The organism is Pseudomonas sp. TH49 (assembly GCF_016650625.1).
Lineage (GTDB): Bacteria > Pseudomonadota > Gammaproteobacteria > Pseudomonadales > Pseudomonadaceae > Aquipseudomonas > Aquipseudomonas fluorescens_H.
Window position 1 is genome coordinate 2,735,777 of the sequence record NZ_JAEKFL010000001.1, and the last position, 114,815, is coordinate 2,850,591.

Here is a 114,815-nt window from a genome sequence, read left to right on the forward strand (position 1 = left end):
GCTCCTACAGAAGTGCACCTCAGTCGATGTATTCGAACAGCTTCACGATTTTCTGCACACCGGAAACGCTCTGCACCAGGTTGGTCGCCTGTTGCGCTTCCTGCTTGGTCAGCAGGCCCAGCAGATAGACGATGCCATTCTCGGTCACGACCTTGATGCGCGAGCCGGGAATGCTGGCATCGGTCAGCATCTGGGTCTTGATCTTGGTGGTCAGCCAGGCATCGTTCTGGCGGGCGAGGAAGCTCGACGGCGCAATCACTTGCAGCTCGTTGTGCACCGTCTTCACGCGCTGGACGTTGGCGGCGGCCTGTTCGGCCTTGGCCTTGAGGTCTTCGCGCGGCGTCTGGCCGGCGAGCAGCACCACGCCGTTGAAGCTGGTGACGACAATATGCGAGTCCTTGTCCAGGCCTGGGTCGGCCTTGGCCACGTTGACGCCGACTTTGGTTTCGATCAGCGAGTCATCGATCTTGCTGCCGATGGTGCGGGTACCGCGGTCATCATCAATTGGCGCTTCTCGACTGGCGCTCACCACCGAGGTGCAGCCGCTGATGGCCAGGCACAGGGTCACGGCCAGCAGGCCAAGGCGATTAGGGGTCATTCTTCACTCCCGAACAGTTGGCTGTCGATCAGATCGCAAAGGCAATGGATCGCCAGCAGGTGGACTTCCTGAATACGTGCAGTGACGTTGGCCGGTACGCGAATCTCGACGTCCTCGGGCAATAGCAATGACGCCATGCCGCCGCCATCGCGTCCGGTCAATGCTACGACAATCATTTCGCGATCATGTGCGGCCTGGATCGCCTGAATAATGTTCGCCGAGTTACCGCTGGTCGAAATCGCCAGCAGTACGTCGCCCGGTTGCCCGAGTGCGCGGATCTGCTTGGAGAACACTTCGTTGTAGCTGTAGTCGTTGGCAATCGAGGTGATCGTCGAACTGTCGGTGGTCAGGGCAATGGCCGGCAGGCTCGGGCGCTCGCGTTCGAAGCGGTTGAGCAGCTCCGAGGAGAAGTGCTGGGCGTCGCCGGCAGAGCCACCGTTGCCGCACGAAAGCATTTTGCCTTCGTTGAGCAGGGCGTTGACCATGATCTGGCTGGCTTGCTCGATGTGCGGTGCAAGTACGTCCATCGCCTGTTGCTTGGTGTCGATACTGGCCTGGAAAAGCTGGCGAATTCGGGATTGCATGTCCATCTGTGTGACCTTAAGTGGCGCGGCTGTTCGGCACGTGAATGTGCAGCCCGCAAAGCAAAGAGCAAAAATTGTCGGTGAAAGTGTCCGGGGTGGTGTGCAGAGAATCAACCATCGAACGCATTCTGCAACCAGTTCAATTGATCCGGGTGCCTGTCGATGGCCACCACGTCGAAGCGGCAAGGGGAATCGGCCCAGCGTGACTCGCGCTGAAGAAAATACTGTGCGGCGAAAATCAGTTTTTGCCGTTTGCGCTCATCGATGCTAGCGAGCGCGCCACCCCATTGAGTGTTTTTTCTGTAGCGGACTTCGACGAATACTACTGTATCGCCATCAAGCATGACCAGATCAAGCTCGCCCCGTTTGCATGACCAGTTCTGCGCCAGCAGGCGCAGACCGTGGTGTTGCAGATGCTCGAGCGCTTGGCGCTCGGCATCTTTACCGCTTTGCAGGTGCGAGCTGTCGGGCATCAGCGCGGGGTGTCCGGCAGGCGTTGAACCTGACCGTTGACGAACTGCGCCCATGGCAACTGCCGCACTACACGTTGGGTCTGGGTCATGCCCAGGCTGCCCGACTGACCTTCGATGCGGCTGTCCGGCAGCGCCTTCAACTGACCCAGGCGCGGTGCCAGACGGTAGGCATCGACGCCCATGGCGTACAGGCGGCCGAGGCTGCCGGCCGCTTGTGGCCATTGCGCGGTGACTTGCTGACGCAGCGGGTCGTTGGCTTCGAGCAGCCATGGGGTTTCGCAGAAGCGCACGCCGTTCATGTCGTTGTACTGGTTCACATCGCCGCTGGCGCTATAGACGTGGGAAGTCGCGTATACCGGAACGTCACCCGCGTACTGGAAATTCAGGGTCGGTTTGATCTGCTGCGCCTGTTGCGGGGTGGCGGCGAGGAAGATGAACTCGATGTCCTGACGACGCGAAGGCTGTGCGGCTACGTTGGTGCCGGCAGCATTCTGCAGGCTCTTGGCGCGGGCCTCACTTTGACGCAGCTGGAACATGTCGGCGATCTGCTGGGCCAGTTGCACTGGCTGATCGACACGCTCGGTGGCGACGATGCTGCCGCCGTTGGCTTGCCAGTCCTGGCTGAACGCACGCAGTACGCGGTCGCCCCATTCGCCTTTCGGCACCATGATTGCCGCACGGTGCAGGCCGTCGGCGCGGGCACGACGCGAAACTTCGCGGGCTTCGTCTTCAGCCGCCAGACCGAACTGGAACAGTTGCGCCGGACCTTGATCACCTTCGCTGTAGTTCAATGCGAGGGTGGTGATCGGCAGTTGCGGACGAGTGCTCAGTTGTTTGACCAGTGGTTTCTCCAGCGGACCGACCACCAGTTGCACGCCATCAGCCTGGGCCTTGCGGTAGAACTCATCCATCGAGGTCAGCTTGGAGCTGTCGTAGAACTCGATGGCGGGCGGCTTCTGGCCGGCCTGTTGCGCTTGATAGTGCGCCGCCATGAAGCCTTCACGCAGGGCCTTGCCGACCGAGGCCAGTGGGCCGTCTTGCGGCAGCAGCAGGGCGATTTTGCTCAGGGGCTGGCTGGCCAGCTCCTTGAGTTTGGTCAGGGGCAGCGGCAGGTTGATAGCAGCCGGGTGTTTCGGGTTTTGTGCGCGCCAGGTATCGATCGCGGCTTGCTGCTGCTCCAGGGTGCCGGCAGTTTTCACTGCCAGGGCCAGGCCCATCCAGCCACCGAGGTCGTCGGAGGTATTGGGTTGCAGTTGATCGGTTGGCAGCGAGGCGATCAGGGTCCAGATCGCTTCGTGGTTCTTGCTCGCGGCTTCGCCTTTGAGCATTGGCGCGATGAAGATGCGCTCGCGAGCGGCCGCCAGGGTCTGGCCATCGGCTTCCAGTGCGCGGGCATGCACGGTGCCGGTGCGCACTTGCTGATCTTCCGGCATTTCGCTCAGATGCTGCAGGCTCGGATGACTCAGGGCAGTCAGCGCGGCTTTCGGCTGATTGCGAGTCATCGCCAGTTCAGCGGACAGGGTGCTGGCGAAGATCTGCTGGCCTGGCTTGAGTTGCTCCATCGGCACTTGTTGCAGGATCTGCGCGGACTGGCCGGCATTACCCTGGCGATAAGCCAGGTCTGCCGCGCTCAAGCGCAACAGGGCGGCTTTTTCCGGTGTCTTGGCCTGGGTAGCCTGTTCGAGCAGTTGCTCGATGCTGGCATCCGGAGTCCGTGGAAGTTCGCCAAGGCTGGAGGAAGGGGAGCTGGCGCAGGCCGCCAGCAAGGCAGCGAGGCAGAGGGCAGTGAACAGCCGCAGGCAAGCGATCATGTAAGTGTTCCTGATACTCGATCAAATTAGCGTGGAATTGTACCCAAGCGCTGGCCGGGGCGCGATGTTACTGGTGTGAAACCGTCAATTTAGCTGGAGCAAATGTTGCTGTGCTGCACAAAGACGCGCAAAACCGGCTTCGGCCGGAACGCATCGCAAGCCTCGTGACGCGCTACAATGCCGGCTTTTACCGATCATGAGGTGTGCGCTTTGACTGCTCCAGGTCCTTTGAATTCCGCTGCTGGCTCGCTTTATGTGGTGGCGACGCCCATCGGCAACCTGGACGACATCAGCGCCCGGGCCCTGAAAATCCTCCGTGAAGTGGCGCTGATTGCCGCCGAGGATACGCGGCACTCGGCGCGGTTGATGCAGCACTTCGGCATTTCGACGCCGTTGGCCGCGTGCCACGAACACAACGAACGTGATGAAGGTAGCCGCTTTATTACCCGTTTGCTGGCGGGCGATAACGTCGCGCTGATTTCCGATGCCGGGACGCCGCTGATCTCCGATCCGGGTTATCACCTGGTGCGTCAGGCGCGGGCAGCGGGGATCAATGTGGTGCCGGTGCCGGGTGCGTGTGCATTGATTGCAGCACTGTCGGCGGCAGGTCTGCCCTCCGACCGATTCATTTTCGAAGGTTTCCTGCCAGCCAAGTCGGTGGGGCGTAAGGCGCGTCTGGAAGCGGTCAAGGAAGAGCCGCGCACGCTGATTTTCTACGAGGCCCCGCACCGTATTCTCGAATGCCTGCAGGACATGGAAGCCGTGTTCGGTCGCGAGCGTCAGGCATTGCTGGCCCGGGAAATCACCAAGACGTTCGAAACGCTTAAGGGGTTGCCGCTGGCTGAGCTGCGTGCGTTTGTCGAGTCCGACAGCAATCAGCAGCGGGGCGAGTGTGTGGTGCTGGTCGCAGGCTGGTCTGCACCGGAGTCCGAAGATGCCGTCAGCAGCGAAGCGATGCGCGTCCTCAATCTGCTGCTCGAAGAGATGCCGCTCAAGCGTGCCGCCGCCCTGGCCGCACAAATCACCGGTGAGCGCAAAAACGTGCTTTATCAGGTCGCACTGGATCAGCAGAAGGGCGAGTAAGCCGTCGCGCAGACAGGTTTCACGGCTATTAGCGCTTGTTCTTCGGGCGCTCTGCCGTTAACCTTCGCGGCGGAGAGTCGATCGGACAGTCGCTGCCCTCTATGAAAATTAGGGGGGGGAGGAAAGTCCGGGCTCCATAGGGCGAAGTGCCAGGTAATGCCTGGGAGGCGTGAGCCTACGGAAAGTGCCACAGAAAATAACCGCCTAAGCGCTTCGGCGCCGGTAAGGGTGAAAAGGTGCGGTAAGAGCGCACCGCACGTCTGGCAACAGTTCGTGGCTAGGTAAACCCCACTTGGAGCAAGACCAAATAGGGTCCCAAGGCGTGGCCCGCGCTGGGACCGGGTAGGTTGCTAAAGATGTCCAGTGATGGCCATCGTAGACGAATGACTGTTCAAGACAGAACCCGGCTTACAGATCGACTCTCCACCTTTTTCTTTCCCTGCTTGAATCAATGGCATCAGGGCTGGTTATTATCGGCAGGCCTGCGCTAAAGTCCGGCAGCGGCAAATGCAGTAATAGCCATTTCCCACCTTGCTTCAATCAACAGCAGAAGCGCTTTTGTAATACCGAAAAAATCTTACTCTTAACAAATTACTTTAACTTCCGAGCGCAGCTTTCAGTGCTGCATCAAGTTATTGGTCGAAAGTATCTGCCAAATTGTCGTTACCCCTCCTTTTAAGCTCCTAAATCTCCGTTCTGTAAGGGTTTTCCTTTAATCCGCGCCTTGACGGTGTGGTGGGCGCATTCCTATAGTGTGCGCAAGTGGCGGAAAGTGGCATGAAGTGGGTTTTTTGAGCTCAAAACGATAAAAATTGGAGAAACGCTGACGTGTTTCGCGGAGCTAACGCTATCAGTCTCGATGCAAAGGGCCGTCTCGCCATGCCGAGCCGGTACCGTGACGAGCTCGTTTCGCGTAGTTCCGGTCAATTGATCGTGACCATTGATGCCGTTGATCCGTGCCTGTGTGTCTACCCGCTCGACGAGTGGGAAATTATTGAAACCAAGTTGCGCGCACTCCCTTCGCTTCGCGAAGAGAACCGTCGCCTGCAGCGTTTATTGATTGGTAATGCCGTCGACCTCGAACTCGACGGCAGTGGTCGTTTTCTGGTTCCACCGCGTCTGCGCGAATACGCAAAGCTTGATAAGAAAGCGATGCTGGTGGGCCAACTGAACAAGTTCCAATTGTGGGACGAGGATGCATGGAACGCGGTGTCTGCCGCTGACCTTGCTGCTATTCAACAACCGGGCGCCATGCCTGACGAACTGCGTGATTTGATCCTGTGACTATTGATAGCGGCTTTAACCACATCACCGTACTGCTTGACGAAGCCGTCGAGGCTCTCGCCGTACGTCCTGATGGCTGCTATCTGGACGGTACGTTCGGTCGCGGCGGGCACAGTCGGCTGATCCTCAGCCAGCTTGGGACGGACGGTCGGCTCATCGGATTCGACAAGGATCCTCAAGCGATTGCCACCGGGCAAACGCTAGCGGCCGAAGACGGCCGCTTTGTCGTTGTGCAGCGCAGCTTTGCCGAGCTGGGTTCGGTGGTTGCCGAGCAAGGTCTGAGCGGCAAGGTCAGCGGTATCCTGCTCGATCTCGGCGTGTCTTCGCCGCAGCTGGATGACGCCGAACGCGGCTTCAGTTTCCTCAATGACGGCCCACTGGACATGCGCATGGACCCGTCCCGTGGCATCAGTGCCGCCGAGTTCGTCAACACCGCGCCGGTGGAAGAAATCGCCCGGGTGTTCAAGGAATACGGCGAAGAGCGTTTCTCCGGCCGCATGGCCCGTGCCGTGGCCGAGCGCCGCGACATCAAGCCGTTCGAGCGCACCGCTGATCTGGCCGAGGTCCTCAAAGTCGCCAACCCGGCGTGGGAGAAGGGCAAGAACCCGGCGACCCGTGCATTCCAGGGCCTGCGTATTCACGTCAACAACGAACTGGGCGATCTGGAGGCGGGCCTCGAAGCCGCGCTGGAGGCTCTGGAGGTCGGTGGCCGTCTGGTGGTCATCAGCTTCCACTCGCTGGAAGACCGCATCGTCAAACTGTTCATGCGCAAACTGGTGAAAGGCGAAGCCGACAACCTGCCGCGCAACCTGCCCGTGCGCCACGTCGCGTTCGAACCGAAAATCAAAATCCATGGCAAAGCGCAGACGGCCTCCGACGCCGAACTCAAAGCCAACCCACGTTCCCGTAGCGCTGTGATGCGTGTCGCGGAGAAGTTGCGGTGAGCAAGCTTTTCGCCAAGCCCCTGCCTGGCGGCAGCTTTATCATGTTGCTGCTGTTTATCGGCGTGCTCGTGTCGGCCATCGGCGTGTCTTACAGCGCGCACTGGAACCGCCAGTTGCTCAACACCCTTTACAACGAACTCAGCGTGCGCGACAAGGCGCAGGCCGAGTGGGGGCGCCTGATTCTCGAACAGAGCACCTGGACCGCGCACAGCCGCATCGAAGTGCTGGCCACCGAACAACTGAAAATGCACATCCCTGGCGCGGCTGACGTGAAGATGGTGGCGCCATGATGAAACTCGAAGGGGCACTCTTCCCGTGGCGCTTCCGTCTGGTCGTTGGTCTGCTCGGTGTCATGGTGGCCGCGATCTGCTGGCGCATCATCGACCTGCAAGTGATCGACCGAGACTTCCTCAAGGGGCAGGGCGACGCGCGCAGTGTTCGTCATATCCCGATTCCTGCACACCGTGGTCTGATTACTGACCGTAACGGCGAGCCCCTGGCCGTCAGTACGCCGGTGACCACGCTGTGGGCCAACGCCAAGGAAATGCAACTGGCCAAAGAAAAGTGGCCAGCACTCGCCGCTGCGCTGGGGCAGGATCCGAAAGCCTTGGCCGAGCGTCTTGAAGCCCAGGCCAACAAAGAATTCATTTATCTGGTGCGCGGGCTGACCCCCGAGCAGGGTCAGGCTGTGCTGGACCTGAAAGTGCCGGGCGTCTACGGCATCGAAGAGTTCCGCCGCTTCTATCCGGCCGGTGAAGTCACCGCACACATGGTCGGCTTTACCGACATTGACGATCACGGGCGCGAAGGCGTCGAGCTGGCCTACGACGAGTGGCTGGCCGGGGTGCCGGGCAAACGGCAGGTCATCAAGGATCGGCGTGGTCGGCTGATCAAGGATGTCCAGGTCACCAAGAACGCCAAGGCCGGCAAGCCCTTGGCGTTGTCGATTGACCTGCGTCTGCAATACCTGGCCAACCGCGAGCTGCGCAACGCGATCATCGAGAACGGCGCCAAGGCCGGCAGTCTGGTGATCATGGACGTGAAGACCGGCGAGATTCTCGCCATGGTCAACCAGCCGACCTACAACCCGAACAACCGTCGCAACCTGCAGCCGGCGATGATGCGTAACCGCGCGATGATCGACGTGTTCGAACCGGGTTCGACCATGAAAGCGATCTCGATGAGCGCGGCGATCGAATCCGGCCGCTGGAAACCGACCGACACCGTCGAGGTGTACCCGGGCTCGCTGCAGATCGGCAAGTACACCATCAAGGACGTTTCGAAGACCGAAGGTCCGGTACTCGACATGACCGGCATCCTGATCAATTCCAGTAACGTCGGCATGAGTAAGGTCGCGTTCGATATCGGCGGTGAGACCATTTACCGTCTCGCGCAGAAAGTCGGCCTTGGCCAGGATACCGGTCTCGGCTTCCCGGGCGAGCGCGTCGGCAACCTGCCGAACTATCGTGACTGGCGCAAGGCTGAAACCGCGACGCTGTCGTATGGCTACGGTATTTCCGTGACCGCGATCCAGCTGGTTCACGCGTTCTCGGCGCTGGCCAACAACGGTCGTCTCGCACCACTGACCCTGATCAAAACCGACAAGCCGCCGCAGACCACCCAGGTGCTGCCGGAAGCGGTCGCGAAAACCATGCAAGGCATGTTGCAGCAAGTGATCGAAGCACCGCGCGGCGTGTTCCGTGCGCAGGTGCCGGCGTATCACGTGGCCGGCAAATCGGGTACTGCGCGTAAGACTTCGGTGGGCACCAAGGGCTACGCCGAAAACTCCTACCGCTCGCTGTTCGCCGGTTTCGGGCCGATGAGCGATCCGCGCTACGCCATCGTGGTAGTGATCGATGAACCGTCCAAGGCCGGTTACTTCGGTGGTCTGGTTTCGGCGCCGGTGTTCAGCCGTGTGATGTCCGGCACTCTGCGTCTGATGAACGTGACCCCGGACAACCTGCCGACCACCCAACAGGCCAACGCTACGCCGGCCGTTCCGCTGAAAGCCAATGGAGGGCGCGGCTGATGTCTCTTAGTCTGAACAAGATATTCCCCCACGCCGGCCGCGATCTGCTGATCCGTGAATTGGCGCTGGACAGTCGCAACGTACGCGCCGGTGACCTGTTCCTTGCCGTCCCGGGCGGTAAGTTCGATGGCCGTGCGCACATCGCCGATGCCTTGCAGCGCGGCGCGGCGGCGGTTGCCTATGAAGTGGAAGGCGCCACCGTGCTGCCGATCACCGAAGTGCCGCTGATCCCGGTCAAAGGCCTGGCTTCGCAGCTGTCCGATATCGCCGGGCGCTTTTATGGTGAACCAAGCCATCACCTGAACCTGGTCGGGGTCACTGGCACCAACGGCAAAACCAGCGTGACCCAACTGGTTGCGCAGGCTCTGGATCTGCTCGGCCAGCACTGCGGCATCGTCGGTACGCTGGGTTCCGGCTTTTATGGCGCGCTGGAAAGCGGCCTGCACACCACGCCGAATCCGATTGCCGTGCAAGCGACCCTCGGCGACCTGAAAAAGGCCGGGGCCAAAGCCGTGGCCATGGAAGTCTCCTCACACGGTCTGGACCAGGGCCGCGTTACCGCATTGGCGTTCGACGTCGCGGTAATGACCAACTTGTCCCGCGATCACCTGGATTATCACGGCACCATGGAGGCGTACGCCGAGGCCAAGGCCAAGCTGTTCGCCTGGAATGACCTGAAGTGCCGCGTGGTCAACCTCGACGACGATTTCGGCCGGCAACTGGCCGCCGAAAAGCGCGATTCGCGCCTGATCACTTACAGCCTGCTCGACAACAGCGCCTACCTGTTCTGCCGTGAAGCGCAGTTCGATGACCACGGCGTGCGCGCCACGCTGGTCACGCCGCAGGGCGAGCATCACCTGCGCAGCACGCTGCTCGGTCGTTTCAACCTGAGCAACGTACTGGCGGCGGTCGGCGCCTTGCTCGGTCTGGATTACGCCCTCGACGAAATTCTCAAGGTGCTGCCGAAGCTCGAAGGCCCGGCCGGACGCATGCAGCGTCTGGGTGGCGGCACTCAGCCGCTGGTGGTGGTCGATTACGCCCACACCCCGGATGCGCTTGAAAAAGTTCTGACCGCGCTGCGTCCACACGTCAAAGGGCAGTTGCTATGCCTGTTCGGTTGCGGTGGTGATCGTGATCGTGGCAAGCGTCCGCTGATGGCTGAAGTGGTCGAACGTCTGGCCGACCGCGTGCTGGTCACCGATGACAACCCGCGCACGGAAGATCCGGCGCAGATTTTCGACGACATCCGTGCCGGCTTCACCGCTGTGGATAAAGTCACTTTTGTTGCCGGTCGTGGTCAGGCGATCGCCCAGCTGATCGCCGCTGCCTCGGCGGATGACGTGATCGTCCTGGCGGGCAAAGGCCATGAGGACTATCAGGAAATCAACGGCGAGCGTCACGCTTTCTCCGATCTGGTCGAAGCCGATCATGCCCTCACCGCATGGGAGGTGGCTCATGCTTAAGGCCCTGAAGTTGAGCGAACTGAGCAACGTGCTCGACGCACGTCTGATCAGCACCGACGCCAGTTTTGATGGCGTCAGCATCGATAGCCGGGCGATCACCGCTGGCCAACTGTTTATTGCCCTGACTGGCCCGCGCTTCGATGGTCACGACTATCTGAACGACGTCGCCGGCAAAGGCGCGGTCGCGGCGCTGGTCGAGCGTGAAGTGCCCGACAGCACCCTGCCGCAACTGCTGGTCAAGGACACCCGCCAGGCCCTCGGCCAGTTGGGGGCGTTGAACCGGGCCGCGTTCACCCAGCCAGTCGCGGCCATCACTGGCTCCAGCGGCAAGACCACGGTCAAGGAAATGCTCGCGAGCATCCTGCGTACTCGCGGTCCGGTGCTGGCGACCCGTGGCAATCTGAACAACGATCTCGGCGCACCGCTGACCCTGCTCGAACTGGCGCCGGAACACACCGCCGCCGTGATCGAACTGGGTGCTTCGCGTCTGGGCGAAATCGCCTACACCGTCGGGCTGACCAAGCCGCACGTGGCGATCCTCAACAATGCCGGTACCGCCCACGTTGGCGAGTTCGGCGGGCCGGAAAAAATCGTCGAAGCCAAAGGCGAGATCATCGACGGGCTGGCGGCGGATGGCATTGCCGTGCTCAACCTCGATGACAAGGCGTTCGGTATCTGGAAGCTCCGCGCTGGCGGACGAAAGGTGCTGACCTTCTCCCTGAACAATCCTCAGGCAGATTTCTACGCCAGCGACCTGAGCACCGATGCCCGGGGTTGCCCGGCCTTCAACCTGCATACACCTGAAGGTGTGGAGCACGTTCAACTGAACCTGCTCGGCACCCATAACGTCGCCAACGCCATGGCCGCCGCTGCTGCCGCGCACGCTCTGGGCGTGTCGCTGTTCGGCATCGCCACCGGGCTTGGCGCGGTACAACCGGTCAAGGGTCGCACCGTCGCGCAACTGGCGAAGAACGGCATGCGCGTGATCGATGACACTTACAACGCAAACCCCACCTCCATGTGCGCTGCCGTTGATATACTCGCCGGCTTTTCCGGCCGCACCGTCCTGGTGCTCGGAGATATCGGCGAGTTGGGCGATTGGGCGGAGCAGGGGCACCGCGACGTGGGCGAATATGCCCGGGGCAAGGTTTCCGCGCTTTACGCGGTCGGACCGAACATGGTCCACGCCGTGAACGCATTCGGCAAAGAGGCGCATCACTTCGGCACGCAAGCCGAACTGATCCAGGCCCTCGACGCCGAGCAGGACACAAACACCACCATTTTGATCAAGGGTTCGCGCAGTGCAGCGATGGAAAACATCGTTGCGGCTCTGTGCGGGTCCAGTCTGGAGAAACATTAATGCTGCTGCTGCTAGCGGAGTATCTGCAACAGTTCTACAAAGGCTTCGCGGTCTTCCAGTACCTGACCCTGCGCGGGATCCTCGGTGTGCTGACCGCGCTGGTTTTGTCGCTGTGCTATGGCCCGTGGATGATCCGCACCCTGCAGAACCGTCAGATCGGCCAGTCCGTGCGCAATGACGGCCCGCAATCGCACCTGTCCAAATCGGGTACGCCGACCATGGGCGGCGCACTGATTCTGTCCTCCATCGGTGTCAGCACCCTGCTGTGGGCTGACCTGAGCAACCGTTACGTGTGGGTCGTGCTGCTGGTGACCCTGCTGTTCGGCGCCATCGGCTGGGTCGACGATTACCGCAAAGTGATCGAGAAGAACTCCCGTGGCTTGCCAAGCCGCTGGAAGTATTTCTGGCAGTCGGTGTTCGGTCTGGGCGCGGCGATCTTCCTTTATATGACTGCTGCGACGCCGGTGGAAACCACGCTGATCCTGCCGATGCTCAAGGACTACAGCATTCCGCTGGGCGCCGGGTTCATCGTGCTGACCTACTTCGTGATCGTCGGTTCGAGCAACGCGGTCAACCTGACTGACGGCCTCGACGGTCTGGCGATCATGCCAACCGTTATGGTCGGCGGCGGTCTGGGGATCTTCTGCTACCTGTCGGGTAACGTGAAATTCGCCGAATACCTGCTGATCCCTTACGTGCCGGGCGCGGGCGAGCTGATCGTGTTCTGCGGCGCGCTGATCGGTGCCGGCCTCGGATTCCTCTGGTTCAACACCTACCCGGCGCAAGTGTTCATGGGCGACGTCGGTGCGCTGGCGCTCGGCGCGGCACTGGGCACCATCGCGGTCATCGTCCGTCAGGAAATCGTCCTGTTCATCATGGGCGGCGTGTTCGTAATGGAAACCCTGTCGGTGGTGATCCAGGTTGCTTCTTTCAAGATGACCGGTCGCCGAGTGTTCCGCATGGCACCGATTCATCACCACTTTGAACTCAAGGGCTGGCCCGAGCCACGCGTGATCGTCCGTTTCTGGATCATCACCGTGATTCTCGTGCTGATCGGCCTTGCCACCCTGAAGCTGAGGTAGAACGAGTGTCTCTGATCGCTTCTGACCACTTCCGCATCGTTGTCGGCCTCGGCAAGAGCGGCATGTCCCTGGTTCGCTTCCTGGCGAACCGGGGTGTGTCGTTTGCCGTCGCCGATACGCGGGACAATCCACCGGAACTGGCCACGCTCAAGCGTGACTATCCGCACGTGGAAGTGCGTTGTGGCGAGCTGGACGTCGAATTCCTGTGCCGTGCCGACGAGCTCTACGTGAGCCCCGGCCTGGCGCTGGCGACCCCGGCCCTGCAAGCCGCTGCTGCCCGCGGTGTGAAAATGGCCGGCGACATCGAGCTGTTCGCGCGTAACGCGCGGGCGCCGATCGTGGCCATCACCGGTTCCAACGCGAAAAGCACCGTCACCACCCTGGTCGGCGAGATGGCGGCTGCGGCCGGCAAACGCGTGGCGGTGGGCGGCAACCTCGGTACGCCAGCGCTGGAGTTGCTCAGCGACGACGTCGAGCTGTACGTGATGGAGCTGTCGAGCTTCCAACTGGAAACCACCGACCAGCTCAACGCTGAAGTAGCCACCGTGCTGAACATCAGCGAAGACCACATGGACCGCTACAGCGGCCTGCCGGCGTATCACCTGGCCAAGCACCGGATCTTCCGTGGCGCGAAGCAGTTTGTGGTCAACCGTCAGGACGCACTCAGCCGTCCGCTGATCGGCGAGGGCCAGCCATGCTGGACCTTCGGTCTGAACAAACCGGATTTCAAGGCTTTCGGTCTGCGCGAAGAAGTTGGCGAGAAATACCTGGCCTTCGAATTCCAGAACCTGATGCCGGTGCGCGAACTGAAAGTGCGCGGCGCGCATAACCAGGCCAACGCCCTCGCGGCGCTGGCGCTGGGGCATGCGGTCGGCCTGCCGTTCGACGCCATGCTCGATGCCCTGCGCAATTTCGCCGGTCTCGAACACCGCTGCCAGTGGGTGCGTGATCTCGACGGTGTGGGTTACTACAACGATTCCAAGGCGACCAACGTCGGCGCCGCACTGGCCGCCATCGAAGGCCTGGGCGCGGACATCGACGGCAAAGTCGTGCTGATCGCCGGTGGCGACGGCAAGGGTGCCGAGTTCAAGGATCTGCGCGATCCAGTGGCGGCCAACTGCCGCGCCGTGATCCTGATGGGCCGCGACTCCGACAAGATCGGCGCAGCCATCGGCGATGCGGTACCGCTGATTCGCGCCGGTTCGCTGGTTGAAGCCGTCGAGCAATGCCGCGCGGTCGCCCAGCCGGGTGACGTGGTGCTGCTGTCGCCAGCCTGCGCCAGTTTCGACATGTTCAAGAATTACGAAGACCGTGGTCACCAGTTCGTCCGCGCCGTGGAGGATCTGGCATGAGCCTGCGCAATATCATCAAGCCGTACCCGTCGCCGATCATCACCGGCCGTGGCATCGACCTCGACTTCCCGATGCTCGCCGGTTGCCTGGCGTTGCTGGGCCTTGGCCTGATCATGATCGCCTCGGCCTCCACCGAAGTGGCGGCGGCGCAGTCGGGCAGCGCGCTGTACTACATGATTCGCCACCTGATCTATGTGGCGCTGGGCCTGGGTGCCTGCATCATTACCATGATGATTCCGATCGCCACCTGGCAGCGCCTGGGCTGGATGATGCTGATCGGCGCCTTCGGTCTGCTGGTGATGGTGATCGTCCCCGGGATCGGCCGTGAAGTGAACGGGTCGATGCGCTGGATCGGTTTCAGCTTCTTCAACGTTCAGCCGTCCGAGATCGCCAAGGTGTTTGTGGTGATCTACCTCGCCGGTTATCTGGTACGTCGTCAGAAAGAAGTGCGCGAGAGCTGGATGGGCTTCTTCAAGCCGTTCATCGTGCTGCTGCCGATGGCGGGGCTGTTGCTGATGGAGCCGGACTTCGGCGCCACCGTGGTAATGATGGGCGCTGCGGCAGCGATGCTGTTCCTCGGCGGGGTCGGGCTGTTCCGCTTCTCGCTGATGGTGGTTCTCGCAGTCGGGGCCGTGGTCTTGCTGATTCAGATGCAGCCCTACCGGATGGCGCGTCTGACCAACTTCGCCGACCCGTGGGCCGACCAGTTCGGCGCCGGTTATCAGTTGTCGCAGGCGTTGATTGCCTTCGGTCGCGGTGAGTGGCTGGGCGTTGGCCTGGGCAACAGCGTGCAGAAACAGTTCTACCTGCCTGAAGCGCACACCGACTTCGTGTTCTCCGTACTGGCCGAAGAGCTGGGTGCGGTGGGTTCGCTGTGCACCGTGGCGCTGTTCGTGTTCGTGTGTATTCGCGGCATGTACATCGGTCTGTGGGCCGAAAAAGCCAAGCAGTTCTTCGCCGCTTATGTGGCCTACGGTCTGTCGTTCCTGTGGATCGGTCAGTTCCTGATCAACATCGGGGTGAACGTCGGTCTGCTGCCGACCAAGGGCCTGACCCTGCCGTTCCTCAGTTATGGCGGCAGTTCCCTGGTGATCTGCTGTGCCTGCCTCGGCTTGCTGCTGAGGATCGAGTGGGAGAGTCGGACCCACCTGGGCAGTGAAGAGATGGAGTTCCATGAGAGCGACTTCGCCGAGGAGCCGAACCATGGGCGCTAACGTATTGATCATGGCCGGCGGCACCGGCGGCCACGTGTTCCCGGCGCTGTCCTGTGCCCGTGAATTCCAGGCGCGCGGCTACACCGTGCACTGGCTCGGCACGCCCCGCGGAATCGAAAACGAACTGGTGCCGGCTGCAGGTCTTGAACTGCATCGCATCAACGCCACCGGATTGCGTGGCAAGGGCAAGCTGTCGCTGCTCAAGGCACCGTTCATGCTGCTCAAGTCGGTGTGGCAGGCGCGGGCAGTGATTCGCCAGCTGCGTCCAGTCTGCGTGGTCGGCTTCGGTGGTTATGTGACCGGCCCGGGCGGGATTGCCGCGAAACTGGCCGGTGTGCCGGTGATCGTTCACGAGCAGAACGCTGTGGCCGGCACCGCCAATCGGTTGCTGGTGCCGTTCGCCGCCCGGGTGTGTGAAGCGTTCCCCGACACCTTTACTCTGTCGGACACCCGCCGTACCACCGGAAACCCGGTGCGCAGCGAGCTGTTCCTCGAAACATCGCGACCGGCTCTGGCCGGGCGCAAAGCGCGTTTGCTGATCCTCGGCGGAAGCCTTGGCGCAGAACCGTTGAACAAGTTGCTGCCTGAAGCCCTGGCGCAAGTCCCTGCCGATTTGCGTCCGGAAGTGTTTCATCAGGCCGGCAAAAACCACGATGAAGTGACTGCAGAGCGCTACCGCGCCGCCGGCGTGGATGCGCAGGTGCAGCCCTTTATCAAAGACATGGCCCAGGCCTATGGCTGGGCTGACCTGGTGGTGTGCCGCGCTGGCGCGCTGACCATCAGTGAGCTGGCTGCCGTTGGTCTGCCCTCGATGCTGGTGCCTTTGCCCCACGCGATCGACGATCACCAGACCCGCAACGCCGATTATTTGGCCCGTGAAGGCGCAGCCTTCGTGATGCCGCAAAGAACGACTGGTGCCGCGGACCTTGCCGCGCGCCTGACAGAGGTCTTGATGCAACCGCAACGACTCGAAGAAATGGCCCAAGCGGCCCGCCGTCTGGCCAAACCCGATGCCACCCGTAGCGTGGTCGATACCTGCCTGGAGGTGGCCCATGGTTGAGAATCAGAAAGCCATGCCACAACCGGAAATGCGCCGCATCCGTCGCATCCACTTCGTCGGTATCGGCGGCGTGGGCATGTGCGGCATTGCCGAAGTGTTGTTGAACCTGGGCTATGAAGTGTCCGGTTCCGACCTGAAAGCTTCGCCAGTAACCGAGCGTCTGGAATCGTTCGGTGCGCACATCTATATCGGCCACCGTGCCGAGAACGCCGCTACCGCTGACGTGCTGGTGGTGTCGAGTGCTGTCAACACCTCCAACCCGGAAGTGGCGACCGCTCTTGAGCGCCGTATCCCAGTGGTGCCACGTGCCGAAATGCTCGCCGAGCTGATGCGCTATCGCCACGGCATCGCCGTCGCCGGTACCCACGGCAAGACCACCACCACCAGCCTGATCGCTTCGGTGTTCGCCGCCGGTGGCCTGGACCCGACTTTCGTTATCGGTGGCCGTCTGAATGCCGCGGGCACCAATGCCCAGCTCGGCACCAGCCGCTACCTGATCGCCGAAGCCGACGAAAGCGACGCGAGCTTCCTGCACCTGCAACCGCTGGTGGCCGTGGTCACCAACATCGACGCCGACCATATGGCGACCTACGACGGTGATTTCAACAAACTGAAGAAAACCTTCGTCGAGTTCCTGCACAACCTGCCGTTCTACGGTTTGGCGGTAATGTGCCTGGACGATCCGGTGGTGCGTGAAATCCTGCCGCTGGTCAAACGTCCGACCGTGACCTACGGCTTCAGCGAAGACGCCGACGTGCGCGCGATCAATGTGCGCCAGCAAGGCATGCAGACTTTCTTCACCGTGCTGCGCCCGGATCGCGAGCCGCTGGACGTGTCCGTGAACATGCCGGGCAACCACAACGTGCTCAACTCGTTGGCGACCATCTGCATCGCCAGCGACGAAGGCGTCAGCGACGAAGCCATCGTCCAGGGCCTGTCCGGTTTCCAGGGTGTCGGCCGACGCTTCCAGGTCTACGGCGAACTGCCGGTGGACGGCGGCAATGTGATGCTGGTCGACGACTACGGTCACCACCCGACCGAAGTCGCTGCGGTGATCAAAGCCGTGCGCGGTGGCTGGCCGGACCGCCGTCTGGTGATGGTCTACCAGCCGCATCGCTACAGCCGCACCCGTGACCTGTACGACGATTTCGTCAATGTACTGGCCGACGCCAACGTGCTGCTGCTGATGGAAGTCTATCCGGCCGGCGAAGAGCCGATTCCGGGCGCGGACAGCCGCAAACTGTGCAACAGCATCCGTCAGCGCGGTCAGCTCGACCCGATCTACATCGAACGCGGTGTCGACCTCGCGCCGCTGGTCAAGCCGCTGCTGCGTGCCGGCGACATTCTGCTGTGCCAGGGCGCCGGTGATATCGGCGGTCTCGCACCAAAACTGTTGAAAAGTGAGTTGTTCGCCGGCGCCGTGGCTGCGTCGGTCGAGGGGAAGTTGAAATGACTGCTGCCTACGCCAACCTGTTCTCCACCATCGCGCCGAAAGATTTCGGCCGTGTCGCCGTGCTGTTCGGTGGCATGAGTGCCGAGCGTGAGGTTTCGCTGAAATCCGGTAACGCCGTGCTCGACGCGCTGCAAAGCGCTGGCGTGGACGCGTTCGGGATCGACGTCGGCGAGGATTTTCTGCAGCGTCTGCTGAACGAAAAGATCGACCGCGCGTTCATCATCCTCCACGGTCGTGGCGGTGAAGACGGCTCGATGCAGGGCCTGCTCGAGTGTGCCGGCATTCCGTACACCGGCAGCGGCATCCTTGCCTCGGCACTGGCAATGGACAAGCTGCGCACCAAGCAGGTCTGGCACAGCCTCGGGATTCCGACGCCGCGTCACGCCGTGCTGTGCAGCGAAGCCGATTGTATTTCCGCGGCGACGGAACTGGGCTTCCCTTTGATCGTCAAACCGGCGCATGAAGGTTCAAGTATCGGGATGGCCAAAGTGAGTTCTGCGTCCGAGTTGATCGACGCATGGAAAGCGGCCAGTACCTACGATTCGCAAGTCTTGGTCGAGCAATGGATTCAAGGTCCGGAGTTCACCATCGCCACCCTGCGTGACCAGGTGTTGCCTCCTATCGCCCTGGGTACACCGCACACGTTCTACGACTACGACGCCAAATACATCGCCAACGATACCCAGTACCGCATTCCGTGCGGGCTGGATGCCACCAAGGAACAGGAACTCATGGATCTCACGGCCAAGGCCTGTGAGGCGCTGGGTATTGCCGGTTGGGCCAGGGCGGACGTGATGCAGGACGCCGACGGTCAGTTCTGGTTCCTGGAAGTGAACACCGCACCGGGCATGACCGATCACAGCCTGGTGCCGATGGCGGCCCGTGCTGCCGGTCTGGACTTCCAGCAACTGGTTCTGGCCATTCTGGCCGCCAGTGTTGAAGGCTCCGGTCATACAGAGGCGCGAGGTTAAGACCATGCAAGGCGCTCAGCTCAGACATCAGCCACCCGCACCCGGCCGCAAGCCGGTGCCGCGGGGTGCCAGCCGAATGGTGGCCAAAGAGCCGATGTCCGCGCGCCTGCCGAAAGCCAATTTCGGCTTTCTGAAAAGCCTGTTCTGGCCGGTACTGCTGGTGGTGCTCGGGTTCGGTACCTACGAAGGTGCGCAGCGCTTGCTGCCGTACGCCGACCGGCCGATCACCAAGATCGCCGTGCAGGGTGACCTGAGTTACATCAGCCAGCAGGCGGTGCAGCAGCGAATCGCCCCGTACGTGGCGTCGAGCTTTTTCACCATCGACTTGGCCGGGATGCGCACCGAGCTTGAACAGATGCCATGGATCGCCCACGCCGAAGTACGCCGGGTGTGGCCGGATCAAGTGGTGATCCGCCTTGAAGAGCAACTGCCGGTGGCCCGTTGGGGCGACGAGTCGCTGCTCAACAACCAGGGCCAGGCATTTACGCCAAAGGAACTGGCGAACTACGAACACCTGCCACAGCTGTTCGGTCCACAACGGGCCCAGCAGCAAGTGATGCAGCAGTATCAGGTGCTGAGCCAGATGCTCCGGCCGCTGGGCTTCTCGATCGCGCGCCTGGAATTGCGTGAACGTGGCAGCTGGTTCCTGACCACCGGTGCCGGCAGTTCCGGCCCCGGCATCGAGTTGCTGCTGGGACGCGGCAACCTGGTGGAAAAGATGCGCCGCTTCATTGCCATCTATGACAAGACGCTTAAAGACCAGATTACGAACATTGCGCGCATCGATCTGCGCTACGCCAACGGCCTCGCTGTTGGCTGGCGGGAACCTGCAGCGCCGACGACAGACAAACCCGCTGTCGCAAAGAATTAAGAAGAGGCAGGACCCATGGCAAACGTGCAAAGCGGCAAAATGATCGTCGGTCTGGATATCGGCACCTCCAAGGTGGTGGCGCTGGTAGGCGAGGTCGCGGACGACGGCACGCTGGAAATCGTCGGTATCGGTACTCACCCGTCCCGCGGCCTGAAGAAGGGCGTGGTGGTGAACATCGAGTCGACCGTGCAATCGATCCAGCGCGCGATCGAAGAGGCCCAACTGATGGCGGGCTGCCGCATTCACTCGGCGTTCGTCGGCGTGGCCGGCAATCACATCCGCAGCCTGAACTCCCACGGCATCGTGGCGATTCGTGACCGCGAAGTGAGCTCGGCTGACCTGGAGCGCGTACTCGATGCCGCCCAGGCCGTGGCGATCCCGGCTGACCAGCGCGTGCTGCACACCCTGCCGCAGGATTACGTGATCGATAACCAGGAAGGCGTCCGCGAGCCGCTGGGCATGTCCGGCGTCCGTCTGGAAGCCAAGGTTCACGTGGTCACCTGCGCCGTCAATGCTGCACAGAACATTGAAAAATGTGTGCGTCGCTGCGGTCTGGAAATCGACGACATCATTCTCGAGCAATTGGCCTCGGCCTACTCGGTGCTGACCGACGACGAAAAAGAGTTGGGTGTGTGCCTGGTCGACATCGGCGGCGGCACCACCGACATCGCGATCTTCACCGAAGGCGCGATCCGCCACACCGCGGTGATCCCGATTGCCGGTGATCAGGTGACCAACGACATCGCCATGGCGTTGCGCACCCCGACCCAGTACGCCGAAGAGATCAAGATTCGCTACGCCTGCGCCCTGGCCAAACTGGCCGGTGCCGGCGAAACCATCAAGGTGCCGAGCGTTGGCGACCGTCCACCGCGCGAACTGTCGCGTCAGGCCCTGGCCGAAGTGGTCGAGCCGCGTTACGACGAACTGTTCACCCTGATTCAGGCCGAGCTGCGTCGCAGCGGCTACGAAGACCTGATCCCGGCGGGCATCGTGCTGACCGGCGGTACTTCGAAGATGGAAGGCGCCACCGAGCTGGCCGAAGAAATCTTCCACATGCCGGTTCGTCTGGGCGTGCCGCACGGCGTGAAGGGCCTGGATGACGTGGTGCGCAACCCGATTTATTCCACTGGCGTTGGCTTGTTGATGTACGGCCTGCAGAAGCAGTCCGACGGGATCTCGTTCTCCGGCATCGGCAGCCGCGACAGCTACAGCAACGATGAGCCGCAGGCGCCGTTGCTGGACCGATTGAAGAAGTGGGTTCAAGGCAACTTCTAAAGCTTTACCGCAACACCGCAACAAAAATGCAGTAGGCGAAAAAACTAGAGAATGTAAGGAGAGGGAAAATGTTCGAACTCGTAGACAACATCCCCGCAAGCCCGGTAATCAAAGTTATCGGTGTCGGCGGTGGCGGCGGCAACGCTGTCAACCACATGGTCAAGAGCAACATCGAAGGCGTTGAATTCATCTGCGCCAACACCGATGCTCAAGCGCTGAAAAACATCGGCGCGCGTACCATCCTGCAACTGGGCACCGGTGTGACCAAAGGCCTGGGCGCCGGCGCCAACCCGGAAGTCGGCCGTCAGGCTGCGCTGGAAGATCGCGAGCGCATCGCTGAAGTGCTGGCCGGCACCAACATGGTGTTCATCACCACCGGCATGGGCGGTGGTACCGGTACCGGTGCTGCGCCGATCATCGCCGAAGTGGCCAAGGAAATGGGCATCCTGACCGTTGCGGTCGTGACCCGTCCGTTCCCGTTCGAAGGCCGCAAGCGTATGCAGATCGCCGACGAAGGCATCCGCATGCTCTCCGAAAGCGTCGACTCGTTGATCACCATCCCTAACGAGAAGCTGCTGACCATCCTCGGTAAAGACGCCAGCCTGCTGTCGGCTTTCGCCAAGGCTGACGACGTCCTGGCCGGTGCCGTTCGCGGTATCTCCGACATCATCAAGCGTCCGGGCATGATCAACGTCGACTTCGCCGACGTGCGTACCGTGATGAGCGAAATGGGCATGGCGATGATGGGCACTGGCTGCGCCAGCGGTCCGAACCGTGCACGTGAAGCGACCGAAGCGGCCATCCGCAACCCGCTGCTGGAAGACGTGAACCTGCAAGGTGCACGCGGCATTCTGGTGAACATCACCGCCGGTCCTGACCTGTCCCTGGGTGAGTACTCCGACGTGGGTAGCATCATCGAAGCCTTCGCTTCCGAGCACGCGATGGTCAAGGTCGGTACCGTTATCGATCCGGACATGCGCGACGAACTGCACGTCACCGTGGTTGCCACCGGTCTGGGCGCGAAAATCGAGAAGCCTGTGAAGGTCATCGACAACACCGTTCACACCTCCATGGCTTCCGCTCAGGTTCAACAACCGGCTCCTGCGCGTCAGGAAGCTCCGGCGGTGAACTACCGTGACCTGGACCGTCCGACCGTCATGCGCAACCAGGCTCAGGCCGGTGCTGCGACTGCCGCGAAGATGAACCCGCAGGACGATCTGGATTACCTGGACATCCCGGCATTCCTGCGTCGTCAGGCCGATTGATGGAATGTATCAGGGCTATGACGGTGATTGGTGTTCAGCAAAGGCTCGGTCTGCTATTATCGCCAGCCTTTGTTGATACCAGTTCGCAATTTGCGCTGAAGCGGCCCAAGCCATGATTAAACAACGCACACTGAAAAATATTATCCGTGCCACAGGTGTAGGCCTGCACTCCGGGGAGAAGGTCTACCTGACCCTCAAGCCTGCGCCTGTCGACACTGGCATTGTGTTTTGTCGCGCTGACCTCGACCCTGTGGTGCAGATTCCTGCCCGCGCGGAAAACGTTGGTGAAACCACTATGTCGACGACGCTGATCAACGGCGACGTCAAAGTGGACACGGTAGAGCACTTGCTCTCGGCCATGGCTGGCCTGGGCATCGATAACGCCTACGTCGAGCTCTCCGCGTCCGAAGTCCCGATCATGGATGGCAGCGCTGGACCGTTCGTATTCCTGATTCAATCGGCTGGCCTGGAAGAGCAGGACGCCGCCAAGAAATTCATCCGCATCCTGCGTGAAGTGACAGTGGAAGACGGCGACAAGCGCGCCACTTTCGTCCCTTTCGAAGGGTTCAAGGTGAGCTTCGAGATCGATTTCGATCACCCGGTTTTCCGGGACCGCACCCAAAGTGCAAGCGTGGATTTTTCCAGCACTTCGTTCGTAAAAGAAGTCAGCCGCGCCCGTACTTTCGGTTTCATGAGTGACATCGAGTACCTGCGCAAGCACAACCTCGCACTCGGCGGCAGCGTTGAAAACGCGATCGTGGTTGATTCCGATGGTGTACTGAACGAAGACGGCCTTCGCTACGAAGACGAATTCGTGAAGCACAAGATCCTCGATGCGATTGGCGACCTGTACCTGCTGGGTAACAGCCTGATTGGTGAGTTCAAAGGCTTCAAGTCCGGTCATGCACTGAACAACCAGCTGCTGCGCAAGTTGATTGAGCAGACAGATGCGTGGGAAGTCGTGACGTTCGAAGACGCCAGCACTGCACCGATCTCTTACATGCGCCCGGTTGCGGCGGTGTAAGTAAAAAACCTCTCTAGTTTTTTGAAGGCCATCTTCGGATGGCCTTTTTTTATGCCCTGAATTTGATGTTGTCTGTTCTGGCCTCTTCGCGAGCAAGCCCGCTCCCACATTTGGAATGCGTTCCCTTGTGGGAGCGGGCTTGCTCGCGAAGAGGCCAGTTCAATCGCCGCAAAAATCAGCCAGCCACCACCACCCGATTCCGCCCACCTTCCTTGGCCTGATACAACGCCTTGTCCGCCGCAAACAGCAGTTGCTCAAGCGACATCTCGACCGCAGTTGTCCAGGTGCTGATACCGATACTGACGGTCATCGCCACGTCTGCACCCTCGACCCTCGGCATCTGCTCGACCGCCTGGCGGATATGTTCGGCAATCTGTCGCGCGCCGCTGCTGTCGGTTTCAGCGAGGATCACCGAGAACTCTTCGCCGCCGTAACGGGCGACCAGATCCCCCGGTCGTCGCACGTTCGCCGTGATCACCTTGGCCAATTCACGCAGCGCCTGATCACCGGCCTGATGCCCATGGCGGTCGTTGAACGCCTTGAAGTGGTCGGCATCGATCATCATCACTGACAACGGCTTGCCCGAACGCTGGGCGCGGAACCATTCGTGGCGTAGCGCCTGATCGAGCATCCGCCGGTTGGCCACGCCGGTCAGCGCATCGGTGGCGGCCAGTTGCGCCAGTTCGCGTTCGGCGCGCTGGCGCAAGCGCAGCTCACGGGCCAGCAGCCAGGTCAACCACAGCAGCCCGACACACAGCACGCCGGTGGCACCACTGATCAACAGCGCCGTGCGGCGCCAGGTGCCGAACACTTCATCACTGGAGAGCGCAACCATCACCGTCAACGGCAGATTGCCGACCCGCGAATAGGTGTAGAGCCGTTGCTGATGGTCCATGCTCGAGGTGCTGGTGAAACTGCCGCTGCCATCCTTGTCGCTAAGAATCCTCACCACGTTGGGCCGGTTGCCAAAGCTCTTGCCGATGGAGTCGCTTTGCAGATACGGCTTCTGCGCCAGCAGGACGCCGTCGCTGTTGATGATGTTCAGCGTGCTGCCTTTGCCGATGTCGAGACTGTTGAACAACTGATCGAAGTAGTCGAGCTTCATCGACGCCACCGCAACGCCAGCGAACTCACCGGTGTCCGAGGAGATCCGCCGACTGAAGCTGATACGCCACTGGTTGGCTTCGTCGCAATCGCAACGGGTCTTGAACGGGCGGCTGATGAACATGCCCATGTCACGGTTGAAAGCATGGGCGAGGAAATAATCACGGTCGGCGAAGTTGCCCGGCTTGGGTTCGACCCGCGATGAGTCGGCGACCACATCGCCATGTTTGTCGAGCAGCAGGATGTCGCCTTTGAAGCGCGCGGTGGTCGAGCGGTCGAACAGCGCCAGATGGCGGATCTGCGGGGTGACGTCGCGCAAGTCATCGCGCTGGGCGGCGGCGATCAGGCCTTGCAGGGTCAGGTCATACAACTCGACCGTGCGCAGGACATCGGCGTCGATCAACTGGGCGATGGTGGTGGCGCTGCGGGTGGCCGACTCCTGAGCGTTGGCGTGCTCACGAATCAGCAGAAAAGTGACGATGCACAGAATCGCGATCACAGTCAGCGAACTGCCGCAGATCAGCAGCAATTCGGGGCGTCCGGTCTTGCCCGCCACAGGTGGGGTACGGCTCGCGATCATGATGGGGGCTGTCGGTTGAGAGGATCTTATTAGCGTAGTTGCATCAAGTCAGTGACGGTATTCCATTGTGGGAGCGGGCTTGCTCGCGAATGCGCCGTGTCATTCAACATTGTTGTCGACTGATGCAGCGCATTCGCGAGCAAGCCCGCTCCCACAGGGTATATCTCTCAATTCAAGACCGTGGCGCAGGGGTGATCTTAGAAGACGTTGATCGGGTAGTCGACAATCACACGGTATTCATCGGTGTCGGTATCGATCGCGCCGTAACCATTGCCGCCCCGGTTGGTCGCCCATTGCAGGCGTACCGCGAGATTTTTCGCCTGGCCGCTCTGCACCACGTATTTCAGATCGAGGTCGCGCTCCCAATGCTGGGCGTTGCGACCGTCGGCGCTGTACCACGAAGCATAGCCTTTGCTGTGCGGATCGACCTTGGTCAGGTCCACGGTGCCGCGCGAATAGGAGACCGCCGAAGTCAGACCCGGCATCCCCAGCCCGGCGAAGTCATAGGCGTACTTGAGCTTCCACGAGCGCTCGTTCGGGCCGTTGAAGTCCGAATATTGCTGCGAGTTGTCGAGGTAAACGCTGTCGCCCTGGCTGATGTAGTCGAACGGCGTGTTGCCGTTCACGCGCTGATATGCGGCAGTAACGCTGTGGCTGCCGATGCCGACGGTGAAATGCAGGCTGTAGGTGTTGTTGTCGATGTTGCCCAGCAGCGCGTTGCCGGTGTCCTGCGTGTGATAGAAGTGCAGGCCCGGGTTGAGGCTGACCAGATCGTTCAACTGCCAGGTGTAATCCAGGTCGTAGTAGTACTGGTTCCAGATGTCCTTCAACTCGGCAGCGTACAGATTGCTGGTCAAGCCTTCGACGCCGCTCCAGGACACGCCGGCCCAGTTCAGGTGCCGGCTTGCGTCACCTTCGGCGAGTTTGCCGTAGGAGGTACCGATGCGCTGGTGGCCACTCTGGTTGTACGGCTTGGTGAAACTGGCCTGGCCACCTTCAAACATCCAGCCGTCGAAACTGTGGTTGGTCAAGCTGACACCGCGGAAGGTCTGCGGCAGCATGCGCGACTCGCCGCCGGCAATCACCGGGTTGGTGAGGAACAGGTCGCCGGCCTTCAACTCGGTATCGAACGCACGCATTTTCAACGTGCCGCCCGCGGTCGAGAACGAGCCCGGCGCTTTGCCGTTGCCATCGCTGACCGGCAGGATGCTCGAGCCATCGGTACCGCCACCGCCGTCGAGCTTCAGCCCGAGCATGGCGTGGGCGTCGATGCCGAAGCCGACCGTGCCTTCGGTGTAACCCGACTGGAAGATCCCGAGAAAACCCTGGCCCCACTCGATGTTGTCGTCCGTCTGCTGCAGACGGTTGCGATTCATGTAGTAGTTGCGAGCGTTGAGGTTGAGGCTCGAGCCTTCGACGAAACCTTCCTTGGCGGCTTCGTCGGCATGGGCCGCGGGGGCAATCGTTGCGGCAATTGCAATGAACAGCGGGGTGACGCGGACTGGGTAACGCACTTGCGATGGAGCTCCTTGGGTCAACTGACACTTCAATGTTTTGAGGTGCGGGATGTTTCTTGTTTTTACAGACGAACCAAACGGCTTTCAGACCACAACGAAAAAAGGCCGCTGAAAGGCAGCGGCCTGGAAGGACGACGGTTGAACGGGAAGAGCCAAACAACCGCGTCGAGGGAAATTTTTCGCGGTGCGCGACTCAGCTGTCTTTCTCGGCTGCTTGAGCCTGGGAAGTGGCGGCCTGAGGGGCTTGCGAGGCGTCCTGCGACTTGACCATCACTTCTGCCTGAGACTGCTCGAAGGCGTGAGCGCGCGCGGCATTCTGTGCGATGAACGCTTGCGATTCTTCAGCCATCGCCATGGGCGACAGGATCAATGAGGACAAAACGAAAGCGCTGGCAATACCCATACTGTTGGACATCTGGAAAACCTTCTTGCTTGGCAAGTGCTGTTTGGTGCGGGCAAAGATAAGGTTGCCGGACGTTGGGAAACAGCCTGATTTTCATAAATGACTGTTGCAGTACAAGCAAAGATCAATCACGGGTGAACGCCATTCCTTGTGGCGAGGGAGCTTGCTCCCGCTGGGCTGCGAAGCGGCCCCAAACCCGTCAATCACATTCATTCAGACAAACTGAATGTGCAGGATTTACGACTGCTGCGCAGCCGAGCGGGAGCAAGCTCCCTCGCCACAGGGGTTTGCTTTTCAGTTAAACCGGGAGGTGGATGCCGAACGTATTCATCCCCCGATCACTGCGTACAAACACATCGCCACCGTGCATCAGCGCAATCGCCTTGACGATCGCCAGCCCCAGCCCATGGTTGTTGCCGCTGTTGCTGCGCGAGGCATCGACCCGATAGAAGCGCTCGAACAAGCGCGGCAAGTGCTCGCTGGCAATCGGCGATCCCGGATTGGCCACGCCGATGCTGACCTGATGTTCCTCGACTTCGATCCGCACCTCGATCACCTTGCCCGGTTCGGTGTGCTGCACCGCGTTGCTCAGCAGATTGATCAGCGCCCGACGCAGATGCGCGATCTCGATTCGCACCTGTGCGTCGCCACTCACATGCACCTGCACTTGCGCGTCTTCGAGGATAAAATCCAGGTAATCCAGCGTGGTTGCAACTTCATCCGCCAGCGAGGTCTCGGTCAGTTTGGTCGCCTTGCTGCCCTGGTCGGCGCTGGCAAGGAACAGCATGTCGTTGATGATCGAACGCAGGCGTTCCAGCTCTTCGAGGTTGGATTGCAGCACCTCGAAATAGTGTTCGGCGGAGCGTCCGCGCGTCAGCGCGACCTGGGTCTGACCGATCAGGTTGGTCAGCGGCGAACGCAGCTCATGCGCCACGTCGGCGTTGAACGATTCCAGCCGTGAGTACGCCTGTTCGACCCGTTCCAGCGTCGAGTTGAACGACTCGACAAACTGCGCAAGCTCCGGCGGCAGCGGCGACAGACGCAAGCGCCCCGAACGCAATGGCGGCGCCAGACGCTGCGCCTCGTAGGACAGTTTGATCAGCGGTTGCAGGCCAATCCGGGCCACCCAGTACCCGAGCGCCGAGGCCAGCGCCACGCCGATAATCGCCAGACCGATCAAGGCAATCAGCAACTGATGTTGCGTCTGGTGAAACGTATCGGTGTCGATGCCGATCATGAAGCGCAGCGGCGGGCGTTGGTCCTTGGCCGGAAACTGGCTGACCAGCACTTTCAGCGGATAGGGCTGGTCGGGCAATTGCAGGTCGCGCATGCCCAATGGGCCGTTGGCGAACTCGCGAATCTGCGGGGTCAGGTTGCCAAACTCATACTGCGGGTCACCGCTGCTGATCCAGAAACTGATGCGCTTGTCTTCCTCGCCCAGCAGCTTGAGTTTGTTGTTGATCTTCACCCAATGATCGGGCGTGCCGTAACGACCGACGGTGGATTCGAGCACGCTGTAACGCGCATCCAGCTCGGCTTCCGGCAGCAGGCCCAGGCCCTTGTCGACCTGCTGATACAGCGCGCCGCCGATCAACAGAAACACCAGTAGCGCCACCAGCGTAAACATCCCACTGAGGCGCAGGGCAATCGAGTTACTGGACACCACGGCTCTCCAGCACGTAACCCATGCCACGAATGGTGTGCAGCAGTTTCTCGTCGAACGGCCCGTCGAGCTTGGCCCGCAGACGCTTGATCGCGACTTCGACGACGTTCGCGTCGCTGTCGAAATTGATGTCCCAGACCATCTCGGCAATCGCGGTTTTCGAGAGGATTTCACCTTGTCGGCGCGCCAGAACGCTGAGCAGCGAGAACTCTTTCGCCGTCAGATCCAGTCGGGTGCCGGCGCGGGTGGCCTTGCGGCTGATCAGATCAATCCACAGGTCGGCGATGCTCACTTGCACCGGTTCATGGCCACCGCTGCGCCGGGTCAGCGCCTGCAAACGCGCTACCAGCTCCAGAAAGGAAAACGGCTTGCCGAGGTAATCGTCGGCGCCGTCACGCAGGCCCCTGATCCGGTCTTCGACGCGCTCGCGGGCGGTGAGCATGATCACCGGGGTCTGCTTGCGCGCACGTAAGGCGCGCAGCACGCCGAAGCCGTCCAGGCCCGGCAACATCACGTCGAGGACGATCACCGCGTAGTCGCTTTCCAGCGCCAGGTGCAGGCCCTCGACGCCGTCGCGGGCCAGATCCACGGTGTAACCCTGTTCCGTCAGACCGCGGTGCAGATAATCCGCGGTTTTTTCCTCGTCTTCGATAATCAGAACGCGCATGACCGCCTCAGTCTGTAGTCGCCAGTGCCGTCGTGGGCATTGGTTTGGGCCTGTGGAACAGCCGCTCAAGCCACAAGTATATGACCGGCGTGGTAAACAGCGTCAGCATCTGGCTGACCAGCAAGCCGCCCACCACCGCGATCCCCAGCGGCTGGCGCAGTTCGGCGCCGGTGCCGTAACCGAGCATCAGCGGCAGGGCGCCGAGCAGGGCGGCGAGGGTGGTCATGATGATCGGCCGGAACCGCGTCAGGCACGCTTCGAAAATCGCCTCCTGCGGCGCCAGTCCGCGATTGCGCTGGGCTTCCAGTGCGAAGTCGATCATCAGAATGCCGTTCTTTTTGACGATACCGATCAGCAGCACCAGCCCGATCAACGCCATGATCGAAAAGTCCTGACCGCAGATCCACAGCATGATCACTGCACCGAGCCCGGCCGCCGGCAGGGTCGAGATGATCGTCAGCGGATGCACGAAGCTCTCATAAAGCACGCCGAGAATGATGTACACCGCCACCAGCGCCGCAAGAATCAACCAAGGCTGACTGGCGAGCGAACTCTGGAATGCCTGCGCTGCGCCCTGGAAGTTGCCGCTGATTGCGGTCGGCATGCCGATTTCGGCCTTGGCCTGGTTGAGCAGGATCACCGCGTCGCCCAAGGCCACGCCGGGGGCCAGGTTGAACGACAGGTTGGCGGCGGGGAACATGCCGTCATGGGCAATCGACAGCGGGCCGATGGTCGGTGCGTCGAATTTCGCCAGCGCCGACAGCGGCACCATTTCCCCGCTCAACGGCGAGCGCAGGTAGAAATAGTTGAGGCTTTCGGCCTTGCCGCGCTGTTTGGTATCGAGCTCCAGAATCACGTTGTACTGGTTGACCTGGGTCTGGAATTCATTGATCTGGCGCTGGCCGAACGCGTCGTACAGCGCCTCGTCGACATCACTCGCGGTCAGGCCGAAACGCGCGGCGGCGCTGCGGTCGATGCTGATGTGGGTGATGCTGCCGCCCAGTTGCAGGTCATTGGAAATGTCGCGGAACGCCGGGATGCTGCGCAGCTTCTCGGTCAGGCGCTGGGTCCAGGTGGCCAGGGTCGCGCCGTCATTGCTCTTGAGCACGTACTGGTACTGGGCGCGGCTTGGGCCGGAGCTGAGGTTGATGTCCTGGCCGGCGCGCAGGTACAGGACGATGCCCGGGACTTTCATCAGTTTCGGACGGATACGGTCGATGAACTGGCTGGCCGAGACGTCGCGGTCGCCGCGTTTTTTCAGGGCGATCCAGAAGCGGCCGTTGGCGATGGTCTGGTTGCTGCCGGACACGCCCACCGAGTGGGAAAACGCTTCGACTGCCGGGTCGGCGGCGACGATTTCGGCCATCGCCAGGTGTTTTTTCACCATGTCGCCGTAGGAAATATCCGCAGCGGCTTCGGTGGTGCCGAGCACGAACCCGGTGTCCTGGATCGGGAAGAAGCCCTTGGGAATAAAGATGTAACCGGCAATTGCCAACCCGAGGGACAGGCAGAACACGCCAATCATCAGTTTCTGATGGGCGAGGGCGCGGCGCAGGCCTTTCTCGTACCACGCCAGCAGACGTTCACTGAAGCCCGGTTTGTCATGGGCGTGATGCACCGGTTTGCGCATGAACAGCGCGGCCAGGGTTGGCGCCAGCGTCAGCGATACCACCACCGAAATAAGGATGGTCGAAGTCGCGGTCAGGGCGAATTCCTTGAACAGCCGCCCGACCACGCCGCCCATGAACAGCAGCGGAATGAACGCCGCCACCAGCGAGAAGCTGATCGAGACCACGGTGAAGCCGATCTCGCCGGCGCCCTTGACCGCCGCCTCACGCATGCCGTCGCCGGCTTCCAGATGCCGGTGGATGTTCTCCACCACCACAATCGCATCGTCGACGACAAACCCCACGGCCACCACAATCGCCACCAGCGTCAGGTTGTTCAGGCTGAAACCGAGGATGTACATCAGGGCGAAACTGGCCACCAGTGACACGCCGAGCACTGCCGAGACAATCAGCGTCGCCGACAGTTGGCGCAGGAACAGCGCCATCACCGCCACCACCAGCAGAATGGCGATCAGCAGAGTAATTTCCACTTCATGCAGCGACGCGCGAATGGTCTGGGTGCGGTCGATCAGCACTTTGACCTGCACCGAGGCCGGCAGCATGGCTTCCAGGCCCGGCAGCGCCGCTTGAATACGGTCGACGGTTTCGACGATGTTCGCACCGGGCTGGCGCGAGATCACCAGGTTCACCCCGGGTTGATCACCGGCCCAGGCTTGCACGTAGGCATCTTCCGAACCGTTGACGACTTTGGCGACATCCCGCAGGTGAACCGGGGCGCCGTCCTTGTAGGAAACGATCAGCTGGCTGTAGTCCTCGGGATGGAACAACTGGTCGTTGGTCGACAGCGTGGAGATACTCGATTCGCCATACAACGCACCTTTGGCGAGGTTGAGGCTGGTCTGCTGGATCGCCAGACGAATGTCGGCCAGAGTCAGGCCGATGGCAGCCAGTTTGTCGGCCGAGGCTTGCACGCGGATCGCCGGACGTTGCTGACCGGTGATGTTGATCTGGCCTACACCGTCGATCTGACTGATCTGACGCGAGAGCAGGGTTTCCACCAGGTCGCTGAGTTCGGTGCCGGGCATTTGTGTGGAGCTGACACTGAGGATCAGCACCGGGCTGTCGGCCGGGTTGACCTTCTTCCAGGTCGGCAGCGTCGGCATGTCCTTGGGCAGTTTGCCGGCGGCGGTGTTGATCGCCGCTTGTACTTCTTGGGCGGCGGTGTCGATGCTTTTGTCGAGGGTGAATTGCAGGGTCAACAGGCTTGAGCCGAGCGCACTGCTGGAGGTCATCTGGGTCATGCCGGGGATGGCGCTGAATTGCACTTCAAGCGGCGTGGCCACGGAGGACGCCATGGTGTCGGGGCTGGCGCCGGGCAACTGCGCGGAAACCTGGATCGTCGGAAATTCCGCTTCCGGCAGTGGCGCAATCGGCAGGCGCGGGAAGGCAATCACCCCGAGCAGCACCAGAGCGAAGGTCAGCAGAATGGTCGCGACCGGGTGGTCGATACACCATGTGGAGACGCCTTTGTGCTCCTTCATGGCTTGGGCTCCGCTTCGACCACCTGCGGCGGCTCGGTCATCACCTGCACGGTCGAACCGGGCTTGAGCCGCGACTGGCCGTCACTGACTAATTGATCACCCGCCTTCACGCCTTTGATGATGTCCTGGCCGCTGCCCTGGTAAACCATCTGCACTTGTACGGCTTCGACCTTGTCGCCGTTCACGCGGTAAACGAAGTGTTGGTCGAGGCCGCGTTGTACGACGGTAGGCGGCACCACCAGCGCATTCTTATCCAGTGCCGTCTGAATTTTTACCGTCACCAGCAGGCCCGGCCAGAGCTTCTGGCTGGCGTTGTCGAATTCGGCCTTGGCGCGGATGGTGCCGGTGTTGGCGTTGATCTGGTTGTCGATCAGGGTCAGGTGACCTTCGCCGAGCAGGTTGCCGGTTTCGCCGTCAGTGTCGGCGCCGATGTAGGCCTTGACCTGCGCGTGCTGCGGGTCGTTGATCAGACCTTGCAGGGTCGGCAGCATCTGTTGCGGCAGCGAGAACTCGACGGCGATCGGGTCGATCTGGGTGACGGTGAACAGGCCCTGGGTGTCGGTCATGCGCAGGAAGTTGCCTTCATCGACTGTGCGAATACCGACGCGGCCGGTGACCGGGGAGCGGATCTGGGTGTAGGAAAGTTGTACCTGCGCGGCGTCAATCGAAGCCTGGTTGCCTTGGGCGGTGGCCTTCAACTGGTTGACCAGCGCCTGTTGCTGATCGTAGGTCTGCTTGGAGACGCCGTCGTCGACGCTGAGCAGTTTGTAGCGCTTGAGGTTGACCAGGGCGACTTCCAGTTGGGCCTGGCTTTCGCCCAGTTGTGCGCGGGCCTGATCAAGACTGGCGCGGATCGAGCGGTCGTCGATGGTGGCGAGCAGGTCGCCTGCTTTGACCAGTTGGCCTTCTTTGACGAGGATCTTTGTCAGAATGCCGTCGATCTGCGGGCGTACCACGACGCTGTGCAATGAGAGAACCGAACCGATGCCGCTGACGTAGCGGGGGACGTCCTTTTCGCTGACTGCCACGACCCGGACCGGGATGGCGGTGGGGGTGGCGAGTTTGGTCTGGGCCGGTTTGGTGGCGTACCACAGGCCCAGAGCGGCGACGATGATCAGCGGGGTGGCGAGCAGGGCGGTTCGTTTCTGGATTCGCATGCGATTGGGGCGCCAAGGGGTTGAGTTTGGGCAGGTTGGGTATTTATAAGCTTGTTTGGGGGTCAGGAGAGTGACGGCTAGCTGTCAGCGCTGTCAGTTTCGTTTGGCTTGGCGGCCTCTGGGCCGACCATGTTGTGGGTTGATGGGGGACATATCCGTTGCTGCGGTAACGGCTTCTTATGGTTCCGCTCTTACAGCGGCTCACTTTTCCAGACGCCGAAAAGTAAGCAAAAGGCTTGGCCCCAGCGTTCGGCCCTCGCTTAGGCTCGGGTTCCTTCGCTCCGGGATTGATCCGGGCGCAGCGCCTCCGGTTTGCTTCGCTGCACCTCCTCTCGCTGTGTTTGGCTGCGCCAAACGGTCGCTGCGCTCCCACCCCCGGATCAATCCCTCCACTCAGCCTGCCGACGGGGCCGGCACGGCAAGATCAAGAGCTTTCGGCGAGCTGACACTCGGCCATTTGAGTGGTGAAGAGCGTGCGTTCGGCTTTAGCGCTTTTGGGGAGCCAGCCTGCGAGCCGACCAATTTGCTGAATGCACTCAATCCAACTGTGGGAGCGGGCTTGCTCGCGAAGGCGGCCTGACAGCCGACCAATTTCCAGCTGAATGCACCCAATCCCATTGTGGGAGCCAGCCTGCTGGCGATGACGACAGTCCAGCCACCGCCATTCAAAACCGTGACCATCCCCCCAATTCCACCACCCAATATCTCTAAATCGGAACGTTTGTGCCTCGCAACATCTACGCTCCTAAAGATCCGCCCCCACCCGCGGATAAACGTTTTACAGCCCGGCCGTCAAATTAAGCGGGCCTCTTCGGGAGTGTCGTGCAATGAATCTGAAAACCGCTTTGGCGAGTGTGCTTGTTTTGCTTCCATTGGCAGTCTGTGCCGCGCCGCAATCGACTTCCGGCGAGATCCGTTTCACCGGACAGATTGTCGATTCCGGTTGTGCGGTGGAGCGTGCCGGGTCGTTGGGCTCCGATGTGTCCCGGCAGGTTGAAATCAAACCGGGTCTGCAGGTCGATGTGGACACCTATCGCAATGCTTGCAGCCATCAGTCGCTGCCGTTTTCCATGACCTATCAAGCGCTGAAGACGTCGAGCGATAAAGGCATTGTCACCATCACTTACCTGTAAACCGTTCGGCGAGCGGTGCAAATCTTCAGGTGCCGAGTCTGGGCGCGCAGGTATACTGCGCGCCTTCGCGGCTCACTGTTCGGGCCCGACTTTTTGCTTTGCGGAGCTTTTATGACTTCCCCGACCCAACCGCCGGTTGACGACGCTGTGAGCGATGTCCCGGCTGAACTGGCTGACGCCAGCGAGAGCAAACCCGAGATTCCGGCTTTCAAGTTCCCGTTCAAACCGGGTGAGTTGGCGGCGGCCAAGGGTTCGAATCAGCCGTGGTACAAGAACGGCGCCAAGAATGGCCACACCAAGACCCCAGGCATGGCGCCGCCGGGTACCCGTCGGTCGATGGGCAAGCGCTGAGTTTCATCCCGCCTTCAGCCATCGACTGCGATTTTCGGTCGCAGTGATGGCTAAGTGCTCAGATCCTGAGCCAGATCAATATTTGACCAATTGGTGCGCTTAGAGTCAGCAGCCCTGCCGACTCTTCCAATAAAACGAGCGCGCTATTGCATGAAGATCAATCTCCCGGTCACCGGCCGTAACGTCGATGTGGCGCACGATGCGAACATTCTTTCGACCACCGATCTGACCAGCGCGATCACCTACGCCAACGACGATTTCATCAGGATCAGCGGTTATAGCCGCGACGAATTGCTCGGCACGCCACACAACTTGTTGCGTCACCCGGACATGCCGGCGCAGGCGTTTGCGCATATGTGGCAGACGCTCAAGAGCGGGCGTTCGTGGATGGGGCTGGTGAAGAATCGTTGCAAGAATGGCGATCATTATTGGGTCAGCGCGTATGTCACGCCGGTTACGCAGAGCGGTGTGGCGGTGGAGTATCAGTCGGTGCGCACCCGGCCTGATGCGCGGCTCGTAGCTGCGGCGGAGCGAGCATATGCGCAGTTGCGCGACGAGCGTCCGGTGCTTCGGCTGCCGAGCCTGGGGCTGCGCGGCAGGATCACGGCGTTGGGCAGCACGTTGCTGGGTCTGGTGTTGGGGATCGAGGCCTGGTTGCGCCCGGAGTCGGCGTGGATTGATGGAGTGGCGTTTGTCGCCGGCAGCAGTCTTTGCGCGTTGGGCGTGCGCTGGATTTTGCGGCCGCTGGAACGCCTGACCGAGCGGGCGCGGCAGGTTGCGGACAATCCGTTGAGCCAGAGCATTTACACCGGGCGCCGCGATGAAATCGGCCAGATCGAGTTCGCCCTGCAGATGCTCGAAGCGCAGGTCGGCGCGGTGGTCGGGCGCATGGGGGATGCTTCGCAGCAGTTGGCCGGGCACGCGGCGCAACTGGTTGATCATCTGCAAAGCAGCCACAGCAGTTCGCTGGCCCAGCAGGCCGAAACCGATCAGGTGGCGGCAGCGATTCATCAGATGGCCGCGAGTGTCGCGCAGGTTGCCAGCCATGCGCAGCAGGCGTCGGTGGCGGCGGACATGGCCGGCACGGAAACGCGCGAGGGGCATTGGCTGGTGGGCGAGAGTCGCAGCGCGGTGTTGCGTCTGGCCGAGGAATTACGGCGGGCGACCGAGGTAATTCATCAGCTCGAAGGCCACAGCAGCGAGATTTCCGGGGTGCTGGAGGTGATCCGCAGTATCGCCGAGCAGACCAATCTGTTGGCGCTCAATGCGGCGATCGAAGCGGCGCGCGCTGGCGATGCCGGGCGTGGTTTTGCCGTGGTGGCGGATGAGGTGCGCGGACTGGCGCAACGCACGCAGCAATCGACCAACGAGATTCAGCGGATGATCAGCACCCTGCAAAACGGCGCGCGCGATGCGGTGCGGGTGATGCAACAGAGCAGCGAGCATGTGGATAACAGCGTCGAACAGGCACAGCGCGCGGCGTGGGCACTGGACGGGATCAGCGAGCGGGTCGAGCAGATCACCGAGATGAGCCTGCAGATTGCCGCGGCGGTGGAGCAGCAGAGTGCGGTGAGCGAGGACATTAATCGCAACATCGTCAGCATTCGCGCGGCGTCGGAATTGACGGTGGATGAGGGGCGGCAGAGTCAGCGCAATTCCGAGGATGTGGCGGGGTTGGCGGGGATTTGCGGTTGCTGGCGCGGGAGTTTTGGGGGCGGCGGCAGGTTCGAGATTGATGCAGCCTGTCCCGGCCCCTTCGGGAGCAAGCCCCCTCCCACAGGTGTATGGGGTGATCATTTATTCTGTGTACAACTCAGATTCCTGTGGGAGGGGGCTTGCTCCCGAAGGGGCCACTGCAGGCAGTACAAAATCCGGATCAAGCCGCCCGCAGCGAAATAAACGCATACGTCTGCGCCGGCTCAGTCACCACTTGCGCTCCGGTCGCCAACACTTGCCCGGCCACATCATCCCCGGACAAATGAAACAGCCATTCACTGGATGCTGTGTTCAGAGGCTGTGCAGAAACCTGATCGATCACGGCCGCAAATGCGCCCATCTCCGGCAAATATGCGGTAAACCCATCGCCCTTGAGCGCTGTGGTGCGAATGCCCAGTGCGGCGCAGATCGCATCCTTGATCCGGATGTCATCGCGGTCGGCCTGACGCGAACGCTGGATCAGCTCCAGCAGTTCCTGATCGACCAACTCCCCGCCGACAATCAGCAGCGGCCCCTGTTGCCATGACTCTGGCGGGCAATCCTTGGCGGCAGGGTTGAGTGCGATGTGCGGATTGATTTCTGCCGGATAAATCCTGCACACCAACGGCCGGCGTTCGTAAATCCGGCACAGGTTGTCTTCGTCAAGATTCCGGCAGCGACCGACGTTGTAGGCGGCGAAGGTGATTGCCACGTGGGCCTCGGTGGTACCGCTGCGCACTACCGCGGAACGCCGTTCGGCGTGTTCACGCTGCTGCGCCGGCAGGCCCAGGCCGTTGCCGAGAAAGGCCTCCACCAGCACGATCACCTGACCGCCATCCGCCGCCCACATGCGGGCTTCGGCGAGGGTCAGGGGCACATGGTGGTCGGTGCAGCATTTGCCGCAACCGACGCAGGAAAACGTCGTATTCATTGCACGATCAATCTTCAATCAGAGTGTGAAACGGCGACGTAAAGTCGCCAGGCTGAGGCTGATCGAAGCAAGTTGTGCGCCAGCCCTCAAGGCTTCGCGGTCGGACGGACCGAGTCCCACTCGGTGACGAAGGCGGTTTTCGACGTTTTGCTGTACAGGCACAGCTCGGTGCCTTGCTGGCCTTTCATGTGTTTTTGCGGGTATTGGCCTTGCAGCAGCACGGCGGTGTAGCCGACGCGGTCATCGAATTGCGCAGGGGTGCCGACCGGTTTGGCGTCTTTGAGGCCGCTGGCCTTGGTGCAACTGGCGAGTACGGTTTTGTCGTAGGCGGCCCAGGCGTCGGGACTGGAGGCGTGGGCCTGAGAGGCGAGGGCGGTGAGGCAGAGCAGGCTTAGGGTGAGGGCTTTCATGGTTGGGCATCCTTGGGTTTGGCCAAGGTTTGAGTATGCCTGGGGGTGAGAAGTTGCCTGGGCCGGCCTCTTCGCGAGCAAGCCCGCTCCCACAATTTGGAATACGTTCCCCCTGTGGGAGCGGGCTTGCTCGCGAAGACGGTCGATCAGTCCGGCACCAACTCCCGGCGAACCACATACATCCCGGCACTCTCATACAGACGCTGCGCCCGCAGGTTGTCTTCCAGCACCTTCAGATCAACAAATCCTTCGCGCCTTTGCTGAAACACCTTGAATGCATTCAGCAGCAATGCCCGACCCAAACCTCGGCCCTGAGCGCGTGGGTGCACCACCAGATTCTTGATGTACGAGCTGGTCCAGCACTGCGCCACGCCGATCACGCCTTCGGCGTCTTTGGCAATGAAACACAGCGCCGGGTCGTATTCGGGATCGCTCTCGAAGCGCAGCTGCCATTCCTCCAGTGCCGGCACCCGACCGCCGCCCTCACGGTAGCCGAGTTGCATCAGCTGATGCACCACCGCCGCCAGTTCCGGGCGATAAGTGCTCAGCTCAATGCCTTCCGGCCAGTGGATCGGCGGCACGTCTTGGCGAAGGTCGCGCCGCATCAAAAAGCAGTACGTCTGGCCCAAGGCTCAGTGACCGTTGGCGGCGACGTGTTTGGCCGCTTCGATCAGCCGCTGCGTCAGTTCCGGCGAGGAGAACTTGGTCAGCACCGCGTTGGCCCCGGCCAGACGCGCTTTCTCGCTGTTCATCGCGCTGTCGAGCGAGGTGTGCAGCAGCACGTAGAGGTGGGCGAAGTCCGGCGTCTCGCGCAGGGTGCGGGTGAAGGCGTAGCCGTCCATCTCGGACATTTCGATGTCGGAGACGATCAGGTTGATCTGTTGCGCGGTGCCTTGCAGATCCAGCAGGCAGTCGATGGCTTCCTTGGCACTGCGCGCGGTGTGACATTGCAGGCCGAGGTTGCGCAGGGTGTGCACCGATTGCTGCAACGCCACCTGGCTGTCGTCGACCACCAGAATCCGTGCGTTGCCCAGGACTTCGGCGTCTTCCATGCTCAGGTCGGTCGGGGCCATCTCGATCTGCGCCGGGGCGATGCTGTGGATGACTTTCTCGATGTCGAGCACTTGTACCAGTGTGCCGTCGACCGACGTCACGCCGGTGATATAGGCGCGCGAGCCGCCGGAGCCGAATGGCGGTGGCTTGATGTCGGTGGTCAGGCAATGGACGATTTTGCTCACCGCCTGAACGTGCAGGCCCTGCTTGGAGCGGCTGACGTCGGTGACGATCAGGCAGCCGCCGTTCGGGTCTTCCAGCGGTCGCTCGCCGATCGCGCGGCTGAGGTCGATCACCGACAGCGAAGCGCCACGCAGGGTGGCGATGCCTTTGACGTGCGGATGCGACTCCGGCATTTTGGTCAGCGGCGGGCAGGGGATGATTTCACTGACTTTCAGCAGGTTGATCGCCATCAGCTTGCCGCTGCGCAAGGTAAACAGCAGAAGCGAAAGTGAATCTGCGCGGGCTTTGTTGGAAGACATAAAAACCTTCTGTGGAAAAAGGTGATGGGCGAGGGTGCAAATCGCCAGAAACTATTGATGCCGGGTTATCGGCGTTAACGGGGTGGGCTTTAGGTCGGTTATCGGCTGGCGGCAGATCCAAAGCCCCTCACCCCAGCCCTCTCCCGAAGGGAGAGGGGGCCGAACGAGGTGTCTGGCGCTGTACATCGACCTGAATGACCGAGTCGATTATGGATTCAGTACAGATCTCTCACGTCGGCGGAATTCTTGAATATCCCCCAATCAGTCCCCTCTCCCTCCGGGAGAGGGCTAGGGTGAGGGTGTGCTTTTAGCTCTTCATCCCCAACCGCTTGGCCATCCGCCCAAGATTCGCCCGATCCAGGCCCAACTCCCGCGCCGCACTCGCCCAGTTGTCCTGATTGCGTTCCAGCGCCGCACTGATCAAGCGGCGCTGATACTCCTCAGTGGCGCTGCGCAAGTCGCCATTGATCAACGGTGCCACGGCTAAAATATTGGCAGTAGGCTCAGGCGAGTTATCCACAACCTCACGCGGCAGATCCAGATCCACCGCGCTCAAACTGAGAATCTTCGGCCTTACCTTGCAATTGCCCAGCGCTTTCAGTGCGCTGCGCCCGATCAAGTGTTCCAGCTCGCGCACGTTGCCCGGCCAAGTGTAGGCGAGCAACGCGTCCTGGGCGTCGCTGCTCAGGCGCAGGCTGTTGAGGCCCATGCGCGAGCGGTTCTGTTCCAGAAAGAAGCCGCTGAGCAGCAACACATCGCGGCCGCGATCGCGCAGCGCCGGGACCCGCAGCGGGTACACGCTCAGGCGGTGATAGAAGTCGGCGCGGTAGCGGCCGCTGCGCACTTCTTCAGCCAGATCGCGGTTTGTCGCGGCGATCAGGCGCACATCGACCTGATGTTCCTTGTCCGAGCCAAGCCGCTGCAACTGGCCGCTTTGCAGCACACGCAGCAATTTGGCCTGCACGGTCAGCGACAGTTCGCCGACTTCATCGAGAAACAGCGTGCCGCCATTGGCCAGTTCGAACTTGCCGCGGCGGTCGCTGGTAGCGCCGGTAAAGGCACCGCGCACATGGCCGAACAGTTCGCTCTCGACCAGGGTGTCGGGCAGGGCGGCGCAGTTGAGGCTGATGATCGGTTTGTCGGCGCGCGGGGAGGCGGCGTGGATCGCCTGCGCCACCAGTTCCTTGCCGACCCCGGTTTCGCCGGTGATCAGCACGGTCAGGTCGCTGCCGCCGACCAGATTGATCTCCTCCACCAGGCGTTTGTGCGCCTTGCTCTGGCCGATCATTTCGCGCGGCTGCTGGCCGCTGGCCTGGCGGTAGACCTCGGCGCGCTGGTGCTCGTCCTCGGCACGCAGCGCCAGGCGTTCGATACGTTCGGCGGCGTTGACCGTGGCCGAAGCGAGGCTGGCGAAGGCTTGCAAAGCGTCGAGTTCGATCGGCTCGAAACGCTCCGGGTCGAGCGCATCAAGGGTAATCAGGCCCCAGAGTTTTTCCTCGACGAACAGCGGGCAACCGAGACAGTCATGGACTTCGAGGTGATCGCCCAGACCATCGACCAGGCCATCGTAAGGATCGGGCAAGTCGCTGTCGGCGGCGAACCGGGTCGGCCCGGCACCGTCCAGCAGGATGGCAAAACGTGGGTGTTCGCTGACTTTGAAGCGTCGGCCGAGGGTGTCGGTGCTCAATCCATCCACCGCCAATGGCACCAGCCATTCGCCGTCGAGGCGCAGCAACGCGGCGGCGTCGCACGGCAGCAGGGCGCGCAGGGCTTCGAGCAGGCGTCGATAGCGCTCGCCTTCGGGCAGTTCGCGGGACAGGTCGGAGACCAGCGGCAGTAGAGCGGTGAGCAAGGATTTGGCGGTCATGGTCTTGTAGTCAAAGAGACTCTATGTAGTCGCTATGACTATAAGGCGCTTTGAGTCTAAATGACTACTTAAAAAATAAACCATTGATTTATAACGATAAATAATCTGGCACGAAAACTGATAAGCCTAAGGTAATTCTCAAAAAGCTCAGGAGTCGCTCTTATGCTTAGCGTCCAGGATCGTGCCATCGTCAAATCCACCGTGCCTCTGCTGGAAAGCGGCGGTGAAGCGCTGATCACCCACTTCTACCGCATGATGCTCGCCGAATACCCTGAGGTACGTCCACTGTTCAACCAGGCGCACCAGGCCAGTGGCGACCAGCCGCGTGCTCTGGCCAACGGCGTGTTGATGTATGCGCGGCACATCGATCAGCTCGACCAGTTGGGCGATCTCGTGGCGAAGATCATCAACAAGCACGTCGCCCTGCAAATCCTCCCGGAGCACTACCCGATTGTTGGCACCTGCCTGCTGCGCGCCATCTCCGAAGTGCTCGGCGACGAGATCGCCACGCCTGAGGTCATGAGCGCATGGGGCGCGGCGTACGGGCAACTGGCCGAGATTCTGATCGGCGCGGAGACGGCGATCTACGACCAGAAAGAACAAGCGGTCGGCGGCTGGCGCGGGGCGCGGGAGTTCATCGTGGTGGACAAGGTCGAGGAGAGCGCGGAGATCATCTCGTTCTACTTCGAACCGGCGGACAAAGGTCCGATCCTTGCTGCGCAGCCGGGCCAGTACATCGGCATGAAGTTGATCCTCGATGGCGAAGAGATTCGCCGCAACTACTCGCTGTCGGCGCTGGCGAACAAGGGCCAGTACCGCATCAGCGTGAAACGCGAGCCGGGTGGTCGTGCGTCCAACTACTTGCACGATCAACTGCACGTCGGCGCAAGCATTGCGCTGTTCCCGCCATCGGGCGAGTTCACCCTGACGGCCAGTGACAAGCCGTTGGTGCTGATCAGTGGCGGTGTCGGCATCACTCCGACTTTGGCGATGCTTGAAGCAGCGCTGCAAACCGAACGCCCGGTGCATTTTATCCACTGCGCGCGCAATGGCAGCGTGCATGCGTTCCGCGACTGGGTCGACGGTCTGGCGGCGCGTCATCCACAGCTCAAGCGCTTCTATTGCTACGCCGAAGATGACGGCGTAAGTCCGGCAGCGGACAAGCTCGGGATGCTGAGCGCCGAGCAGTTGGGTGAATGGTTGCCGCAGCAGCGCGATGTCGATGCTTACTTCCTTGGGCCGAAAGGCTTCATGGGGGCGATCAAACGGCATCTGAAAGCCTTGGGTGTACCGGAGCAGCAGAGCCGCTATGAGTTCTTCGGGCCGGCGGCGGCTCTGGAATGATCTGAAACGCGGTTGCCTTCATTCGCGAGCAGGCTCGCTCCCACGGGATTTGTGTTCGACGCAGATCCAATGTGGGAGCGAGCCTGCTCGCGAAGGCCGTTACGCGGTCTCTATTATCAAATTCTGTTTAAAGGTTAATCATTCCTTAACCGCCTTATCGTTTATTCCCCCGCTACTGCGCGGCGTAATGTCCCGCGTGTAGACTTGCGGGCAACCATCAGCCGTTCAACGGCTGAACCATGGATTTGAAAGGGAAACGCGATGAGCGAGGAAACGATTCGACTGGGACGTGAGCGGCGCTTTCTGGTGCTGTTGGGGGTCATCTGTCTGGCGCTGATCGGTGGCGCTCTTTATATGCAGATCGTGCTGGGCGAGGCGCCATGCCCGCTGTGCATCCTGCAGCGTTATGCCTTGCTGCTGATTGCGCTGTTCGCCTTTATCGGCGCGGCCATGCGCACCCGACGCAGCATCACGGTGTTCGAAGTGCTGGTGGTGATCTGCGCGATCGCCGGGGCCGGTGTCGCCGGGCATCATGTGTACACCCAGTTCTATCCGGCGGTGAGCTGCGGCATCGATGTATTGCAGCCGATTGTCGACGACCTGCCGTTGGCGAAGATCTTCCCCCTGGGCTTCCAGGTCGACGGTTTCTGTTCGACACCGTACCCGCCGATCCTCGGCCTGTCGCTGGCGCAATGGGCGCTGGTGGCGTTCGTGCTGGTGGTGATCCTGGTGCCGCTGCTGACCTCGCGCAACCGAAAAGCACTGCGCTGAGTCAACTCTTCGGCTGATTGGCCGATACAGAAAACGCCTCGATTTGCGGATCAGCCGATCGAGGCGTTTTGCATTTCAGAGTGTTTGTGAAATCACCGTGACGAACGGCAACAGAGAGTGCGGCAGGTGTGCGACATGTTGTCACACGCGCCATGTCGCAGGGTGTTTCGGCAACCCGGATTGGCGTAATGTTACAAAAAAGGATTGGTCTGTTTCAGCATTTTTCTGGTTTTGCACGGATGTGCCAGATCAGGCAGTTTTAACAAGCTCTGGCAGATGGCCAGAGGCCTTTGAATATCGGGCTTTGCGCCGATTCGCTGCCGGGAAAAAGCCTTCGGAGCTGTCTGAACTGAGGTGTATAGGCCTACATTTTTTGGTGTTTTTGTTGAGAATTGATTTCGATAACATGCGGAACTTTTGCAAAAACGGTGATGGATTGTTGCTCTGAGCGATAAAAATTATTTCGGGATAAGACATGGTGTATAGGGCGCTACCTATCTACAATCGCCCGCATTGAATTCCCGGCACTGCTCGGCCTTTATAAGGAACCGAGCAGGAAGTCGGGTGTCGAGCAGGCCGAAAGGCTTTTGAGACACCCAGGTGTCGGTGCCTTCCAACTTTCCGCACCAAATGGAATTGGTCTGTAACAAGGCCTTTGACCACGAATTCGAATAAGAACTGACCGCTGTCCCAAGGTTTTGTCGAGCGTCTGACGCGCGACGGGCGGCCCTTATTCAATCCAAAGAAAATGCCAACCCTTGGCAGGGTGAAGTGTTGGCGATCAAAACCCAACTGCATTGCGCAAGCTGCTTTAGAGGTCGTGAGATGAGTAAAAACAGGTACCCCAGATTACTAGGCCTAGTGCCGCTGCTCGGCACGTTGTTGCTGGGAGGCTGCAACATGACCCTGCTCAATCCAACGGGCCAGGTCGGCCTGGAACAGCGCAACCTGATCATCACCGCCACGCTGCTGATGCTGTTGGTCGTTGTGCCGGTTATCGTCATGACCTTCCTGTTTGCCTGGAAGTATCGCGCTTCCAACAAGGACGCCGTCTACACCCCGAAATGGTCGCACTCGACCAAAATCGAGGTGGCCGTCTGGACCATCCCGGTTCTGATCATCATCGCCCTGGGTTACATCACCTACATTTCGACCCACAAACTGGACCCGTACCGTCCGATTGAATCCGACGTCAAGCCGGTGACCATCGAAGTCGTTGCGCTGGACTGGAAGTGGCTGTTCATCTACCCGGAACAAGGCATTGCCACGGTCAACAAGATCGTGTTCCCGGCGCACACGCCAATCAACTTCAAGATCACCTCCGACGCCGTGATGAACTCGTTCTTCATCCCGGGCCTGGGCGGCCAGATCTACGCGATGGCGGGCATGCAGACCAAGCTGCACCTGATCGCTGACCGCAACGCTGAAATGGACGGTATCTCCGCCAACTACAGCGGTGCTGGTTTCACCGGTATGAAATTCAAAGCGATCGCAACTTCTCAGGAAGATTTCGACGCCTGGGTAAGTGAAGTCAAAAAGGCACCTAAACAGCTTGAACAAGCTGAATACGCAGCCCTTGCCAAGCCAAGCCAGAACAATCCAGTCGAGCTCTACTCCTCGGTCACGCCGAACCTGTTCCAGATCATCGTCGACAAGTACGAAGGCATGAAACCGGGCAAGCCGCTGAAGCACGAGAAGAAAGAGAAAGAAGTGGCGGCAACGGATATGGACTCGAATTCGCATTCAGCTGCCGGGGCAGAGGAGTAAACGATGTTTGGTAAATTAAGTTGGGAAGCGATCCCTTTCCACGAGCCGATCGTGATGGTCACCATCTCGATGATCGCGCTCGGTGGTCTGGCGTTGTTCGCTGCAATCACCTACTTCAAGAAGTGGACCTACTTGTGGACCGAGTGGCTGACGTCGGTCGACCACAAGAAAATCGGTGTGATGTACATCATCGTGGCCATGGTCATGCTGCTGCGTGGCTTTGCCGACGCCATCATGATGCGTACCCAGTTGGCCATGGCCACCGAGGGTTCGCCTGGCTACCTGCCACCTGAACACTATGACCAGATCTTCACCGCTCACGGTGTGATCATGATCATCTTCATGGCGATGCCATTCTTCACCGGCCTGATGAACCTTGCAGTGCCGCTGCAGATCGGTGCGCGTGACGTTGCCTTCCCGTTCCTGAACTCCCTGAGCTTCTGGCTGCTGGTGTCCGGCGTTGTGCTGATCAACCTGTCCCTGGGCGTCGGCGAATTCGCCAAGACCGGCTGGGTTGCCTATCCGCCTCTGTCGGGTCTGCAGTACAGCCCTGGCGTGGGTATGGACTACTACATCTGGGCGCTACAGCTATCCGGGTTAGGTACGACGCTGACGGGGGTCAACTTCCTCGCGACCGTGCTGAAAATGCGTACCCCTGGCATGAAACTGATGGACATGCCGATCTTCACCTGGACCTGCACCTGGGCTAACGTCCTGATCGTGGCTTCGTTCCCGATCCTGACCGCTACCCTGGCACTGCTGACCCTCGACCGTTACATGGATTTCCACATTTTCACCAATGAACTTGGTGGCAATCCAATGATGTACGTCAACTTGTTCTGGGCCTGGGGCCACCCTGAGGTTTACATTCTGATCCTGCCGGCATTCGGCATCTTCTCGGAAGTGATCTCGGCGTTCACCGGCAAGAAACTGTTCGGCCACCACTCGATGATCTACGCTTCGGGCGCGATCTCGGTACTGGGCTTCATGGTTTGGCTGCACCACTTCTTCACCATGGGTTCGGGTGCCAGCGTCAACGCCTTCTTCGGTCTGGCGACGATGCTGATTTCCATCCCGACGGGTGTGAAACTGTTCAACTGGCTGTTCACCATCTACCAGGGCCGTCTGCGCTTCACCAGCCAGGTGATGTGGACCCTGGGCTTCATGGTGACCTTCGCCATCGGCGGCATGACCGGCGTACTGCTGGCCATCCCGGGTGCTGACTTCGTTCTGCACAACAGCCTGTTCGTGATCGCCCACTTCCACAACGTGATCATCGGCGGCGCAGTCTTCGGCTACATCGCGGGTTTCGGCTTCTACTTCCCGAAAGCGTTCGGCTTCAAGCTGCACGAAGGCTGGGGTAAAGCAGCGTTCTGGTTCTGGATCTCGGGCTTCTTCGTCGCGTTCATGCCGCTCTATGCACTGGGCTTCATGGGCATGACCCGTCGTCTGAACGCCACCACCAACCCTGAGTGGGTACCGTACCTGTACGTTGCCATGTTCGGTGCGGTGATGATCGCTGTCGGTATCGCCTGCCAACTGATCCAGCTGTACGTCAGTGTGCGTGACCGCAACAAGCCAGAGAACATGTGCGAACACGGTGACCCGTGGAATGCCCACACTCTGGAATGGTCGACCTCGTCGCCACCTCCGTTCTACAACTTCGCTGTGCTGCCTAAGGCTGACTGCATCGACCCGTTCACCGAAGCCAAGGAAAACGGTACTGCGTACCAGGCTCCGGCCAAGTACGAACCGATCCACATGCCGAACAACACCGCCACTGGCGTGGTGATGGGCGCACTGCTGACCGTCTTCGGTTTCGCGATGATCTGGCACATCTGGTGGTTGGCGATCGCCAGCCTGGCCGGCACTGTCATCTACTTCGTGATCCACGCCGCACGTGACGACCAGGGCTACATGGTTCCGGTTGAAACGATCGAGCGCATCGAAGCCGAGCAGCACAAGCGTCTGGTCGCGGCAGGGAAAATCCCGGCCAATGCCACCCGTGTAACCTCGTTGGAACAGGCTTAAACCATGTCGAACTTAGTGACCAATGTTGGACACGCCCATGGTGACCATGGGCACGATGACCATCACCACGACTCGGGCGAGATGACCGTATACGGTTTCTGGCTCTACCTGATGACCGACTGCATTCTGTTTGCGTCGATCTTCGCGGTGTACGCAGTACTGGTAAACAACGTCGCCGGTGGCCCGTCGGGCCACGACATCTTCGAACTGCCATACGTGCTGGGCGAAACCGCTCTGCTGTTGTTCAGTTCGATCACCTACGGCTTCGCCATGCTGGCGTTGTACAAAGGTAAAAAGCAGCAGGTTCTGGGTTGGTTGTTCATGACCTTCCTGCTCGGCGCAGGCTTCATCGCCATGGAGATCAACGAGTTCCACCTGCTGATCTCCGAGGGCTTCGGTCCTAGCCGTTCGGGCTTCCTGTCGGCGTTCTTCACCCTGGTCGGTACCCACGGTCTGCACGTATCCGCGGGTCTGATCTGGATGGGCATCATGATGTACCAGGTCAACAAGCACGGCCTGACGGCGACCAACAAGACCCGTCTGAGCTGCCTGAGCCTGTTCTGGCACTTCCTGGACGTGGTGTGGATCTGCGTATTCACCGTTGTTTACCTGATGGGGACTCTGTAATGGCTAATGCACACTCCCATGACAGCCATGATGCTGGCCACGGCAGCGTAAAGTCGTACGCCATCGGCTTCATCCTGTCGGTGATCCTGACTGCCATCCCGTTCGGCCTGGTTATGTTCCCGACCTTGCCGAAGTCGACCACGCTGGCAATCGTTCTGCTGTTCGCGGTAATCCAGGTGATCGTTCACCTGTATTACTTCCTGCACCTGGACCGTTCGATTGCACAACGTAACAACGTGATCGCGTTTGTCTTTACGGCCATCGTGATCCTGCTGCTGGTTGGCCTGTCGCTGTGGATCATGTTCAGCATCCACACGTACATGATGGCGAAGTGAGGTAGACCCGATGTCGCTCAAGCACTTTATCCAAATCACCAAACCGGGGATCATTTTCGGTAACGTGCTTTCTGTGGCAGGCGGGTTCTTCCTGGCCTCGAAAGGGCATGTAGATCTGGCGGTGTTCCTGGCCGCCATGATCGGCACATCCCTGGTTGTGGCCTCCGGTTGCGTGTTCAACAACTGCATCGACCGCGACATCGACCTGAAGATGGAACGCACCAAGAACCGGGTGCTGGTGCAGGGCTTGATCTCCCTGAAACTGGCCCTGGTCTACGCGACCATCCTGGGTGTTCTCGGCGTTGCCTTGTTGTACAAGGTGGCCAACCCGTTGGCCGCCCTGTTCGCGGTAATCGGCTTCATCATCTACGTCGGCTTCTACAGCCTGTACCTCAAGCGCAAGTCGGTTCACGGCACGCTGGTGGGCAGTCTGTCGGGCGCCATGCCGCCGGTGATCGGTTACGTTGCCGTAACCAACAGCTTCGACATGGCCGCACTGACCCTGCTGGTGATGTTCAGCCTGTGGCAGATGCCGCATTCCTACGCCATCGCGATTTTCCGTTTCAACGACTACCTGGCCGCATCGATTCCGGTGCTGCCCGTCAAGCGCGGAATCGAAGTGGCCAAGAAGCACATCCTGCTCTACATCCTGGCGTTCCTCGTGGCGACCTTGATGCTGACTTTCAGCGGTTACGCCGGCATGAGCTACCTCGCCGTTGCCGCGGCCATGGGCATGTACTGGTTGTACATGGCCTGGACCGGCTACAAGGCGGTGGATGACACGGTCTGGGCACGCAAGCTGTTCGTGTTCTCGATCTTCACCATCACCGCCCTGAGCGTCATGATGTCCCTGGACTTCAAGGTGCCGGCCGAGCTGCTGCTGACGTACGCGCCGTAAGGCTGGATGGCTTCAAGAAAAACCCCGCACATCGAGAGATGTGCGGGGTTTTTTGTTGGGTAAATTATGCTGAATCGAGGTGACACCATCGCGAGCAGGCTCGCTCCCACAGGGGATTTGTGAACGACGCCAATCAAATGTGGGAGCGAGCCTGCTCGCGATGGCGTGCGCCGCCGATTTCGAAGGTTGCGCAGTACTGGCAAAACACCTAGATTTGGATCCAGTCTTCAGTGATAGCGCCATGCCACTCTCTCGGCGCTCAACTGTTCCACTCCGCGATTTTTCATGCATCGATCAAAAGGCTGGGCGAAATGACTGAGAGGATGACCTGCGACGAACGCTTCATTGCCCTGGCACACGAGCTGAATTACGACATCTACGGCGAGAACACCGCCGGCGGCAATTACGCGCCGCTGATCCGCCACCGCGATGAGTTGTACATCAGCGGCATGGTGCCGCGGGTCAATGGCAGGATTCTGTATCCTGGTCGCGTGGGGTTGGAGTTGACACTCAAGGACGCCCAGGCTGCCGCGAGCATCAGTGCCATGCGTTGCCTGGCGCTGATCGTCGATGCGGTCGGTTCGCTGGACAAGATCCGGGCGTTGTTGCGGGTCACGGTGTATGTGAAGTCGACCCCGGACTTCGTTGACCTGAGTGAGGTGGCCAACGGTGCATCGGACGTTTTCAGCCATGTGCTCGGTGATGCCGGGCGACATACGCGCACTACGGTCGGCGTGTATCAGTTGCCGAAGAACGCCGCGGTTGAAGTCGACATGATCGCAGCGGTGCAGCCGGAAGTCTGACCGCCGCGCCGCCCAACAAAAAGCCCCGCCTGAATTTCAGTGCGGGGCTTTTTTGTCGGCGACGGGTTTACTGCGCAGCGATGCTGTAGCCATCGAACGCGGTCTGCTGTTGCAGGGCGGTGATGATGTTCTTGCGGTTGATCGCGTGTTCGGTGCCGGCGTTGTCGACGAAGGTCTCGCCCTCCAACTCGGCCTCTTCGCCTTCACCGACGAAGGTGAAACCGAGGAACTCCAGCGCTTCACGGTCAACGTTCATACGCGAGCGCGGCGTGCGCAGCGGCAGGGTCACGCTGCTGCCGTCCTTGCTGATGGTGAAGATTTCGATTTCTTTCTTGGCGCGGGCGGCTTTGCTCTTGCCGCCGCTCGGGTTGCTGATCGCCTGATGGGTCTGGTTCAGCACTTTGAGCGCGAGGCCGTAGACGATTTCCTGGAATGCCGGATCGTCCTTGAAGCAGGACAGGATGCGGCCGATCGAGAACTTGCTGCTCAGGTCTTCGAGGGCGGCGATGTCGGCGGCCTCGGCGTCCTTGAGGCGCTTGAGTTCGCCCATCAGCTCGTAGGCCTTGTCGTCATCGAAGCTGTCGTGCGCCTGACGGATCGCGGCGCGCAGCTCGCGGATCTGGTCGCTTTCGCGGGTCGACTGGAAAGCATCCAGCACCATCTCGCTGATGATCTTGGCTTGTGGAAGGTGTTGTGAAAGATTGATGGAGTTTTCGTATTCCGCTTTTGACGATTCGGTGACTACGGATTCAGCGGTGTTGAAATCGGACATTGAAATTTCACTACTTTTTTAACTTGAGTTGAGACGAGAAAGCACGGGGTCTTTTTCAGGCCGGTTAATTTAGGGGAGCGGGGCGGCGTTGTCACGGAACAACAGTCCGGTGGTGCGGATTATTTGTCCGGCGTGTTCAGGTTCATCGAGCGCACCATCCACTGTTCAGCGGTTTGCTGATCGGTCGGCAGCGTGAAGCGGAAAGTTGCGCCCCGCCCGGCGACATCGACCAACTGAATGTCTCGCCCGTGCAGTTGCAGGATGCGGTGGACGATGCGCAGCCCCAGTCCTCCGTCGCGTCGCGCACCACCAATATTGAACGGACGCAGGAACAGACCTTCGCGCAACTCGGGTGCGATGCCGGGGCCGGTGTCGCTAACCGTGACTTCGACCAGTACGCCCTGGGGTTTCAGATCCAGCTCGATTTCGCCGCCCGGCGGTGTATGGCGCAAGGCGTTGTCCACCAGGTTGGTCAGCACCCGTTCGATCAAGCCAAGGTCGGCGCAGACCGTCGGCAGGTTTGGCCCGAAGCTGGCCTTGAGTTCGACGTGGCGGGCTTCGGCGGCCAGTTCGAATTTCTGGAAGATGTCCTGCAGCAGATCGATCAGGGAGAAGCGTTCCAGCACCGGTTGCACAAAGCCGTGTTCCAGACGCACCAGCTCCAGCAACGATTGCGCCAACCCGCCTACCTTGCGGCTTTGATCGAGAGCGATGCCCAGATAGCGGCGCCGCTCCTCGGCAGAGAGCGTGGCGTCCTTGAGTGACAGGGTTTCCAGATAGCCGTGCAGCGAGGCCAGTGGTGTGCGCAGGTCGTGGGAGATGTTCGCCACCAGTTCACGGCGTTCCTGATCCTGGCGGGTCAACGACCGCCACTGTTCCCCTAGGCGGTTTTGCATTTGCCGGAAGGCAGCGTCGAGCACAGCGATTTCATCCGGGTCAGCGGTTTTATCCACAGCGGCTAGCATGACGGGCGCAGATTGCGGTGTACCGTCGATGTCGAAGCGGCTGACAGTTTCAGTCAACCGGCGCAATGGCCGGGTAATCAGGTTGAATGCCGTGAGGCCGGCAATCAGGCACAACAGCGCCACCAGCCCGATTGATAGCAACGCGGTATTGAGCGCAGCACTGGTCGCGCCGCGTTCGGCGAAACGATCATGTTCTTCACTGAGCAACACCACGTACAGATAGCCCGCAGGCTTGCCATTGACCTTCAGTGGCGCGGCACTGAACACCTTGCGGCCGTCGACGCTGCGCGGGTCATCGCCGAGGATCGGCAGCGGTTGATCGTCGAGCAGGCGCTTGATCGGTACGAGGTCGACTTTTTCCCGTCGCATCCGACCCTCGGGTGCGGCATTGCCGACGATCCGACCCTCCGTGTCGAGCAGGTACACCTCGACACTCGGGTTGACCAGCATCAACTGGCTGAACAGTTCGCGCACGGCGCCGGGCATCAAGCCATTACTGTCCATCAGCACCGTGTCATGGGCGATGTGCTGCGCCAGATCCCGCGACAGGCCTTGCACCACTTCCAGCTCGTGCATCTTGCTGGAGCGCACCTGCAGCCATGCCGAGGTGCCGCAGCACACCAGCAGCAACACGGCGAATACGACGGACAGGCGCTGCGACAGGGTCAGTTTCATGGTTGTTCCGTGCCGAATTTATAGCCACGGCCCCACACGGTGAGGATGCGTGTCGGTTGCGCCGGATCGCTTTCGATTTTCGCCCGCAAGCGATTGATGTGCGTATTGACCGTGTGCTCGTAGCCTTCGTGGCTGTAACCCCATACCGCATTGAGCAGGTCCATGCGCGAGAACACCTTGCCCGGTTGTCGGGCGAAGAAATACAGCAAGTCGAACTCGCGCGGGGTGAGGTCCAGGCGCGTGCCATTGAGGGCGACATCGCGGGTGATCGGGTCGATGCTCAGACCATCGAGATTGAGGCTGCCGGCGTCCATTTTCAGGTTGCGCGCCATGGCGTCGACCCGGCGCAGCAAGGCTTTGACCCGGGCCACCAGTTCCAGCATTGAAAACGGTTTGGCGAGGTAGTCGTCGGCACCCAGTTCCAGACCGAGGATGCGGTGCAATTCGCTGGAGCGTGCGCTGGTGATGATGATCGGCGTATAGCGCGCCATCGCCCGGGCGCGGCGGCAGATTTCCAGGCCGTCGACCCCCGGCAACATCAGGTCGAGGATCAGCGCATCCCATTGCCCCTGTTGCAACAGGCGCACGCCTTCGTCGCCGTCGGCGCAGTGCAGGACGTCGTAATGTTCATCGCGCAAATGCAGGCAAATCAAATCGGCGATGTGTTGGTCATCCTCGACCACGAGGATGCGTCTGGTCGGTTCCATCAAGCTCAATCCTTCGGCGCAGTGAGCGCATTGTGCGGGTTTTCCTCGGGGCGAGTTATCACGAATTCGTTAACTTCCCGTGAGGATTTGGCGATCAACCCAAGCCTAGGCTGTGTTCCATGACAGGCACCTGGAATTTTTGGAGACGGCCATGTTTTCACGGCGACAGATTCTCGTAGCGAGCGGCGGGCTGGGGGTTGCAGCCCTGGTGGCGGGTGTATTGCCAAAATTTTCCTCGGGCAGCGCACTGATCGAGCAAGCCCATGCCGATGAGGTTTTCGAGGTGAGCCACAGCGACAGTGAATGGCACTCGCTGCTCTCGGATGAGCAGTACGCCATCCTGCGCGAAGAAGGCACCGAGCGGGCCTACACCAGCCCCCTCAACAACGAACATCGCAACGGCACATTCGACTGCGCGGGCTGTGACCTGGCGCTGTTTTCATCGGCGACCAAGTTCGACAGCCGCACCGGCTGGCCGAGTTTCTGGGCACCGCTGGAGCACGCGGTGGCCACGCGTCAGGACCGCTCCTTCGGCATGTCGCGCAATGAAGTGCACTGTCGGCGCTGCGGCGGACACCTGGGGCATGTCTTCGATGACGGCCCGAAACCCACCGGCCTGCGCTATTGCATGAATGGCCTGGCGATGACGTTCAAACCCGTGGCGGCATGAGCCATGGCGATTTTTCGATCTTCACTTTCTACAGGACGACACCATGTGGCTCTTGGTTCTCGCTTATCTGGGCGGTGTGCTGACGATCGTCAGTCCGTGCATCCTGCCTGTTCTGCCTTTTGTCTTCGCTCGCACCGGGCAGCCGTTTATCAAGAGTGGCTTGCCGCTATTGGCCGGGATGGCGCTGACCTTCGCCCTCGTCGCCACGCTGGCGGCGGTGGGCAGCGGTTGGGTGGTGCAAGTCAATCAGTACGGGCGCTGGCTCGCGTTGCTGTTCGTTGCACTGTTCGGGCTGACGCTGCTGCTTCCGCGTCTCGCCGAGCGCCTGACGCGACCGCTGGTCTCGGCCGGCAGTCGGCTGTCCGAAGCCGCGGGCCAGGACAATCGTCCGCGTCCCGGCGCCTCGTTTCTGATCGGCGTTGCCACGGGGTTGCTCTGGGCGCCGTGCGCCGGGCCTATTCTCGGCTTGATTCTGACCGGCGCCGCGCTGCAAGGGGCAAGCATCGCCACCACGCTGTTGTTGCTCGCCTACGCGGCGGGCGCCGCGACTTCACTGGCGGCGGCGCTGCTGCTGGGCGGTAAGGTCTTTGCGTTGATGAAGCGCTCGATCGGTACGGGGGAGTGGATCCGTCGTGGGTTGGGAGCGGCGATGCTGGCGGGTGTTGCGGCGATTGCGTTGGGCCTCGACACCGGGCTGTTGGCACGGTTGTCGACCGCATCCACGGGCGGAATCGAACAAGCGCTGGTGGGCAAACTCTCCGGCAAATCACCTGCGGGCAGCGGCACGATGATGGCGCAGATTCCCGCTGTGGATGACGCGGCGAACGGCAGCATGAAAGCCACAGGCGCGATGATGAAAATCGCTGACAACGCGCCCGGAACATTGCCTGTCGAAGGGCAGTTGCCACCGCTCACTGGCGCCGTGCAATGGCTCAATTCGCCACCGCTCGATGCCCAGGCATTGAAGGGCAAAGTGGTGCTGGTGGATTTCTGGACCTACTCCTGCATCAACTGCCTGCGCACCCTGCCATACGTCAAAGCCTGGGCCGAGAAGTACCGCGATCAGGGGCTGGTGGTAATCGGTGTGCATGCGCCGGAGTTCGCCTTCGAGCGCGATGTCGGCAACGTCACCAAAGCCATGAAGGAGCTGGGTATCAACTACCCGGTGGCGATCGATAACGACTACAAGATCTGGCGTGCCTTCAACAACGAATACTGGCCGGCGCATTATTTTGCCGATGCTCAGGGACGGATTCGATACCACCATTTTGGCGAAGGCGACTACGCCGAATCGGAGCGGGTCATCCAGCAGTTGCTGCGTGAAGCCGGGGCCAAAACCGTGGCTGATGGCCTGATCAACGCTGACGCCCAAGGCGTGCAGATGGCCCCGGACATGAATCAGGTGCTGTCGCCGGAAACCTACGTCGGCTACCAGCGTGCGGAACATTTCGTACCGCAAACCAGCCTGGTGCCTGACAAGGTCGCGACCTATAACCCACCGGCCGACCTGACTTTGAATGACTGGAGCCTTGGCGGCCAGTGGGCTGTCGGCGCCGAGCGCGCCACCGCCAGTGCGCCGGCCAGTCGCATCGTCTATCGCTTCCACGCCCGCGATCTGCATCTGGTCCTGGGGCCGAACGCGGATGGCAAACCGGTGCGCTTCAAAGTGTCGATTGACGGTCAGGCGCCGGGCGATGCCCACGGAATCGATGTCGCCGCGGATGGCAGCGGTCGCGTGACCGAACAGCGCTTGTACCAATTGGTGCGGCAAACCGACGAGGTGAAGGATCGCACCTTCACCATCGAATTTCTTGATCCGGGCGTATCGGCTTATGCCTTCACCTTCGGCTGATCGGGAGTGCGCAACATGAAAGCTCAAAACAACTGGCGACGTGTGTTGCTCGGCGTCGCCATGGCCGGCGTGATCGGCCAATGCTCGGCGTTTTCTTTCGGGGCTGAAGACGCGGTGGTCATCCCGCCACCAGCCCTCGACGAAACCACCCAGGCGCACAGTGAAACCGCGGTGTTCGCCGGTGGTTGTTTCTGGGGCGTGCAAGGGGTTTTCCAGCACGTCAAAGGCGTGCAGAAAGCGGTCTCCGGTTATGCCGGCGGCGCAGCGAGCACGGCGCAATACGAGCGGGTCAGCGAAGGCGACACCGGTCACGCCGAGTCCGTGCAAGTCACCTTCGACCCGACGCAAGTCAGCTACGGCAGCCTGCTGCAGATCTACTTCTCGGTGGCCCACAACCCGACCGAACTCAACCGCCAAGGCCCCGACAGCGGCACGCAATATCGCTCGGCGCTATTCCCGGTCAATGCCGATCAACAACGGGTGGCCCAGGCCTACATCGCCCAACTCGACGCGGCGCATGCCTACAGCAAACCGATCGTCACGAAATTGGAAACCTACAACGGCTTCTACCCGGCGGAGGACTATCACCAGGATTTCCTGACCGAACACCCGAGCTATCCGTACATTGTGATCAACGACATGCCGAAGGTGGCGCAGTTGAAGCAGTTGTTTGCGCAGCGTTATCAGGATAAGCCGGTGTTGGTGAAAGACAGCTCCTGATTCATTGTGCGGTCAATCCCGGGCGTTGCGCCTGAAGCAAGCGCAGCAACCGGTAGTACTTCAGCGAACGAGTGCCTATCAATCCACAGACGAAACCTGACGTTGCAGCTTTGAACTGCAGCATATCCGGAGTAGAGGCTTGCTCCGGATGCACGTCATCCTGATAACCGAAGTAGTAATTCACGGCGAAAAACAGCAGGTACAACATCAACACTTTCCATGTGCCGGGCAAGATCAGTCCTGTTTGCGAATCATCAAGCGTCACGTATTGCGCCGAAAACATCAGCCATGCTGTAACGCCGCCCAGCAAAAGGGCGCCCATCCAGCAACTGAGGGACAAGGCTGGGTTAAGCGTCAGATTTATTGAGAAGAGAGACCAGGCTATCAACGCTGGCGGTGTGACCAGCATTGCTAAACGGCTCTTGGGACTGGGCGTGCGTGCCTTGATCCCGAAATACACCAGTACCAGGAAAACCGCATAAACCCACAGTGGGGTGTTTTGCAGAGTGATTAGCATCAATTGGCGTCCGTGCTTTAAAGAGAAGATGAATCATAGCGGTTGCCATGGTCGGCGCCGGTTATTTCAAGCGCGGCCGCTCCATGGCAATCACCGACGTTTCAAATCCCAAACTGGCAAAAAACGTCTCCGCCCCTTCGCGCCCGGCGCGCAAAACCCAAGTGATCTCGGGGTTGGCACCCATGACATGCTCGACCAGTGCGCGCCCGACGCCGGCGCGCCGATGTTGATCATCAACCACCACCATCGACAGATAGCCGTTGGACAAACCATCGGTGAGGCCTCGGGCGAAACCGATGATCTGCTCGCCGCTCAGCGCGACCGCAGTGCGTTGCGAGTTTTCGATGAGTTGGGCGAAGTAGTCGTTGGAACCCGTTCGGTGTCCCCAGCCATGTTGCCCTAGAAACAGGCGAACTGGCTCCACTTCGGCAGGCAACAGATCGCGTACGGTGAGGTTGGTTTTCATCGAATGGCAGCATCCTTGTCGGCAATCACCGGAGCATAGTCAATCGCAGCCCAAATCAGGATCTGCCCCAGGTTTTCATCGCGAATTCGACGAAGCGCCGCAGCTTGGGCAAGCGATAACGATCCGGCGCGTACAGCAGGTGCAATGGGCGGCTCGGTGGCTGGTAATCGGGGATTACCGTCACCAGTTTGCCGTCGCGCAGATCCTGTTCCACCAGCGCATCCGGCAGCATCACAATGCCCATGCCGGTGCGCGCCGCCTGATGCAGGCCGGCAGAGGTGTTCATCAGCATCGGGCCGCTGACGTCGACCAGAATCTCGCCGTCCGGGCCGCTGAGGCGCCAGCGTTTTTCCACCGATTGCCAGTCATCGCCGGCAGGGTAGGCGAACGACAGGCAGTCGTGTTGCTGCAGGTCTTCCGGGGTGATCGGCATGCCGCGTCGCGCGACGTACGCCGGGGAGGCGCACACGGTCAGGGTGTAGTCGATCAGCGGCCGGGCGATCAGGTTCGACTGCTCGAAATGCCCCAGCCGAAACGCCACGTCGAGGCCACTTTCCAGCAGGTCCGGACGGCGGTTGGTCAGCACCACATCCATTTTCAATTGCGGGTATTGCAGGGAAAACTCGCTGAGCGCCGGGGCCAGACGTTCGACGCCAAAAGTCAGTGGCGCGGTGATACGCAGCAAGCCGCGCGGCTCGTCGAGGGCCTGTTCGGCGAGGCGTTCGGAGTCGGCCACCAGGCCCAATACATCCAGACAACGCTGGTAATAAACGCTACCGAATTCGGTCAGTCGCTGACGGCGGGTGGTGCGCTGCAGCAACTGCACGCCGAGCCTTTGCTCCAGTGCGCGCAGGTGATTTCCGACCATGGTCGTGGACATTTCGCACTGCAACGCGGCCGCCGTCATGCTCCCGGCTTCCACGACCTTCACGTACACGCTCATTGCCTGCAACAGGTCCATTATCAAGTCCTGCTTTTAAATGATTGAAGTTTTGCCGAGTTTATCCAGTTCTGGTGGCTAACCATACTGCAAACACACCGACCTTCACTGGAGTTTGAAGTCATGACCGCCGCCCTGATGAATACCTACCAACCGCTGGCCCTGAGCTTTATCAGAGGCCTGGGCACGCGCCTGTGGGATCAGGCCGGTCGAGAATATCTGGATGCTGTCGCCGGAGTCGCGGTGACCAATGTCGGGCACTCGCACCCACGGATTGTCGCTGCTATCAGCGAGCAGGCCGGACTGTTGCTGCACACCTCCAACCTGTACAGCATCGACTGGCAGCAACAGCTGGCGCAGAAACTCACGCAGTTGTCAGGAATGGAGCGGGCGTTTTTCAACAACTCCGGCGCTGAAGCCAACGAGACTGCACTGAAGCTGGCGCGTTTGTACGGCTGGAGCAAAGGCATCGAACAGCCACTGGTGGTGGTCATGGCCAACGCGTTTCATGGCCGCACGTTGGGCACCTTGTCGGCCAGCGATGGGCCGGCGGTGCGTCTGGGTTTCAATGATTTGCCGGGGGATTTCGTCAAAGTGCCCTTCGGTGATCTGGCTGCGCTGGATCAAGTGCAGCAAAAGCACGGCGAGCGGATCGTGGCGATTCTGGTCGAGCCGATCCAGGGCGAAAGCGGTGTGCAACTGGCGCCGCCCGGGTACCTCAAAGCCCTGCGCGAACTGTGCAATCGTCACGCCTGGCTGCTGATGCTCGACGAAATCCAGACCGGCATCGGCCGCACTGGCCAATGGTTTGCGTTCCAGCATGAAGGCATCGTGCCGGACGTCATGACCCTGGCCAAAGGCCTTGGCAACGGCGTGCCGATCGGTGCCTGCCTGGCGCGGGGCAGGGCGGCGGATCTGTTCACCCCCGGCAGCCATGGCAGCACGTTCGGCGGTAATCCGCTGGCCTGCCGGGTCGGCTGCACGGTGCTGGACATCATCGAAGAACAAGGCTTGCTGGAAAATGTTCGGGTACAGGGGGAGCGCTTGCTGGCTCGTCTACGTGCCGAACTGGCAGACAACCCCAACGTGCTGGCGATTCGTGGGCAGGGCTTGATGATCGGCATCGAACTGAAACAGCCGATCCGCGATCTGACGCTGATTGCTGCGCGGGATCATGGATTGCTGATCAACGTTACACGCGGCAAGACGATACGGCTGCTGCCGCCACTGACGATTGATGAGCGGGAGGTGGAGATGATTGTCAGAGGTGTGGGGCGTGCCGTGATCGCGCACTGACCTGCCGCCGAGAGTCCCTGTGGGAGCGGGCTTGCTCGCGAAAGCGTGTTGTCAGTCGACATTGATTTTGAATGATCAATTGCATTCGCGAGCAAGCCCGCTCCCACATTGGAAAAGTGCGTGATGCTAATCAGGATAATCCCCCAACTCCGGCGCCAGCATCCGCGTCTTCATCGCCCCGTTCGAATTGTGCTGAATGATCTCGCTCGGCTGCCCCTGCGCATTGAAAAACACCTGCCCGATCCCCGCTGAATTCCACAGCCGCTCACCCGCTTCGGCATGTTCCGGGGTATAGGGCACGATGCGCATGCGCCGGCGTTTGGTAAACCAGTTCAACGGCGAACGCGGCGAGTAGAGCCAGCGGTTGAGGCGGTCGAACCATTCCAGCAGGGTTTTCGGGAACTCGTTCTTGATTCCGCTGCTGGTGATCTGCCAGATCCGTGGCCCGGCCTTGCGGTGTCGGATAAGCACTTCGTAGACGAAGGAATAATGCACGTCGCCGGACAGCACCACGTAGTTTCCGGGTGTGCGGGTGTGTCGGAAAATGTTCAGGATCACCTGCGCCGCACCGCGATGAGCCATCCAGTTTTCCGCGTCGACCAGCAGCGGATAACCACACCAGCTGAAAACCTTCTGCACGGTTTCGATCAGCTTCACGCCGAAGATCGGCGCGGGGGAAACAATGATTGCTGACGGATGATCGAGCAGCTCCTGTTGCAGTTCGCTCAGCGCTTCCCAGTCCAGTAAACCGGAGGGTTGCTTGAGTGCCATCTCGCTGCGCCAGCGGCGGGTGCGGGTGTCGAGCACCACCAGCGCCGGGCTGGTCGGCAGCACGAAATGCCAGTGCTGAAAGCCCAGCAAATCATCGATCAGCGCGTCCTGCACCGGGCTGTCGAGATATTGATCGTCACCACTGGCGCTCAGGCGGCGAGTGTTCTCCAGCACATCCTTGAACGCGTCCGGATTATTGCCCCAGCCTTGGCACAACATGTACGCGATCAAGGCGTTGCCGATGATTCGTTTGGAGAACGGGTGGCCGTAGGCGGTTTCCTCCCACTGCGCGGAAAGATTCCAGTCATCGGTGATGTCGTGGTCATCGAAAATCATCAGGCTCGGCAGGTGCGCCAAGGCTCGAGCGACGTTGTTCAGGCCGGCCTTAAATCCATCGATGCGAGTCTGTTCGAGGGTGTAGCGCTTGAGCCGTTCCGGGGTCATTACCGGCGCTTGCGGGGTAATCAGGGTCCAGGCAACCGGCGACCACACCAGCAAGTACATCGCCATGACTTCGGCGAACGTCACCAGGTGATTGTCGGCGCTGCTGCTGGTGAAAATAGGCTTACGCGCGCCGCCGAAAAATCGCTCGCGCAAGGTCTCGTTGCTCTCCAGCGCCGGTAACAAATCCGCGCGGTGGTAGTAACTGGCAGGGTGCTTGTAAAGCTTGGCGCTGTCGCTGACCACCGCGCCTTCGAGGTGTTCGTCGAACAGGCCGAGGCGTTCGATCAAGGCATGAATTGCCCGCAGCATCGGGCCGGCAACATCATCGGCATAGATCTGGTCGCCGCTCATCATCAGCAGGGCTGGACGTTGTTGCGGATCGGTTTCGGCAGCCAACAGTTGATCGACACACAGCAAACCGTCTGCCGCCGGGTGATGGGGCTTGCGGCAGGAACCGTGCAGCAACTGATCGATCCGCGAGCGCACGACAAGGTTCGGGCAGTGGGCATTGCCGTACAGCAGATGCGGCGCCCATGCGGCGATGGGCGTCTGGCCGTCGATCAGCAGGTCATAGTCGATACGCGTGTCGCAAGGCAGGGTGCTGTCGAGCACAACGTCGATCAGATGGACGAACGCGTGACGGCCTACGGGGATGACTGTGCATTTCCCGGCATCGAGAGGAATGTCTCCTACACCTTGCAGACGCAAGGTCAGCGCCAGCTCGCGGGAGCCGACCAACCACAGCACCACTCGCGTTGGTTCCAGCCGGCGCAGCAGCGGGCCGGCCAAAACGGTAGGCAGCGGATTCAGGTCAGCAGGTATCGGGGACATTCGGGGGCAAAGCTCAAGGCGCACAGGCTGGCGATGATAGCGCAGCCGGCGCCTTGAACCCTTAAACGAGGCTTAAGAACCGACCTTCTGCAACTTCAGATTCAGCAGTCGCCATTCGGCGGACGCGGGTTGCTCCTGCACCGAGCAGTCGAAGCTATAAGTGACGTCATCGCCGTTCATGTTGCGCGCGGTGACCTTGTTGCTGAGGGTGTAGACCTGATCCTTGAAGCGCTTGGTGACAATGGCAGAGCTGTCGGCGAAGCGCGCCGACGCCGGGAAGCGCAGCGTGCTGGTGACCAGCGTGCCGCACATGACATACGCGAGCATCGATTCATCGCTGTCGGCATTTTGCCCAAGCTTGTCGCGCAGCGCGGTGAGCGCTTTACGGCCCTGCGCGTCGCTCTGATCCAGGACGGTTTTTTCCGATATCGATTTCGGTGCCCGGCTCGCGTAATTCGGCAGCAGTGCGGAATCCGGCGGAGAAGGTTGGTTATCCGGCTCGATCGCGGCAAAGCCCGGCGCGTTTTCCAGCACCGCGGACGTCGAGTCCGACTCGGCTTCGGGCAACAGACTGGTGGTCACATCGCTCTGTGTGATCACGTCTTCGATTGGCGCTTTTGCGGATTTATGCGCTGACGGGAATATCGACAGCAAGATCGACAGCACCACCATGCCGACGATAAAACCGCCCGCCGCGCCAACGATGTTGCCGTAAAACAGATTCCAGCTGCCGCGGTTTTTCACCACCCAGCGCCACATGAAACCCCAGGCGGCGATAAATGCCAGAAAACTCAGAAACTCCATTCGATCCTTTCCTTAACCCTTCAATAGCCTGCAAAACAGCACTCACTGGCGGTGAGTGCTGAAGATGGACGGCAAGATATCAAAATAGAGGTCTGACGCCACGAAGACATTTACATGCCGAGATTGGGCGGATTGATCTGGGCAAAAAACATGATCGCCGTTATGCCGGCTACTACGCCGCAAAGGCCGGCCAGTAGCTGACGCGCGACAGGATGTTCGACTTGCGAGCGGCGGGCCACCAGCATCCATACACCGCTCAGCGCCGCAGCGGTTGCGAGCATTTCCAGAATCGATCCCATGACCTCCGGGACCGGTGGCCGGCTAGAGCCGAACAGACCGATACAAAGCTGCGAAACCACCAGGCCAACAATCATGCCGCTGGCAGCGCCCAACACATTGGCGAGTAGCAGGTTCCAAGCCCCACGCTGCCTGACGACCCAGACCCACATGCCTATCCAGGCAATAAAGAAAAACACAAAATCCATCGTATCCACCCTTCGCAACCCGTCGCGGTACAAACGCTCGGCACCTTGCCGACAGTGGACGGCACGATAGCAAAATAGTAGCGTCGCGCCACTTTCTTGATTCCTGTAATGGACTACGCATGTCAAAAGTCGCTTCTGTTCTACGCACGCTCTGTGCAATCACGCTCGCCAGCGCCATTACTCCGGCAATCGCCGCCTGGAAAGAGCCTCCGGAGAGCAGCTGGCAGTATTACCTCGCCAACTGCCAGCGAATGCAGGAAAAAATGGCCGACGTCCAGAGCGGTCGCGTACCTGGCGCCTTTGAGGTGGCAGGTGATCTGGAAGGCAGCCTGCGGATCATCAATGAGCGCCGCTTGAACCTGACGCCCCAATACCTCGGCTCCCGCGAATTCGCTCAATGCGAAAACGTCGCCGCCCAGGCCGAGGCAACGATTGCCCAAGGCAAAGCCGAGTTCGCCGCCAGAATGAATCAGGCCGCCCAGCAAGGCCGCATCGCCCACCAGAATTCCCCCGAATACCAACGCGCGCGTTCACTCGGCTACAGCGACGTCGGCGACATCTCCTTCCTGAAACTGCACGAAGACATGGACGGCGAAGCTCGCCTGAAAACCATGCTGATCACCGTCGACGAAGTCTGCGGCCAATACTTCCGCGCCACGCAATATGTGAAGCCGTATGTGATTTATACCGTTCGCCCATCGGATGGCGGTTGTGGCGAGGAAAAACGCGTGGCGATCGTCGGCGGCCGGTCGGTGGAGAAGGGCGATTACATCGATGAGCGGGGCGAGTTTCAGTATGTGGGCTGGAAGAAGATTGTTGGTGCGGATGGATTTGCGACGGATATTCGGGTGTTGAAGGCACGGCGCTGACACGCTCAGCGCGTGGCGCGGCGGATGAAAGGATGTCTTTTAAGTAGCAGGGGGAGACTGTAGTGCTTCATATTGATCTGGGGCTTGCGAACGAATTATGTAAGTAGGAATACACAGAAGTCAGGCCACAAAAACGAAGGTTCGTGCCATCGACTTCACTGCTATGAAGAACTAAAAAGCAACTCTAGGGTTAATACGCGGGACTCTGCCACTGGTCATTGGAGTTGAGGGTTATGAAAGTTACGGGAGGGAAGCATGGACGCGGCAATCAGCGTTTACGAGCAGTACTGTGAACAGGTTCGACATCACCAGGATGAGCGTCGCGCAATTGCGAATACGCTGACGATGGTTATTGGAGCATTGATTGCGGTGATGGCGATTGATCAGCGGTTGGATGAGCAAGACAGTTGGCTTGTTGCCGCCTTGATAGTCATCGGCGCTCTAGGGGCGCTCTGTATGGTGAAGTGCCATGGACTGATCAGGTTTTACAAGAAAATGGCCGAAACTATGGCCGTTCGTGTTGGACAGAATGTGGCAAGTACGTTTGATGTCGCGGTGCTGGCGGAAGCGGTAATGCTTGCACAGCCGAGGTTCTGGAGGTGGGTGAGTAAAGTCAGATTGTGGCACTTGTGGTTGGCGTTTTTCATTATCGTCATGTTTTTTGCCATTTCGCTTTTTCTTTCTCTCCCTTCCAGTAGCTGGATTCCGGTCAAAGGTGCGCTTGGCTAATGATCTCTCATAGGTCGCCGTCCATCAGCTAAGAACATCCTTCAAATAACCCTTGAGCGCGAGGAGCGGCTGATCAAGCTGCTCCAGCGACTGCGCCTGCCTGAAATCGGCTGACAGCTTGTGCAGCTCACGTCCCAGCGGTTTCTCGACCCCGCCCAAGGCGTCCATCGCCAACCCCAGGCACTCGTTCATCTTGAACTGGATGGTTTGGATATCCCCGCGGCGCACCAGCAATTCGAACACGTCTTTCTGGTAGTCGCCCATGACCATGTCATCCCGCAGAATCGGGCTCAGGCCTTCCTCCTCGTAAGCGAGCTTAAGGGAGAACAGGGCGACGGTTTCCAGTGACGTTTCCATGCTGGGTCCTAGTGATTTGTTCGGCCAAGAAGGAAAAGATCAAAAGATCGCAGCCTTCGGCAGCTCCTACAACAGCGGCCACTTTTTGGCAGACGAAAAAAAAGGCCTTGCTAAGCAAGACCTTTCTTAATTTTGGTGCCCGAGGGAGACTCGAGCGCTCCATATAATCCGTGGCGTGCAGCCCTATTATGCGACGAGGGATACATACAGGGATACACGGTCGTAAGTGCTGTGCTTCACCAAAGGGTAAGCTGGGTGTGCGAACAGGTCAATTGCCCAGGCCACCGCGTGCGAACTGCTCCATTTTGTTTTGTCCGGCCTCTTTCAGACCTTCCGCTTGCATAGCCCCATACCAATCAACCAAGGCCTGCTTCATTTGTCGGTCACTCTGTTTCCAAACAGGCCCAAGATGCTCAACCCACAATTCGATCTCTCGCTCAGTCGTCGAGGCTCCAGAACTTAAGGTCTCTGCTGTATTGACGAGCATCTTTGCCAAATCGAGGTCGATGACCTCATCCGGGAGTGACCAGTGAGCCTTGCTCCCCAAACAGTCAGTGTAGAAACCTATTTGTTTCAGTTGATCCAGAAGCTGTGGGTGATCCGATTCCTCGTCAAACAGTGGGCGCATGTCATCGAGAGATCGAGCTCCAGCGGCCACCAGTTGTGGAAGAATCCACTGTAGATTCTTGCTGGTATGAGACCGATAGCTCCTCCACTCCGTTTTCAGATCTTGCTCGTTTTTGGCAAACGCCAACCCGCGAAGAATGGAAATCTTTCCGGCCTCTTCGATGGATAGGATTGCTAGCGATACGGCTGACGGAAGCCGATCAGAGTCAAGAAGCAATCTGGCATCCTTGGCAAGCCGTGCCGCGTTTTGTAACGCGGCGTTCATTCCATTCGCTATTTGAGAAATGGAAAGTGGGCCTTTGTAGCTGTCGAGTTTTGTCTGCAAGATGACCCCTCGTGCGTTTTAAGGATGGGCGAATGTAGCAGCACCGGAGGGAGGTTCTGCTTCAACCGGTCACGGCCGATATGACGTTTGTCAATTATCAAGATAAGAGTGTTCAGCAATGCATTCCAACCAGGCAATTAGCCAAGCTTTGCAAATTAGATTCGCCGCTTTCGAACGGCACGACAAGGATGATTATGAAAGTGAAGACATCGCTTATGGCGCCGCTCTGCTTGCCCTGGACGTCGGGATTATTACGAACGACTCCTTACTGATCGCCCAAGCACAAGAGGTTCTAGCCAGCATTAACCGTAGTCGTCAGCTAGAAGACGAGCGGGATGCGCAGTACATGGCCGACAGCTACGCCGCAATGGACGCTTCACAGAAGAAGCACAAGCAGGCGTTTGCAATGGTGAAAGAACTAGTGGGTAAAGAGTTTCATGATCCCCGCTGGAGCGCGCTGATTGAGATCTACCAAGAGGCGTTCCCGACGTTCCTGGTTCGAGACTCGGTCTATGCGAGGATTGGTCCAAAACAGGCAGCTAATCGTCTTCGTCATGAGCTGGTTGAACTGGTGAAGAACAAGCGGTTGGACAGAGCGCCGACGCTGGGTGAGGTACACGCACTGCTGCCGGATGCCAAAGCCCTTTTAGAATCTCGCACCGTCGGCTATTTAGAGCGGGCCCTACCGGGCTTTGATTTCCGAGGCCATCCAATCTTGAGCTCTGAAAAGGTGCCGGGGACCCTGTGAGCTTTGCAGTTACACGGGGTCGGAAACCCGCGGGATCTCGGCAGTGGTAGGCCGCCCAGCTTACTGAAATTTCAGTCATTGAAATTGAAAGCTTTTGGTTGAAAAAAGACCATCGTTACGGCATCTGCAACGATGGTCGTTTGTGTTGCTGATTCCGCACGCGTAGGGGGTGTCAACCAATGTAAAAAAGTCAGTCCCTACTGAGATCGCACGGGTTTCCGACCCCGTATCGTTAGCGACATCAGGAGCTCTCCGGGGTTAGGTAACGGCCCTCCGAGACCAGTCTTATAGAAACGTGACGCTTGGGCAACGAGCACCGCGTTTTCGCTGAAGGTGTCTCATAAACGAGGGCGGGGGAACAAACCATCTTAAAAAGTCTGTTACAAGGGTTACAGAGGTTACTTGCTGAGTTAAGCATATGATTTTAAAGCTTTTTATTTTTGTAACACGACAGGGCACCCCGGTACAGAGGCGTGTTACTAGGCTTGCTGGTGTTACATCTCTACAAAATCATAAAGGAGAGCGGAGCCCGCGCTGAATGCGTTCTGGTGCGAAGAGGCGCCCTCTTTTGGCTCGATGTGTCAGGTACCACGAGGACACCTTCCGTCGCGTTATGGAAAGGCGATTTGCCATCAGTCGATGTCGGTCGTATTCTGAAACTGGCTATTGAGCCAGGATTACTGCGGATCAACAGTAATACCTATAAGAAAATCAGAAATTATTTAATTTTGCCAAGGAGAACTGGGTGAGCTTTTTTACAGAAGAGGAGATAAGTAACCTTCAAATCACGAATATGATTCTCCATGTAGTTGGGAGTGATGAATTCGTGGCTGAACCTGTTCGTGAAATTGAGCATGAAGAGTTTTTTATTGCGAGAATACTGGATACCTCTGCGGATGCTATTTATACGTTCAGAGAACATTCTGCTACGAAAGCTTTGCTAGAAAGCATTGCCAGAGGTACATCAACTTTTGAGCGCGGAGCTCAAAGCTTGTCTGCTACATTCTCGCGGTGGCACGTAAATAGTAGTCGAGATGGTGCTCTTTTTATATTTGAAATGTCGACAGAGAATGCTAGTACAAAGATATATAGTTTAATTAAGTATGATTATAGTGAGGCCATTGAGCAAGCCTCTCCAGAGGACGGTGGCCTATTGCGCCGTATCGTTCACGCATTTGTAGCGGACAAAAAAGCAATTCAGAAGTCCGCGTTAATTAGAGTCGTTAATGGTGAGGCGGAGTTGCTAGTTTGCGCTAGGGATCGAATGAAACGAGCTCCTGAGATAGTTGATTACTTTGCTAATTTTCTTGACGTCGTTAGGAGTATGTCAGATCAAGAGCTAAATCTGAAGGTGGTTGCTTTGCTTAGGGAAACCTTGTCCGCTTGTAAAGCCGACTTGCCAACTTCCGTACCAAGTGCTTTTTCGGTAGCAAAAGGTGCATTGGCTCAGCGGAGAGAAATAAATGAAGATGCAATTATTGACTCGATTCTTTTAGCAGCTGGAAATCCTACTGATGAGAGAGTGATTTCTAGATTACAAACTACCACCCAAAGAAAAATACGAACTGCGAAAATTGAGAACCTTGTTTTTCCTACAGATCAGACGGTTTTAGGTCGACCGCCGATGCGTAGAATCAGAACTACTGAGGGAGTAACGGTTCTATACCCAGACGGCGTTGGTATGAGTGTTGTAAGAGAGCCGAAAGCATCTGGTGGTGAAATAATAACTATTAATACCCAATCAATCACGGAAGACAAACTTGTATCCGATAATCCTCGCTGAACTGCTAGATGGGCTTGTAGCTCAAGCAGATGCTCTCGTAAGCGAGGGTGAGGAGCATGTCGTCGTCTCTAACTTGCGCGCGCAGGCTACGTTGCAGGTGCTTCAGCTATGCAATGATCTCCGGTGGGAAAATAACGCCGTTGATGAAGAACAGAATGCTACCGAAATCTCAAACATTGTTGAGGATTTTGAACCATTTAAGGTTTTTATCAGGAAGCCGCCTGGTTCGGATGGTGATTTAAGAATTTTAACACTTTCTGGTCTTATCGCGTTTTTGGATAAAGGTCATGATGCAACATGTTGGCGCATTGCGCGTCTGTCAAAACCTATTACTACCCAGGCTCATCACCTCACTGACTGGAGTACTCCAACGTCTTTCACGAGAACGTCGGAAACTAAATCTCCTAGGTCAATAGTCAAGGCGGTCGGTATCTCTCAGGCTGTTCCCCGAGATATTCGCCCGTGGATTTTGACTAATGCCTCTGAACTCGATTTCACATTCCCTTATCACTTGGCTTGGAGTGCAAGAGCTTTTCAGGCATTAATACGCGCTATTCCAAATGAAGTCGAGTCTAGTAATCAGTCGCTAATTTTTAAAGGGCCTCCAAAACTCGTTTTGCAAACTACTGCTGTGACCGCGGAGTCAATAGGAAGATTCGGTGCATTAGCTTTTATTGCGCTTCAAGAGGCAGTGGCTTGGAGCTACGAGAATTTCCGTGATGTGGAAATAAAGCATGGTCTTCTTGCGACAGAAATTGCTCGATCAGGACGCTCGGATGGGCTCGTTGAAGATTATCTAAAAGATAATATCTTAACCGCGTTAGAAAGCGCGAAAATTGCGTATCAAATGTCTATTTCTGATATCGCTAAAGATACCTTGAAATCTCTAACTGATCTTCGGAAAGCTATTACCGAAGATACGGCGAAAACTACAGATGCCACACGGCAGACGATAACCGCCATTACTGGCGCATTCGCAGTTACTATCGGGCTAGTTGCAGCTAGGCTCAGTAGCTCCATTAATCCATGGTTGATTTTGACTGTTTTAGTGGTGGCGTTAGCATACGTTGGTATGATCGTTTATTCGGGCTGGAGTTTTATAAAGCTTCAACGAAACCTTAGAGCGGATTGGCAGGCAAAATTGTACAGATTTCTGCCCGCGGTAGAGTACGAGAAAATGGTGGTGGTGCCCGCTGGTATTGCTGAGTCGACATTCAGAACTACTGCAATCGTCGGGGGTGTGGCATTCGTCTTGATGTGCGTCGGAGTGGCAATATTTGGTTTTACAAAAGAATCGTCTACTCTGTCTGACAGGGTGGAGAGTACTGATGCCAAAGTAGTCAGCACAAAGATCAATACAATCACAGCAACAAAGAATTTCCATAGCCAAATGTTTATGTTCCCTAGCCATAATGCATTTCGCGCGATATGGCTCTCACCACTAGCCGTGCGTAAGGGAGATATATGGTACCCAACTGGAAGCTCGATAGAATCCGAAAGCTCACTGACGAAGTGAAAGATCTTCACCCCGTTCTGCATGAGCTATTTAGAAATATGCCAAGCATTACTGAGGTAAATTACACTCAAGGCAATCGGGAGATGGGAGCTGATTTTGTACTAACAAAGTACGATGATACGCTGATGGAACAGGATTATGTTGGGGTTATTGTTAAATCTACTCCTATCAAACAAAATCATGAAGACGTCCGTCGGCAAATCAGAGAGTGCGAACATGCACGTCCGATTGAAGGAGGGAAAAAGGAGATATTTCTAACTGAAATATGGATTATTACAAGTCAGGATATTACCCGTTCGGCGCAAGATAGTATTTATCATGAGCACAAAAACACAAAAATAAAGTTTTTTGACTGTGAAAAGCTGACTAGTTTAATTGATAGGTTTTATTCGCGATACTGGGATTTTTCAAACTTCAATATTAACAAATATGTTGCTAAGCAATTGGCGATGATTGATGGTTATGGCGTCGATCATTCCTTGATTCCTCAGAAATTTGGACATATAGAGATAATCCAGCAAATAGTTAGGATACCTCCGGAGTTTAATAGGAAGTTTCGAAGAAAGCCAGCTGTTCCGGTGGCTCTGATTGATGAGTTGAAGAGGAATAGATTTCTTTTTATCCAAGGAAGTATGGGGGCGGGGAAATCAGAGCTTGTAAGAGCGACTGCTAGGAAATTGTGTGAGCAGCAAACGCTCGAAGACTTCAATGTTATTCCTTATTTTACGACATTTAGAGAGGTGAAGAGTAATTCAGATTCTTTGCCTGATATAGTTTCTAAAGTGGAAGCTGAGTTGGATGATGTTGGCAAGACTATTATAATATTTATAGATGGCCTCGACGAGACCGATGAGGAGATGGAAGAGAAAGTTAAGTTTTTGTGTGATTCGGCGGTTTCCATTTCGCCCTTGGTACACGTGAAGATGGTTGTGACCTCTCGTATTATCCAGCAGGAAAATCACCAGGAAAAGCTGGAGAAACATTTTGACCGATTTAATATCTGTGACCTATCGCATGCGACCATTATAAATTTTATAGAAACTCTTTGTGGTCAGCTTAAGGTGAGTTCTAAGTTTAAAGAGGATCTACAATCATCTCCTCTTATGAAAGCGCTCCCTAAAACCCCTCTGAGTGCAATATTGTTAGGCCGGTTGGTTTCTGAAAATATTAAAGAGTTGCCATCGACCTTGCCCGAGCTGTATTCGAAATATACCGAGCTTGTATTGGGGCGGTGGGATATTCAGAAAGGTAATGGTTCGGAAAAAGAGTATGAGACTATTCAGAGGATCATTTCATTTGTTGCCGGGTATATGACGGAAAATGATCTGGATTTTTTAGGGCTGCGGGAACTCGAGTCGATTTTTGTTGACTATCTTAAGGTGAGGAGGACCGGTCAAGATGCAAGTCAGCTCATAAAGTCATTTAAAAATAAAACGGATATTATCGGATACGACTCTGATAGGAATGCCATATTCTTTAAGCACAAGACCTTTAAAGAGTTTTTTTACGCAACTCTTCAATTTCAACAAAAAGGTCACGAGGCACCCATAAATAAGCCTTTTGATCTGTACTGGCAAGGTACCGAGTATTTTTATTTAGGGTTGGTTAAGGACGCGCCTAATAGGATCGAACAGATAAGTAGATTGGCGCCGCAAAATGAGCTCGAGTCATTGGTGAAGCTATCCTCTCTTTCCGATTTTCTCTTGGCCGCTTATCAAACTCCCTATAAGGAGATTGAGAGTGCTCTGAGTCGAGTTCTGGTAGACGCAGCAATCTTATATGATGAGGTTGTCAATCATAAGAAAGACAGTTGGTTGAGACAGCTTCCTGAGCTTCAAATTCTTTGCATTCTAACGACTGCTATAAAGAAATCTTACTCGTACGAGTTTTTCTTGCCGGCATTGCATGAGGCTAAGCTGCTGGCGGAACTTGATAGGGCATTAAATGGCGAGCAGAGAAATGTACTTTTGTTTTTTATAGATTCGGTTTTGGCTAATCTTAATGATGATCAGGCTTTTGTTTCGCTTGTTGAATCATATGAGGGGACTTTAAGTTGGACGCTTAAGTTGGGAATTGATTTTTCCTCTCAAGATGCGAGTTTCATAAACTCTGCTACAAAGCGAATCCAGAAAAAGATAAATAAGTCTACAAAAAATAACAGAAATTTGCATGGTTATATATTGGAACTCCAAGATCGTCCGCTGAAAGATAGGAAGGATATACCGTCAAGTGCTCGAAACTCTTGAGTGTTGAAAAGGGCCGATTCGGCCCTTTTTTATTATTACGTAGCCAACCATCCCTCGACCACGTTGGCGCCATGCTTTACTTTCCACTCTTTTAAAGTTTTGTGATTGCCACCCTTGGTTTCAACCAATTCACTAGTGTGAGGATTTTTATATACCTTCACCTCACGAGGTTTGCGTTTGCTAGGTGTAGCTACCGGCGTTGGAACGCGCTTCGTGCTCTGTGGATCCAGCAGGTTGATGATATGCTTGAGGCTGAAATCGTACTGGTTCAGCAGCTCGCGCAGCTTGGTCTCGAACTCAATCTCTTTTTTCAGCGCGCCGTCGCTCTTCATCGACTCCAGTGCCTGGAGCTGTTCAGCGAGGTGTTTTTCCAGCTGACGGTATTCGGCAAGTTTGGACATGTTTGTTTCCTATGCTTGTTTGATCAGAGTTTGAATGTTCGTGCGGCTCACAAGTTCAGCGCTATTCTGAAAGTTTTAGATACTCTCGGATGCTGATGATCTCTGCCTTGATCAATTTTACGGTGAGAATCTCGACTTTCGTTTTTATGCGGGGTTTGTCCACGAATTCCAGCATTTCCTTTAAAGAGCCTATTCGTGCTTTCAGTAGGTCTTTCCAGTTGGGAGTATTTCTGAGGTCTATTTGAATGATCATTTTGTAACCTGTGGAGGTTTAAACAGCCTACCTGCGTAGGCTGTTTGGGTGGCTCAGCGCGTTACAGTGAAAGGATTTCTTGCACGCTGTACTGGCTGGATCGATCCAACAGCTCGCGCCAATTCCAGCTGTGGAAGTCTTCGCCTTCTTTTGGAAGCACCAGCTTCATCAAGCTGAGGTGTTCGCCTCCTAACCTGCCTTGCACATTCCACAACTTGCCGCCCAGCTCCATCAGCGCTTGCGCTTGTTCGTTCCACTGTTCTTCCAGCACAGTGCGGGCAAGGTACATCGCTGTTTTTTGGGCCGAACTGTATTCCCTCTGCGCCTCGGCAATGTGCTGGTCGACGATGGCCAGCTCCTGTTCCAACGCAGTGATGATCAGGTGCTGGCGACGATTGAGTTCGGTCGCCGTTGCGAGGTTTTTCGCGGCCTTCTGCGCATCGGCATTGGCGTTCTTTTCGCCCTCGGTATCGCCCCAGGCCACTGCCTGCGCATAAGCCGTGGCGGCATCGGTTTCGGCTTGCCGTGCCTTGGTCATGTCTTCTTCCGCTTGCTGCTGGATCTGTGTCAATCGAGTGCTGAGGCTGTCGCGTTTTTCGTTGAGCTCTAGCTCATCGGCTTTCCAGTTCGCCATCGACTCGGTGTAACCCGCCATCAGGGTTTCATGATTGAGCAATTGCTCGCGTCGAGTGATCTTTGCATTGAGCAGCCAGGCACGGTGTTTTCTGGCGTCGTATGGAACTTTCAGGCTGCTGTGCTCGTTGCGGATTTTGTTCAACCGGTCCGCCTCGATGACCTCCTCGCCTTCCAATAGCGCTTCCAGCGGCGCCATTTTGGCGTAGTGCTCTTCAGCCTCGCGCAGATATTCATCGCGCTGGGCGGTCAGTTGGTTGATCTCGTCGATCAATCGTTGTTTCTTGGCGCTATGGCCGGTAGCTGTAGTGTTGTCTGAAACCGGCTGTGCCAGCCCTGTGGTCTCGCGGCGGTTCAGCAGTTCGTGTTGTTCGGTGGAAGTTTGGAATTCGTTCATCTGTCTTGTTCCTTCAAAAAATGGGTTTGGGTTGAATGAGCGGCTGGCCAGGCCGGGAATAAGCCGGCGCTACCTCGATCCGCGGACGTGCCTTCAGGCAGCCCGTGCCTCGCTGTCATCTGTTCCCGGAATCGTCTTCACGATGTAGCAGCGTTGTGGGCCGAGGCCGGGCAACCGGACCAAACTCGACGCCTTACCGTCGCTGGCCGGCTCCAGTACTCCGCGCTGCAGCAGTTCCTTGTTCACGGCGTTGATGTTCATGCCCCGGAAGATCTCGGAGCGCCACGCCTCGGGCAGCACGTAATAGGTGTTGGTGGTGTGCATGGTGTCGCCCATGCCGTGCTCCAGTGTCTTGCGAAAGCCGAGACGGTCAATGGTGCGCGGACCGTGTTCGTCGATCTTCGCTGCCGCCGATTCCCAGCGGGTGAAACGGCTTTCACCAAAACGCTCGATGACCTGGCGCAGCCGAGCCAAGATCGCATCGCCTTCGAAGTTACCGGCCCCGCCGCGCTCGTTTAGCCAAGCGTTCAAGCAAACGCGAGCGGCAGTGGTGGCAGTTCCGTCCGGCCAGCCGGTGATGCCCATCGCGGTAGCCAGCTCACCTGCTGCGGCGGCGAGGCCGAAGCGAGCAGCAGCACGGTGGGCCTGCCCACTCGCTGACGCAGGGAGCGACTTGGCAATGAAGCCTTCCAGCGTGCGGCGCAGGATCACTGCCCAACCGTGACGCTTACCCGGCTCGCACAGGGCGGTGAGGAATGCGGTGAGCGGAGTGCCGTAGTAGTTCCCCACGCGGGCCTTGAGTGCGTCGGATAGGGCGGCGGCATCCTCGAAACCGTTGAGCGTGTCGAACATGCCAAGGCCTTTGCTGGCATCGGCCGGGACGGCCAGCATCCGCACCTCCATACCAGCTTTCAGTTCCTTGTTGGCTTCGGCCATGTGCTGGGCCAAGGTTTTCTCGCCAGTGGAGAGAAACAGTAGGCGCCATTCCTGCACCTGTCGGCTTGCTTGGCCTCGATCATTGGCTCGTGCCTTGCCGGTGCCGTTTCCGAGCATGTACACCGTCTCGCCGATGATGCGCGGATCGCACATGCCGATTTCATCGAGTACCAGGAGGCCGTCCGAATGTGCTGCTGCGATAGATTCCAGCGCGTTATCGGTCGATCGCCATGAACGCACCAAGCGTGGACCGCCGTAGATCGAGGCGGCAACTTGCAGATGCGTGGTTTTACCGCCGGAGCTGTCGCCGTACAGGTGAAAGCCGCCCGATTCGTGGCCGAGCATATGCAGCAGGGGACCGGCAAAGGCCACACCGACAACAAACGCCAAGCGATGATTACCGATGCACAGCGCGCCGATCTGCTGCTGCCATTGCTCCAAGGTGCCCGCTTCGCTTACCGGTGGAAGCTGCGCGCCGGCCTCATAGAAGTGCAGGTGTTCTGCGTGCACGCCGACCTGCTGCTCGGGCAACAGAAAGGCGTTGTCATGCCAACCCAATCGGGTGACCAGTCGCGCACGTTGCGCACTGTCGAAGCCGCCTAGGTAACTCTGCAAATCGTTGCGTGCGTTGCGCCCCGAACGATTGCCGGCCAGACGCAACCCCATGTCCACCAACGGGCCGAGCACGTCCTTGCCGAAGTCACCGGTCATGGTGCGTGCCGGGATGTTCCAGCGTTTCTTGGTGCCGTCGGGGTCGTCGAACTCAACCAGCAAACCCCAGTTGTGGCCCTTCTCGTCACGAGTACGTGCAAGGATTGCCAGCGGCGAACACACCGGGCGTGCTTCGCCGTCATCGCCGGCATAAAAAACACCTTCGGGCGTCAGGCGAAAGCCACCGGGCATCAGGTCATTTTTCGATTTTGCCGGTCGCTTGGCTGCTGCTTTGGGTTTCGGTTCCGGCTCCAGTTCCGACTCGGGTTTCACCTGGGCGACTGCAGGCTTTTCCTCGATTACACCGAACAGCTCGCCGTTGCTTTCCAGTTCGGTGAAATGTGCAGCGGTCCAGCCTTTGGCGAGCGCATCGGCGGCATCGTCGCCGTCATCCCATTGACCACCTTTGGCGAAAGTGGCGCGATCGTTCTTCAGTGTCGGCTTGCGTTTGAACACCTCCAGCGCGATGACCCGGACCGACGCGGCGCCGATTTCGCGCAACTTTTCGGCAACGGTGGCCATGCAGGCTTTACCGCTGTCGTCGTTGTCCGGCCACAACAAAACGTCGCGTCCCGTGAGCGGCGTCAGGTCGGCTTTGTGCCAGGAGTTGGAACCGTTCGGCCAGCAGGTGGCCACGTACTTAGGCAGCAGTTCGGCGGCGGCATCGGCCGCTTTCTCGCCTTCGCACAGAACCACCGGTGCGTCAGCGCGCTGGGCCAGTTCATCAAGGCGCAGCAGCGGACGGGGATCCGGCAGACCCTGCCAGCGCCATTGCTTGGTTTGGCTATCGGCGCGCTGACACCACGTCAGCGGTGCAAAGACTTTTTTCGGTTTGCCGTCTTCATCCGGGCCGAGGTCGAAGCGATACAGCACCATGAGCGGCTGACCCTGTGCGTCACGGTAAATCCAGACCTTGGACGGCACACCGTGATCACGGTGCTTGGCCGGGCACTTGTTCATGGCCTCGGTCGGTATCGGCTGGATCGCATTCCACGTCGGCGCCTTCGGCTTGTTCGGTGCGGCCTTGGTCTTGGCAGCGCCGGGCGCAACATTCAGCCAGTCCGCCAGCTTGTTGCACGCTTCGACGTCGGTGCCGCCGTCCAAATAGCGCACCAGATCGATCAGGTCGCCGCCTTTGTCGCCGGTGGCAAAATCTGCCCAGGTGCCTTTGCTCAAATTGACCTTGAGCGATCCCGCACGCTTGTCACTGCGGGTCGGATTGGGGGCGGTGTATTCCTTGCCGCCGTCCACACGCATGCCGTTGGGCAACCAGTGCGTCAAGACACGATCAATGTCTTTCAGCGCGGCGCCTTTCACGTCGGCAAAGCTTGGACGTTTCGCGGTGCTGTTAGGGCGTTGGCTCATTTGTCAGCCCTCGGCAGAAACAGCGCGTCGTTGATGTCGTCGATCAGCGCTTTCGCCATCTCGCCCAGGTACAGGGCGGGCCAACTGAAACGCTCGCTGTTGTCACTCATGGCAGCGTCGAAATTGAGTTGATTCGCGTGATGCTGAAGCAACGACACCATCTCTAGTGCGTCTTCGACTGGCACACCTGCGTTGACGCGAAACAGCTTGAGGTCGGTGGCATTGACTCGGGAAAAGGTGGCGTGACCCAGCGTGGTGGAGGTAGTCATAGCGCACCGCCTTTCTGCAACGCAGGCGTCGAGGTGTTGTCACCGTGCGTGGCCAGCGTTTTGATCAGGCCGAGGGTGCCGCGCACGTCCCAGAGGACGGCGGAAATGACGTGATTGGCAAGGCGTGAGGATTCGTTTTCGAAGTGGTCTTCCAGCAGCGTCAGCACCGAGTCAGCACGGTCAATGGCGCAGGTGATGGCGTCGATAGGAACGCCGGCCTCTGCGGTTGGATTCACGCAAAGCAGGTTTTCGGGCAGGGCAAAGCTCAGGGTGTTGTTCATTGGGCACCGCCTGCGGTTTCGAGTGCGCGGGCTTTGGCCATGTGAGCGTTGTAGCGTGAGAGGCGTATAGCGAGGCTGGAGTTGGCGTGTAAAGCGGCGAGAGCCATTGCACGGTGTGCAGCGGCGCGAATTTTGGACGGATTGAGGGCGTGCATTGGTGAAGCTCCTGTATGTGAGGAGCTGCCACTGATCGTCGCCAAACGATGTAAGGGTGGCAGCTGTGCGCGGGTTGGCGAACCGGGCATACAGGACCCCGGCAGACCCGAAGGTCTCCCACGCACAGCCGCCATAAAGCAGGAATGCGGGCACAAAAAAAGCGCCTGCAATCGGTATGGGGGCGCCTGTGCGCCTGTATGAGCTCGGGTCGCCAAACCCGGTCGCTGAATTTGCAGCGACGGCCAGAGAGTAACGTCCGTGTTTCGAAAGTGCAACTGCGCTGATAGCTTGCGGTTTTTTCAGGTGCGGAATAAATTGTTCGTGCATGTAGATTGACCTCAACGCCTCTGGATCGCCCCCGGAGGCGTTTTCGTTTCAGGCGTGGGCTTCCCAGCGCAGGGAGAGAAGGGGTAGAAATCCGCCGCTGAGCATGGAGCGGGCGTCTTCGTAGGCGTCGACCTGCTGGCCTTCGTCGACGACAACGGCCCCGGTCTTTTCGCAGTGTAGGGATAGGGCGCACCAGGTACCGTCGGCCCAACTGAGCACGCTGACAACGCGACCTTGCCTGTCCTGCTGGCTGCGGTAGCGTTCAAGTCGCTGCATGATGCGAGACGAGAAACCGATCCGACGCAACACGGAAAAGGGGTGCATCAAAGCGTTGTTTGCAGTCTTGTGGCTCATGCAGCCACCTGATCACGTGCCTCGATGCGGCTGCGCGCCCACGCTTGAACTTCGGAAAGGACCCAGGCGACAGGGGCGCCGCGTGCTTTGCTGTTGCTCAGTTTGACGGGCTGTGGAAAGCCGCAGTCGGTGCGCTGCATCAGTTTGTAGATGGTCGAACGTTTCATCCCCACGATGCCTTCCACCTCCCGCATGCGGATTAAAGTGGAAGCGGCATCAAAAAGTGAGGCGGCGTTGGCGGGAGTCTTGCGGGGAAAATCGGTGACAGAGGTGTTCATAGGTATTGCTCTCGATTGGTTTGGACAACGAGAGCAATGGTCTAGAAATTGGTCGGCGGTGAGCAGTTCACTTCCATTTGAAATGACATTGAAATATCGGTCACACCACAAAATTGCGCTTGAGGATCCCCTCCACGCTTTTGCGGGTTAGCGCTTTCTCGGTTTCCAGTGTCACCCACTCAGCGCGCTGGTTGAGTGGTTTGGACACCTCTCGTTCCAGCCAGGCGTGAACCGCCGTGGTCACGTTTCGCCGTGACATTCCGCTAGCCACGTAGTGTCGACCTTGCCTAATGATTGCTGTATCCCGTGCGCCGATTTCTTCGTTACGCTCCATTCCGCTGATGATGCCGCCCTTTGTGCGAATAGCGTTCTCGATTGCCCTGTAAGCGATTGGGGTCAGCTCGTCACTGATCAAGCAGGGTAGGGATGTTATGGGCTCCAAAAAAAGCACGTACTGGTCCAGTGCCTCAATACGTTCGTTAGGATCAATCTGCCTCTCCACAACCTGACAATAAAGGTCCCACGGCCAATCCGTCGGAGGCTCGGCAACATGCGACCAAGCCTTTTGTTCGGTGGAGCGCATCCAGTCAGCTAAGGCGCTCAGTGCTTTCACTGCGCAGGCCATGACGTAGGCTGCATATGCCTCGCGTTCCGATGCTGAAGGACACTTGCTGTATTGGCGAACCCAATGCGCGAGACGGTTTTTTTTGTCGGTTGAGGCGTACTGAAAAATAGCCTCCTCATGCATCGTTGTCTGGATGCACATGCTGCTCATGTCGCTGCTGATGTCGCGGGTCTGGATGCGGATGCAGCACTGATTGATCAGCTCGCACACGTCAGTGATCTGTTCATTGCAGAACTCGTAGAGTGGCTGCTCTGAGAGATATTGGATCAGGCCAGCGGTTAGCGCCGAGTGCAAAATCGGGTGGGTATCAATCATGCCAATGACTCTCGACATGCAACTCACTGTCCCGCGCCCTGCGAGTTTGAAGCATAGCCAGCGAGATTTGCGCAATTGCCAAGTGTGGCGAGTGTCGGCCCGCAGCGGGAGAGGGGCTTGTTACTGGCGTTACACCATTTGCATGCGTTACATCGCATGTACGGAAGTTTGTGCAGGCATGTAACGGGCCTTAAAGCCAATGAAACCGGGTGGTTGGCCGGCACCGTTACATGAGTAACACTCGTTACATCGATTTTGAGGGTGGTATGGATAGGTGTGTTCATACCGCTTTCCCAAACTGTCCCCTGATCACCATCTCGCTCGCCAGCGCATCAAGGTGATCTGCATACCACTGCATCATCTTCACCCTGTGCTCAAGGTATTGAGCCTTGTTGTATACCCCGGATATTCCCTCTTCTTTGTGAGCAAGCTGCGCTTCGACATGCTCTTTTGGCCAGCCGTGTTCCCTGAGTAGAGTGCTGGCGGTGTGACGAGTCCCATGACCAACCAAGCGGCCTTTATAACCAACCGTCGCGAAGACTTTGTTGATGGTGTTTTCACTTATCGTCGGATTCTTAGCGCCGACTCCGGGGAAAAGCCAGCGACTACGACCGGTGAGACAATGGAGTTCTTTGAGTGCGATAAGAGCTTGCTTAGGGAGTGGGCACACAAAGTCCCTGCGCATCTTCATCTTTGCGGCAGGCGTCGTCCATGTTGCTCCATCAAGGTCGAATTCTTTCCATTCAGCTAACCGAACCATGCCCGGTCTAGATGCGGTCCAGATACAGAGCCATGCAGCAGTTCGGGCCGTCAGCCTGCTGGGAGTGTTTTTGAGTGCTTGGAGGAATTCTGCCAACTCAGGCTCAAGCAAATGAGGATGCTGCTGAGTCTTCGGGGCTTGAGCGGCAATATCTCGTAGTCGACTGCCCGGATCGTTTTCCGTGAGGCCCAAACCGATGGCTCGCCCGAATATCTGATTGATCCAAGTGCGACATTTTTCCGCGACGTTGTGGGCATCCCGGGCTTCGATGGATGCTTGGAGTTCCGCGCAGTCGGTACGGGTGATTTCGTCTAGAGGCTTATCGCCCAGTGCCGGGAGTATGTCTTTGTCGAGGTAGGTGCGGATTTTGTTGAGGGTGGAGGGTGCGAGACCCTTTTCCTCTTTTGCCTTCAGCCAGGCATCAGCGGCAGCTCGAAAGGTTCGGGTCTTGGCGGCATCGATAGCAGCTTTCGCGGATCGCTTTTGTTCTAGGGGATCGGCACCGCTACTCACTACCTTCCGTAGATCGGCAGCTTTGTCCCTTGCCAACGCACCACTTACTTCCGGGTAACCCCCGAGCCCCATCCAAGCCCAATTGCCCGCCGGACGTTTGTAGCGGAGCTGCCAGGATTTACCACCATCAGGTTTAACCCTGAAGTAGAGGCCGTTTCCATCCAGCTCCCTGTATTCCTTTGATTCCGGCTCCAATCCCGCAAGTGTCGTGTCAGCGAGAGGGCGGCGCTTGATGTCTGCGCGCTTCATCCTTGTATCCCAAAGTTCGGTATTTTTCTCAGGATACAAGCAGGGATACAGGGATACAACGGATAAGGGGAGACAGGGGGAGACAGACAGGCACAAAAAAACCGGCCAAGTGGCCGGTTTCTCTGGGTCTGAGAGGCTGCTAGAGACTCTCAGATACTGCTATGTGGTGCCCCGAGGGAGACTCGAACTCCCACTCCTTTCGAAAACGGATTTTGAATCCGCCGCGTCTACCAATTCCGCCATCAGGGCTCAATGGCGGCGAAGTATAGAGAGGTGATTACCGTTGGTCAATCACGTTTCATGGTCAATTTTTGATAATTCCGCTAGACTTTCCGGCCCTGCTAGACGAACCACATCATGCGCGTTGCTGACTTTACCTTCGAGCTTCCTGATTCGCTGATCGCCCGCCACCCTTTGGCCGAGCGTCGCGGTAGTCGCCTGCTGACCCTTGATGGGCCGAGCGGCGCCCTTGCACACCGTCAATTCACTGATTTGCTTGAGCATTTGCGCCCGGGCGATTTGATGGTATTCAACAATACCCGGGTGATTCCGGCGCGTTTGTTCGGGCAGAAAGCCTCGGGCGGCAAGCTGGAAATCCTCATCGAACGCGTGCTCGATACGCACCGCGTGCTGGCCCATGTGCGCTCCAGCAAGTCGCCGAAGCCGGGGTCGAAGATCCTCATCGACGGCGGTGGCGAAGCCACGATGCTCGCGCGCCACGATGCGCTGTTCGAACTGGGCTTTGCTGAAGAAGTGTTGCCGCTGCTCGATCGCGTCGGGCATATGCCGTTGCCTCCTTATATAGACCGCCCGGACGAAGGCTCGGATCGCGAGCGCTATCAGACCGTGTACGCCCAGCGCCTGGGTGCGGTGGCGGCGCCGACGGCGGGGCTGCATTTCGATCAGCCGCTGATGGAGGCGATTGCCGCCAAGGGCGTCGAGACCGCGTTCGTCACGCTGCACGTCGGTGCGGGGACGTTCCAGCCGGTGCGCGTCGACAAGATCGAAGATCACCACATGCACAGCGAGTGGCTGGAAGTCGGCCAGGATGTGGTCGACGCCGTTGCGGCGTGCCGCGCGCGTGGTGGACGGGTGATTGCCGTGGGCACCACCAGTGTGCGTTCGCTGGAAAGTGCCGCGCGCGATGGCGTGCTCAAGCCGTTCAGTGGCGACACCGACATCTTTATCTACCCGGGCCGGCCGTTCCATGTGGTCGACGCCCTGGTCACCAACTTCCATTTGCCCGAATCCACGCTGTTGATGCTGGTTTCGGCGTTCGCCGGTTATCCCGAAACCATGGCCGCCTATAAAGCCGCCGTCGACAACGGCTACCGCTTTTTCAGCTACGGTGATGCGATGTTCATCACCCGTAATCCCGCCCCGACTGCCCCTGAACAAACAGGCCCAGAGGAAACAGAATGAGTCGCGAATGTCGCATGTCCTTTGAACTGCTTGCCACCGATGGCAAGGCTCGTCGTGGTCGTCTGACCTTCCCGCGTGGCACCGTCGAGACCCCGGCCTTCATGCCGGTGGGCACCTACGGCACGGTCAAGGGCATGTTGCCGCGTGACATCGTCGCCACTGGCGCGGAAATCATTCTGGGCAACACCTTTCACCTGTGGCTGCGCCCGGGCACCGAGGTGATCAAGGAACACGGCGACCTGCACGATTTCATGCAGTGGAAAGGCCCGATCCTCACCGACTCCGGTGGTTTCCAGGTTTTCAGCCTGGGCGCGATGCGCAAGATCAAGGAGGAGGGCGTGACCTTCGCCTCTCCGGTCGATGGCTCGAAAGTATTCATGGGCCCGGAAGAATCGATGCAGGTGCAGCGCGATCTCGGTTCCGACATCGTGATGATCTTCGACGAATGCACGCCGTACCCGGCTGACGAAGATGTCGCTCGCGTTTCGATGGAGCTGTCGCTGCGTTGGGCCCAGCGCTCGAAAAACGCGCATGGCGACAACACCGCAGCGCTGTTCGGCATCGTTCAGGGCGGCATGCACCAGGATCTGCGCATGCGCTCGCTGGAAGGTCTGGATAAGATCGGCTTCGATGGCCTGGCCATTGGCGGTCTGTCGGTGGGTGAGCCGAAGCACGAGATGATCAAGGTGCTGGATTATCTGCCGGGCATGATGCCGGCTGACAAACCTCGTTACCTTATGGGCGTTGGCAAACCGGAAGATCTGGTTGAGGGTGTGCGCCGCGGTGTGGACATGTTCGATTGCGTGATGCCAACCCGTAATGCCCGCAATGGGCATCTGTTCATTGATACAGGCGTGCTGAAGATCCGTAACGCGTTCCATCGCCATGATGATTCGCCACTGGATCCGACCTGCGATTGCTATACCTGCCAGAACTTCTCCCGCGCTTATCTGCATCACCTGGACAAGTGCGGCGAAATGCTCGGCAGCATGCTCAATACCATCCATAACTTGCGCCATTATCAGGTGCTGATGGCTGGTTTGCGCGAGGCTATTCAACAGGGTACATTGGCCGCCTTTGTCGATGCCTTCTACGCCAAACGCGGGCTCCCCGTTCCGCCTTTGGACTGAGTTTTCTGACCCCAAGATTCAACATTTGCAACTGGAGTGCTAAATGAGCTTTTTTATCTCTAACGCCATGGCTGACGCAGCTGCACCGGCTGCTGCAGGCCCAATGGGCGGCGGCTTCGAGTGGATTTTCCTGGTCGGCTTCCTGGTCATCTTCTACCTGATGATCTGGCGTCCACAGGCCAAGCGCGCCAAAGAGCAGAAGAACCTGCTGAGCAGCCTTGCGAAGGGTGACGAAGTGGTTACCACCGGCGGCATCGCCGGCAAGATCACCAAAGTGGCCGATGACTTCGTGGTTCTGGAAGTTTCCGACACCGTGGAAATGAAGTTCCAGAAGGGCGCCATCGCCGCCACGCTGCCAAAAGGCACGCTGAAAGCGATCTAAGGTTCCAACTTCTACTCAATCGACGGGGCGCGCAAGGCGCCCCGCGTTCATAACGGGCGGCGTGATGCTGAACAAATATCCTCTGTGGAAATACATTCTGATCCTGGCGGTGCTGGCGGTCGGTCTGATTTATTCCGCTCCCAATCTATACCCTGATGACCCGGCCATTCAGATCAGCGGCGCCAGCACGGCACTGCAGGTCAATCAGGCCGATCTGGATCGCGTCAGCACCGCGCTGCGTGAGTCCGGGATCAACGTCAAGGCAGCTTCGCTGGCCGCCAACGGCAAGGGCGGTCTGATCCGTCTGACCAAGGCTGAAGACCAGCTGCCGGCCAAGGACGTTGTGCGCAAGGCATTGGGTGATGACTACGTCGTCGCACTGAACCTGGCACAGACCACCCCGCAATGGCTGCGCAACCTCGGCGCGCACCCGATGAAGCTGGGTCTGGACTTGTCCGGTGGTGTGCACTTCCTGCTGGAAGTGGACATGGACAAAGCCCTCGACGCCCGCCTGAAAGTCTACGAAGGCGACGTCAAGAGTCTGCTGCGCAAAGAGAAGCTGCGCTATCGCAGCCTGCCACAACTGGGCGGCGCCATTCAGTTGGGCTTCAGCGATGCTGACTCCCGCGAACAGGCCCGTGCGCTGATCCGCAAGAACTTCAACGATTTCGACATTGTTCCGGCCGACCTCAACGGTCAACCGGTGCTGCGTCTGGCGATGACCCCGGCCAAGCTGGCGGAAATCCGTGAATACTCCATCAAGCAGAACTTGACCACGGTACGTAACCGCGTCAACGAGCTGGGTGTTGCCGAACCGATCGTTCAGCGTCAGGGCGCCAACCGCATCGTGGTTGAGCTGCCGGGCGTGCAGGACACTGCCGAAGCCAAGCGTATTCTCGGCAAGACGGCCAACCTTGAGTTCCGTCTGGCTGCAGAGCCGGGTGCTTCGAAAGCCACTTCCGAAACTTTCGAGTTCCGTGAAGGCAAGCGTCCTCCTGCGCAGATCGAGCGTGGCCTGATCATCACCGGTGACCAGGTGACCGATGCCAAGGCCGGTTTCGGCGAGCACGGCACACCTGAAGTGAACATCCGTCTGGATGGCCACGGTGGCGAGCTGATGAGCCGCGCAACCCGTTCGAACGTCGGTCGCAGCATGGCGGTGATCTTCATCGAGCAGCGTCCGGTGACCACCTACGTCAAGCAGGTTGTCGACGGCGTCGAGAAAGACGTGCCGGTTCAGACCTTCAAGGAAGAGAAGAAGATCATCAGCCTGGCGACCATTCAGTCGCCGCTGGGTGCGCAGTTCCGTATCACCGGCCTGAACGGCCAGGGCGAATCGTCCGAGCTGGCGCTGCTGCTGCGTGCCGGTGGTCTGGCCGCTCCGATGTACTTTGCGGAAGAGCGCACAATCGGTCCGAGCCTGGGTGCTGACAACATCACCAAAGGTATCGATGCATCGCTGTGGGGCATGCTGTTCGTCTCGCTGTTCATCATCGCCATCTACCGCTTCTTCGGTTTGATCGCCACGGTCGCGCTGGCGGTGAACATGGTGCTGCTGCTGGCGCTGATGTCGCTGCTGGGTGCAACGCTGACCCTGCCGGGTATCGCCGGTATCGTCTTGACCATGGGTATGGCGGTCGACGCCAACGTGCTGATCTTCTCGCGGATCCGTGAAGAGATCGCCGCCGGCATGACCGTGCAGCGTGCAATCAACGAAGGCTTCGGCCGGGCATTCACCGCGATTCTCGACGCCAACCTGACCACTCTGCTGGTCGGCGGCATCCTCTTTGCCATGGGTACCGGCCCGGTGAAGGGCTTCGCAGTGACCATGTCCCTCGGGATCTTTACCTCGATGTTCACGGCCATCATGGTGACCCGCGCAATGGTCAACCTGATCTTCGGCGGACGTGACTTCAAGAAGTTGTGGATTTAAGGGGCTGCCATGTTACGTACAATCAACTTCATGGGCGTTCGCAACTTCGCGTTCGGCGTCACAGTGTTTCTCACGTTGCTGGCTATTTTCAGCGTCGTCCACAAGGGCATGAACTGGGGCCTGGACTTCACCGGCGGTACGCTCATCGAGCTGACCTACGAGCGTCCGGCCGATGTCACCAAGGTGCGTGAAGAGCTGGTGACTTCCGGTTATCACGAAGCCATCGTGCAGAGCTTTGGTGCAACTACCGACTTGCTCGTACGTATGCCAGGCGAAGACCCGCAGTTGGGTCATCAGGTCGCCGAGGCCTTGCAGAAAGTCGGCGGCGACAACCCGGCGACGGTCAAGCGTGTCGAGTTCGTCGGCCCGCAGGTCGGTGAAGAACTGCGCGACCAGGGCGGCCTCGGCATGCTGCTGGCGCTCGGCGGCATCCTGATCTACCTGGCTTTCCGCTTTCAGTGGAAATTCGCGGTCGGCGCGATCGTTTCGCTGATTCACGACGTGATCGTGACTGTCGGTATCCTGTCGTTCTTCCAGATCACCTTCGACCTGACGGTGCTGGCGGCAGTACTGGCGATCATCGGTTACTCGCTGAACGACACCATCGTCGTGTTCGACCGGGTTCGTGAGAACTTCCGTGTGCTGCGCAAGGCTTCGCTGATCGAGAACATCAACATCTCGACCACTCAGACCCTGCTGCGGACCATGGCAACGTCGATCTCCACCTTGCTGGCGATCGCTGCGCTGCTGTTCTTCGGTGGCGACAACCTGTTCGGCTTCTCCATTGCCCTGTTCATCGGTGTTCTGGCGGGTACCTACTCGTCGATCTACATCGCGAACGTGGTACTGATCTGGCTGAACCTGAGCACCGAGGATCTGATTCCTCCGGCCAACACCGAGAAGGAAGTCGACGACCGTCCATAACGGCCATCGCTTCTGCGGCTGTCAGCCCAGAAAAGGCGCGAGTTGAACTCGCGCCTTTTTTTATGCTCCAAGGCTGGGAGAAGCGCGGGACGCGTCCCGCATGTGATGGTCAGGAGGTTCATGTGAACAAGTCGTTGCTGGTTGGTGCGGTATTGGGTGCTGTCGGTGTGACTGCCGGGGGTGCTGTTGCCACCTACAGCCTGGTTAAAAGCGGCCCTGAGTATGCGCAAGTGCTGGCCGTAGAACCGGTCAAGACACAGATCAAGACTCCACGTGAAGTGTGCAAGGATGTGGCAGTAACCCGGCAGAAACCGGTTCAGGATCAGCACCAGATCGTGGGTACGGTGCTCGGTGCGGTCGGTGGTGGCCTGTTGGGTAACATGGTCGGCGGCGGTAACGGTAAGAAGCTTGCCACCGTTGCTGGTGCGGTCGGTGGCGGTTATGCCGGTAACAAGGTGCAGGAAGGCATGCAGAACCGCGACACCTACACGACCACCCAGACTCGCTGTAACACAGTGAATGACATCAGTGACAAGGTTGTCGGTTACGACGTGCGTTATTCGCTGGATGGCAAGGAAGGCAAAGTGCGGATGGATCGCGATCCGGGCAACCAGATTCCGGTCGACAAGGAAGGCAAGCTGATTCTGTCGCAGAATCAGCCCGGTCAATAACGGTCTGATCGTTTTAAAAAGAAGCACCCTTCGGGGTGCTTTTTTGTGCGCGCGATTCAGCGTCAGATCACCGCAATCCCAATGTGGGAGCGGGCTTGCTCGCGAAAGCGGTCTACCATCCAGAACTGATGTTGGCTGACGTGCCGCCTTCGCGAGCAAGCCCGCTCCCACAGTGGATTCGAGTGGACGCTGAAATCGCAGGCATAAAAAAAGCACCCCGAAGGGTGCTTTTTGCGTTTCGCCGGAAGCTTAGCGCTTCAGCGAAGCCGGCAGGTGCGGCTGGATCGCCGTCAGGACTGCCTTGAAGCATTTGGTGTTGCCGGCAACGATGTGGCCTTTTTCAAGGAAATCGTGACCGCCGGTGAAGTCGCTCACCAGGCCGCCAGCTTCTTGAATCAGCAGGGCGCCTGCAGCCATGTCCCACTCGGACAGGCCCGACTCCCAGAACGCGTCGAAACGACCGGCAGCCACGTAGGCCAGGTCCAGGCTGGCGGAGCCGGCGCGGCGGATGCCGGCAGTCTGGCCAACCAGGGCGCGGAACATGCCCAGGTAGTTGTCGAGGTTGTCCATCTGGTCGTCACGGAACGGGAAGCCAGTGCCCAGCAGAGCGCCGTCGAGGCTGGTGCGACCGCTGACGCGCAGACGACGACCGTTCAGTTGAGCGCCGCGACCACGGCTGGCGGTGAATTCTTCCTGGCGAACCGGGTCCAGAACCACTGCGTGCTCCAGGCGACCACGGTATTTGCAGGCAATGCTGACAGCGAAGTGAGGAATGCCACGCAGGAAGTTGGTGGTGCCGTCCAGCGGATCGATGATCCACAGGTACTCTTCGCCTTCGATGCCGTTACCGACGTGCGTGCCGGTCTCTTCACCCTGGATCGAGTGATTCGGGTAAGCCTTGCGCAGAGCATCGATGATTTTCTGTTCGGCGGCGCGATCGACCTCGGATACATAATCCTTGGCGTCTTTTTCGTCGACCTTGATGGTATCCAGGCGCTCGATGGAGCGGAAGATCAGTTCACTGGCGCTGCGGGCGGCGCGCAGCGCGATATTCAGCATGGGCTGCATGGATGTGTCACCTAAGGTTGTTAAAGAAAGCCGCGCATTCTATCAGAACTTTTCTTCAGGTGAAGGTCGCTGTTCGCTTTCATAGCTTAACGGTAGGCTGTTCTGTAAGATTTGCACCCCTTTCCTGTGTCCGAGAGCGCCTCCCTTGCTGCAGAACATTCGTGTCGTCCTGGTCAATACCAGCCACCCCGGCAACATCGGCGGGGCCGCGCGCGCCATGAAAAACATGGGTCTGTCGCGGCTGGTGCTGGTCGAACCGCGGTTGTTTCCGCACCACGAAGCCGATGCTCGAGCTTCCGGTGCCGGGGATATCCTTGAAAATGCTCAAGTCGTCGCCACTCTGGAAGACGCTCTGGTCGGCTGCAATCTGGTGCTCGGCACCAGCGCCCGTGACCGGCGCATTCCCTGGCCGCTGCTCGATCCGCGCGAATGCGGGAGCAAAGTGGTCGAAGAGGCGGGGCAGGGCGCGGAAATCGCGTTGGTATTCGGTCGTGAAGACTCCGGCCTGACCAACGAGGAGCTGCAGCGATGTCACTTTCATGTGCACATCCCCTCCGATCCTGGGTTCAGCTCGCTGAACCTCGGGGCGGCGGTGCAGGTGTTGAGCTATGAAGTGCGCATGGCCTGGCTGGCCGCTCAAGGGCAGCCGACCAAGATCGAGAAAGAAGAAGTGGCCTCGGTGAAAAGCGCCGAGCTCGCGACCATGGATGAGCTGGAGCGCTTTTACGAGCATCTGGAGCAGACGCTGGTCGCCATCGAATTTCTTGATCCGGAAAAGCCGCGGCACTTGATGGCGCGCCTGCGCCGGTTGTACGGACGCAGCTCGGTCAGCCGGGCGGAAATGAATATTTTGCGTGGCATCCTCACGGAAACCCAAAAAGCGGCCCGTGGTGAGCTTCTTAAGCGGAAGGACTGAATGATGTTTGAGCGTTTGCGTGAAGATATCCAGAGCGTATTCCATCGAGACCCGGCGGCGCGTAACGCTTTTGAAGTCCTGACCTGCTACCCCGGTATGCACGCGATCTGGATTCATCGGTTGGCCGGGATGCTGTGGCGCAACGAGCTGAAATGGCTTGCGCGGCTGGTTTCGAATTTCGGTCGCTGGCTGACCGGGATCGAGATTCATCCGGGTGCCAAGGTCGGTCGGCGTTTCTTCATCGATCACGGCATGGGCATCGTCATTGGTGAAACCGCCGAGATCGGTGATGACGTGACCATTTACCAGGGCGTGACCCTTGGTGGCACCAGTTGGAATAAAGGCAAACGCCACCCGACGCTGGGTGACGGCGTTGTCGTGGGTGCCGGCGCCAAAGTACTGGGGCCGTTCACGGTGGGGGCTGGCGCGAAAGTCGGTTCCAATGCGGTGGTCACCAAGGAAGTGCCGCCGGGCGCCACAGTGGTGGGGATTCCGGGGCGGATCATCGTCAAATCCGATGAAGAGCAGGACGCCAAGCGCAAGGCGATGGCCGAGAAGATCGGTTTCGATGCCTACGGTGTCAGCGAAGACATGCCCGACCCGGTGGCCCGTGCCATCGGTCAGTTGCTCGATCACCTGCAGGCGGTGGACGGGCGACTGGAGGGGATGTGCGGTGCGCTGAAGGATCTGGGCAGTAATTACTGTGCGAAAGATCTGCCTGAGCTGCGTGAAGAAGACTTCGCCTGCGTGAAGGGCAAGGATCAGAGCCAGGCCAGCTAAACCGCGGCGCTGCTTTTCGCGAGCAAGCTCGCTCCCACATTGGAATGCATCTCCCCTGTGGGAGCGGGCTTGCTCGCGAAGAACGATAACGCTGTACCGCTGGCTGTACGCCGCCAGCCTTTGCTATGATGCGCGCGCTCTTTTGCGGGTAAACCCGACTAAAGCACTAGGTCTTATAGTTGACTTAAATGCTCGGGAATTGCATACTCCCGCCCATTCCGAACTCCGTGGTAATTGTCCATGCGACTGACTACAAAAGGCCGATACGCCGTGACCGCCATGCTTGACCTGGCGTTGCACGCGCAGCACGGGCCGGTGTCCCTGGCCGATATCTCCGAGCGCCAAGGCATCTCCCTGTCCTATCTCGAACAGCTTTTCGCCAAGCTGCGCCGCAGTAACCTGGTTTCCAGTGTTCGCGGCCCAGGCGGTGGTTATCAGTTGTCGCGCGACATGCAGGGCATCCAGGTGGCTCAGGTGATCGATGCGGTCAACGAATCGGTCGACGCTACAAAGTGCCAGGGCCAAGGCGATTGCCATTCCGGCGACACCTGCCTGACTCATCACCTGTGGTGCGATCTGAGCCTGCAGATTCACGAATTTCTAAGTGGTATCAGCTTGGCTGATCTTGTGACTCGCCGTGAGGTGCAAGAAGTAGCCCAGCGTCAGGACCAGCGTCGTTGCAACAGCAAGGCGCCACGCCTGGACAAGATTGAAGCGTCCGCCGTCGAATGACAGCCGAAGAGCTAGCGGAACGCCAGCCCTGATTTAGGAGATAGTCCATGAAATTGCCGATTTACCTTGATTACTCTGCGACCACCCCGGTCGATCCGCGCGTTGCGCAAAAGATGAGTGAATGCCTGCTGGTCGACGGAAACTTCGGTAACCCGGCGTCCCGTTCCCACGTGTTCGGCTGGAAAGCTGAAGAGTCCGTCGAAAATGCCCGTCGTCAGGTGGCCGATCTGGTCAACGCCGACCCGCGCGAAATCGTCTGGACGTCCGGCGCCACCGAATCCGACAACCTGGCAATCAAGGGTGCGGCGCATTTCTATGGCTCCAAAGGCAAACACCTGATCACCAGCAAGATCGAACACAAGGCCGTTCTCGACACCATGCGCCAACTGGAGCGTGAAGGTTTCGAAGTGACCTACCTCGAGCCGACCGAAGACGGTCTGATCACCCCGGCGATGATCGAAGCGGCACTGCGCGAAGACACCATTCTGGTGTCGGTAATGCACGTGAACAACGAAATCGGCACCATCAACGACATCGCTGCCATCGGCGAACTGACCCGCTCCAAGGGCGTTCTGCTGCATGTTGACGCGGCTCAGTCCACCGGCAAGGTCGAGATCGATCTGCAGAAGCTGAAAGTCGACATGATGTCGTTCTCCGCCCACAAAACCTACGGCCCTAAAGGCATCGGCGCCCTGTACGTCAGCCGCAAGCCGCGTGTGCGCATCGAAGCGACCATGCACGGCGGCGGTCACGAACGTGGCATGCGTTCCGGCACTCTGGCGACCCACCAGATCGTCGGTATGGGCGAAGCCTTCCGCGTAGCCAAGGAAGACATGGCTGCCGAAAACGTACGCATCAAGGCCCTGAGCGATCGTTTCTTCAAGCAGGTCGAGCACCTGGAAGAGCTGTACGTCAACGGCAGCCTGACCGCCCGCGTTCCGCACAACCTGAACCTGAGCTTCAACTACGTTGAAGGCGAGTCGCTGATCATGGCGCTCAAGGATCTGGCGGTATCGTCCGGTTCGGCCTGCACTTCGGCGTCCCTGGAGCCTTCGTACGTACTGCGCGCCTTGGGCCGCAACGACGAACTGGCACACAGCTCGATCCGTTTCACCTTCGGCCGTTTCACCACCGAAGAAGAAATCGACTACGCCGCGCAGAAAGTCTGCGAGGCCGTTACCAAGCTGCGCGCTTTGTCGCCGCTGTGGGACATGTACAAAGACGGTGTCGACATTTCGAAAATCGAGTGGGCGGCACACTGATTTCAAGTCGCCGCGAACCGGCCCTGCGACCCAAGGTTGCGGGGCTTAAAGAGCGACTCTCTGATGAGTGAGGATTAAGCATCATGGCTTACAGCGAAAAGGTCATCGACCACTACGAAAACCCGCGCAACGTCGGCAAGATGAACGCGGAAGACCCGGATGTCGGCACCGGCATGGTCGGCGCTCCGGCGTGCGGCGACGTGATGCGTCTGCAGATCAAGGTCAACGATCAGGGCGTTATCGAAGACGCCAAGTTCAAGACCTACGGCTGCGGTTCGGCAATCGCTTCCAGCTCCCTGGCCACCGAGTGGATGAAGGGCAAGACGCTGGACGAGGCCGAGACCATCAAGAACACTCAGCTGGCCGAAGAACTGGCCCTGCCGCCAGTGAAAATCCACTGCTCGGTACTCGCTGAAGACGCTATCAAAGCGGCTGTTCGCGACTACAAGCAGAAGAAAGGCTTGATCTAAGCATTGCGCGACGAGTAAGGAGTCAACGATGGCTATCAGCATGACAGAAGCGGCTGCTCGACACGTGCGACGCTCCCTCGACGGGCGCGGCAAAGGTGAAGGGATTCGTCTGGGTGTTCGCACCACAGGCTGTTCCGGCCTTGCCTACGTGCTGGAGTTTGTCGACGAGGTGGTTGCCGAGGATCAGGTGTTCGAAAGTCACGGCGAGAAAGTGATCATCGACCCGAAAAGCCTGGCCTACCTGGACGGCACCGAACTCGATTTCGTCAAGGAAGGGTTGAACGAAGGCTTCAAGTTCAACAATCCCAACGTTCGCGGTGAATGTGGCTGCGGCGAAAGCTTCAACATCTGAGGCTTGTCGTGGGTATTCCTTGTCATTTCGCTTTATTCGAGCTGCAACCGAGCTTTCGCCTGGATCTCGAGCAGTTGGCCACGCGCTACCGTGAGTTGGCGCGCGGTGTTCATCCTGACCGCTTTGCCGACGCCTCCGAGCGCGAACAGCGGTCGGCGCTTGAGCAGTCTGCGCGGCTAAACGACGCGTACCAGACGCTCAAAAGTCCTGCCCAGCGTGCACGCTACCTGCTGACCATCAGCGGGCATGAAGTGCCGATGGAAGTCACGGTCCATGACCCCGAGTTTCTTTTGCAGCAGATGCAGTGGCGCGAAGAGCTCGAAGACCTCCAGGACAGCGCCGATCTCGACGGTGTCGCGGTATTCAAGCGTCGCCTGAAAGTGGCTCAGGAACAGTTGAACGAAAGCTTCGCAGCCTGTTGGGATGATGCAGCGCAACGCGAACAGGCCGAACGCCTGATGCGGCGCATGCAGTTCCTCGACAAGCTCACCTACGAAGTGCGCCAGTTAGAAGAGCGCCTCGACGATTAACCCAGTGCCGCTCCGGTCGCACGCCTGATATACAGATAAGTCCTGATCACGATGGCCCTACTGCAGATCGCCGAACCCGGCCAAAGTCCTCAACCGCACCAGCGTCGTCTGGCTGTGGGGATCGACTTGGGCACTACCAATTCGCTGGTCGCTGCGTTGCGCAGTGGTCTTTCCGAACCACTGGCCGACGCTGACGGGCAGGTCATCCTGCCGTCCGCCGTGCGTTATCACGCCGACCGCGTCGAGGTTGGCGAGTCGGCCAAGCTGGCCGCGTCTTCCGATCCCTTGAACACTGTGCTGTCGGTCAAGCGCCTGATGGGTCGTGGCCTGTCCGACGTCAAGCAATTGGGCGAGCAACTGCCATACCGCTTCGTCGGTGGCGAATCGCACATGCCGTTCATCGACACCGTGCAAGGCCCGAAAAGCCCAGTCGAAGTCTCCGCCGATATCCTCAAGGTCCTGCGTCAGCGTGCTGAAGCGACCCTGGGTGGCGAGTTGGTCGGTGCGGTGATCACCGTTCCGGCGTATTTCGACGATGCGCAGCGCCAGGCCACCAAGGATGCGGCGAAACTCGCCGGTCTGAACGTGCTGCGCCTGCTCAACGAGCCGACGGCGGCTGCCGTGGCTTACGGTCTGGATCAGCATGCCGAAGGTCTGGTGGCGATTTATGACCTGGGCGGCGGTACGTTCGATATTTCGATTCTGCGTCTGACTGGCGGTGTTTTTGAAGTGCTGGCCACCGGCGGCGACAGCGCCCTGGGCGGCGACGACTTCGATCACGCGATTGCCGGCTGGATCATCGAGAGCGCCGGCCTGTCCGCCGATCTCGATCCGGGTGCGCAACGCAATCTGCTGCAAACTGCCTGCGCGGCCAAAGAAGCCCTGACCGATGCGGCCAGCGTTGAAGTCGCCTACGGTGACTGGAAAGCGCAGTTGACCCGCGAAGCCTTCGATGCGCTGATCGAGCCAATGGTTGCGCGCAGCCTGAAAGCCTGCCGCCGCGCCGTGCGTGATTCCGGTATTGAACTGGAAGACGTGCATGCCGTGGTCATGGTTGGTGGTTCGACCCGCGTTCCACGTGTACGCGAGGCCGTTGCCGAAGCCTTCGGTCGTCAGCCATTGACGGAAATCGACCCGGATCAAGTGGTGGCCATCGGGGCCGCGATCCAGGCCGATACGCTGGCTGGCAACAAGCGCGATGGCGGCGAACTGCTGCTGCTCGACGTGATTCCGCTGTCCCTTGGGCTGGAAACCATGGGCGGGCTGATGGAGAAGGTGATTCCGCGCAACACCACCATCCCGGTCGCCCGCGCTCAGGATTTCACCACTTATAAAGACGGCCAGTCGGCCATGGCGATCCATGTGCTCCAGGGTGAGCGCGAGCTGATCAGCGACTGCCGCTCCCTGGCGCGCTTCGAACTGCGCGGCATTCCGGCGATGGTGGCCGGTGCGGCGAAGATTCGCGTGACCTTCCAGGTCGATGCCGACGGTCTGCTCAGTGTTTCGGCGCGTGAACTGGGTTCAGGCGTTGAAGCGAGCATTCAGGTCAAGCCGTCCTACGGCCTGACCGACGGCGAAATCGCCAAGATGCTCAAGGATTCGTTCCAGCACGCCAATGACGACAAGGTCGCCCGCGTCCTGCGCGAGCAGCAAGTCGATGCCCAGCGCCTGATCGAAGCGGTACAGGGTGCTCTGGATGCCGATGGCGAGCGTTTGCTCGACGCCGAAGAGCGCATGGTCATCGAGCTGCAGATGCAGGAACTGGCCGAACTGATGAAAGGCACCGATGGTTACGCCATCGAGCAGCAGACCAAGCGTCTGTCGCAAGTGACCGATGCTTTTGCTGCCCGCCGCATGGATCTGACGGTGAAAGCCGCTCTGTCGGGGCGCAATCTGAATGAAATCGAGGATATCTGATGCCGCAGGTCATTTTTCTGCCCCACGAGAAGTTCTGCCCTGAAGGCATGGTGGTCGAGGCCGAACCCGGCACTTCGATTCTCGATCTGGCTCACGAACACCATATCGAGATGGAAAGTGCCTGCGGCGGCGTCTGCGCCTGCACCACTTGCCATTGCATCATCCGCGAGGGTTTCGACTCGCTGGAAGAGGCGGACGAGCTGGAAGAAGACTTCCTCGATCGTGCCTGGGGCCTGGAAGCGCAATCGCGCCTGGCCTGTCAGGCTATCGTCGGCGAAGAAGACATCACCGTCGAGATTCCGAAATATTCGCTTAACCATGCGGCCGAAGCGCCGCACTGACTGGTAAGACTGTCATGAGCTACGGTTGGAATGATGTTCAACGCATTGCAGAAGAATTGGCCGAAGCCAAGCCGGATGTAGATCCGCTTTCTGTCAATTTCGTCGACCTGCAGCGATGGATCATGGAATTGCCTGACTTCGACAACACCTCTGGCCGTGTCGGCGAGAAGGTGTTGGAAGCGGTTCAGGCACTCTGGATCGAAGAAGTCGACTGATCGTCCTCGCAGGTTAGGCAATACCCAAGAACCCGCGTATAATTCGCGGGTTTAATTTTTCGCAAATTACTGTTTCTGGAGTTACACCATGGCTGTTCAACGTACTTTCTCCATCATCAAGCCTGACGCTGTTGCAAAAGGCGCTGCCGGCGAAATCGTTACCCGTTTCGAAAAGGCTGGTCTGAAAGTTGTTGCTTCGAAAATGAAGCAGCTGTCCAAAGCCGAAGCTGAAGGCTTCTACGCTGAGCACAAAGAGCGCGGTTTCTTCGGTGACCTGGTTGCTTTCATGATCTCCGGTCCAGTGGTTGTTCAGGTTCTGGAAGGCGAAAACGCTATCGCTCGCAACCGTGAGCTGATGGGCGCTACCAACCCTAAAGAAGCTGCTGCTGGCACCATCCGTGCTGACTTCGCTGAGTCGATCGACGCCAACGCCGTTCACGGTTCGGACTCCGAAGCCGCTGCTGCTCGTGAAATCTCGTACTTCTTCGCAGCTACTGAAGTAACCACTCGCTAAGCATTGCTTAAAGAGTGAAGGTGAATCCATGACTACATCGACTGTTAAAACAAACCTGCTGGGTCTGACCCAGCCGGAAATGGAAAAATTCTTCGACTCAATCGGGGAGAAGCGTTTCCGTGCCGGTCAGGTAATGAAATGGATTCACCACTTTGGCGTCGATGATTTCGACGCCATGACGAACGTCAGCAAGGCTTTGCGCGACAAGCTCAAGGCTATTGCTGAAGTCCGTGGTCCCGAAGTGGTCAGCGAGGACATTTCCAGCGACGGCACCCGTAAGTGGGTGGTGCGCGTGGCGTCCGGCAGCTGTGTCGAGACCGTCTACATTCCCCAGGGCAAACGCGGCACTCTGTGCGTTTCGTCCCAGGCAGGCTGTGCCCTGGACTGCAGTTTCTGCTCCACCGGCAAGCAAGGCTTCAACAGCAACCTCACCGCCGCCGAAGTCATCGGTCAGGTGTGGATTGCCAACAAATCCTTCGGCAGTGTTCCCGCCACCATCGACCGCGCCATCACCAACGTGGTGATGATGGGCATGGGCGAACCGCTGCTGAACTTCGACAACGTCGTGGCCGCCATGCATCTGATGATGGATGACCTGGGCTACGGGATCTCCAAGCGCCGCGTGACCCTGTCCACTTCGGGCGTGGTGCCGATGATCGATGAGCTGGCCAAGCACATCGACGTCTCCCTGGCGTTGTCCCTGCACGCACCGAATGACGCATTGCGTAACCAATTGGTGCCGATCAACAAGAAATATCCGCTTAAGATGCTGCTCGAGTCGTGCCAGCGCTACATGTCCGCCCTTGGCGAGAAGCGTGTGCTGACCATCGAGTACACCTTGCTCAAGGACGTCAACGACAAGCTTGAGCACGCCGTGGAAATGATCGAGCTGCTCAAAGACATTCCGTGCAAGATCAACCTGATTCCGTTCAACCCGTTCCCGCATTCCGGTTACGAGCGGCCGAGCAACAACGCCATTCGTCGGTTCCAGGATCAGTTGCATCAGGCCGGCTTTAACGTCACTGTCCGCACCACCCGTGGTGAAGACATCGACGCCGCATGTGGTCAATTGGTAGGGCAGGTGCTGGATCGCACCCGTCGCAGCGAACGTTACATCGCCGTGCGCGAGTTGAGCGCCGACAGCGATCTGGCACAGAACGCCGCGAACACTAACTAAGAGAGGATCTCTATGTCCCTGCGCTTTGCGCTGCTGTTGCTGATGGCCAGCCTGTGTGCTGGTTGTGTCCTGTCGGGTGACTACAACCCGATGAAGACCAGCAAGGGCCGCGACGAAGCGCGTGCCGCCTACGTGCAGCTGGGATTGGGATACTTGCAGCAAGGGATGACCGAACGGGCCAAGGTGCCGCTGAAGAAGGCGCTGGAACTGGACGATTCCGATCCTGATGCCAACGCCGCCCTCGGGCTGGTGTTCCAGGCCGAAATGGAGCCGAAACTGGCCGACGAGCATTTCCGCAAAGCCCTGTCCTCGCGTCCCACCGATGCACGAATCCTCAATAACTACGGCAGTTTTCTCTACGAAGAACAGCGTTACAAGGAAGCCTACGAGCGTTTTGAGCAGGCAGCCGCCGATACCCTGTATCCTGAGCGTTCGCGGGTCTTCGAGAATCTCGGCATGACCGCTTCGAAGCTCGGGCAGCGGGATCTGGCGCAGCAGCAACTGGAAAAAGCCCTGCGGCTGAACCGTCAACAACCGCGTGCTTTGCTGGAAATGGCTGAGTTGTCTTTCGAAGACAGGCATTATGTGCCCGCGCGTGACTATTACGACCGTTTCAGCCTGCTAACCGAGCAAAATGCACGTAGTCTATTGCTCGGCGTTCGGCTGGCAAAAGTGTTTGAAGATCGCGACAAGGCCGCCAGTTATGGCCTGCAATTAAAACGACTCTATCCCGGTACGCCGGAATATCAGCAATACCTGTCGGAGCAATGATGAAAGCGGCGCATCCCGAAGTTGTAGCAGCGACTCGCGTTAATCCCGGTGAGACTTTGCGCCAGGCCCGCGAAAGCAATGGCTGGTCGCTGGCCGAAGTGGCCCTCAAGCTCAACCTCACCGTGACTTCCCTGAGCAATCTTGAAGCTGGCGCTTTCGACAAGCTGCCGGGGCATACCTTCGCTCGCGGTTACATTCGCGCTTACGCCAAGTTGCTCGGCATGGATCAGACCGTTCTGGTCCAGCAATTCGACCAGTCCACCGGTACCGATTCCCAAGGCAGCAATGTGCATGCGTTGGGTCGTATCGAAGAGCCGGTGCGGGTTTCCCATACCATTTTGCGTATCGTCAGCCTGTTGTTGCTGATCGCGGTCATCGGCGGCGGTTTCGTCTGGTGGCAGGATCAGACCTCGCTGCGCACCAAAGACTTGACCAGCCTGGTTCCGGAGCACGTCGAAGTCGAAGGCGCCGACGGCACCACGCAGATTCACCCGATCGATGAGCCGGAAGACCAGGCCGTTGCCGAAGGTCAGGCCGAGGGCGCAACCGCTCTCGCACTGCCGCAATCGGAAACCACCGCTGAAGCGACGGGTGCCGAACCTGCCGCTCCGGCAACTGCTCCAGCCGCGCCGGCTGCGACCACGCCAGCCGCACCGGTTCATACACCGGCTCCGGTGGTGGCCACCCCGGCGACTCCAGCACCTAACGTTCCGGCCACACCAGCACCGACTGTCACCGCTCCAGTGACCGCGGCCACAGCTGCGCCAACCGTAGAAACGGCTGCCCCAGCTGCCGGCGACGGCCAGGTGCAACTGCAGTTCACCGCCGATTGCTGGGCACAGGTCACCGACGGTCGCGGCAAGGTGCTGTTCAGCGGTCTGAAACATAAAGGCGACAGCGTTTCGGTTTCCGGCAAGCCGCCACTGGCGGTGCGTCTGGGTGTGGCTCGCGCCGCACAGGTCAGCTACAACGGCCAACCGGTCGATATCGCTCCGTTCACCAGTGGCGAGACTGCTCGCCTGAAGTTGGGTCAATAAGTCATGCACGGCGAATCTCCAATCAAACGTCGCGTTTCGCGCAAGATCTGGGTCGGTAACGTGCCTGTTGGCGGCGATGCGCCTATCGCTGTGCAGAGCATGACCAACAGCGACACCAATGATGTGGCTGCCACCGTCGCCCAGATCAATCGTCTGGAAGCCGCCGGCGTCGACATCGTCCGCGTTTCGGTACCGGACATGGACGCCGCCGAGGCGTTCGGCAAGATCAAACAACTGGTCAAGGTGCCGCTGGTTGCCGACATCCACTTCGACTACAAGATCGCTCTGCGCGTCGCCGAACTGGGTGTGGACTGCCTGCGCATCAACCCGGGCAACATCGGTCGTGAAGACCGGGTGCGCGCCGTGGTCGATGCCGCCCGTGACCGCGGGATTCCGATCCGTATCGGCGTCAACGCCGGTTCCCTGGAAAAAGACCTGCAGAAGAAATACGGCGAGCCGACCCCGGCTGCGCTGGTCGAGTCCGCGCTGCGGCACGTCGAGCACCTTGAACGCCTGAATTTCCAGGACTTCAAGGTCAGCGTGAAAGCTTCCGACGTGTTCATGGCCGTTGAAGCCTACCGTCTGCTGGCGAAGGAAATCGTCCAGCCGTTGCACCTGGGCATCACCGAAGCCGGTGGTTTGCGTTCGGGCACAGTGAAATCCGCCGTGGGCCTAGGTATGCTGCTCGCCGAGGGGATTGGCGATACTATCCGCATCTCGCTGGCGGCCGATCCGGTCGAGGAAGTGAAGGTCGGGTACGACATTCTCAAGTCTTTGCATCTGCGTTCCCGTGGCATCAACTTCATCGCCTGCCCGAGCTGCTCGCGGCAGAACTTCGATGTAGTCAAGACCATGAACGAGCTGGAAGGGCGCCTTGAAGACCTGCTGGTGCCGCTGGATGTCGCGGTGATCGGTTGCGTGGTCAACGGCCCCGGCGAAGCCAAGGAAGCCCATATCGGCTTGACCGGCGGCACGCCAAACCTGATTTACATCGACGGCAAGCCGTCGCAGAAACTGACGAATGACAATCTGGTGGACGAGCTGGAAAAGCTGATCCGCCAGAAAGCGGCCGAAAAGGTCGAAGCTGACGCAGCGGTCATCGCGCGCGGCTGAGCCTGACTGAAAGCCGAACGAATTTAAGGATTTATAGTGAGCAAGTCTCTGCAAGCCATTCGTGGCATGAACGACATCCTGCCCGAACAGACCCCGCTGTGGCGTTATTTCGAGGGCACTGTCGCGCGTCTGCTGGATAACTACGGTTACAAGCAGATCCGCATGCCGATCGTCGAATTCACCGAGCTGTTCAAGCGCTCGATCGGTGAAGTGACCGACATCGTCGAAAAAGAGATGTACACCTTCGAAGACCGCAACGGCGACTCCCTGACCCTGCGTCCGGAAGGCACCGCGGCGTGCGTGCGTGCAGTGCTCGAGCACGGCATCACCGGCGGTGGCCAGGTGCAGAAACTCTGGTACATCGGCCCGATGTTTCGCCACGAGCGTCCGCAGAAAGGTCGTTATCGCCAGTTCCACCAGATCGGTCTGGAGGTGTTCAACCTCGACGGTCCGGACATCGACGCCGAACTGATCATCATGACCTGGCGCCTGTGGGGTGAGCTGGGTATCCGTGATGCGGTCAAGCTCGAACTCAACAGCCTGGGCACCAGCGAGTCCCGTGGTCGCTATCGTGAAGCGCTGGTCGAGTACCTCTCGGCGCACCACGACAAGCTCGACGAAGACAGCCAGCGTCGCCTGAAAACCAACCCGCTGCGCGTGCTCGACACCAAAAATGCCGACACTCAAGCCGTACTGGTCGATGCGCCGAAGATGGCCGACTACCTGGACGACGAATCCCGTGCGCACTTCGAAGGTCTGAAGGCGCGTCTGGACGCGGTTGGCATCCCGTACGTGCTCAACCCGAAACTGGTGCGCGGCCTCGATTACTACAGCAAAACCGTATTCGAATGGGTCACCGACAAGCTCGGCGCCCAGGGCACTGTCTGCGCGGGCGGTCGTTACGACGGTCTGGTCGAGCAGATGGGCGGCAAGCCGACCGCAGGCGTCGGGTTCGCCATGGGCATCGAGCGTCTGGTGTTGATGCTCGAAACCCTGGAGCAGATCCCGGAAGAAATCTCCCGTCAGGTCGACGTCTACCTCTGCGCCTTTGGCGAGCAGGCCGAACTGGCCGGTCTGGCCCTGGCCGAGCGTGTACGTGACCAGCTTCCAAACCTGCGTCTGCAAGTCAATGCCGGCGCCGGCAGCTTCAAAAGCCAGTTCAAGAAAGCCGACAAGAGCGGTGCACTGTATGCACTGATCCTCGGTGACGACGAAATGGCCCAGCAAGTGGTAGGTTTCAAACCCCTGCGTGGCCAGGGCGAACAACAAAGCATTGCCTGGGATGCGCTCGCCGCTCACCTGGCCACCTGCGTCGTGCAGGGTTGAAGCTGTCTAAACAGCCGATTTAGCGATTAAGGAGTATTGGGGTGTCGAGTACCGAAGACGAACAGTTGGCGGATTTGAAGGACTGGTGGACACGCAACGGCAAACCTCTGGTCACCGGTGGCCTGTTGGCGCTGGTCATCGTGTTCGGCTGGCAGGCTTATCACAAGTATCAGAGCAACCAGTCGCAAGGCGCCTCGGTGCTCTATCAACAATTGCTGGAAACCACGCTGACCCCGGATGGCAAGCCTGACGCTGCCCGCGTTGCGGATCTGGCCGGCAAGCTCAACAGCGAATTCGGCGGCACCGCGTACGCGCAGTACGGCAGCCTGTTCGTGGCGAAAGTAGCGGTCGACAGCGGCAAGCTCGACGACGCCGCGACCGAACTCAAAGCCATCGTTGCCAAACCGGCCAACCCGGCGCTGGGCGAAATCGCCCGTCAGCGTCTGGCGCAGGTGCTGGGTGCGCAGAACAAGGCCGATGAAGCCCTGAAGCTGCTCGACGGTGATGCTGACAAGGCGTTCCTGGCCACTCGCGAAGAACTCAAGGGCGACTTGCTGGTTCAGCTGGGGCGTACTGACGAAGCGAACACCGCGTATCAAAAAGCCAAGGCGGCACTGTCGGATGAAGCGGCAGTCGGTGGCCTTCAAATCAAGCTCGACGACCTGGCCAAAGGGGATGCGTGACGTGATCCGTTGGAAGCATGCAGCATTGCTGGCTCTGGCCATTCTGGCCGCGGGTTGCAGCAGCAACAGCAAAAAAGAACTGCCACCGGCCGAACTGACCTCCTTCAAAGAAGAAGTCGTTCTGCAGAAGCAGTGGAGTCGTTCGATCGGTGACGGTCAGGGCGAAACCTACAACATGTTGGTACCGGCGATCGACGGTGACACCATCTACGCGGCCGACGTGAACGGCATCGTGATGGCCATGGATCGCAACAACGGCGACGTGAAGTGGAAAAAAGAGCTTGAACTGCCTGTTTCCGGCGCCGTTGGCGTGGGTTACGGTCTGGTCACGATCGGTACCCTCAAGGGTGAAATCGTTGCGCTCGACGCCATCAATGGCGAAGAGAAGTGGCGCGCCCGGGTTTCCAGCGAAGTCCTCGCGCCGCCGGCCAACAACGGTGACGTCGTGGTGGTACAGACTCAGGACGATCGTCTGATCGGTCTGGATGCCGCCACCGGCAACCGTCGCTGGATTTACGACAGCACCCCAGCGGTACTGACCCTGCGCGGCACCAGCGCACCGGTCGTGACCAACCGCCTCGCGGTGGCTGGCCTGTCGACCGGTAAAGTGGTCGCCCTGGACATTTCCAATGGTGTGCCGGTCTGGGAACAACGGGTCGCGATTCCAACCGGTCGTTCGGAACTGGAGCGCGTGGTCGACATCGACGGCGGCCTGCTGCTGTCCGGCGAAACGCTGTACGTAGCCAGCTACCAGGGTCGCGTGGCAGCACTTGATCTGCAGAGCGGTCGCCAACTCTGGCAGCGCGATGCATCGAGCTATGCCGGTGTCGCTCAAGGTTTCGGCAACGTCTACGTGAGTCTGTCTTCGGGCACCGTTGAAGGCGTTGACGAGCGTTCGACCACTGCACTGTGGAGCAACGACTCGCTGGCTCGCCGTCAGTTGTCGGCGCCGGAAGTATTCTCCAGCTACGTAGCCGTCGGTGACCTGGAAGGTTACCTGCACCTGTTGAGCCAGGTGGACGGTCGTTTTGTGGGTCGTGAGCGTATCGACAGTGACGGCCTGCGTGCCCGTCCGCTGGTGGTGGGCAACACGATCTATGTGTATGGCAACAGCGGCAAACTGGAAGCCCTGACCATCAAGTAACAACTATGCTTGGGGTTAACGCCCCAGGCAGCTTCATTTGTGGGAGCGGACTTGCTCGCGAAGGGCGTCAACGAAGACGCGTACAGCCTGATTAAACGCGGTGCTGCTACGGTCTTTCGCGAGCAAGCCCGCTCCCACAGTGTTGCCCCGAGCACCAGCCGCTGCCTCGCAGCGGCTTTTGTATTTTCTGAAATAACGAAGTGGAGAGCCGCATGGTTCCCGTAATCGCCCTGGTGGGCCGACCGAACGTCGGCAAATCCACCTTGTTCAACCGCCTGACCAGGACTCGTGACGCCATCGTCGGCGACTTGTCCGGTCTGACCCGTGATCGCCAGTACGGTGAGGCCAAGTGGCAAGGGCGTTCCTACATTCTGATCGACACCGGCGGTATCTCCGGTGACGAACACGGTATGGACGAAAAAATGGCCGAGCAGTCGCTGCTGGCCATTGAAGAAGCGGATGTTGTGCTGTTCCTGGTAGATGCCAAGGCCGGTTTCACCGCCGCCGACCAGATGATCGCCGAACACTTGCGCAAGCGTAACAAGCGTTCCCACGTGGTCGCCAACAAGGTCGACAACATCGACCCGGAAATGGCCCGCGCCGAATTCGCCCCGTTGGGCATGGGCCATGCGATCCCGATCGCCGGTGCTCACGGCCGTGGTATCACTCAACTGCTGGAAGCGGCACTGAGCGATTTCCCGCGTGATGATGATGAACCGGCGGAAGGCGAAGAGGAAGAGATCGTTGCCGAAGGCGAGGAAGCCAAGCGCATTCCTGGCCCGAGCGAAAAAGACGGGATCAAGATCGCCATCATCGGCCGTCCGAACGTCGGCAAGTCGACCCTGGTCAACCGCATGCTCGGTGAAGACCGGGTGATCGTCTACGACCAACCCGGCACCACCCGCGACAGTATCTACATCCCGTTCGAGCGTAACGACGAGAAGTACACGCTGATCGACACCGCCGGTGTGCGCAAGCGCGGCAAGATCCACGAAGAAGTCGAAAAGTTCTCCGTGGTCAAAACCCTGCAGGCGATCAAAGACGCCAACGTGGTGATCTTCGTGATGGACGCCCGCGAAGGCGTGGTCGATCACGACCTCAACCTGCTGGGCTTTGCCCTCGAAGCCGGCCGTGCGCTGGTGATCGCGATCAACAAATGGGACGGCATGACCCCGAGCGAGCGCGACTATGTGAAGGTCGAGCTGCAACGTCGTCTGTTCTTCGTCGACTTCGCCGATATTCACTTCATCTCGGCGCTGCACGGCACCGGCGTGGGCAACCTCTACGCCTCGGTACAGAACTCGTTCAAGTCGGCGGTGACCCGCTGGCCGACCAGCCGCCTGACGCAGATTCTCGAAGACGCGGTCAGCGAGCACCAGCCGCCGATGGTCAACAGCCGCCGGATCAAGCTGCGTTACGCTCACCTGGGGGGCGCGAACCCGCCGATCATCGTGATTCACGGTAACCAGATCGAGAAAGTGCCGAAGTCCTATGTGCGCTATCTGGAGAACACTTACCGCCGTGTGCTGAAGCTGGTCGGTACGCCGATCCGCATCGAGTTCAAGGGCGGCGAGAACCCGTACGAAGGCAACAAGAACACGCTGACCGACCGCCAGGTCAACAAGAAGCGTCGTTTGATGTCGCACAACAAGAAAGCCAGCAAGAAGCGCCGCGACAAGAAGTGATCCTGTGGTGAGGGGATTTATCCCCGACGGGTTGCGAAGCGACCCCAAATACCTGTCATAGGGTTTGCGACTGCTTCGCAGCCGATCGGGGATGAATCCCCTCGCCACAAGGTTGCTGCGCTATAAATGAAAGAAGGGTGCTCAGTTGGGCGCCCTTTTTTTATGGGCGCCGGATGGGCTATTCTCGGGCTCTCCCGCGCCGCCGTCAGAGCCGGGTGTAGAGCAGGGAATCCCTCGATGATCACCAGTAAGCTGCCGAATGTCGGCATCACTATTTTCACGCAGATGTCTCAGCTCGCGGCGCAGACCGGAGCGATCAACCTGTCCCAGGGTTTTCCTGATTTCGACGGCCCACAATCCCTGCGTGACGCGGTCGGTCGGCATATCGCCAGCGGCCATAACCAGTATTCACCGATGACCGGTCTGCCGGCGCTGCGTGAGCAGATCGCGGCGAAGATCGCGCGCAGCTATGGCGTGAAAGTCGATGCCGATAGCGAAGTGACCGTGACGCCGGGCGCGACTCAGGCGATCTTCTGTGCGATTCAGGCGGTTATCCACAGCGGCGACGAAGTCATCGTGTTCGACCCGTGCTACGACAGCTATGAGCCGGCGACGCAGTTGGCGGGCGGCCGCTGCGTGCATGTGCAACTGAACCCGAACGATTTCTCCATCGATTTCGACAAGCTTGCTGCGGCCCTCAGCCCGCGCACGAAAATGATCGTCATCAACACCCCGCACAACCCGAGCGGTGCACTGATCAGCCGTGCCGAACTGGATCAACTGGCGGAGTTGATCCGGGGTCGGGACATCTACCTGATCAGCGACGAAGTCTATGAACACCTGGTGTTCGACGGCGTGCCGCATGTCAGCGTTCTGGCCCACGAAGAGCTGTATCAGCGCGCCTTCGTGGTCAGCTCATTCGGCAAGACCTATCACGTCACCGGCTGGAAAACCGGCTACGTGGTTGCGCCACCGGCGCTGACCGCCGAGCTGCGCAAGGTGCACCAGTACGTCAGTTTCTGCGGGGTCACGCCGCTGCAGTACGCCCTGGCCGATTACATGGCCGAACACCCGGAGCACGTTGAAGAGCTGCCGGGTTTCTATCAGGCCAAGCGCGACCTGTTCTGCGATTTGCTGGCGCCGTCGCGCTTTACCTTCACCCGCGTCACCGGCACGTATTTCCAGTTGGTCGACTACTCGCAGATTCGCCCTGACCTGAATGACGTCGACATGGCGATCTGGATGACCCGCGAACATGGCGTGGCGAGCATTCCGGTGTCGGTGTTCTACCAGAATCCACCCGAAGGCCAGCGCCTGGTGCGCCTGTGCTTCGCCAAACGCGAGGAGACGCTGCGCGAGGCAGCGGCAAAACTATGCGTGATCTGAGTGCATTGCCCGATCTTCACCTGGCGCTGATCCAGACCAGCCTGGCCTGGCACGACCGTCAGGCCAACCTTGAGCACTTCGACGTGCTGCTGGAGCAGGCCCGCGGCGCCGACCTGATCATCCTGCCGGAGATGTTCACCACCGGCTTCTCCATGGAATCGGAAACCCTCGCCGAAGCCGAGCATGGCCCGACCAGCAAATGGATGAAGGCGCAAGCCGCGAAGCTCAATGCGGTGATCACCGGCAGCGTGATCATTCAGGCGGCGGACGGCAGCCATCGCAACCGCCTGCTGTGGGCGCGGCCGGACGGCGAAGTCTGGCATTACGACAAGCGCCACCTGTTCCGTATGGCGGGCGAACACCATCACTACACGCCCGGCGAGCGCCAGGTGCAGTTCGAGCTCAAGGGTTGGCGCATCCGGCCGCTGATTTGCTACGACCTGCGGTTCCCGGTGTGGAGTCGCGACGCGCACGACACCGATCTGCTGCTGTACACCGCCAACTGGCCGGGCGCACGGCGGCTGCACTGGAACCGCTTGTTGCCGGCGCGGGCGATTGAAAACCTGTGCTATGTGGCGGCGGTGAATCGCATTGGCACCGACGGCAAGGGCTTCGCCTATACCGGCGACAGTCAGGTGCTGGATTTTCAGGGTGAAACGTTGCTGGCGGCGGGGGAGGCGGACGGCGTGTTCAAGGTTGTACTGGAAGCCGCGCCACTGGCGGCGTATCGCGAGCGCTTCCCGGCGAATCTGGATGCGGATACCTTCGAACTCACTTGATATTCGCGACCGCTTTCGCGAGCAAGCCCGCTCCCACAGGTAGAACGCAATACCCTGTGGGAGCGGGCTTGCTCGCGAAGAGGCCCGATCAGACAACACAAAACCAGCAGGCATAAAAAAAGGCCCGGGAGTTCACACTCCGGGGCCTTTTGGCATGTCAGCGAAGGCTTAGGCCGCTTTCGCTTCCGGCTGGCTCAGGGAGCGGTTCAGCGCACTGAACAGCGCCTTGAAGCTGGCGGTGGTGATGTTTTCATCGATACCCACGCCGTGCACCGCACGCTCACCGTTCACACGCAGTTCGATGTAGGCCGCTGCCTTGGCGTTGGTGCCCGCGCCGATCGCATGTTCGTTGTAGTCCATGATTTCCACCGGAATCGGCAGACCGGCCACCAGGGCCTCCAGCGCACCGTTGCCCTTGCCGCGCCAGTGCAGGTTGGTTTCGCCCTGACCCTGGCTCGCCACTTCCACTTCGACGGCACTGTTGCCGTTTTCTTCCTGCAGGCGATGGCTGACCAGCGCGTACGGGGTGTTGGCTTGCAGGTATTCGCTGATCAACAGCGAGTGGATCTGCTTGGCGGTCATTTCCAGGCCGAGGCGATCGGTTTCACGCTGCACGACCTGGCTGAACTCGATCTGCATGCGACGCGGCAGGCTGATGCCGTATTCCTGCTCCAGCAAGTAGGCGATACCGCCCTTGCCCGACTGGCTGTTCACACGAATCACCGCCTCGTAGCTGCGGCCGATGTCGGCCGGGTCGATCGGCAGGTACGGCACTTCCCACAGGGTATCCGGTTTCTGCTGGGCGAAGCCCTTGCGGATCGCGTCCTGGTGCGAGCCGGAGAATGCGGTGTGTACCAGGTCGCCGACGTACGGGTGACGCGGGTGCACCTGGATCTGGTTGCACTCCTCGACGACTTTGCGCACGCCGTCGATGTCGGAGAAGTCCAGTTCAGGGTCGACGCCCTGGGTGTACATGTTCAGGGCCACAGTGACGAGGTCAACGTTACCGGTACGCTCGCCGTTGCCGAACAGGCAGCCTTCGACGCGATCCGCGCCAGCCATCAGGCCCAGCTCGGTGGCGGCGACGCCGGTGCCACGGTCGTTGTGGGTGTGCAGGCTGATGATCACGCTGTCACGACGATTGATGTTGCGGCCGAACCACTCGATCTGGTCGGCGTAGACGTTCGGCGTTGCGCATTCAACGGTGGCCGGCAGGTTGAGGATCATCTTGTGCTCAGGCGTCGGGTTCCAGACCTCGATCACCGCGTCACAGACTTCCTTGGCAAACTCCAGCTCGGTGGCGCTGAAGGTTTCCGGGGAGTATTCGAAGGTCCACTCGGTGTCCGGCTGCATCGCCGCGTACTTGACGAACAGCTTGGCGGCGTTGACCGCGATGGCCTTGATGCCGTCCTTGTCCTGGTTGAAGACAATGCGACGGAAGGAAGGCGAGGTGGCGTTGTACAGGTGAACGATGGCTTTCTTCGCCCCGCGCAGGGATTCGAAAGTGCGCTCGATCAAGTCTTCACGGCCCTGGGTCAGCACCTGAATGGTGGTGTCGTCCGGGATGTGGCCTTCTTCGATCAGGGTACGCACGAAGTCGAAGTCGGTTTGCGAAGCGGCCGGGAACGAGGCTTCGATTTCTTTCACGCCGACTTGCACGAGGGTTTTCCAGAAGCGCAGCTTCTTCACCGCGTCCATCGGCTCGATCAGCGACTGGTTGCCGTCACGCAGGTCGGAGCTGCACCAGATCGGCGCGGCGTCGATGGTTTTCGACGGCCAGGTGCGATCCGGCAGATTGATGACGGGGAACGCGCGGTATTTCGAAGACGGGTCTTTGAGCATGCTCATCGGGAAAATCCTTATTGTCTGGGCCGAAAAGAGGCGGCCTGCCGGTGGAACGAATGTTCGGAAACAGCTTGGGACGAGGCGCAGCGATTCAGCCCGGCAGTCGTGCGCTGACGAGGCACAGACTGCGGTGCTGGCGAAGCTGAATAAGGGTGTGAGAGGTTTTCATGTCTTCAACCCTAACCGCGAGGGGAGAGGATGGCAAGCAGTCGAAAAAAATTGAGAGGAATACTCGAAAAGCGAGGTTTTGCGCGATTTTATTGTGCTTCAGACGAATGATCGTGCTGATGTTTGCGCGGGGTTTGATTGGGGCGCAATTGAAACTGGTGGGGTGTCAGCAGGATTTACGGTGTGGGATGGGCAGCCTTCGCGAGCAAGCCCGCTCCCACAGTTGATCGTGTTCACCACACAAATCCAATGTGGGAGGGGGCTTGCTCCCGAAGGGGCCGGTAGCCTCAATCAAGAATTACGGCTGAAATGCACCAATGAAAATCGCCGGATCCACCCGCGCATCGTTCAGGCTGATGTTCCAGTGCATGTGCGGCCCGGTGGCCCGGCCGGTCGAACCGACCTTGCCCACCACTGCGCCACGGGCCAGTTGATCGCCGACCTTCACATCGATTTTCGACATGTGGCAGAACATGCTGATAAAGCCCTGGCCGTGATCGACAAACACCGTGTTGCCGTTGAAAAAGTAGTTGCCGGTGAGAATCACTTTGCCCGCCGCCGGGGTCTTGATCGGCGTACCGGCCGGCACCGCAAAGTCGAGGCCGGCGTGTGGGTTGCGTTCTTCGCCATTGAAGAAGCGGCGCACACCGAACTTGCTCGACAGCGGCCCGTTGACCGGTTTGTCCAGCAGCAGGTTGCTCGGGGTGTTCGGGCTGAAGCTGCGATAAGCCTTGATCTGCTCGGCCAGTTCGCCCTCGATGCGCTTGAGGTTGGCCGGGTTCGGATTGACCTGCTGAGTGTTCTTCAGGGTGATGTGCTGTTCCGGGTATTTCTTGTTGCCGACGGTGAACGGCAGATTACGTCCGCCGCTGCTGATCTGCTGACTGCCGGGTTTGACCGTCAGCGGCACACCGACAATCGCCAGCCAGTTGTTCTGTTCTTTCACCACCAGCACCGGTTTGCCCTGATAGGTGGCTTTAGGCGCCTGAGTGGCGCTGCCCAGATCAACCACGGCCACGCCGCCCGGCACCGGTTTGTTCAGCAGGCGGGTGATGTAGCTGTCGGCGTGGGCATTGAAGGTGGTCAGGCACAGCAACAATAACGGAGCGAAAAAACGCGGCATGGATCAGTCCAGTAAAGAGAGGGTGACGGGCGTCAGGTGGTTGTCCTCGACGCGCACTTGCAGTTCGCCTTCGCCGAGTTTGGCCTTAAGGCGCTGCCCGTTGTGGGTCTGCGCGGCGTTGCGGATCGCCTGGCCGCGTTCATCCAGCAGAATGCTGTAACCGCGGCCAAGCGTCGCCAGCGGACTGACCACATGCAGCGTCTGCATCTGGCTGTGCAGTTGCAGGCGACGGCTTTTCAGGCCTTCGCGCATGGCTCGCGGCAGACGTTCGGCGAGGCTGTCGAGGCGCTGGCGCAGCATCGCCAGTTGGCGTCCCGGGTGTTGCCCGGCGAGGCGGGTTTCCAGACGAATCAGGCGTTCGCGGCGGGTATTGAGTTGGCGTTCGAACGCCCGGCGCAGGCGCATGTCCAGGTCATCCAGGCGTTGCGCTTGCTGACGCAGGCGTTCGCCGGGATGGCGCAGACGGCGGGCCATGCCTTCGAGGCGCAGGCGATCACGCATCAAACGGTCGCGCATGCGCATCACCAGACGTCGGTGCAGGCTTTCGACCTGACGGATCAGGTGACTCGAATCCGGGGCCAGCAATTCGGCGGCAGCGGAGGGCGTTGGGGCGCGCACGTCAGCCACGAAATCACTGATCGAGACGTCGGTTTCGTGCCCGACCGCGCTGACGATTGGCGTCACGCAGGCATCGACCGCGCGGGCCACGGCTTCTTCGTTGAAGCACCAGAGGTCTTCCAGCGAACCACCGCCGCGGGCGAGGATCAGTGCGTCGAAACCACGAGCGTCGGCCAGTTTCAGCGCGCGGACGATTTGCGCAGTGGCTTCGCGCCCCTGCACAGCGGTCGGAATCAGCGTCAGTTGCACCTGCGGCGCCCGGCGGCGGAACACGCTGATGATGTCGCGAATCACCGCGCCGGTCGGCGAACTGATGATGCCGATGCGTTGCGGATGCGCCGGCAGCGGCACTTTGCGTTCGGCACTGAACAGGCCTTCGGCGCTGAGCTTTTCCTTCAGCGCATCGAAGGCCAGGCGTAGCGCGCCGTCACCGGCCGGCTCCACGGTGTCGAGAATCAGCTGATAGTCGCCGCGCCCTTCGAACAGCGAGACCTTGCCGCGCACTTTCACGGCCAAGCCGTCCTTCAGCGCCTGACGCACCCGTGCCGCATTATTGCGGAACAGCGCGCAACGCACCTGCGCACCGCTGTCCTTGAGGGTGAAATACACGTGGCCGGACGCCGGGCGGGCGAGGTTGGAGATTTCGCCTTCGACCCAGATGTTGCTGAACACGTCTTCAAGCAACACCCGCGCGCGGCCGTTGAGCTGGCTGACGGTCAGGACTTCACGGTCCAGGCCAAGTCTTGCAAAGGGATCTTTAATCATGGGGCGCAGTTTAAAGGCATTCGCCTACCGATCACCATGACCCAACACAAAACCAATTGTGGGAGCGGGCTTGCTCGCGAAAGCGGTGTGGCAGGCAAATCAAGTTTCGACTGACACGCCGCCTTCGCGAGCAAGCCCGCTCCCACAGGGGGGATTTGTGAAGGTCTGGATGAAGTGTTGCACCAGTGGTGTGGGGTTTTGCCGGTAGGCGAGGGCGACGGTGCTTTGGCAATCGGCATCACTCAGCGGTAGAAATCGTACGCCGCTGGGCGCGATGTCCTGCATCGACTCGGGTAGCAGGGCAATCCCGAAACCAGCCTGGATCAGCTGCAACTGCGTGGTCTTGCGCGACATCACCCGCGCGGCTTTGGGGAAAAAGCCCTGACGCATGCACAGGTCAGCGCACAAGTAACTGAGTCCGCCGCGCTGTGGATGCGGGATCGAGATGAACGCTTCGTCCTTCAGTTGCGCCAGTTCGACAGCGGATGAATCGGCCAACCGATGATCGCTCGGCACCGCCAACAGCAGGCGCTCGGTGAACAGATGCACAACCTGAATGCCCTCACGCTGACGCAACACCGGCAGGCGCAACAGACCAATGTCGAGACGTCCTTCGGCGAGTTCCTCAAGCTGCGCCTCGGAGGACAGTTTGCCGATGTCCAGCGACACGCCATGCTGCTGATCGAGATAAGTGCTGATCCGACGTAATAAGTGCCCGCTGATCGACACGGTGCTGGAATGACTCAGACGCACAGTACCCGATTGCCCGTTACCGACTTCGGTCGCCATCGCGCTGGCTTTGCTCAGTTCATTGAGCAGGTTTCTGGCTCGCGGCAAAAACGCCTCACCTGCCGCCGTGAGTCGGGGCTGGCGTGCGGTGCGTTCGAACAGCGGGGTTTGCAGGCGCGCTTCCATGTCCTTGATCTGCCGGCTCAGCGCCGACTGCGCGATGAACAAGCGTTCAGCCGCAGCGCTGAAGCTGCCGCATTCGGCGATTTCCACGAAATAGCGCAGTTGACGGGTTGAAAGCACCAGGTATGCCTTTTCGAGATGGGTGGGCGACTTTGATCATATTAGTCGCAAGGCTTGGCGCTGGCTAAAGTCATCACAGGCTTATAAAGGAAGCGGACCGATGAGCGTGGCGGGGTTGTTGAGCGAGTGGACGTGGGGCGCGGGCGGCTGGGCGGTGATCGGGTTGGGCATCGCACTGGCCTATATCGTCTTCGGGATTGCCGGGTTCGGTACCGCACTGGTCGCGGGGCCGATTCTGATTCTGTTTATGCCGTTGTCGAAAATCGTGCCGCTGCTGGTGCTGCTGGATTTCGTCGCGGCGTTCGGCAATCTGCTGCCTTCGCGCCGGGACGTGGCGAAACCCGAGTTGTTGCGGCTGTTGCCGTGCATGGCGGTGGGATGCACGTTGGGGGTGATTTTCCTGCTTAACCTCAAATCCGATCTGTTGCTGCTGTTGATGGGGCTGTTCATCAGTGCTTACGCGATTTACAGCCTGTGGGTCAAAGCCCGACCGACGCAGCTGTCCGCCGCATGGGCGCTGCCGATGGGCACGGTGGGTGGGCTGTTTGGCGCGCTGTTTGGCAGCGGCGGCTTCTTATATGCGATCTATCTCAACAGCCGTTTGCCGAAAGATGCGGCGCGGGCCACGCAAAGTGCGCTGATCAGTTGCAGCACGGTGGTGCGTTTGAGCCTGTTCGCCATCGCCGGGGTGTATGCCGAGCTACCCTTGTTGATGTTGGCGCTGTGTCTGTTGCCGGCCATGGCGCTGGGGTTGTGGATCGGGCGGCGGTTGACCATGCGTCTGTCGCGCGAGGCGTTCGTGCGGCTGGTGACCTGGCTGGTGCTGGCCAGCGGGATTGCGTTGATCGGGCGCTACATTATTAGTATGGCGTGAGCACTTGACCGGATTTCGTCAGGGATTAAGCTGCCGGCCTTCAGGGCCCCTTCGCGAGCAAGCCCGCTCCCACAGGGAATTGCATTTCAATGTGGGAGCGGGCTTGCTCGCGAAGGCGTCAGAAGCCATACCGCAGGACTTTCCATGAATTCGCAAAGCATCATCGTCCCGAAAATCTCCACCCTGCCGGTCCACGAACCCCGGGCCCGGGCGATCGTGCGCTGGCTGGTGCGCAAGAACATCATCGAAGAACAGCTGACTACCTGCGGCCGCACCGGCAACCGCATGGCCCATGCGATTGCCGACGGCGCGCGTGCGGTGGTACTGCATCCCGAGGCGCTGCCGTTTGGTGAACCGGTCAATGGTCTGGAGATCATTACCAAACGCTGCATCTACACCCCGGCCAAGGGCTTTCTCGAAGAGGCCGGTTGCGCCGAGTGCCGCCGCGAAGTCGGCGAAGCGCTGTTCGAGAGTCTGGAAGACTGGATGCCCGGGCGCACCGATAACTTCACCTGCCCGGAATGCGGGCATGAAGACGATATCAACGGCTTTCTGTTCTTGCAGGAATGTGCGTTTTCCAACCTGGGTTTCATCTTCAACAACTGGCTGGAAGCCGGTTTCAAGCAGAGCTTTATCGATGAGTTCGCCGATTGGCTGGATCAACCTGTCTCTTGGGTCAAGGTGGAGCTGTAGCGGCCGCGGTTCCCGTACATCAGTAACATCGATAATAGACAGAGTTTTACGTTGAACAGCAGGGGGTGTCTGACTATAATGGCGCGCTTCCATTTTCCCGCTCGGGAGCCCCCGCGATGCTGCGTATCAGCCAAGAAGCTCTGACATTCGACGACATTCTCCTAGTGCCTGGTTATTCCGAGGTGCTTCCTAACGAAGTCAGTCT

Annotated in this window: 109 protein-coding genes, 1 tRNA gene and 1 other RNA gene (1 of these 111 cut by a window edge); 69 read left to right on the forward strand and 42 right to left on the reverse strand. The window is 59.2% G+C overall.

From position 1 onward, the window contains the following. Positions 1–19 precede the first annotated feature (19 nt). The 4 genes from JFU48_RS12510 to JFU48_RS12525 form a co-directional block, all read right to left on the reverse strand. Complete coding sequence (locus JFU48_RS12510) at positions 20–598, reverse strand: BON domain-containing protein (protein WP_003228046.1); 579 nt, start codon at positions 596–598, stop codon at positions 20–22. Further along, positions 595–1,188 carry a phosphoheptose isomerase gene (locus JFU48_RS12515; protein ID WP_003228045.1) on the reverse strand — a complete coding sequence of 198 codons (594 nt, stop codon included), beginning with the start codon at positions 1,186–1,188 and terminating at the stop codon, positions 595–597. The genes JFU48_RS12510 and JFU48_RS12515 overlap by 4 nt, the downstream gene beginning before the upstream one ends. A 104-nt stretch (positions 1,189–1,292) precedes the next feature. Beyond that, positions 1,293–1,655 (reverse strand): YraN family protein, encoded by a 363-nt coding sequence (locus JFU48_RS12520; RefSeq protein WP_003228044.1) that lies wholly within the window; start codon positions 1,653–1,655, stop codon positions 1,293–1,295. Continuing rightward, positions 1,655–3,466 carry a penicillin-binding protein activator gene (locus JFU48_RS12525; RefSeq protein WP_003228032.1) on the reverse strand — a complete coding sequence of 604 codons (1,812 nt, stop codon included), beginning with the start codon at positions 3,464–3,466 and terminating at the stop codon, positions 1,655–1,657. The genes JFU48_RS12520 and JFU48_RS12525 overlap by 1 nt, the downstream gene beginning before the upstream one ends. A 177-nt stretch (positions 3,467–3,643) precedes the next feature. Here JFU48_RS12525 and rsmI point away from each other — a divergent pair, with 177 nt between their 5' ends. The 18 genes from rsmI (at position 3,644) to lpxC (ending at position 23,196) form a co-directional block, all read left to right on the forward strand. Beyond that, positions 3,644–4,549: a 16S rRNA (cytidine(1402)-2'-O)-methyltransferase gene (gene rsmI, locus JFU48_RS12530; protein WP_201136625.1), complete on the forward strand. Its 906-nt coding sequence runs from the start codon at positions 3,644–3,646 to the stop codon at positions 4,547–4,549. Positions 4,550–4,622: 73 nt separating this feature from the next. Next, an RNA gene (rnpB, locus tag JFU48_RS12535) (RNase P RNA component class A) lies at positions 4,623–4,976 on the forward strand. Positions 4,977–5,377: 401 nt separating this feature from the next. Continuing rightward, entirely contained in the window at positions 5,378–5,833 is a 456-nt protein-coding gene (mraZ, locus tag JFU48_RS12540; RefSeq protein ID WP_003228026.1) for a division/cell wall cluster transcriptional repressor MraZ, read from the forward strand. Next, on the forward strand, positions 5,830–6,777 hold the full coding sequence (gene rsmH, locus JFU48_RS12545; protein ID WP_003228024.1) for a 16S rRNA (cytosine(1402)-N(4))-methyltransferase RsmH: 948 nt from the start codon (positions 5,830–5,832) through the stop codon (positions 6,775–6,777). The genes mraZ and rsmH overlap by 4 nt, the downstream gene beginning before the upstream one ends. Further along, positions 6,774–7,067, forward strand: coding sequence for a cell division protein FtsL (gene ftsL, locus JFU48_RS12550; protein ID WP_003228022.1), 294 nt, complete (start codon positions 6,774–6,776; stop codon positions 7,065–7,067). The genes rsmH and ftsL overlap by 4 nt, the downstream gene beginning before the upstream one ends. Continuing rightward, entirely contained in the window at positions 7,067–8,806 is a 1,740-nt protein-coding gene (locus JFU48_RS12555; RefSeq protein WP_198286827.1) for a peptidoglycan D,D-transpeptidase FtsI family protein, read from the forward strand. Before ftsL ends, JFU48_RS12555 begins: the two co-directional genes overlap by 1 nt. Continuing rightward, positions 8,806–10,269, forward strand: a complete 1,464-nt coding sequence (locus JFU48_RS12560) for a UDP-N-acetylmuramoyl-L-alanyl-D-glutamate--2,6-diaminopimelate ligase (protein ID WP_201136626.1) — start codon at positions 8,806–8,808, stop codon at positions 10,267–10,269. Before JFU48_RS12555 ends, JFU48_RS12560 begins: the two co-directional genes overlap by 1 nt. Then, on the forward strand, positions 10,262–11,629 hold the full coding sequence (locus JFU48_RS12565) for a UDP-N-acetylmuramoyl-tripeptide--D-alanyl-D-alanine ligase (protein ID WP_201136627.1): 1,368 nt from the start codon (positions 10,262–10,264) through the stop codon (positions 11,627–11,629). The genes JFU48_RS12560 and JFU48_RS12565 overlap by 8 nt, the downstream gene beginning before the upstream one ends. Beyond that, positions 11,629–12,711 (forward strand): phospho-N-acetylmuramoyl-pentapeptide-transferase, encoded by a 1,083-nt coding sequence (gene mraY / locus JFU48_RS12570; RefSeq protein ID WP_003228019.1) that lies wholly within the window; start codon positions 11,629–11,631, stop codon positions 12,709–12,711. Before JFU48_RS12565 ends, mraY begins: the two co-directional genes overlap by 1 nt. A gap of 5 nt (positions 12,712–12,716) precedes the next feature. Then, complete coding sequence (gene murD / locus JFU48_RS12575) at positions 12,717–14,063, forward strand: UDP-N-acetylmuramoyl-L-alanine--D-glutamate ligase (protein ID WP_201136628.1); 1,347 nt, start codon at positions 12,717–12,719, stop codon at positions 14,061–14,063. After that, the gene (ftsW, locus tag JFU48_RS12580; protein WP_003228018.1) at positions 14,060–15,277 is read left to right on the forward strand and encodes a putative lipid II flippase FtsW; all 1,218 of its coding nucleotides are present in this window, start codon (positions 14,060–14,062) and stop codon (positions 15,275–15,277) included. The genes murD and ftsW overlap by 4 nt, the downstream gene beginning before the upstream one ends. Next, positions 15,267–16,337, forward strand: a complete 1,071-nt coding sequence (murG, locus tag JFU48_RS12585) for an undecaprenyldiphospho-muramoylpentapeptide beta-N-acetylglucosaminyltransferase (RefSeq protein ID WP_003228017.1) — start codon at positions 15,267–15,269, stop codon at positions 16,335–16,337. Before ftsW ends, murG begins: the two co-directional genes overlap by 11 nt. Continuing rightward, entirely contained in the window at positions 16,330–17,790 is a 1,461-nt protein-coding gene (gene murC / locus JFU48_RS12590) for a UDP-N-acetylmuramate--L-alanine ligase (protein WP_201136629.1), read from the forward strand. Before murG ends, murC begins: the two co-directional genes overlap by 8 nt. After that, positions 17,787–18,761 carry a D-alanine--D-alanine ligase gene (locus tag JFU48_RS12595; protein ID WP_003228016.1) on the forward strand — a complete coding sequence of 325 codons (975 nt, stop codon included), beginning with the start codon at positions 17,787–17,789 and terminating at the stop codon, positions 18,759–18,761. The genes murC and JFU48_RS12595 overlap by 4 nt, the downstream gene beginning before the upstream one ends. Before the next feature lie 4 nt (positions 18,762–18,765). Beyond that, positions 18,766–19,632 (forward strand): cell division protein FtsQ/DivIB, encoded by an 867-nt coding sequence (locus JFU48_RS12600; RefSeq protein ID WP_003228015.1) that lies wholly within the window; start codon positions 18,766–18,768, stop codon positions 19,630–19,632. Positions 19,633–19,647: 15 nt separating this feature from the next. Next, positions 19,648–20,907: a cell division protein FtsA gene (ftsA, locus tag JFU48_RS12605; RefSeq protein WP_003228014.1), complete on the forward strand. Its 1,260-nt coding sequence runs from the start codon at positions 19,648–19,650 to the stop codon at positions 20,905–20,907. A 68-nt stretch (positions 20,908–20,975) separates the two neighbouring features. Continuing rightward, positions 20,976–22,172 carry a cell division protein FtsZ gene (ftsZ, locus tag JFU48_RS12610; RefSeq protein ID WP_003228013.1) on the forward strand — a complete coding sequence of 399 codons (1,197 nt, stop codon included), beginning with the start codon at positions 20,976–20,978 and terminating at the stop codon, positions 22,170–22,172. A 112-nt stretch (positions 22,173–22,284) separates the two neighbouring features. After that, complete coding sequence (lpxC, locus tag JFU48_RS12615) at positions 22,285–23,196, forward strand: UDP-3-O-acyl-N-acetylglucosamine deacetylase (RefSeq protein WP_007961638.1); 912 nt, start codon at positions 22,285–22,287, stop codon at positions 23,194–23,196. Positions 23,197–23,371: 175 nt separating this feature from the next. Here lpxC and JFU48_RS12620 read toward each other — a convergent pair whose 3' ends face one another. The 7 genes from JFU48_RS12620 to JFU48_RS12650 all read right to left on the reverse strand — a co-directional run bounded on the left by JFU48_RS12620 (position 23,372) and on the right by JFU48_RS12650 (position 33,396). Continuing rightward, a complete protein-coding gene (locus JFU48_RS12620) occupies positions 23,372–24,880 on the reverse strand; it encodes a sensor domain-containing diguanylate cyclase (RefSeq protein ID WP_003228012.1) in 1,509 nt (502 codons plus the stop codon). 197 nt (positions 24,881–25,077) lie between these two features. Next, a complete protein-coding gene (locus tag JFU48_RS12625; RefSeq protein WP_201136630.1) occupies positions 25,078–26,394 on the reverse strand; it encodes an OprD family outer membrane porin in 1,317 nt (438 codons plus the stop codon). A gap of 196 nt (positions 26,395–26,590) precedes the next feature. Beyond that, the gene (locus tag JFU48_RS12630) at positions 26,591–26,812 is read right to left on the reverse strand and encodes a hypothetical protein (protein WP_003228010.1); all 222 of its coding nucleotides are present in this window, start codon (positions 26,810–26,812) and stop codon (positions 26,591–26,593) included. 286 nt (positions 26,813–27,098) lie between these two features. Beyond that, positions 27,099–28,463 carry a heavy metal sensor histidine kinase gene (locus JFU48_RS12635; RefSeq protein ID WP_201136631.1) on the reverse strand — a complete coding sequence of 455 codons (1,365 nt, stop codon included), beginning with the start codon at positions 28,461–28,463 and terminating at the stop codon, positions 27,099–27,101. After that, positions 28,453–29,130, reverse strand: coding sequence for a heavy metal response regulator transcription factor (locus tag JFU48_RS12640; RefSeq protein ID WP_003228008.1), 678 nt, complete (start codon positions 29,128–29,130; stop codon positions 28,453–28,455). The genes JFU48_RS12635 and JFU48_RS12640 overlap by 11 nt, the downstream gene beginning before the upstream one ends. A gap of 7 nt (positions 29,131–29,137) precedes the next feature. After that, on the reverse strand, positions 29,138–32,239 hold the full coding sequence (locus JFU48_RS12645) for a multidrug efflux RND transporter permease subunit (protein WP_201136632.1): 3,102 nt from the start codon (positions 32,237–32,239) through the stop codon (positions 29,138–29,140). Then, positions 32,236–33,396, reverse strand: a complete 1,161-nt coding sequence (locus JFU48_RS12650; protein WP_103485649.1) for an efflux RND transporter periplasmic adaptor subunit — start codon at positions 33,394–33,396, stop codon at positions 32,236–32,238. The genes JFU48_RS12645 and JFU48_RS12650 overlap by 4 nt, the downstream gene beginning before the upstream one ends. 827 nt (positions 33,397–34,223) lie before the next feature. On the opposite strand from JFU48_RS12650, the gene JFU48_RS12655 reads away from it, so the two are divergent. The 3 genes from JFU48_RS12655 to JFU48_RS12665 all read left to right on the forward strand — a co-directional run bounded on the left by JFU48_RS12655 (position 34,224) and on the right by JFU48_RS12665 (position 36,779). After that, a complete protein-coding gene (locus tag JFU48_RS12655) occupies positions 34,224–34,529 on the forward strand; it encodes a type 1 fimbrial protein (RefSeq protein WP_003228002.1) in 306 nt (101 codons plus the stop codon). 111 nt (positions 34,530–34,640) lie between these two features. Continuing rightward, entirely contained in the window at positions 34,641–34,880 is a 240-nt protein-coding gene (locus tag JFU48_RS12660) for a hypothetical protein (RefSeq protein WP_064589103.1), read from the forward strand. 150 nt (positions 34,881–35,030) lie between these two features. Beyond that, complete coding sequence (locus tag JFU48_RS12665) at positions 35,031–36,779, forward strand: methyl-accepting chemotaxis protein (protein WP_446739767.1); 1,749 nt, start codon at positions 35,031–35,033, stop codon at positions 36,777–36,779. Here JFU48_RS12665 and JFU48_RS12670 read toward each other — a convergent pair. The 5 genes from JFU48_RS12670 to norR all read right to left on the reverse strand — a co-directional run bounded on the left by JFU48_RS12670 (position 36,757) and on the right by norR (position 41,318). Further along, positions 36,757–37,506, reverse strand: a complete 750-nt coding sequence (locus JFU48_RS12670; protein ID WP_201136633.1) for a YkgJ family cysteine cluster protein — start codon at positions 37,504–37,506, stop codon at positions 36,757–36,759. The genes JFU48_RS12665 and JFU48_RS12670 overlap by 23 nt on opposite strands. An 86-nt stretch (positions 37,507–37,592) precedes the next feature. Then, positions 37,593–37,916: a hypothetical protein gene (locus tag JFU48_RS12675; RefSeq protein ID WP_103484045.1), complete on the reverse strand. Its 324-nt coding sequence runs from the start codon at positions 37,914–37,916 to the stop codon at positions 37,593–37,595. Between the two features lie 146 nt (positions 37,917–38,062). After that, entirely contained in the window at positions 38,063–38,521 is a 459-nt protein-coding gene (locus JFU48_RS12680) for a GNAT family N-acetyltransferase (protein ID WP_201136634.1), read from the reverse strand. Positions 38,522–38,548: 27 nt separating this feature from the next. Then, on the reverse strand, positions 38,549–39,451 hold the full coding sequence (locus tag JFU48_RS12685; protein WP_003227992.1) for a chemotaxis protein CheV: 903 nt from the start codon (positions 39,449–39,451) through the stop codon (positions 38,549–38,551). A 307-nt stretch (positions 39,452–39,758) separates the two neighbouring features. Further along, positions 39,759–41,318, reverse strand: coding sequence for a nitric oxide reductase transcriptional regulator NorR (gene norR / locus JFU48_RS12690; RefSeq protein WP_201136635.1), 1,560 nt, complete (start codon positions 41,316–41,318; stop codon positions 39,759–39,761). 162 nt (positions 41,319–41,480) lie between these two features. Here norR and hmpA point away from each other — a divergent pair, with 162 nt between their 5' ends. The 8 genes from hmpA to JFU48_RS12730 all read left to right on the forward strand — a co-directional run bounded on the left by hmpA (position 41,481) and on the right by JFU48_RS12730 (position 49,894). Beyond that, a complete protein-coding gene (gene hmpA, locus JFU48_RS12695; RefSeq protein ID WP_103484048.1) occupies positions 41,481–42,662 on the forward strand; it encodes an NO-inducible flavohemoprotein in 1,182 nt (393 codons plus the stop codon). A gap of 261 nt (positions 42,663–42,923) precedes the next feature. Beyond that, positions 42,924–43,433 (forward strand): disulfide bond formation protein B, encoded by a 510-nt coding sequence (locus tag JFU48_RS12700; RefSeq protein WP_003227988.1) that lies wholly within the window; start codon positions 42,924–42,926, stop codon positions 43,431–43,433. Between the two features lie 825 nt (positions 43,434–44,258). After that, on the forward strand, positions 44,259–45,200 hold the full coding sequence (gene cyoA, locus JFU48_RS12705; protein ID WP_003227985.1) for a ubiquinol oxidase subunit II: 942 nt from the start codon (positions 44,259–44,261) through the stop codon (positions 45,198–45,200). 3 nt (positions 45,201–45,203) lie between these two features. Then, a complete protein-coding gene (gene cyoB / locus JFU48_RS12710; protein WP_003227984.1) occupies positions 45,204–47,231 on the forward strand; it encodes a cytochrome o ubiquinol oxidase subunit I in 2,028 nt (675 codons plus the stop codon). Positions 47,232–47,234: 3 nt separating this feature from the next. Next, entirely contained in the window at positions 47,235–47,858 is a 624-nt protein-coding gene (cyoC, locus tag JFU48_RS12715; RefSeq protein WP_003227982.1) for a cytochrome o ubiquinol oxidase subunit III, read from the forward strand. Then, a complete protein-coding gene (gene cyoD / locus JFU48_RS12720) occupies positions 47,858–48,193 on the forward strand; it encodes a cytochrome o ubiquinol oxidase subunit IV (protein WP_003227981.1) in 336 nt (111 codons plus the stop codon). Before cyoC ends, cyoD begins: the two co-directional genes overlap by 1 nt. A 10-nt stretch (positions 48,194–48,203) precedes the next feature. Beyond that, positions 48,204–49,091 carry a heme o synthase gene (cyoE, locus tag JFU48_RS12725; protein ID WP_003227980.1) on the forward strand — a complete coding sequence of 296 codons (888 nt, stop codon included), beginning with the start codon at positions 48,204–48,206 and terminating at the stop codon, positions 49,089–49,091. Positions 49,092–49,402: 311 nt separating this feature from the next. Then, positions 49,403–49,894 (forward strand): RidA family protein, encoded by a 492-nt coding sequence (locus tag JFU48_RS12730; protein ID WP_027612161.1) that lies wholly within the window; start codon positions 49,403–49,405, stop codon positions 49,892–49,894. Between the two features lie 67 nt (positions 49,895–49,961). On the opposite strand, the gene JFU48_RS12735 is transcribed toward JFU48_RS12730, so the two are convergent. The 3 genes from JFU48_RS12735 to JFU48_RS12745 form a co-directional block, all read right to left on the reverse strand. Then, positions 49,962–50,666, reverse strand: a complete 705-nt coding sequence (locus tag JFU48_RS12735) for a hypothetical protein (protein ID WP_201136636.1) — start codon at positions 50,664–50,666, stop codon at positions 49,962–49,964. Between the two features lie 119 nt (positions 50,667–50,785). After that, positions 50,786–52,306 (reverse strand): sensor histidine kinase, encoded by a 1,521-nt coding sequence (locus tag JFU48_RS12740; protein ID WP_201136637.1) that lies wholly within the window; start codon positions 52,304–52,306, stop codon positions 50,786–50,788. Then, complete coding sequence (locus JFU48_RS12745) at positions 52,303–53,013, reverse strand: response regulator transcription factor (RefSeq protein WP_201136638.1); 711 nt, start codon at positions 53,011–53,013, stop codon at positions 52,303–52,305. Before JFU48_RS12745 ends, JFU48_RS12740 begins: the two co-directional genes overlap by 4 nt. A gap of 151 nt (positions 53,014–53,164) precedes the next feature. Here JFU48_RS12745 and msrB point away from each other — a divergent pair, with 151 nt between their 5' ends. Genes msrB through msrA form a run of 3 tightly spaced genes read left to right on the forward strand, consistent with a single transcriptional unit; the run spans position 53,165 to position 56,255 of the window. Continuing rightward, on the forward strand, positions 53,165–53,683 hold the full coding sequence (msrB, locus tag JFU48_RS12750; RefSeq protein WP_103484051.1) for a peptide-methionine (R)-S-oxide reductase MsrB: 519 nt from the start codon (positions 53,165–53,167) through the stop codon (positions 53,681–53,683). A 43-nt stretch (positions 53,684–53,726) separates the two neighbouring features. Continuing rightward, positions 53,727–55,535 (forward strand): cytochrome c biogenesis protein DipZ, encoded by a 1,809-nt coding sequence (locus JFU48_RS12755; RefSeq protein WP_201136639.1) that lies wholly within the window; start codon positions 53,727–53,729, stop codon positions 55,533–55,535. A gap of 15 nt (positions 55,536–55,550) precedes the next feature. Then, positions 55,551–56,255, forward strand: coding sequence for a peptide-methionine (S)-S-oxide reductase MsrA (gene msrA, locus JFU48_RS12760; protein ID WP_201136640.1), 705 nt, complete (start codon positions 55,551–55,553; stop codon positions 56,253–56,255). 1 nt (position 56,256) lies between these two features. Here the strand turns inward: msrA and JFU48_RS12765 are convergent, their stop codons facing one another. From JFU48_RS12765 to JFU48_RS12775, 3 genes are all read right to left on the reverse strand, one after another. After that, positions 56,257–56,772, reverse strand: a complete 516-nt coding sequence (locus JFU48_RS12765; RefSeq protein WP_201136641.1) for a hypothetical protein — start codon at positions 56,770–56,772, stop codon at positions 56,257–56,259. 61 nt (positions 56,773–56,833) lie between these two features. After that, positions 56,834–57,238 carry a GNAT family N-acetyltransferase gene (locus JFU48_RS12770; RefSeq protein ID WP_201136642.1) on the reverse strand — a complete coding sequence of 135 codons (405 nt, stop codon included), beginning with the start codon at positions 57,236–57,238 and terminating at the stop codon, positions 56,834–56,836. Positions 57,239–57,293: 55 nt separating this feature from the next. Further along, on the reverse strand, positions 57,294–58,199 hold the full coding sequence (locus JFU48_RS12775) for a LysR family transcriptional regulator (protein WP_045122621.1): 906 nt from the start codon (positions 58,197–58,199) through the stop codon (positions 57,294–57,296). Between the two features lie 102 nt (positions 58,200–58,301). On the opposite strand from JFU48_RS12775, the gene JFU48_RS12780 reads away from it, so the two are divergent. Further along, positions 58,302–59,474 (forward strand): aspartate aminotransferase family protein, encoded by a 1,173-nt coding sequence (locus tag JFU48_RS12780; protein ID WP_003227963.1) that lies wholly within the window; start codon positions 58,302–58,304, stop codon positions 59,472–59,474. 126 nt (positions 59,475–59,600) lie between these two features. Here the strand turns inward: JFU48_RS12780 and JFU48_RS12785 are convergent, their stop codons facing one another. The 3 genes from JFU48_RS12785 to JFU48_RS12795 form a co-directional block, all read right to left on the reverse strand. After that, positions 59,601–61,520, reverse strand: coding sequence for an alkaline phosphatase D family protein (locus tag JFU48_RS12785; protein WP_201136643.1), 1,920 nt, complete (start codon positions 61,518–61,520; stop codon positions 59,601–59,603). A 72-nt stretch (positions 61,521–61,592) separates the two neighbouring features. Then, positions 61,593–62,324, reverse strand: coding sequence for a hypothetical protein (locus JFU48_RS12790; RefSeq protein ID WP_201136644.1), 732 nt, complete (start codon positions 62,322–62,324; stop codon positions 61,593–61,595). Between the two features lie 110 nt (positions 62,325–62,434). Continuing rightward, positions 62,435–62,809, reverse strand: coding sequence for a hypothetical protein (locus JFU48_RS12795; protein WP_201136645.1), 375 nt, complete (start codon positions 62,807–62,809; stop codon positions 62,435–62,437). Between the two features lie 119 nt (positions 62,810–62,928). On the opposite strand from JFU48_RS12795, the gene JFU48_RS12800 reads away from it, so the two are divergent. Further along, a complete protein-coding gene (locus JFU48_RS12800; protein WP_201136646.1) occupies positions 62,929–63,678 on the forward strand; it encodes a hypothetical protein in 750 nt (249 codons plus the stop codon). Between the two features lie 255 nt (positions 63,679–63,933). Continuing rightward, complete coding sequence (locus JFU48_RS12805) at positions 63,934–64,407, forward strand: hypothetical protein (RefSeq protein ID WP_201136647.1); 474 nt, start codon at positions 63,934–63,936, stop codon at positions 64,405–64,407. Between the two features lie 24 nt (positions 64,408–64,431). Here the strand turns inward: JFU48_RS12805 and JFU48_RS12810 are convergent, their stop codons facing one another. Together JFU48_RS12810 and JFU48_RS12815 are read right to left on the reverse strand one after the other, a co-directional pair. Next, positions 64,432–64,764, reverse strand: a complete 333-nt coding sequence (locus JFU48_RS12810; RefSeq protein ID WP_201136648.1) for a hypothetical protein — start codon at positions 64,762–64,764, stop codon at positions 64,432–64,434. A 268-nt stretch (positions 64,765–65,032) separates the two neighbouring features. Next, on the reverse strand, positions 65,033–65,716 hold the full coding sequence (locus JFU48_RS12815; RefSeq protein WP_242486634.1) for an AbiV family abortive infection protein: 684 nt from the start codon (positions 65,714–65,716) through the stop codon (positions 65,033–65,035). Positions 65,717–65,834: 118 nt separating this feature from the next. On the opposite strand from JFU48_RS12815, the gene JFU48_RS12820 reads away from it, so the two are divergent. From JFU48_RS12820 to JFU48_RS12835, 4 genes are all read left to right on the forward strand, one after another. After that, on the forward strand, positions 65,835–66,464 hold the full coding sequence (locus JFU48_RS12820; protein ID WP_201136649.1) for a hypothetical protein: 630 nt from the start codon (positions 65,835–65,837) through the stop codon (positions 66,462–66,464). 745 nt (positions 66,465–67,209) lie between these two features. Beyond that, entirely contained in the window at positions 67,210–68,247 is a 1,038-nt protein-coding gene (locus tag JFU48_RS12825; RefSeq protein WP_201136650.1) for a hypothetical protein, read from the forward strand. Continuing rightward, positions 68,225–69,763 (forward strand): hypothetical protein, encoded by a 1,539-nt coding sequence (locus tag JFU48_RS12830; protein WP_201136651.1) that lies wholly within the window; start codon positions 68,225–68,227, stop codon positions 69,761–69,763. The genes JFU48_RS12825 and JFU48_RS12830 overlap by 23 nt, the downstream gene beginning before the upstream one ends. After that, positions 69,712–72,009: an NACHT domain-containing protein gene (locus JFU48_RS12835; protein WP_201136652.1), complete on the forward strand. Its 2,298-nt coding sequence runs from the start codon at positions 69,712–69,714 to the stop codon at positions 72,007–72,009. Before JFU48_RS12830 ends, JFU48_RS12835 begins: the two co-directional genes overlap by 52 nt. Before the next feature lie 35 nt (positions 72,010–72,044). Here JFU48_RS12835 and JFU48_RS12840 read toward each other — a convergent pair whose 3' ends face one another. The 10 genes from JFU48_RS12840 to JFU48_RS12885 form a co-directional block, all read right to left on the reverse strand. After that, positions 72,045–72,410 (reverse strand): histone-like nucleoid-structuring protein, MvaT/MvaU family, encoded by a 366-nt coding sequence (locus tag JFU48_RS12840; protein ID WP_201136653.1) that lies wholly within the window; start codon positions 72,408–72,410, stop codon positions 72,045–72,047. 314 nt (positions 72,411–72,724) lie between these two features. Continuing rightward, a complete protein-coding gene (locus JFU48_RS12845) occupies positions 72,725–73,567 on the reverse strand; it encodes a chromosome segregation protein SMC (protein WP_201137079.1) in 843 nt (280 codons plus the stop codon). A 219-nt stretch (positions 73,568–73,786) separates the two neighbouring features. Continuing rightward, complete coding sequence (locus JFU48_RS12850) at positions 73,787–76,705, reverse strand: DUF927 domain-containing protein (protein WP_201136654.1); 2,919 nt, start codon at positions 76,703–76,705, stop codon at positions 73,787–73,789. Continuing rightward, entirely contained in the window at positions 76,702–76,974 is a 273-nt protein-coding gene (locus JFU48_RS12855; protein WP_201136655.1) for a DUF3077 domain-containing protein, read from the reverse strand. The genes JFU48_RS12850 and JFU48_RS12855 overlap by 4 nt, the downstream gene beginning before the upstream one ends. Beyond that, complete coding sequence (locus tag JFU48_RS12860) at positions 76,971–77,255, reverse strand: hypothetical protein (protein WP_201136656.1); 285 nt, start codon at positions 77,253–77,255, stop codon at positions 76,971–76,973. Before JFU48_RS12860 ends, JFU48_RS12855 begins: the two co-directional genes overlap by 4 nt. A gap of 531 nt (positions 77,256–77,786) precedes the next feature. Further along, the gene (locus JFU48_RS12865) at positions 77,787–78,092 is read right to left on the reverse strand and encodes a hypothetical protein (RefSeq protein ID WP_201136657.1); all 306 of its coding nucleotides are present in this window, start codon (positions 78,090–78,092) and stop codon (positions 77,787–77,789) included. Then, positions 78,089–78,370: a helix-turn-helix transcriptional regulator gene (locus JFU48_RS12870; protein WP_201136658.1), complete on the reverse strand. Its 282-nt coding sequence runs from the start codon at positions 78,368–78,370 to the stop codon at positions 78,089–78,091. The genes JFU48_RS12865 and JFU48_RS12870 overlap by 4 nt, the downstream gene beginning before the upstream one ends. A 100-nt stretch (positions 78,371–78,470) precedes the next feature. Further along, positions 78,471–79,310, reverse strand: coding sequence for a hypothetical protein (locus tag JFU48_RS29945; RefSeq protein ID WP_242486636.1), 840 nt, complete (start codon positions 79,308–79,310; stop codon positions 78,471–78,473). A 280-nt stretch (positions 79,311–79,590) separates the two neighbouring features. Further along, entirely contained in the window at positions 79,591–80,832 is a 1,242-nt protein-coding gene (locus JFU48_RS12880) for a tyrosine-type recombinase/integrase (protein ID WP_201136659.1), read from the reverse strand. Between the two features lie 164 nt (positions 80,833–80,996). Then, positions 80,997–81,081: transfer RNA gene (locus JFU48_RS12885), tRNA-Leu, on the reverse strand. A gap of 108 nt (positions 81,082–81,189) precedes the next feature. Between JFU48_RS12885 and queA the strand changes: the two genes are divergently transcribed. The 6 genes from queA to JFU48_RS12915 all read left to right on the forward strand — a co-directional run bounded on the left by queA (position 81,190) and on the right by JFU48_RS12915 (position 87,294). Further along, positions 81,190–82,254: a tRNA preQ1(34) S-adenosylmethionine ribosyltransferase-isomerase QueA gene (gene queA / locus JFU48_RS12890; protein WP_003227927.1), complete on the forward strand. Its 1,065-nt coding sequence runs from the start codon at positions 81,190–81,192 to the stop codon at positions 82,252–82,254. A 14-nt stretch (positions 82,255–82,268) separates the two neighbouring features. Beyond that, positions 82,269–83,384 (forward strand): tRNA guanosine(34) transglycosylase Tgt, encoded by a 1,116-nt coding sequence (gene tgt / locus JFU48_RS12895; RefSeq protein ID WP_161794909.1) that lies wholly within the window; start codon positions 82,269–82,271, stop codon positions 83,382–83,384. 43 nt (positions 83,385–83,427) lie between these two features. Beyond that, positions 83,428–83,766, forward strand: a complete 339-nt coding sequence (yajC, locus tag JFU48_RS12900; protein ID WP_003227923.1) for a preprotein translocase subunit YajC — start codon at positions 83,428–83,430, stop codon at positions 83,764–83,766. 64 nt (positions 83,767–83,830) lie between these two features. Continuing rightward, positions 83,831–85,699 (forward strand): protein translocase subunit SecD, encoded by a 1,869-nt coding sequence (gene secD / locus JFU48_RS12905; RefSeq protein ID WP_003227922.1) that lies wholly within the window; start codon positions 83,831–83,833, stop codon positions 85,697–85,699. Between the two features lie 9 nt (positions 85,700–85,708). Then, positions 85,709–86,623 carry a protein translocase subunit SecF gene (secF, locus tag JFU48_RS12910; protein WP_003227920.1) on the forward strand — a complete coding sequence of 305 codons (915 nt, stop codon included), beginning with the start codon at positions 85,709–85,711 and terminating at the stop codon, positions 86,621–86,623. A 122-nt stretch (positions 86,624–86,745) separates the two neighbouring features. Then, a complete protein-coding gene (locus JFU48_RS12915) occupies positions 86,746–87,294 on the forward strand; it encodes a glycine zipper 2TM domain-containing protein (protein ID WP_003227918.1) in 549 nt (182 codons plus the stop codon). A 249-nt stretch (positions 87,295–87,543) separates the two neighbouring features. On the opposite strand, the gene suhB is transcribed toward JFU48_RS12915, so the two are convergent. Then, the gene (suhB, locus tag JFU48_RS12920) at positions 87,544–88,362 is read right to left on the reverse strand and encodes a type III secretion system regulator SuhB (RefSeq protein WP_201136660.1); all 819 of its coding nucleotides are present in this window, start codon (positions 88,360–88,362) and stop codon (positions 87,544–87,546) included. A 145-nt stretch (positions 88,363–88,507) separates the two neighbouring features. Here suhB and trmJ point away from each other — a divergent pair, with 145 nt between their 5' ends. From trmJ to JFU48_RS13025, 21 genes are all read left to right on the forward strand, one after another. Continuing rightward, positions 88,508–89,278, forward strand: a complete 771-nt coding sequence (trmJ, locus tag JFU48_RS12925; protein ID WP_003227915.1) for a tRNA (cytosine(32)/uridine(32)-2'-O)-methyltransferase TrmJ — start codon at positions 88,508–88,510, stop codon at positions 89,276–89,278. A gap of 3 nt (positions 89,279–89,281) precedes the next feature. Further along, positions 89,282–90,058: a serine O-acetyltransferase gene (gene cysE, locus JFU48_RS12930; RefSeq protein WP_025109222.1), complete on the forward strand. Its 777-nt coding sequence runs from the start codon at positions 89,282–89,284 to the stop codon at positions 90,056–90,058. A gap of 240 nt (positions 90,059–90,298) precedes the next feature. Next, entirely contained in the window at positions 90,299–90,790 is a 492-nt protein-coding gene (iscR, locus tag JFU48_RS12935; protein ID WP_003227911.1) for a Fe-S cluster assembly transcriptional regulator IscR, read from the forward strand. Positions 90,791–90,837: 47 nt separating this feature from the next. Continuing rightward, a complete protein-coding gene (locus JFU48_RS12940) occupies positions 90,838–92,052 on the forward strand; it encodes an IscS subfamily cysteine desulfurase (protein ID WP_003227909.1) in 1,215 nt (404 codons plus the stop codon). 83 nt (positions 92,053–92,135) lie between these two features. Next, entirely contained in the window at positions 92,136–92,522 is a 387-nt protein-coding gene (gene iscU / locus JFU48_RS12945) for a Fe-S cluster assembly scaffold IscU (RefSeq protein WP_003227907.1), read from the forward strand. A gap of 28 nt (positions 92,523–92,550) precedes the next feature. Next, complete coding sequence (iscA, locus tag JFU48_RS12950; RefSeq protein ID WP_003227904.1) at positions 92,551–92,874, forward strand: iron-sulfur cluster assembly protein IscA; 324 nt, start codon at positions 92,551–92,553, stop codon at positions 92,872–92,874. A gap of 8 nt (positions 92,875–92,882) precedes the next feature. Then, a complete protein-coding gene (hscB, locus tag JFU48_RS12955; RefSeq protein ID WP_003227901.1) occupies positions 92,883–93,404 on the forward strand; it encodes a co-chaperone HscB in 522 nt (173 codons plus the stop codon). Positions 93,405–93,455: 51 nt separating this feature from the next. Then, the gene (gene hscA, locus JFU48_RS12960) at positions 93,456–95,321 is read left to right on the forward strand and encodes a Fe-S protein assembly chaperone HscA (protein WP_103520546.1); all 1,866 of its coding nucleotides are present in this window, start codon (positions 93,456–93,458) and stop codon (positions 95,319–95,321) included. Continuing rightward, on the forward strand, positions 95,321–95,662 hold the full coding sequence (fdx, locus tag JFU48_RS12965; RefSeq protein ID WP_003227897.1) for an ISC system 2Fe-2S type ferredoxin: 342 nt from the start codon (positions 95,321–95,323) through the stop codon (positions 95,660–95,662). The genes hscA and fdx overlap by 1 nt, the downstream gene beginning before the upstream one ends. A 14-nt stretch (positions 95,663–95,676) precedes the next feature. Then, positions 95,677–95,877, forward strand: a complete 201-nt coding sequence (gene iscX / locus JFU48_RS12970; protein ID WP_027619659.1) for a Fe-S cluster assembly protein IscX — start codon at positions 95,677–95,679, stop codon at positions 95,875–95,877. Positions 95,878–95,965: 88 nt separating this feature from the next. Further along, on the forward strand, positions 95,966–96,391 hold the full coding sequence (gene ndk / locus JFU48_RS12975) for a nucleoside-diphosphate kinase (protein ID WP_003227894.1): 426 nt from the start codon (positions 95,966–95,968) through the stop codon (positions 96,389–96,391). A gap of 28 nt (positions 96,392–96,419) precedes the next feature. Beyond that, the gene (gene rlmN, locus JFU48_RS12980) at positions 96,420–97,568 is read left to right on the forward strand and encodes a 23S rRNA (adenine(2503)-C(2))-methyltransferase RlmN (RefSeq protein ID WP_003227893.1); all 1,149 of its coding nucleotides are present in this window, start codon (positions 96,420–96,422) and stop codon (positions 97,566–97,568) included. A 12-nt stretch (positions 97,569–97,580) separates the two neighbouring features. After that, positions 97,581–98,339: a type IV pilus biogenesis/stability protein PilW gene (gene pilW, locus JFU48_RS12985; protein ID WP_003227892.1), complete on the forward strand. Its 759-nt coding sequence runs from the start codon at positions 97,581–97,583 to the stop codon at positions 98,337–98,339. Continuing rightward, positions 98,339–99,376 carry a RodZ domain-containing protein gene (locus tag JFU48_RS12990; RefSeq protein ID WP_201136661.1) on the forward strand — a complete coding sequence of 346 codons (1,038 nt, stop codon included), beginning with the start codon at positions 98,339–98,341 and terminating at the stop codon, positions 99,374–99,376. Before pilW ends, JFU48_RS12990 begins: the two co-directional genes overlap by 1 nt. Positions 99,377–99,379: 3 nt before the next feature. Next, positions 99,380–100,489 carry a flavodoxin-dependent (E)-4-hydroxy-3-methylbut-2-enyl-diphosphate synthase gene (ispG, locus tag JFU48_RS12995; protein WP_003227888.1) on the forward strand — a complete coding sequence of 370 codons (1,110 nt, stop codon included), beginning with the start codon at positions 99,380–99,382 and terminating at the stop codon, positions 100,487–100,489. A 36-nt stretch (positions 100,490–100,525) separates the two neighbouring features. Continuing rightward, a complete protein-coding gene (gene hisS, locus JFU48_RS13000) occupies positions 100,526–101,815 on the forward strand; it encodes a histidine--tRNA ligase (RefSeq protein ID WP_003227887.1) in 1,290 nt (429 codons plus the stop codon). A 41-nt stretch (positions 101,816–101,856) separates the two neighbouring features. Next, the gene (locus tag JFU48_RS13005; protein ID WP_003227886.1) at positions 101,857–102,498 is read left to right on the forward strand and encodes a tetratricopeptide repeat protein; all 642 of its coding nucleotides are present in this window, start codon (positions 101,857–101,859) and stop codon (positions 102,496–102,498) included. Continuing rightward, entirely contained in the window at positions 102,491–103,642 is a 1,152-nt protein-coding gene (gene bamB / locus JFU48_RS13010) for an outer membrane protein assembly factor BamB (RefSeq protein ID WP_045122617.1), read from the forward strand. Before JFU48_RS13005 ends, bamB begins: the two co-directional genes overlap by 8 nt. Positions 103,643–103,854: 212 nt before the next feature. Further along, the gene (gene der, locus JFU48_RS13015; RefSeq protein ID WP_103520542.1) at positions 103,855–105,327 is read left to right on the forward strand and encodes a ribosome biogenesis GTPase Der; all 1,473 of its coding nucleotides are present in this window, start codon (positions 103,855–103,857) and stop codon (positions 105,325–105,327) included. Positions 105,328–105,564: 237 nt separating this feature from the next. Next, positions 105,565–106,713: a pyridoxal phosphate-dependent aminotransferase gene (locus tag JFU48_RS13020; RefSeq protein WP_201136662.1), complete on the forward strand. Its 1,149-nt coding sequence runs from the start codon at positions 105,565–105,567 to the stop codon at positions 106,711–106,713. Then, a complete protein-coding gene (locus JFU48_RS13025) occupies positions 106,701–107,492 on the forward strand; it encodes an amidohydrolase (RefSeq protein ID WP_103520540.1) in 792 nt (263 codons plus the stop codon). The genes JFU48_RS13020 and JFU48_RS13025 overlap by 13 nt, the downstream gene beginning before the upstream one ends. A gap of 168 nt (positions 107,493–107,660) precedes the next feature. Here JFU48_RS13025 and leuA read toward each other — a convergent pair whose 3' ends face one another. The 4 genes from leuA to JFU48_RS13045 all read right to left on the reverse strand — a co-directional run bounded on the left by leuA (position 107,661) and on the right by JFU48_RS13045 (position 113,043). Continuing rightward, positions 107,661–109,340, reverse strand: a complete 1,680-nt coding sequence (gene leuA, locus JFU48_RS13030; RefSeq protein ID WP_003227879.1) for a 2-isopropylmalate synthase — start codon at positions 109,338–109,340, stop codon at positions 107,661–107,663. A gap of 463 nt (positions 109,341–109,803) precedes the next feature. Continuing rightward, a complete protein-coding gene (locus JFU48_RS13035; protein ID WP_003227874.1) occupies positions 109,804–110,628 on the reverse strand; it encodes a peptidoglycan DD-metalloendopeptidase family protein in 825 nt (274 codons plus the stop codon). A 3-nt stretch (positions 110,629–110,631) separates the two neighbouring features. Continuing rightward, positions 110,632–112,011 carry an exodeoxyribonuclease VII large subunit gene (gene xseA, locus JFU48_RS13040; RefSeq protein WP_103484068.1) on the reverse strand — a complete coding sequence of 460 codons (1,380 nt, stop codon included), beginning with the start codon at positions 112,009–112,011 and terminating at the stop codon, positions 110,632–110,634. A gap of 99 nt (positions 112,012–112,110) precedes the next feature. Beyond that, on the reverse strand, positions 112,111–113,043 hold the full coding sequence (locus JFU48_RS13045; RefSeq protein WP_201136663.1) for a LysR substrate-binding domain-containing protein: 933 nt from the start codon (positions 113,041–113,043) through the stop codon (positions 112,111–112,113). A 100-nt stretch (positions 113,044–113,143) separates the two neighbouring features. On the opposite strand from JFU48_RS13045, the gene JFU48_RS13050 reads away from it, so the two are divergent. The 3 genes from JFU48_RS13050 to guaB form a co-directional block, all read left to right on the forward strand. After that, entirely contained in the window at positions 113,144–113,917 is a 774-nt protein-coding gene (locus JFU48_RS13050; protein ID WP_003227870.1) for a sulfite exporter TauE/SafE family protein, read from the forward strand. 144 nt (positions 113,918–114,061) lie between these two features. Beyond that, positions 114,062–114,610 carry a sugar ABC transporter ATPase gene (locus tag JFU48_RS13055; protein ID WP_201136664.1) on the forward strand — a complete coding sequence of 183 codons (549 nt, stop codon included), beginning with the start codon at positions 114,062–114,064 and terminating at the stop codon, positions 114,608–114,610. A 116-nt stretch (positions 114,611–114,726) separates the two neighbouring features. Continuing rightward, a protein-coding gene (gene guaB, locus JFU48_RS13060; protein WP_003227866.1) for an IMP dehydrogenase crosses the window boundary here: on the forward strand, positions 114,727–114,815 show its start. Its footprint extends 1,381 nt past the window's final position; only the first 89 of its 1,470 coding nucleotides appear in the window; the start codon lies at positions 114,727–114,729; its stop codon lies off the right edge, out of view.

Coding starts and splice junctions, on each gene's coding strand:
- JFU48_RS12680 (WP_201136634.1), bottom strand. CDS start 38,521: ATGCGGCGCGACCTTCGCCAAGACGTGCCGCCGATCCACTGGCCGGAA.
- xseA (WP_103484068.1), bottom strand. CDS start 112,011: ATGATTAAAGATCCCTTTGCAAGACTTGGCCTGGACCGTGAAGTCCTG.
- JFU48_RS13055 (WP_201136664.1), top strand. CDS start 114,062: ATGAATTCGCAAAGCATCATCGTCCCGAAAATCTCCACCCTGCCGGTC.
- bamB (WP_045122617.1), top strand. CDS start 102,491: ATGCGTGACGTGATCCGTTGGAAGCATGCAGCATTGCTGGCTCTGGCC.
- JFU48_RS12775 (WP_045122621.1), bottom strand. CDS start 58,199: ATGGACCTGTTGCAGGCAATGAGCGTGTACGTGAAGGTCGTGGAAGCC.
- JFU48_RS12565 (WP_201136627.1), top strand. CDS start 10,262: ATGCTTAAGGCCCTGAAGTTGAGCGAACTGAGCAACGTGCTCGACGCA.
- JFU48_RS12685 (WP_003227992.1), bottom strand. CDS start 39,451: ATGTCTTCCAACAAAGCCCGCGCAGATTCACTTTCGCTTCTGCTGTTT.
- der (WP_103520542.1), top strand. CDS start 103,855: ATGGTTCCCGTAATCGCCCTGGTGGGCCGACCGAACGTCGGCAAATCC.
- JFU48_RS12700 (WP_003227988.1), top strand. CDS start 42,924: ATGAGCGAGGAAACGATTCGACTGGGACGTGAGCGGCGCTTTCTGGTG.
- cyoD (WP_003227981.1), top strand. CDS start 47,858: ATGGCTAATGCACACTCCCATGACAGCCATGATGCTGGCCACGGCAGC.
- rlmN (WP_003227893.1), top strand. CDS start 96,420: ATGACTACATCGACTGTTAAAACAAACCTGCTGGGTCTGACCCAGCCG.
- ndk (WP_003227894.1), top strand. CDS start 95,966: ATGGCTGTTCAACGTACTTTCTCCATCATCAAGCCTGACGCTGTTGCA.
- JFU48_RS12650 (WP_103485649.1), bottom strand. CDS start 33,396: ATGCGAATCCAGAAACGAACCGCCCTGCTCGCCACCCCGCTGATCATC.
- JFU48_RS12755 (WP_201136639.1), top strand. CDS start 53,727: ATGTGGCTCTTGGTTCTCGCTTATCTGGGCGGTGTGCTGACGATCGTC.
- JFU48_RS12765 (WP_201136641.1), bottom strand. CDS start 56,772: ATGCTAATCACTCTGCAAAACACCCCACTGTGGGTTTATGCGGTTTTC.
- cysE (WP_025109222.1), top strand. CDS start 89,282: ATGTTTGAGCGTTTGCGTGAAGATATCCAGAGCGTATTCCATCGAGAC.
- JFU48_RS13020 (WP_201136662.1), top strand. CDS start 105,565: ATGATCACCAGTAAGCTGCCGAATGTCGGCATCACTATTTTCACGCAG.
- JFU48_RS12780 (WP_003227963.1), top strand. CDS start 58,302: ATGACCGCCGCCCTGATGAATACCTACCAACCGCTGGCCCTGAGCTTT.
- murG (WP_003228017.1), top strand. CDS start 15,267: ATGGGCGCTAACGTATTGATCATGGCCGGCGGCACCGGCGGCCACGTG.
- cyoE (WP_003227980.1), top strand. CDS start 48,204: ATGTCGCTCAAGCACTTTATCCAAATCACCAAACCGGGGATCATTTTC.
- ftsW (WP_003228018.1), top strand. CDS start 14,060: ATGAGCCTGCGCAATATCATCAAGCCGTACCCGTCGCCGATCATCACC.
- tgt (WP_161794909.1), top strand. CDS start 82,269: ATGTCCTTTGAACTGCTTGCCACCGATGGCAAGGCTCGTCGTGGTCGT.
- queA (WP_003227927.1), top strand. CDS start 81,190: ATGCGCGTTGCTGACTTTACCTTCGAGCTTCCTGATTCGCTGATCGCC.
- JFU48_RS29945 (WP_242486636.1), bottom strand. CDS start 79,310: ATGATTGATACCCACCCGATTTTGCACTCGGCGCTAACCGCTGGCCTG.
- hmpA (WP_103484048.1), top strand. CDS start 41,481: ATGCTTAGCGTCCAGGATCGTGCCATCGTCAAATCCACCGTGCCTCTG.
- fdx (WP_003227897.1), top strand. CDS start 95,321: ATGCCGCAGGTCATTTTTCTGCCCCACGAGAAGTTCTGCCCTGAAGGC.
- JFU48_RS12880 (WP_201136659.1), bottom strand. CDS start 80,832: ATGAAGCGCGCAGACATCAAGCGCCGCCCTCTCGCTGACACGACACTT.
- ispG (WP_003227888.1), top strand. CDS start 99,380: ATGCACGGCGAATCTCCAATCAAACGTCGCGTTTCGCGCAAGATCTGG.
- cyoA (WP_003227985.1), top strand. CDS start 44,259: ATGAGTAAAAACAGGTACCCCAGATTACTAGGCCTAGTGCCGCTGCTC.
- norR (WP_201136635.1), bottom strand. CDS start 41,318: ATGACCGCCAAATCCTTGCTCACCGCTCTACTGCCGCTGGTCTCCGAC.
- JFU48_RS12630 (WP_003228010.1), bottom strand. CDS start 26,812: ATGTCCAACAGTATGGGTATTGCCAGCGCTTTCGTTTTGTCCTCATTG.
- JFU48_RS12820 (WP_201136649.1), top strand. CDS start 65,835: ATGCATTCCAACCAGGCAATTAGCCAAGCTTTGCAAATTAGATTCGCC.
- JFU48_RS12730 (WP_027612161.1), top strand. CDS start 49,403: ATGACTGAGAGGATGACCTGCGACGAACGCTTCATTGCCCTGGCACAC.
- ftsA (WP_003228014.1), top strand. CDS start 19,648: ATGGCAAACGTGCAAAGCGGCAAAATGATCGTCGGTCTGGATATCGGC.
- JFU48_RS12785 (WP_201136643.1), bottom strand. CDS start 61,520: ATGTCCCCGATACCTGCTGACCTGAATCCGCTGCCTACCGTTTTGGCC.
- mraY (WP_003228019.1), top strand. CDS start 11,629: ATGCTGCTGCTGCTAGCGGAGTATCTGCAACAGTTCTACAAAGGCTTC.
- JFU48_RS12560 (WP_201136626.1), top strand. CDS start 8,806: ATGTCTCTTAGTCTGAACAAGATATTCCCCCACGCCGGCCGCGATCTG.
- secF (WP_003227920.1), top strand. CDS start 85,709: ATGTTACGTACAATCAACTTCATGGGCGTTCGCAACTTCGCGTTCGGC.
- JFU48_RS12655 (WP_003228002.1), top strand. CDS start 34,224: ATGAATCTGAAAACCGCTTTGGCGAGTGTGCTTGTTTTGCTTCCATTG.
- JFU48_RS13025 (WP_103520540.1), top strand. CDS start 106,701: ATGCGTGATCTGAGTGCATTGCCCGATCTTCACCTGGCGCTGATCCAG.
- JFU48_RS12800 (WP_201136646.1), top strand. CDS start 62,929: ATGTCAAAAGTCGCTTCTGTTCTACGCACGCTCTGTGCAATCACGCTC.
- JFU48_RS12515 (WP_003228045.1), bottom strand. CDS start 1,188: ATGGACATGCAATCCCGAATTCGCCAGCTTTTCCAGGCCAGTATCGAC.
- leuA (WP_003227879.1), bottom strand. CDS start 109,340: ATGAGCATGCTCAAAGACCCGTCTTCGAAATACCGCGCGTTCCCCGTC.
- JFU48_RS12810 (WP_201136648.1), bottom strand. CDS start 64,764: ATGGAAACGTCACTGGAAACCGTCGCCCTGTTCTCCCTTAAGCTCGCT.
- JFU48_RS12645 (WP_201136632.1), bottom strand. CDS start 32,239: ATGAAGGAGCACAAAGGCGTCTCCACATGGTGTATCGACCACCCGGTC.
- JFU48_RS12595 (WP_003228016.1), top strand. CDS start 17,787: ATGACTGCTGCCTACGCCAACCTGTTCTCCACCATCGCGCCGAAAGAT.
- JFU48_RS12555 (WP_198286827.1), top strand. CDS start 7,067: ATGAAACTCGAAGGGGCACTCTTCCCGTGGCGCTTCCGTCTGGTCGTT.
- murC (WP_201136629.1), top strand. CDS start 16,330: ATGGTTGAGAATCAGAAAGCCATGCCACAACCGGAAATGCGCCGCATC.
- hscA (WP_103520546.1), top strand. CDS start 93,456: ATGGCCCTACTGCAGATCGCCGAACCCGGCCAAAGTCCTCAACCGCAC.
- pilW (WP_003227892.1), top strand. CDS start 97,581: ATGTCCCTGCGCTTTGCGCTGCTGTTGCTGATGGCCAGCCTGTGTGCT.
- suhB (WP_201136660.1), bottom strand. CDS start 88,362: ATGCAGCCCATGCTGAATATCGCGCTGCGCGCCGCCCGCAGCGCCAGT.
- JFU48_RS13035 (WP_003227874.1), bottom strand. CDS start 110,628: ATGCCGCGTTTTTTCGCTCCGTTATTGTTGCTGTGCCTGACCACCTTC.
- JFU48_RS12525 (WP_003228032.1), bottom strand. CDS start 3,466: ATGATCGCTTGCCTGCGGCTGTTCACTGCCCTCTGCCTCGCTGCCTTG.
- msrA (WP_201136640.1), top strand. CDS start 55,551: ATGAAAGCTCAAAACAACTGGCGACGTGTGTTGCTCGGCGTCGCCATG.
- JFU48_RS12865 (WP_201136657.1), bottom strand. CDS start 78,092: ATGAGCCACAAGACTGCAAACAACGCTTTGATGCACCCCTTTTCCGTG.
- JFU48_RS12805 (WP_201136647.1), top strand. CDS start 63,934: ATGGACGCGGCAATCAGCGTTTACGAGCAGTACTGTGAACAGGTTCGA.
- JFU48_RS12510 (WP_003228046.1), bottom strand. CDS start 598: ATGACCCCTAATCGCCTTGGCCTGCTGGCCGTGACCCTGTGCCTGGCC.
- iscU (WP_003227907.1), top strand. CDS start 92,136: ATGGCTTACAGCGAAAAGGTCATCGACCACTACGAAAACCCGCGCAAC.
- JFU48_RS12990 (WP_201136661.1), top strand. CDS start 98,339: ATGAAAGCGGCGCATCCCGAAGTTGTAGCAGCGACTCGCGTTAATCCC.
- iscA (WP_003227904.1), top strand. CDS start 92,551: ATGGCTATCAGCATGACAGAAGCGGCTGCTCGACACGTGCGACGCTCC.
- rsmI (WP_201136625.1), top strand. CDS start 3,644: ATGCCGGCTTTTACCGATCATGAGGTGTGCGCTTTGACTGCTCCAGGT.
- cyoC (WP_003227982.1), top strand. CDS start 47,235: ATGTCGAACTTAGTGACCAATGTTGGACACGCCCATGGTGACCATGGG.
- cyoB (WP_003227984.1), top strand. CDS start 45,204: ATGTTTGGTAAATTAAGTTGGGAAGCGATCCCTTTCCACGAGCCGATC.
- lpxC (WP_007961638.1), top strand. CDS start 22,285: ATGATTAAACAACGCACACTGAAAAATATTATCCGTGCCACAGGTGTA.
- JFU48_RS12860 (WP_201136656.1), bottom strand. CDS start 77,255: ATGAACAACACCCTGAGCTTTGCCCTGCCCGAAAACCTGCTTTGCGTG.
- JFU48_RS12670 (WP_201136633.1), bottom strand. CDS start 37,506: ATGAATACGACGTTTTCCTGCGTCGGTTGCGGCAAATGCTGCACCGAC.
- JFU48_RS12735 (WP_201136636.1), bottom strand. CDS start 50,666: ATGTCCGATTTCAACACCGCTGAATCCGTAGTCACCGAATCGTCAAAA.
- JFU48_RS12520 (WP_003228044.1), bottom strand. CDS start 1,655: ATGCCCGACAGCTCGCACCTGCAAAGCGGTAAAGATGCCGAGCGCCAA.
- JFU48_RS12620 (WP_003228012.1), bottom strand. CDS start 24,880: ATGATCGCGAGCCGTACCCCACCTGTGGCGGGCAAGACCGGACGCCCC.
- JFU48_RS12940 (WP_003227909.1), top strand. CDS start 90,838: ATGAAATTGCCGATTTACCTTGATTACTCTGCGACCACCCCGGTCGAT.
- JFU48_RS12835 (WP_201136652.1), top strand. CDS start 69,712: ATGGTACCCAACTGGAAGCTCGATAGAATCCGAAAGCTCACTGACGAA.
- msrB (WP_103484051.1), top strand. CDS start 53,165: ATGTTTTCACGGCGACAGATTCTCGTAGCGAGCGGCGGGCTGGGGGTT.
- JFU48_RS12795 (WP_201136645.1), bottom strand. CDS start 62,809: ATGGATTTTGTGTTTTTCTTTATTGCCTGGATAGGCATGTGGGTCTGG.
- ftsZ (WP_003228013.1), top strand. CDS start 20,976: ATGTTCGAACTCGTAGACAACATCCCCGCAAGCCCGGTAATCAAAGTT.
- yajC (WP_003227923.1), top strand. CDS start 83,428: ATGAGCTTTTTTATCTCTAACGCCATGGCTGACGCAGCTGCACCGGCT.
- JFU48_RS12740 (WP_201136637.1), bottom strand. CDS start 52,306: ATGAAACTGACCCTGTCGCAGCGCCTGTCCGTCGTATTCGCCGTGTTG.
- secD (WP_003227922.1), top strand. CDS start 83,831: ATGCTGAACAAATATCCTCTGTGGAAATACATTCTGATCCTGGCGGTG.
- JFU48_RS12840 (WP_201136653.1), bottom strand. CDS start 72,410: ATGTCCAAACTTGCCGAATACCGTCAGCTGGAAAAACACCTCGCTGAA.
- JFU48_RS12790 (WP_201136644.1), bottom strand. CDS start 62,324: ATGGAGTTTCTGAGTTTTCTGGCATTTATCGCCGCCTGGGGTTTCATG.
- JFU48_RS12850 (WP_201136654.1), bottom strand. CDS start 76,705: ATGAGCCAACGCCCTAACAGCACCGCGAAACGTCCAAGCTTTGCCGAC.
- iscR (WP_003227911.1), top strand. CDS start 90,299: ATGCGACTGACTACAAAAGGCCGATACGCCGTGACCGCCATGCTTGAC.
- JFU48_RS12660 (WP_064589103.1), top strand. CDS start 34,641: ATGACTTCCCCGACCCAACCGCCGGTTGACGACGCTGTGAGCGATGTC.
- JFU48_RS12675 (WP_103484045.1), bottom strand. CDS start 37,916: ATGAAAGCCCTCACCCTAAGCCTGCTCTGCCTCACCGCCCTCGCCTCT.
- JFU48_RS12745 (WP_201136638.1), bottom strand. CDS start 53,013: ATGGAACCGACCAGACGCATCCTCGTGGTCGAGGATGACCAACACATC.
- JFU48_RS12665 (WP_446739767.1), top strand. CDS start 35,031: ATGAAGATCAATCTCCCGGTCACCGGCCGTAACGTCGATGTGGCGCAC.
- iscX (WP_027619659.1), top strand. CDS start 95,677: ATGAGCTACGGTTGGAATGATGTTCAACGCATTGCAGAAGAATTGGCC.
- JFU48_RS12870 (WP_201136658.1), bottom strand. CDS start 78,370: ATGAACACCTCTGTCACCGATTTTCCCCGCAAGACTCCCGCCAACGCC.
- JFU48_RS12600 (WP_003228015.1), top strand. CDS start 18,766: ATGCAAGGCGCTCAGCTCAGACATCAGCCACCCGCACCCGGCCGCAAG.
- JFU48_RS12640 (WP_003228008.1), bottom strand. CDS start 29,130: ATGCGCGTTCTGATTATCGAAGACGAGGAAAAAACCGCGGATTATCTG.
- JFU48_RS12770 (WP_201136642.1), bottom strand. CDS start 57,238: ATGAAAACCAACCTCACCGTACGCGATCTGTTGCCTGCCGAAGTGGAG.
- JFU48_RS12855 (WP_201136655.1), bottom strand. CDS start 76,974: ATGACTACCTCCACCACGCTGGGTCACGCCACCTTTTCCCGAGTCAAT.
- JFU48_RS13050 (WP_003227870.1), top strand. CDS start 113,144: ATGAGCGTGGCGGGGTTGTTGAGCGAGTGGACGTGGGGCGCGGGCGGC.